Annotated in this window: 68 protein-coding genes and 4 pseudogenes; 43 read left to right on the top strand and 29 right to left on the bottom strand. The window is 34.7% G+C overall.

The window, feature by feature from the left end; genetic code table 11:
• The first annotated feature begins 49 nt into the window (after window positions 1–49).
• The gene (locus F6K23_RS04270; protein WP_293151008.1) at window positions 50–1,030 is read left to right on the top strand and encodes a transposase; all 981 of its coding nucleotides are present in this window, start codon (window positions 50–52) and stop codon (window positions 1,028–1,030) included.
• Between the two features lie 499 nt (window positions 1,031–1,529).
• On the opposite strand, the gene F6K23_RS04265 is transcribed toward F6K23_RS04270, so the two are convergent.
• Window positions 1,530–3,479: a lipoxygenase family protein gene (locus F6K23_RS04265; protein ID WP_293151005.1), complete on the bottom strand. Its 1,950-nt coding sequence runs from the start codon at window positions 3,477–3,479 to the stop codon at window positions 1,530–1,532.
• 223 nt (window positions 3,480–3,702) lie between these two features.
• Window positions 3,703–4,575: an S-methyl-5'-thioadenosine phosphorylase gene (locus F6K23_RS04260; RefSeq protein ID WP_293151002.1), complete on the bottom strand. Its 873-nt coding sequence runs from the start codon at window positions 4,573–4,575 to the stop codon at window positions 3,703–3,705.
• A 561-nt stretch (window positions 4,576–5,136) separates the two neighbouring features.
• On the opposite strand from F6K23_RS04260, the gene F6K23_RS04255 reads away from it, so the two are divergent.
• Window positions 5,137–5,343: a hypothetical protein gene (locus tag F6K23_RS04255; RefSeq protein ID WP_293150999.1), complete on the top strand. Its 207-nt coding sequence runs from the start codon at window positions 5,137–5,139 to the stop codon at window positions 5,341–5,343.
• Between the two features lie 523 nt (window positions 5,344–5,866).
• Here F6K23_RS04255 and F6K23_RS04250 read toward each other — a convergent pair.
• The gene (locus tag F6K23_RS04250; RefSeq protein ID WP_293150996.1) at window positions 5,867–6,700 is read right to left on the bottom strand and encodes a Tab2/Atab2 family RNA-binding protein; all 834 of its coding nucleotides are present in this window, start codon (window positions 6,698–6,700) and stop codon (window positions 5,867–5,869) included.
• 100 nt (window positions 6,701–6,800) lie between these two features.
• On the opposite strand from F6K23_RS04250, the gene F6K23_RS04245 reads away from it, so the two are divergent.
• The 6 genes from F6K23_RS04245 to F6K23_RS04220 all read left to right on the top strand — a co-directional run bounded on the left by F6K23_RS04245 (window position 6,801) and on the right by F6K23_RS04220 (window position 12,377).
• Window positions 6,801–8,066 carry a valine--pyruvate transaminase gene (locus F6K23_RS04245; RefSeq protein ID WP_293150993.1) on the top strand — a complete coding sequence of 422 codons (1,266 nt, stop codon included), beginning with the start codon at window positions 6,801–6,803 and terminating at the stop codon, window positions 8,064–8,066.
• Window positions 8,067–8,501: 435 nt separating this feature from the next.
• Window positions 8,502–8,981, top strand: a complete 480-nt coding sequence (locus F6K23_RS04240; protein ID WP_293150990.1) for an NC domain-containing protein — start codon at window positions 8,502–8,504, stop codon at window positions 8,979–8,981.
• Window positions 8,982–9,172: 191 nt separating this feature from the next.
• Window positions 9,173–9,466, top strand: a complete 294-nt coding sequence (locus tag F6K23_RS04235) for a hypothetical protein (protein WP_293150987.1) — start codon at window positions 9,173–9,175, stop codon at window positions 9,464–9,466.
• 49 nt (window positions 9,467–9,515) lie between these two features.
• Window positions 9,516–9,875, top strand: coding sequence for a class I SAM-dependent methyltransferase (locus F6K23_RS04230; RefSeq protein WP_293150984.1), 360 nt, complete (start codon window positions 9,516–9,518; stop codon window positions 9,873–9,875).
• Window positions 9,876–10,247: 372 nt separating this feature from the next.
• Window positions 10,248–10,871, top strand: a complete 624-nt coding sequence (locus F6K23_RS04225; protein WP_293150981.1) for a hypothetical protein — start codon at window positions 10,248–10,250, stop codon at window positions 10,869–10,871.
• 264 nt (window positions 10,872–11,135) lie between these two features.
• Complete coding sequence (locus F6K23_RS04220; protein ID WP_293150978.1) at window positions 11,136–12,377, top strand: glycoside hydrolase; 1,242 nt, start codon at window positions 11,136–11,138, stop codon at window positions 12,375–12,377.
• Window positions 12,378–12,904: 527 nt separating this feature from the next.
• Here F6K23_RS04220 and F6K23_RS04215 read toward each other — a convergent pair.
• On the bottom strand, window positions 12,905–13,090 hold the full coding sequence (locus F6K23_RS04215) for a PEP-CTERM sorting domain-containing protein (protein ID WP_293150975.1): 186 nt from the start codon (window positions 13,088–13,090) through the stop codon (window positions 12,905–12,907).
• A 566-nt stretch (window positions 13,091–13,656) separates the two neighbouring features.
• Between F6K23_RS04215 and F6K23_RS04210 the strand changes: the two are divergent.
• A pseudogene (locus tag F6K23_RS04210) lies at window positions 13,657–14,746 on the top strand (RNA-guided endonuclease InsQ/TnpB family protein); the annotation flags it as partial.
• Between the two features lie 66 nt (window positions 14,747–14,812).
• Here F6K23_RS04210 and F6K23_RS04205 read toward each other — a convergent pair.
• Window positions 14,813–14,971 carry a hypothetical protein gene (locus tag F6K23_RS04205; protein ID WP_293150972.1) on the bottom strand — a complete coding sequence of 53 codons (159 nt, stop codon included), beginning with the start codon at window positions 14,969–14,971 and terminating at the stop codon, window positions 14,813–14,815.
• Window positions 14,972–15,002: 31 nt separating this feature from the next.
• Entirely contained in the window at window positions 15,003–15,623 is a 621-nt protein-coding gene (locus tag F6K23_RS04200) for an SGNH/GDSL hydrolase family protein (protein WP_293150969.1), read from the bottom strand.
• A 644-nt stretch (window positions 15,624–16,267) separates the two neighbouring features.
• Between F6K23_RS04200 and F6K23_RS04195 the strand changes: the two genes are divergently transcribed.
• Together F6K23_RS04195 and rnc are read left to right on the top strand one after the other, a co-directional pair.
• Window positions 16,268–17,632: a CHAT domain-containing protein gene (locus tag F6K23_RS04195; RefSeq protein ID WP_293150966.1), complete on the top strand. Its 1,365-nt coding sequence runs from the start codon at window positions 16,268–16,270 to the stop codon at window positions 17,630–17,632.
• A gap of 243 nt (window positions 17,633–17,875) precedes the next feature.
• Window positions 17,876–18,613 carry a ribonuclease III gene (gene rnc / locus F6K23_RS04190; RefSeq protein WP_293150963.1) on the top strand — a complete coding sequence of 246 codons (738 nt, stop codon included), beginning with the start codon at window positions 17,876–17,878 and terminating at the stop codon, window positions 18,611–18,613.
• An 873-nt stretch (window positions 18,614–19,486) separates the two neighbouring features.
• On the opposite strand, the gene F6K23_RS04185 is transcribed toward rnc, so the two are convergent.
• Together F6K23_RS04185 and F6K23_RS04180 are read right to left on the bottom strand one after the other, a co-directional pair.
• Complete coding sequence (locus F6K23_RS04185; protein ID WP_293150960.1) at window positions 19,487–20,206, bottom strand: hypothetical protein; 720 nt, start codon at window positions 20,204–20,206, stop codon at window positions 19,487–19,489.
• A gap of 258 nt (window positions 20,207–20,464) precedes the next feature.
• Entirely contained in the window at window positions 20,465–21,418 is a 954-nt protein-coding gene (locus F6K23_RS04180) for an N-acetylglucosamine kinase (protein WP_293150957.1), read from the bottom strand.
• Between the two features lie 934 nt (window positions 21,419–22,352).
• Between F6K23_RS04180 and F6K23_RS04175 the strand changes: the two genes are divergently transcribed.
• On the top strand, window positions 22,353–23,252 hold the full coding sequence (locus F6K23_RS04175) for a hypothetical protein (protein ID WP_293150954.1): 900 nt from the start codon (window positions 22,353–22,355) through the stop codon (window positions 23,250–23,252).
• A 62-nt stretch (window positions 23,253–23,314) separates the two neighbouring features.
• Window positions 23,315–24,397, top strand: a complete 1,083-nt coding sequence (locus F6K23_RS04170; RefSeq protein WP_293150951.1) for an LLM class flavin-dependent oxidoreductase — start codon at window positions 23,315–23,317, stop codon at window positions 24,395–24,397.
• Between the two features lie 573 nt (window positions 24,398–24,970).
• Here the strand turns inward: F6K23_RS04170 and F6K23_RS04165 are convergent.
• Window positions 24,971–25,204: a hypothetical protein gene (locus F6K23_RS04165; RefSeq protein ID WP_293150948.1), complete on the bottom strand. Its 234-nt coding sequence runs from the start codon at window positions 25,202–25,204 to the stop codon at window positions 24,971–24,973.
• Between the two features lie 135 nt (window positions 25,205–25,339).
• Here F6K23_RS04165 and F6K23_RS04160 point away from each other — a divergent pair, with 135 nt between their 5' ends.
• A complete protein-coding gene (locus tag F6K23_RS04160; protein ID WP_293150946.1) occupies window positions 25,340–26,542 on the top strand; it encodes an RNA-guided endonuclease TnpB family protein in 1,203 nt (400 codons plus the stop codon).
• A gap of 14 nt (window positions 26,543–26,556) precedes the next feature.
• Here the strand turns inward: F6K23_RS04160 and F6K23_RS04155 are convergent, their stop codons facing one another.
• The gene (locus F6K23_RS04155; protein ID WP_293150943.1) at window positions 26,557–26,733 is read right to left on the bottom strand and encodes a hypothetical protein; all 177 of its coding nucleotides are present in this window, start codon (window positions 26,731–26,733) and stop codon (window positions 26,557–26,559) included.
• Between the two features lie 965 nt (window positions 26,734–27,698).
• Window positions 27,699–28,613 carry a S1 RNA-binding domain-containing protein gene (locus F6K23_RS04150; RefSeq protein WP_293151053.1) on the bottom strand — a complete coding sequence of 305 codons (915 nt, stop codon included), beginning with the start codon at window positions 28,611–28,613 and terminating at the stop codon, window positions 27,699–27,701.
• 228 nt (window positions 28,614–28,841) lie between these two features.
• On the opposite strand from F6K23_RS04150, the gene F6K23_RS04145 reads away from it, so the two are divergent.
• The 3 genes and pseudogenes from F6K23_RS04145 to F6K23_RS42785 all read left to right on the top strand — a co-directional run bounded on the left by F6K23_RS04145 (window position 28,842) and on the right by F6K23_RS42785 (window position 30,144).
• Window positions 28,842–29,525, top strand: a complete 684-nt coding sequence (locus F6K23_RS04145) for a transposase (protein ID WP_293150940.1) — start codon at window positions 28,842–28,844, stop codon at window positions 29,523–29,525.
• 73 nt (window positions 29,526–29,598) lie between these two features.
• Window positions 29,599–29,832 (top strand): annotated as a pseudogene (locus F6K23_RS42790) (IS200/IS605 family accessory protein TnpB-related protein); the annotation flags it as partial.
• Window positions 29,833–29,838: 6 nt separating this feature from the next.
• Window positions 29,839–30,144 (top strand): hypothetical protein, encoded by a 306-nt coding sequence (locus F6K23_RS42785; protein ID WP_375340728.1) that lies wholly within the window; start codon window positions 29,839–29,841, stop codon window positions 30,142–30,144.
• Between the two features lie 375 nt (window positions 30,145–30,519).
• Here F6K23_RS42785 and F6K23_RS04135 read toward each other — a convergent pair whose 3' ends face one another.
• Window positions 30,520–31,257 (bottom strand): dienelactone hydrolase family protein, encoded by a 738-nt coding sequence (locus F6K23_RS04135; protein WP_293150937.1) that lies wholly within the window; start codon window positions 31,255–31,257, stop codon window positions 30,520–30,522.
• An 814-nt stretch (window positions 31,258–32,071) separates the two neighbouring features.
• Between F6K23_RS04135 and F6K23_RS04130 the strand changes: the two genes are divergently transcribed.
• The 7 genes from F6K23_RS04130 to F6K23_RS41435 all read left to right on the top strand — a co-directional run bounded on the left by F6K23_RS04130 (window position 32,072) and on the right by F6K23_RS41435 (window position 38,949).
• On the top strand, window positions 32,072–32,401 hold the full coding sequence (locus tag F6K23_RS04130) for a zinc ribbon domain-containing protein (RefSeq protein ID WP_293150934.1): 330 nt from the start codon (window positions 32,072–32,074) through the stop codon (window positions 32,399–32,401).
• 332 nt (window positions 32,402–32,733) lie between these two features.
• Window positions 32,734–33,717, top strand: a complete 984-nt coding sequence (locus tag F6K23_RS04125) for a GntR family transcriptional regulator (protein ID WP_293150931.1) — start codon at window positions 32,734–32,736, stop codon at window positions 33,715–33,717.
• Between the two features lie 536 nt (window positions 33,718–34,253).
• Entirely contained in the window at window positions 34,254–34,907 is a 654-nt protein-coding gene (locus F6K23_RS04120; RefSeq protein WP_293150928.1) for a nitroreductase family protein, read from the top strand.
• A gap of 500 nt (window positions 34,908–35,407) precedes the next feature.
• Window positions 35,408–37,339 carry a hypothetical protein gene (locus tag F6K23_RS04115; protein ID WP_293150925.1) on the top strand — a complete coding sequence of 644 codons (1,932 nt, stop codon included), beginning with the start codon at window positions 35,408–35,410 and terminating at the stop codon, window positions 37,337–37,339.
• A 576-nt stretch (window positions 37,340–37,915) separates the two neighbouring features.
• A complete protein-coding gene (locus F6K23_RS04110; protein WP_293150922.1) occupies window positions 37,916–38,179 on the top strand; it encodes a hypothetical protein in 264 nt (87 codons plus the stop codon).
• A gap of 327 nt (window positions 38,180–38,506) precedes the next feature.
• Window positions 38,507–38,857, top strand: a complete 351-nt coding sequence (locus F6K23_RS04105) for a tetratricopeptide repeat protein (protein WP_293150919.1) — start codon at window positions 38,507–38,509, stop codon at window positions 38,855–38,857.
• Window positions 38,858–38,862: 5 nt separating this feature from the next.
• Window positions 38,863–38,949 carry a hypothetical protein gene (locus F6K23_RS41435; protein WP_367267611.1) on the top strand — a complete coding sequence of 29 codons (87 nt, stop codon included), beginning with the start codon at window positions 38,863–38,865 and terminating at the stop codon, window positions 38,947–38,949.
• A 127-nt stretch (window positions 38,950–39,076) separates the two neighbouring features.
• Here F6K23_RS41435 and fetB read toward each other — a convergent pair whose 3' ends face one another.
• The gene (gene fetB, locus F6K23_RS04100) at window positions 39,077–39,847 is read right to left on the bottom strand and encodes an ABC transporter permease (RefSeq protein WP_293150916.1); all 771 of its coding nucleotides are present in this window, start codon (window positions 39,845–39,847) and stop codon (window positions 39,077–39,079) included.
• A 760-nt stretch (window positions 39,848–40,607) separates the two neighbouring features.
• Complete coding sequence (locus F6K23_RS04095) at window positions 40,608–40,847, bottom strand: hypothetical protein (RefSeq protein ID WP_293150913.1); 240 nt, start codon at window positions 40,845–40,847, stop codon at window positions 40,608–40,610.
• A gap of 438 nt (window positions 40,848–41,285) precedes the next feature.
• Between F6K23_RS04095 and F6K23_RS04090 the strand changes: the two genes are divergently transcribed.
• The 6 genes from F6K23_RS04090 (at window position 41,286) to F6K23_RS04065 (ending at window position 48,811) form a co-directional block, all read left to right on the top strand.
• Entirely contained in the window at window positions 41,286–42,440 is a 1,155-nt protein-coding gene (locus tag F6K23_RS04090; protein WP_293150910.1) for a DegT/DnrJ/EryC1/StrS aminotransferase family protein, read from the top strand.
• 1,641 nt (window positions 42,441–44,081) lie between these two features.
• Window positions 44,082–45,818: an AarF/ABC1/UbiB kinase family protein gene (locus F6K23_RS04085; RefSeq protein ID WP_293150907.1), complete on the top strand. Its 1,737-nt coding sequence runs from the start codon at window positions 44,082–44,084 to the stop codon at window positions 45,816–45,818.
• Between the two features lie 481 nt (window positions 45,819–46,299).
• Window positions 46,300–46,539, top strand: a complete 240-nt coding sequence (locus F6K23_RS04080) for a hypothetical protein (protein WP_293150904.1) — start codon at window positions 46,300–46,302, stop codon at window positions 46,537–46,539.
• 143 nt (window positions 46,540–46,682) lie between these two features.
• Window positions 46,683–47,351 (top strand): hypothetical protein, encoded by a 669-nt coding sequence (locus F6K23_RS04075; RefSeq protein ID WP_293150901.1) that lies wholly within the window; start codon window positions 46,683–46,685, stop codon window positions 47,349–47,351.
• Between the two features lie 89 nt (window positions 47,352–47,440).
• Window positions 47,441–47,794, top strand: coding sequence for a hypothetical protein (locus tag F6K23_RS04070; protein ID WP_293150898.1), 354 nt, complete (start codon window positions 47,441–47,443; stop codon window positions 47,792–47,794).
• A 69-nt stretch (window positions 47,795–47,863) separates the two neighbouring features.
• Entirely contained in the window at window positions 47,864–48,811 is a 948-nt protein-coding gene (locus F6K23_RS04065) for an NAD-dependent epimerase/dehydratase family protein (protein ID WP_293150895.1), read from the top strand.
• A gap of 87 nt (window positions 48,812–48,898) precedes the next feature.
• Here the strand turns inward: F6K23_RS04065 and F6K23_RS04060 are convergent, their stop codons facing one another.
• The 6 genes from F6K23_RS04060 to F6K23_RS04040 all read right to left on the bottom strand — a co-directional run bounded on the left by F6K23_RS04060 (window position 48,899) and on the right by F6K23_RS04040 (window position 54,336).
• Window positions 48,899–49,690 (bottom strand): hypothetical protein, encoded by a 792-nt coding sequence (locus tag F6K23_RS04060; protein WP_293150892.1) that lies wholly within the window; start codon window positions 49,688–49,690, stop codon window positions 48,899–48,901.
• Between the two features lie 55 nt (window positions 49,691–49,745).
• A complete protein-coding gene (locus F6K23_RS41430; RefSeq protein WP_367267605.1) occupies window positions 49,746–50,213 on the bottom strand; it encodes a hypothetical protein in 468 nt (155 codons plus the stop codon).
• Between the two features lie 117 nt (window positions 50,214–50,330).
• Entirely contained in the window at window positions 50,331–50,615 is a 285-nt protein-coding gene (locus tag F6K23_RS41425) for a hypothetical protein (protein WP_338043162.1), read from the bottom strand.
• Window positions 50,616–51,086: 471 nt separating this feature from the next.
• Window positions 51,087–52,022, bottom strand: a complete 936-nt coding sequence (locus tag F6K23_RS04050; RefSeq protein ID WP_293151049.1) for an Npun_R2821/Npun_R2822 family protein — start codon at window positions 52,020–52,022, stop codon at window positions 51,087–51,089.
• A 170-nt stretch (window positions 52,023–52,192) separates the two neighbouring features.
• Window positions 52,193–52,327 carry a hypothetical protein gene (locus F6K23_RS04045; RefSeq protein ID WP_293150889.1) on the bottom strand — a complete coding sequence of 45 codons (135 nt, stop codon included), beginning with the start codon at window positions 52,325–52,327 and terminating at the stop codon, window positions 52,193–52,195.
• A gap of 1,004 nt (window positions 52,328–53,331) precedes the next feature.
• Entirely contained in the window at window positions 53,332–54,336 is a 1,005-nt protein-coding gene (locus tag F6K23_RS04040; protein WP_293150886.1) for an Npun_R2821/Npun_R2822 family protein, read from the bottom strand.
• 96 nt (window positions 54,337–54,432) lie between these two features.
• Between F6K23_RS04040 and F6K23_RS04035 the strand changes: the two genes are divergently transcribed.
• Genes F6K23_RS04035 through F6K23_RS04025 form a run of 3 tightly spaced genes read left to right on the top strand, consistent with a single transcriptional unit; the run spans window position 54,433 to window position 56,412 of the window.
• A complete protein-coding gene (locus tag F6K23_RS04035; protein ID WP_293150883.1) occupies window positions 54,433–54,624 on the top strand; it encodes a hypothetical protein in 192 nt (63 codons plus the stop codon).
• 15 nt (window positions 54,625–54,639) lie between these two features.
• Window positions 54,640–55,353, top strand: coding sequence for a sulfotransferase (locus tag F6K23_RS04030; RefSeq protein ID WP_293150880.1), 714 nt, complete (start codon window positions 54,640–54,642; stop codon window positions 55,351–55,353).
• A 24-nt stretch (window positions 55,354–55,377) separates the two neighbouring features.
• The gene (locus F6K23_RS04025) at window positions 55,378–56,412 is read left to right on the top strand and encodes a polysaccharide pyruvyl transferase family protein (protein ID WP_293150877.1); all 1,035 of its coding nucleotides are present in this window, start codon (window positions 55,378–55,380) and stop codon (window positions 56,410–56,412) included.
• 45 nt (window positions 56,413–56,457) lie between these two features.
• Here F6K23_RS04025 and F6K23_RS04020 read toward each other — a convergent pair whose 3' ends face one another.
• The 3 genes from F6K23_RS04020 to F6K23_RS04010 all read right to left on the bottom strand — a co-directional run bounded on the left by F6K23_RS04020 (window position 56,458) and on the right by F6K23_RS04010 (window position 59,837).
• On the bottom strand, window positions 56,458–57,456 hold the full coding sequence (locus tag F6K23_RS04020) for a hypothetical protein (protein ID WP_293150874.1): 999 nt from the start codon (window positions 57,454–57,456) through the stop codon (window positions 56,458–56,460).
• Between the two features lie 356 nt (window positions 57,457–57,812).
• Complete coding sequence (locus tag F6K23_RS04015; RefSeq protein ID WP_293150871.1) at window positions 57,813–58,724, bottom strand: sulfotransferase; 912 nt, start codon at window positions 58,722–58,724, stop codon at window positions 57,813–57,815.
• Between the two features lie 15 nt (window positions 58,725–58,739).
• Window positions 58,740–59,837: a glycosyltransferase family 1 protein gene (locus F6K23_RS04010; protein ID WP_293150868.1), complete on the bottom strand. Its 1,098-nt coding sequence runs from the start codon at window positions 59,835–59,837 to the stop codon at window positions 58,740–58,742.
• Window positions 59,838–60,405: 568 nt separating this feature from the next.
• On the opposite strand from F6K23_RS04010, the gene F6K23_RS04005 reads away from it, so the two are divergent.
• The 6 genes from F6K23_RS04005 (at window position 60,406) to F6K23_RS03980 (ending at window position 66,330) form a co-directional block, all read left to right on the top strand.
• Window positions 60,406–61,518 carry a glycosyltransferase family 1 protein gene (locus F6K23_RS04005; protein WP_293150864.1) on the top strand — a complete coding sequence of 371 codons (1,113 nt, stop codon included), beginning with the start codon at window positions 60,406–60,408 and terminating at the stop codon, window positions 61,516–61,518.
• A 533-nt stretch (window positions 61,519–62,051) separates the two neighbouring features.
• Window positions 62,052–62,939: a hypothetical protein gene (locus F6K23_RS04000; protein ID WP_293150861.1), complete on the top strand. Its 888-nt coding sequence runs from the start codon at window positions 62,052–62,054 to the stop codon at window positions 62,937–62,939.
• Window positions 62,940–63,151: 212 nt separating this feature from the next.
• Entirely contained in the window at window positions 63,152–64,441 is a 1,290-nt protein-coding gene (locus F6K23_RS03995) for a glycosyltransferase (RefSeq protein WP_293150858.1), read from the top strand.
• Between the two features lie 251 nt (window positions 64,442–64,692).
• Complete coding sequence (locus F6K23_RS03990) at window positions 64,693–65,052, top strand: recombinase family protein (RefSeq protein WP_293151047.1); 360 nt, start codon at window positions 64,693–64,695, stop codon at window positions 65,050–65,052.
• An 82-nt stretch (window positions 65,053–65,134) separates the two neighbouring features.
• Window positions 65,135–66,217 carry a transposase gene (locus F6K23_RS03985; RefSeq protein WP_293150855.1) on the top strand — a complete coding sequence of 361 codons (1,083 nt, stop codon included), beginning with the start codon at window positions 65,135–65,137 and terminating at the stop codon, window positions 66,215–66,217.
• Window positions 66,205–66,330 (top strand): hypothetical protein, encoded by a 126-nt coding sequence (locus F6K23_RS03980; RefSeq protein WP_293150852.1) that lies wholly within the window; start codon window positions 66,205–66,207, stop codon window positions 66,328–66,330. The genes F6K23_RS03985 and F6K23_RS03980 overlap by 13 nt, the downstream gene beginning before the upstream one ends.
• A gap of 20 nt (window positions 66,331–66,350) precedes the next feature.
• Here F6K23_RS03980 and F6K23_RS03975 read toward each other — a convergent pair whose 3' ends face one another.
• Both F6K23_RS03975 and F6K23_RS03970 read right to left on the bottom strand, forming a co-directional pair.
• Complete coding sequence (locus tag F6K23_RS03975) at window positions 66,351–71,018, bottom strand: tetratricopeptide repeat protein (protein WP_293150849.1); 4,668 nt, start codon at window positions 71,016–71,018, stop codon at window positions 66,351–66,353.
• A gap of 362 nt (window positions 71,019–71,380) precedes the next feature.
• Window positions 71,381–71,713 carry a TIGR03792 family protein gene (locus tag F6K23_RS03970; RefSeq protein WP_293150847.1) on the bottom strand — a complete coding sequence of 111 codons (333 nt, stop codon included), beginning with the start codon at window positions 71,711–71,713 and terminating at the stop codon, window positions 71,381–71,383.
• Window positions 71,714–71,814: 101 nt separating this feature from the next.
• Here F6K23_RS03970 and rpiA point away from each other — a divergent pair.
• The 3 genes and pseudogenes from rpiA to F6K23_RS03955 all read left to right on the top strand — a co-directional run.
• A pseudogene (gene rpiA / locus F6K23_RS03965) lies at window positions 71,815–72,150 on the top strand (ribose 5-phosphate isomerase A); the annotation flags it as partial.
• Window positions 72,151–72,741: 591 nt separating this feature from the next.
• Window positions 72,742–74,649, top strand: coding sequence for a group II intron reverse transcriptase/maturase (gene ltrA, locus F6K23_RS03960; RefSeq protein ID WP_293150845.1), 1,908 nt, complete (start codon window positions 72,742–72,744; stop codon window positions 74,647–74,649).
• Between the two features lie 20 nt (window positions 74,650–74,669).
• Window positions 74,670–75,047, top strand: a pseudogene (locus F6K23_RS03955) (ribose-5-phosphate isomerase A); the annotation flags it as partial.
• 1,258 nt (window positions 75,048–76,305) lie between these two features.
• Here the strand turns inward: F6K23_RS03955 and F6K23_RS03950 are convergent.
• Complete coding sequence (locus F6K23_RS03950) at window positions 76,306–76,464, bottom strand: hypothetical protein (RefSeq protein ID WP_293151055.1); 159 nt, start codon at window positions 76,462–76,464, stop codon at window positions 76,306–76,308.
• A gap of 1,087 nt (window positions 76,465–77,551) precedes the next feature.
• A complete protein-coding gene (locus tag F6K23_RS03945) occupies window positions 77,552–77,692 on the bottom strand; it encodes a hypothetical protein (protein WP_293150842.1) in 141 nt (46 codons plus the stop codon).
• Between the two features lie 112 nt (window positions 77,693–77,804).
• On the opposite strand from F6K23_RS03945, the gene F6K23_RS03940 reads away from it, so the two are divergent.
• Window positions 77,805–79,385 (top strand): NAD(P)H-quinone oxidoreductase subunit N, encoded by a 1,581-nt coding sequence (locus tag F6K23_RS03940; RefSeq protein WP_375340727.1) that lies wholly within the window; start codon window positions 77,805–77,807, stop codon window positions 79,383–79,385.
• 916 nt (window positions 79,386–80,301) lie between these two features.
• Here the strand turns inward: F6K23_RS03940 and F6K23_RS03935 are convergent.
• A complete protein-coding gene (locus F6K23_RS03935; RefSeq protein WP_293150839.1) occupies window positions 80,302–80,739 on the bottom strand; it encodes a hypothetical protein in 438 nt (145 codons plus the stop codon).
• 1,480 nt (window positions 80,740–82,219) lie between these two features.
• Window positions 82,220–84,601 (bottom strand): ATP-dependent helicase, encoded by a 2,382-nt coding sequence (locus tag F6K23_RS03930; protein WP_375340726.1) that lies wholly within the window; start codon window positions 84,599–84,601, stop codon window positions 82,220–82,222.
• Between the last annotated feature and the right edge of the window lie 307 nt (window positions 84,602–84,908).

The raw sequence follows: 84,908 nt of genomic DNA, 5'->3' as shown, positions 1-84,908 counted from the left end.
ATCAGAAAGAAATTCCCAGAGGCATTTACTGCCGAGGGAATAGTGAGCTGTGCCGTACAGCCAGTATTGGTTAATCCAATATCAAGATAAAAGCTGTTACAATTTTCTACAGTTTTTTTCGTACGGTTACTTCCCTTTAATAATACCTAGAGTCAGGGTAAAAGATGGATATTTCAATATTCCAATGTCTAGGAAATTTAAGGCTGAAAATGGTGCAATAAAAATACCTTTTCCTGAAAGATTAGCAGATAAGAATCTCAAGGAAGTTAGGATAATCCCTAGATTTGATGCTAGTTTTTTTGAAGTAGAATTTATTATAGAGGAGGAGCCACGGCCAACAGTAAAAACAGATAATGTAGTAGCAATAGACCTTGGTTTAGACAACCTAGCCACTTGTTTATCAAATACTGGGTCATCGTTTATCCTAGACGGTAGAAAAATTAAATCAATCAACCAGTGGTACAACAAAGAAAATTCTAGACTGCAATCAATAAAAGATAAACAGGGCATTAAAGGTTTAACTAAAAAACAAATTAGCATTACGGTAAATCGGAATAATAAAGTCAGAGATTACTTGAATAAAGCTGCTAGGTATTTAATCAACTGGTGTATTGAAAATAGAATATCTACTCTAGTTTTAGGTGTAAATCCTGCCATGAAGCAAAATATCAATTTAGGCAAAAAAACTAACCAAAAGTTTGTACAAATACCACACCATAATTTTAGATTTAAACTAAAAGCTATGTGTGATAGGTATGGTTTGACCTACACTGAACAGGAAGAATCCTATACTTCTAAAGCTAGCTTTTTAGATGGTGATTTAATACCTGTGTATAATGCTGATAATCCCACGGAATATAGTTTTAGTGGTAAACGAATAAAGCGTGGTTTGTACAAGACTAGGAAAGGAAAATTGATAAATGCTGATGCTAACGGTGCTGCCAACATTGGAGTCAAAAGTAACCTTATGGGGGTTTATCCCGGACAGATTAGAGGCATCTTTGGCTATGCCATTAAGGGTAAAATTTGACGTGACTTTCCTACGGAATGCTCCGCAAACAGTCCGGCAAATTTGTTCCCCTTAAGAATCCACGCGACTTTCAGTCCGTGGAGTGTCAACTCTCTTTAGAATAACCACAATCAGAAATTTAGGCAGTAGGGAGCAGGGATAATTAGTGAGAAAAAACCTTCTCCCTTTGAACCTTTAAACGTAGAATTTTTACTATTCCCTAATATCATGTCCGAAGGCAATCGTTTGTGTAAAAGTTGGCGTGGATATTTGCAGGAAATTTAAGTTTTTTTCTTGCCTGTTGCCTGTTGCCCGTTGCCTGTTGCCTATTTACTATACAAGACCGATGCTACCGGACATGATATAATTCCCTGTTAAAAGCTTCCTACTGACCAATGTTAAAATTTTGCACAGGTACTTATAATCTTTAGATATCTCCAAAAATAAAACATAAAATCAATTATTCCACTCTTATTCATCAATTATTTCTCCCTACTCCCTCTTTTGGAGGAGATGTCTTTTAGATATTAATACTCTGGGGAATTTGAGAAGGCAGCAAATACCTATACTGTGGGCGATTCAAATTACGCTGCTCAATAGTCGCTTCAACTTGATTCAGATTTTTCTGAAACTTCTCAAGTAGAGGTTTCACCTTGGAATCAGTAAAATGATTTTTCGGATACTCACCCAATTTCGTGTAATAGACAGACCCCAGTAAATATGTAAGATTCAGTTGTGATTGTGCCTGCTCCAGAGGAGGCAGCAAATCTAAATAATCTTGCTCGCTCACTTCACCTTTGAGAATTGAACTAGGCAAATAACCAGCTAATGGAACCGCTGGAGCATAAGACATTATATCTTTCTGGGGAAAATTAACAGCAGCGTGTTGAGCACTAGCAGTAAAAATAATTAACGTTGCAGCATTAATCAAATACTCTAGTGTCTTAATACCTCCATCTTCACCAAAATCAGGTACACGAGCACCATCAAAAGCCATAACTTCACCTGCCCAAGCTTGTAGTCGCCGATCTGCCTGAACATCTTCATCTCTAGAATAGTAAAGACTCAGATAATCTGAAACCCATTGATGAATAGCCTTCCAAAGTAACAGAGCATCATCCCGATAAGGATAAACAGGAAGTAAATTAGAATCGTCAACCCCGCGCTGTTTCAGTTGCTCCGGTAACATAGCTTGATTAAAACCGTAACTTTGCAACCCTAATACTGCTAAAACACGAGCATTATCAATAGTAGATGAGAGTAAACCATCAACTCCACCCTTAGGAGCAATTAAAATTCCCTGAGCACCATCGTTAATTAGTAAAGTACCTTCAAAGTGAGGACGCAATAGCAGATTTAAGCAATGATTTTGGGGGAGTTGGCGATGGGTAGGTGGAATAAATGATCCCACAAATAAATGAGTTCTCGCTAAATGACTTACTGCTTCGTGAAAGTTAGCATCTACTATCTCTACAACTGTTTTGGCAAATAACCAAGCATACTTAGAGGAGTTGGGAGTAAAGATGGGGTTATCTGCTCCTGGGGTTTGACCACATTGAATAGCTACAGGACGTAATTTACGGTTTGGGTCTGAACCTTTTGGCACTGCGAATAAAGCCAGAGGAGCATAAATATACTTTTGGTATTTATTAGGATAAGTACCATTAAGAGCTCCTTCCAAAATTTTATAGTCTGCTAGATAGAGTCGCCCTTCTTTTCCTGCTGCTGCTAATGAATCATCTTTACCCATAACTTCCTGATATTGAGTCTCCGTCACCGGAAAACGTTCGTCAAGACTTGGTACCTGCTGGATCATTAGGGGGTTATAACCTGCTACTCGCATATAAGCGAACATTTCATCTTCTGCAAAAGTATAAGCGATGCTTGGTATACCTCCTGTTTCTGGAAATAGCTCTTTATAGGAGAAGAGCTTTTGATAATCTTCAAGACTCGTTGCATGACCTTCTGGACTTCCTTCCTTTAATACTTTTAGAGCTTGTTGTGAAATATCTTTAAGTATTGACAGACCATTTTCCCTGAGGATGGAAACAAATAGCTCATCTATTTCACGAAAATCACCAGGTATTCCTTGATTTAAAAGTTGTTGAGTTAATAATAATTGTTGATTCAACAATAATTGGAAAAAAAATGGTATGATTTTATTATCTTCTCCAATTTTTATTGATTTTATCTCCTTATAGATTACTTCTAAGATATATTTAATTACATCGTCTCTTACCCCTTTATTTCCTTGGTTTCCTCGGTTTGTAATTACGATATTCACAAATAGAAGACGTATACTCTTTACCAATAATAAAAGCCATTCTTTAGAAGGTTTTTCTCGTTTTGGTAATTCATTCACCATTGCCACAGGAGGAATGTGGTCATAGTTATATTGATATTCTTGTTTGGCTACTTCTAAAGTATAATTTACTGATGAACTTGTAGTATCCATCGGACAGTTAGTCATATTTAATAAATACCTTTTGGTAGAAATTAGGTATAGTTTATCAAAAAATAAAGTCAGGAGTTAAGAGTAAATAGGAAATAAAAGTTCTATTTGCTATATATATTAGTATTTGAGGCTGACTATGACAGAAAAACCACTCTGACAATTTTGACTCTTATCTCTTCTATAATTCCCATTTTTCCTGACTCCTGACTCCTGAGGACTGACTCCTGACTCCTCTCTATTAAGTATATTTTTGCAATAATAATCCCAACTTTTCTTTAGTTGTAGCAGGTACTTTATCCAAAGGAGTCAAAATAGCATTTTTCAAGGCAGAATGAGAGTCAGAAACAAACTGATTTTCGCTCAATCTCCGCACCGTTTCCTGAATAACTTTTTGGGCATTCACCGCATTCTTGCGTAAATTATTAATCACCATGTCCACAGTCACGCTCTCATGTTCTTCATGCCAACAATCATAATCTGTAGATAGCGCTAAAGTTGCATAAGCTATTTCCGCTTCCCTTGCCAACTTCGCTTCTGGTAAATTTGTCATTCCAATAACTGTTGCGTCCCAACTACGATATAAATTTGATTCTGCTTTGGTAGAAAAAGCAGGTCCTTCCATGCATAAATAAGTGCCACTGCGATGCACATTTATATCCGATAAATTCAAACTTTCCGCAGCATCCGCCAACATTTTCGCTAGTTGAGGACAAGTTGGGTTTTCAAATGTAATATGCGCGACAATTCCCTCACCAAAAAAAGTAGATATTCTGCCTTTGGTGCGGTCAATAAACTGGTCTACCACTACTAAGTCTAGAGGTTTTACTTCCTCTTGGAGTGACCCCACCGCAGAAGCAGAAATTAAATATTCCACACCCAGACTTTTCATACCATAAATATTGGCACGAAATGGTAATTCAGATGGCAATAATGTGTGATTGCGATCATGTCTAGAGAGAAAGGCTACTTTTGTCCCTTCCAAAGTACCAACAATAAAAGCATCAGAGGGAGACCCAAAGGGGGTATCTACCCATATCTCCTCTACATCTGTGAGTGCCTCCATTTTGTACACACCACTGCCGCCAATAATTCCTATTTTTACTTTGGTCATCCTGAGATTAGCTAATATGTTTGATTTCTCAGGTATTCTACCGGATTTGTGGTAACATTATTTGAGGTTTTATCCGTTTAAATACTTATTGAAGAAAGTGACCAAGAATGCCGTCTATGGGTACTCTCAACCCAGCAACAGCATTGACACCCCAGGTAACAGTGGGGTGGGGTATTAAATCCATTACAGAAAAGATCAATAACTAACAATAGGCCACTATAGAGAACTGGACAAAGAATCGAGTAAGTGTTTATCACTAATACATAAGCATTAGACATACTATATATCTAAGTATTTTTAATCGCCGAATGTATAAAAAAAAATTACTTTTTTCAAAATCTTCAATATTTATGCTTAATCTTAACCAAATTTTCATAAAACAAACTATACTTTGATCGTATTGTAGGAAAATAAGAATTTATCAATTTTGTCTCGTGCCCTTTCTTGATACTTCTACCTAATTCTCCTACCCAGATATTTTTTCAATTTTCTGTTCTGCAGGTAGCCAGTATTTTAGGAATATTTCTCTTTTGTCGGACAATTATCTGATTTTTTAGAAAAATGAACAAATCTCAAGCTAAAGCTAGAACAACTTCCCTAGAATTAGTTGTCAGTAATATTTTTGCCGCTCGTAAAATTTCGGCTAGCGATCGCCAGTTTTTAAGAATGGCATTATTTTCACCTCGTTCTTTAAGTATCACAGAACAAAAACAGATTAAACAGGTTTATGAAGAATTAATGGCTGGACGAATTAGTATTGTCAAATAGTGGGATTGAGTGAACTTTTGAAAATATCTCTGAATTATGAATTTTGAATATTACTTCAGAGTCTAGAGTCAATTAATGATAATTTTTTTCTAATCCTTCATTATCTATCCATAAGATATACCTGATTTATACTCAGGGTTTCAGGTATTAAGTTTTGGTACAAATCTGGGCTGTAGTAGTTATATCATATTCATCTGAATACTTATAAATTAAGTGAGCAAGGATCGGGGGGAATAGATATATTTGCCGTTGAAGTGAGAGGGTCGGTTTTTTTCAAGTGCGCTATTAAATGCACATGATATTACTTAATTTTTCCTAAAAGTTAGTTTTAATAGACTTCCCTACAGTTACAACCTATACAGATAAAAAATTGGAAAACCTTTAGTCGTATTTCCTACCTTGGTCGTGGGTTATAGAAGTCACCATTACTATATTTGAAATATCAAAAGCTTAAAACTCTGACAACACAAGATTTTTCGTTCTTACTTCTTCATTCTTCCTTGTGGTATAAATTAATTGTTTTCTACTGTAAAAGCCAAAATCCACTATAAGTCATGCCAGAATCATCTGGTTGTACTAACAGAAAATGTAACCCCTGACTATGTTGTTTTCTCTCTTCATAAACTTGAGCTGCTAGTGACACTTCCTGGTCTGAAAAAGTAGCAACTACCCACCGATCTACTAATCCTGCCTCTAAAATTAACCCATCAGGATTCCCAGAAATATACTTTAAAAAGTATGGTTGCGCTGCTTCTAACCATTTAGCTAATCTCATAGACTGACGACCTCCGTCTATAACAACCCCTGGTATAGGAAGCGTTGAAGACAATCCTAAATTTAAGGGTAAAAGAAATTTGGGTACTGCCACAATAGGAATTGGGCGCTCAATAATATCTTTAATATTACCCGCAGGTAATGCAGCAAATCTCCAGCGATCGCCCCAAAGATTTTCGACTAATGGTAAGGGTGGAGGAGAATCTAATGTCAAGGGGTCGTAAGATTCCCCAGTATATGTTTCCATTCCCTGATATTCTTGCACCCTCTCCACTAACCATTGTTTTAAAGCAGTAGTGCGTCTAGTCCCTTCCACTTTTACCCCCAATATTTGAGCTGCGGTTTCAATTAAATCCAAAGATTGAGGTCGAAATACTTGAATTGTACCTGGTATCTCCTGGCCTTGACCCACTTTTTGTAGTTGTTCTACTACCCAATGGGCATTAACTTCTGACTGGGGACAAATAGCCGTAAATTCTAGGCTACGAGTGGGAGTACAAATTAATAATTCCCATAACTGTTGGCCTTGCTTATCCTTAAGGGGACGACGATAAAAATCTGCTTGCCAAATACTATTGTTCATTTATTTTTGAAGGAATTAAGGAATAAGGAAAATTGGCTGGTTGAATTACTCTTGGCTACAATTAAAAAATTGTCAATCTATTTATATTTGATTAGATGCTATGGTTAATCCGGCCCTGAGTGAATTTGGTACAACTATGTCCCGCCTCACAGGTGTGCGGGCAATTATGGCAGATATTATTGCTACCCTACAAGCAGGCCAGGGTCAGGAGTTTCTCAACTTTAGTTCAGGGAATCCCCTGGTTTTGCCAGAAGTAGAAAAGTTGTGGGGGGATTGTACCACAAAATTATTGGCCAGTCCAGAATATGGGCAAGTTGTGGGGCGTTACGGTTCATCTCAGGGTTATCAACCGTTTATTGATGCAGTTATTAATGATTTTAACCGTCGCTATGGACTTAATTTAAGCGGTCGCAATATTTTAATTACTCCAGGTTCTCAGTCTATATATTTCTATGCTGCTAATGCTTTTGGTGGATATACGAGCAGCCAAAGTCTGAAAAAAATTGTTCTACCTCTGAGTCCAGATTATACAGGTTATGGGGGAGTGAGTTTAGTGCCAGATGCGGTGGTCGCTTATAAACCTACTCTAGAAATAGATGCTGAATCTCATCGTTTCAAATATTGTCTAGACTTTAGTCAGTTAGTCATTGATGAAAATACTGGCTGTGTCATTTTCTCACGCCCCTGTAATCCGACTGGTAATGTGATTAGTGCTGATGAGGTGAAGAAAATTGCAGATCGGGCTGCTGTTTATGATGTGCCAGTATTTGTGGATGCTGCTTATGCTCCCCCATATCCAGGATTAAATTTTGTGGAGATGGAGCCAATATTTGGGGACAATATCTGTCATTGTATGAGTTTATCGAAGGCTGGACTTCCTGGAGAAAGAATCGGCATTGCTATTGGGGATGAACGAATAATTGAGGTGTTGCAGGCTTTCCAGACTAATATGTGTATTCATTCTCCTCGTTATGGACAAGCGATCGCTACTTATGCAATTAATTCTGGGGCCTTGGCAGAAATTTCTACTGAAGTAATTCGGCCTTTTTACAAAAATAAGTTTTCAATTTTAGAATCAACTTTATCAAAAGCTTTACCAAAAAATTTGCCCTGGTTTCTCCATCGTTTTGAGGGAGCAATTTTTGCTTGGTTATGGTTGAAAGATTTACCGATGACTGACTGGGAACTGTATCAAAAGTTGAAGGAGGTGGGGGTTATTGTGGTGCCTGGCAGTCCTTTTTTCCCTGGTTTGCGGGAAGAGTGGCCTCATAAAAAGGAGTGTATTCGGATTAGTTTAACAGCTTCTGATGAGGATATTCAAGAAGGAATGGAACGTTTAGCTAAGATGATAATTTCTATTTTTTAAAGCACATAAACTAACCTTATTTAATATAGCTATTATCCAAGTTAGAGTTAACAATAATGTCAGCATTCAGTGGTCAGCTATCAGCTATTAGTTATTGTTTTTAGTTTTAGATAAAAGCTTTACTAATTGAGTCAGAGTTAAATATTACTACAAAAACTAGCTAAAACAGTCTATATTCATTAAAACCACGTCATGAGATTAAAACTGACAGCTAATAGCTGAATGCGAGCGCATTCCGCAGGAAATGCTTACACAATAATGTTGCAGTTGGAGAGATTATTTATAGTAGTTTTACTATTCCTAATAAGATTTACTTGAAAGCTTCTGCTATCCCTCTAGGTAGACCATAAACTTATTAGTTTGTTAAATGTATTAAGCAAGTTACAATAGAATAAACTTCAAAAAATACATATAAATAAAAGCAGTATAAAACATATGAATACTTCAATTTATAGTATTGCAATTGAATCCACTGCTGGAATTGCTAGACATTATTTTATTTCGTCTGATGGAACATTTGAAAATTCAATTGGATGGGGTTCTCAAGGAATTGAATATCAAGGAAAAGGGGCAGAATTAACAGTTGAACAAGAACAACGAGCTGGTGAATATTTACACAAATTTGGCAAGTACAATATTCATACTAATAATTGCGAAATGTTTGCTTGGTATGTGATTACTGGAAAAGTTTATTCTGCGCAAATTCAAGAAAAATTTCATACTAAAATTGGAGCTAAAATTGTTTCTCTTATACAACCTGTTTTGACACCTCAAGAAATAGTTAATTATCAATATGAACAAGCAATAGTTCGTAAATTTAATGAAGACCTAGAAAAAGCAAAACTTGCTCGGTTAAAATCAGAGCAAGCAATGCGTGATGATTTTTGGAAAAAAAGATATGCTAAGGAAAATTAGATTTGAGAGTAAATTAAGTTCCTTACCGAATAATTAATTATTAATTATTAATTATTAATTATTAATTATTAATTGTTGAAGGATCCTAATTGTTATTTCAGGATTGAATTTTTGAATTTGAAAGATTATCTTCCTGTAGAATCTGCTAAAAATATAAACATCCTACATATTAAAAAAAAGCCACTGTAGCAATGATAACTGTCAAAGAAGCTAGAGAACAAGCATTATCTTTTCTTAGTCAACAAGGACTTGAAAGAGAATTCATAGAAAATGCCTCAGTAAAACTTGATGATGCAGAAAAACTGATTAATATCAGCCGTCAAAAAAATCCTCAAAAAACATTAGAAATTGGCACGTTTGTCGGAGTTTCCACTACTGTATTAGGATTGTGTCTGCCAGAGTCAAAAATTGTTTGTGTGGATGCCGACCTTCTTGTAGAACTTCTAAATATTCTTTGCGTTAAACAAAATATAAATGAACAATAAACAAACTCATTTATATTTTGTTTAAAAAGTCCTTAAACACTTTGAAATTTTGACAAGATTTACCTTAAAACGAGGCTTTTTTTCTTGCGGTTTTCCCAACAAAGAAGATTTAGATAAAGTTGTAAATTATGGGATTAACCTTGAGGATAGAGAAATTATTGGTCGAGAAGTATGTGAAGAATATGGAAAATTCGATCTAGCATTTCTGGATGCAGATCATAGAACGGAAGCGGTCAAACAAGACCTAAAATTACTTTCTAGTTATATTAAACCAGAAGGAACAATTATTCTTCATGATGTTGGTTTAGATTATTGGGGACAACAAGTACGACAAGGTGTGGAATTGTTCTTAAAAGAACATCCTGAAAAAAAATTTAATATTGAAGGTGAAATTGGCTTTATCTCTTAACGTTTTGTCAGCAACGAATGATTCTTAAAACTTAAAATTGGGTCAAAAATTCCAGATACCGAGTTTATATCACTGTTTTAGTCAGAGACTCGGTTAATTTTTTATATCTTAATCTTTATAAATATCAAATTTTATAAGCTACATATTATTAATATTTATACTTAATACAAATAAAGTTTTTAGTGAATTAAACCTTCAATAAATCATTTTTATTTGTAACTCAAATAAAGTCATAATCAGAAATGGTCAATCTTAGTCATTGATACAAACCGAAAATTCCCTTGCTCAAAGTGAAGTTCTAAAGAAAATGAAAACTTTCCCGATCAAAGCAAAGTTCTAAAGAATAAGCTATAAGTAATAATATAATGAGGGGTGTCACCCCTCAAAAAGTTACAACTTTATCAAGGATGTCCAATGTTAAAGACTTTTTCGATTGATACAACGCGAAATATCAATCCTCTAACTAATAACTTCAGGGTCAACAATTTCAACAATGGATATACATTCGTAGCTAATCCTGGCTATGAAAATACTGAATCAGAATTCTTACAACTCTCAACAATGCCTAGTTGTATTCGCCTTGGCCTAGAAAATTTAAAATCCTTTGAAGTAGTAGACCATCAGTTTAAAAATTGGGGCTTAACTTTCTCTAATGCAATTGTGATCGAACCATCAAACCCTGCTTTTGCAGTTCCTCCAGGGGTCAAAGTCTTAATGGGAGCCCCAAAAAGTGGCCTAATAGAAATTCACTTTAAATCTCCAGTCAAGTTTGTCAGTGGAGTAGTCACCAGTTCTCGCCGAACAGTCTTGTCAGCCTATAATAAAAATGAAGAACTTCTGGCCAAAGACGAAATGTCCGCCTCAAACTTGCTTGACTCTAATTCAAATATTCCTCCAAATGCTCAATTAACTGTGAATGCCGAGAACATTTACAAAGTTAGTTTCTATGCTTTTGACGGTCAACTAATAATTGTAGATTTGAACTTTGGCTTCTGAAACTCCCCAAAAGTTCGATTGAGCTTCAAGATTTGATACCAATTGGAAAAAAGAATGTTACAAATAGTTTCAAAGTTTAGATGTCGAATAATTTGCTGAAATTACTGAAAAATCAAAGTTTTGAGCTATAAAATCTTACTTTTGACTTTTGACTTTTGACTTTTGACTGCCGTGAAACGGTATGATAACTTGTCCTAACTTTTCTTAATAGTGCTATAAGTAATAAATCCATGAATAGTTTAGTACCAGGAAGAGTGTCAAAAAGTGTCAAATCCCAATCCTCTGTCTATATTTGTCCCCTGGTTACATTTTCATCAACCTCCGATTTGGAATAATGGTCAACTACAGGGCAACTTAGAAAAAATGCTTGGTGGTGAAGAAAACTCTGAAGAGCATTGGAATGCTCAATGGTTTGCTCAAGCATACAAAAATCCTGCCCGTTATGCGAAACAACTAACACAAGAAGGTCATCAACCCCGGATGATGGTAGATTACTCTGGAGTATTGCTGGAAGAAATGGCCAAACTTTCTACCAATGGTATTTTTGCTCATCTTCACGTTGATAATGAACCAGTAGGAGATGTCATTAGTCTCTGGCGAGAAGTTCTCACAGAATATTCAGACACGATAGAATTTACTGGTAGTGCATATAGTCATTGCTATTTTCCGGCCACTCCCGAACGAGACCACGAGGCTCAAATTATGGAATGGCGACGAGTCTTTGCCGATTTATTTGGGACAGAGGCACTATCGCGGATAAGAGGGTTTTGGTTGCCGGAGATGGGTATGACAGGAGACCCTGCTGAAGCATTAAGATTTATACGTCTATTGAAGAAGTGTGGTTATGAATGGATTATTTTACCCAATGCAGCATTGGAACATCCTGAAGGTTGGAGTACGCCAGAGTTAGAAAATAGAGTGCATTGGTTGGTGGTAGAGTCAGGTGGTGAGTCGGAACGTATTCTCTGTGTGGTTAGGGATACGGATATGGGTATTCGACAGCAAAGTGGTCAAAATGCTGATGGTTGTATTAGTGATGTGCGATATCGTGGGCAAGAAGTGGGAATGAAACCGCCTGCTTTGGTAGTGCCGACTTCTGATGGAGAAAATGGTAATGTGATGATGTTTGAATATTTTAAGAATTCTTTTACTCCTCTGTTTCGGGAGAGCGATCGCTGGTCTGATGTAGGTTTTCTGACTGTAAGTCAATATATTGATACATATTTATCAGAGGGTTCAGCGACAGAGGTAAGACTTAAGTCAACAGGGGGTTCGTGGATAGGGGGGCACCAGCAATGGCAAGAAGGAGACTTAAGACAACAGGTGTTGGCAGCAGTTGAAAAGTTGAGTCAAGATTATGCCAAGGTTATAGATTCTGGCAAGGGTTCTGCTGAAAAAACTAGAGCGTTATTGTTGTGTGAAACCAGTTGTTTTGTTTATTGGGGTTCTGATTTTTGGGCGGAACAGGCAAAGTTATGTATTGAGTGGGCAACAGAGATGTTATAGAACCTGTTTGAGATATATTTAGGGTTTGCGCTTCACTAGTCTTATGGGTGAGGGTAGGAGTCAGAAGTCAGAAGTCAGGATAAATGGGAATCATACAGGAGACCAGGAGAAGATGTTTCATACAAGTATTGTGAAACATCCCTACAGTCTTTTTCATAAATCTTCAAAGATTGTGATTATATAGAACCCATTTGAGCTCTATATAATTATAGTAGCCAAGTCTTTTCGCGCATCAATGAGTGAGGAAAAATCTGAAAAGGAGTGTTGAATTTTTTGTATTATTTCTCCCCACATCTTCCCTCTTCCCTCTTCCCTCTTCCCTCCTGTCTCCTAGCTAGAAAAATTTAATATTTATGAAGATACGCTTAGGGGTTCTATAGCAGTCAAAGCAAAGGGCGCTAACATTTCTAAATTATCAAACTCAGTCAAAGAGTATTTTTGACTTTTGACTTTTGACTGTCAGATGTGCGTCTTACATTCTGAGGAGACCTCAGAATTACGCACTCGCTTTTGCCTTGCGCGTAGCACTATACTTTATGTTTCTGCTTTTGTATATCTTTCTGTTTGAAAGCTGACATCCCCAGGAAACTTAAACCTAATCCCAACAAACTCAATGTAGAAGTAGGTTCAGGAACAGCTTGATTATATTCAGGAACAGGTTGATTATATTCAGAATTCAGAGCAGATATAGCTTCATTTGCGGGGTTGGACATTATGGAATGATATTGCCAAAAATTAGTTTAGACTTTGACTAAAAAAACCTAATACTAATGATTCTAGCAATTGATTAATCCACAATCCCATTCAATCAAAAATCTCAAATCATTCATCACCGTGCAACGCCTCATATCAAATCCGGTAGCATCGGTGTTATTCAGTCTTTAAAGATAAGAGTCTATACTGTAGGGGCGAATGGCCATTCGCCCTTACCGATTGTATGACTATCAACAGAATTATATTACTCCGAAGCCAACGGATTTGATATCATTTGCTATTAACTGATGAAATACTTTTGTAGGATGAAGGAAATCCCAGAATAAGTATCTATCTGGATCTGCAAGATTAACACCACACGTAAAGGCGTTGTCGCAATCAGGATCAGAATCAAAAACTGTATTTAACCAACCGTCTGTTACATTAGTAACACCTAACTGACTGGGATTATCAAGTATTTCATTCAAAATAGAGCATTGACTTAATCAAAGAATAACGATATAATACGTAAAAAAGCATACTTTTTAGATGAGCTGCGCTCACGCATATATGAAATCCATGATTAACAAAGCTCAAACTTAATAACAAGCAAAAAACGCTCTTTGCTCAACACGCGGGCTACTCTCGATGGTGCTATAACTGGGGCTTAAGTTTGTGGAATGCTGCTTACAAGGATGGTTTCAAGCCAAACACTCGTAAGCTTAGAGAAGTGTTTACCAATCATACAAAACCTCTTTATCCCTGGATGAAAAACTTGTCGTCTAAAGTTTATCAATATGCTTTTCCTACGGAATGCTGCGCAAACATCAATTTGGGTCAGGCATTTAAGAGGTTCTTTCAAGGGTTGGGTAAACGCCCAAAATTTAAGAAAAAAGGCAGATCAGATTCTTTCACAATTGAAAACCAGTGGAAAACCAATAGAATTAAATGGATGGAATCATAAACTACCTTTTATTGGTATAGTCAAAACTTATGAACCTATTGAGGCCACAGTTCAAAAAATAACTATTGGCAGACAAGCCGGTGATTGGTATTTGAGCTGTAGCTATGAATTTCATGGCACAACTACACCCAAAAAAACTGATGTAGTAGGTGTAGACTTAGGTGTGAAAACCTTAGCTACACTAAGTGATGGAAAAGTATTTGAAAGTGTCAGAGCGTATCAGAAATTTGAAGCCAAGTTGTCTAGGCTGCAATACCGAAATCGTCATAAACAGGTGGGCTCTGCTAATTGGAGAAAAGCACAACTTAAGATAGCTAGGTTGCATAGAAAAGTAGCAAACATCCGTCAAGACGCACTTCATAAACTGACAACATACTTAGCCAAAAACCACGGCAGTATTGTCATAGAAGATTTAAACGTCAGGGGAATGTTAGCTAACCATAAGCTAGCTAAATCAATAGCTGACCAAGGATTTTATGAATTTCGCAGACAGCTTAAATACAAGTGCCAATGGTACGGAAGTGAATTAGTAGTAGTAGATAGATTCTTTGCATCATCAAAGACTTGTTCTAATTGTGGTCATGTTCAAGACATGCCCTTGCATCTGAGAACTTATGACTGCCCCGACTGTGGCTTGTCAATAGATAGAGATTTAAACGCAAGTATAAATTTAAGAAATGCGGTCGGCTCGACCGTGAATGCCTGTGCATGAATGCCTGTGGATGAGTAACCGCCGACGGCCTCACAAGAAGCAGGAAGTAAACATCGGGTTGTTACGCTATGTAACGGTTTGTATCAGTTTTATGGAGCAGTCAACATCTAATAATGTGATGGTAACTTCAGACAACTCTTCCTCTAACTCAGCGATCTTTAACTCTAATTTTTCGTTATGCTCATCTATTAATTGATTCAATATATCAGATACATCTGGGGACATAGCAGCAGGAGAGAAACCGAATAATGACAAGTTATATAGAATCCGGGTAATTAGTTATCGTATTACTGAGGAGTAACGAGTAAGGAGTAACGAGTAAGGAGTAACGAGTAATATCAAATCCAGTTGAATACTTAATTGTATTGTTGGGGGAGATGGGGAGATGGGGAGATGGGGAGATTGAATAATGAACATATACTATATAACCGGATTCTATATTAGGGATGAGGAAGTCCTCAGCACCTTTATCATGTAAAGTTTTAATAGCACTACTAATATTCTCAACAACATTATCGGGTTCTGCATCTTTCCCATTAAAAACTGTATCCATAATATAATCATTTCCACCCATCCAGAGAGTATAAAGTGCATTAGAGTTAGCTGACTGATCTGCACCTGAAAGATACCCGAGAAAAGAGTCAACTTGCTCTAAGACCTCTTCAGTATCATTTCCACCTCTAGCAAAGTTAGCTCCATCTGAAGACACACCACCACGAGCAGGACGATAAAAAGTTACAGGATCTAAATCTAAACACGATGCTAGAATATCTGTAAAAACATATCCGTTAGAAGCTCTACGCTCAAAAAAACGACCGGCGTTTCTAGTTCCGTTTGTATTTCCTGGATATGAAAGGCTATCCCCAAAAACAAACATTTGGGAAAAGTCTAAATTGCAATTTGCAGCATACAGCGGTTTTCATTTGGGTAGACCACAGTAGGGACGTTCCATGGAACGTCCCTACAAAGTTTTGCTTGTGAAGATGTGGTTCATCAAGAGCGAAAAGCGCTGTAAACTGGTGCAGTGCCTATTTTAGCACTGTGAGCCCCAGAGGCTGCCATTGCTGCAACACTAATAAACACCCACAAATTTAATCATTAATTTACCTGTTTTTTAGGGTTGCTGAATAAATGTATTATTTTATAGGAGTCAGGACGACTGAGTCAGTAAGTAAAAAGGAGTTTTTTGGTGACTTTAGAAGAAGAAATAGGTATAATTTGCGCTATTATTTTGGCTGAAAATTGACTTAAAGTTGAATTTCATACCTTACTTCAGCAACGTCAATTTTTTTATTCCATATTCATATTTTGACTATCTATTATGGAAATTTACAAAATAACTTACACATTTACTCAAAAGCGAAATTTTAATTTTATTTTGACAAAACAGAAAATTTATAGTATGATAAAACTTTAATAATATTTCCTAACTTCTCAGATATTTTTTGCACAACTCAAGTAGGATTGCTAGGGATAGAAAAATATATTTGAATCAGTAATACTAACCTGTGGAGTAAAATTATGTATCATCAGAAATGGAAAAAAAGAACTATTTTTTGTTTATTATTTATTTTAATTTTTTTTAGTACCATTATCTTAAATATTCTGCTGGTAAAACAATCAGCGATCGCGGTAAAAGACGAGGACTGGGATAGATTTTTAGAGCAGAAAAACTTTACTGAAGCAGTAAATCAAGTTGAACAACATTGGGAAAGAGACTATGAAAATTATTTTGATGAAAATCTAGCTGATTTTTCAGTAACGGCTGAAGGTATCGCTGAAACTCTTTCAAATATATCTCAACAAACTGGTACAAAACCTGCTGTTATTTGGATTTGGTCACGAGCAGAGCAAATGCAGCTAATATTAATAACCCCAGGCAAAAAACCAGAAATTTATAGTGTTACTGATGCAGATAAACCACAGTTAATTAACACAGTTAAAAGGCTAAATGTAGAAATTACAAATCCTAGAAGACGCAATACCACATCATATTTAGAGTCAGCACAAAAATTATATGAATGGATGGTAAAGCCATTAGAACCAACTTTAGAACAGGAAAAAATAGATACTATTATGTTCTGTTTGGGTATGGGTTTACGAACTTTACCCTTGGCAGTATTACATGATGGAGAAAATTTTTTGATAGAAAAGTATGCTCTTACTAGAATTCCCGCATTTAATCTGATAGATACTAACTATAATAAAATTAAAAATGCTGAAATATTAGCAATGGGAGCATCAGAATTTAAAGAACTAGAACCTTTACCAGCAGTACCAGTAGAAATTAACAAAATTACGCGATTTACATGGCAAGGTAATGCTTTGATGAATCAAGATTTCACAGTTAACAATTTACAAGAACAACGACAGAAAAAATCTTATGAAATAGTTCATTTGGCTACCCATGCAGAGTTTCGACCAGGAAAACCAGAGCGGTCTTATATACAGTTTTGGAATGATGAACAAATCGGATTAGATGAAATAGAAAAGTTGAAATTGAATGAACCCCCAGTAGAATTATTAGTTTTAAGTGCTTGTCGCACTGCTTTGGGAGATAGACAAGCAGAATTGGGTTTTGCGGGGTTAACGGTAAAGTCAGGAGTTAGATCAGCATTAGCAAGTTTGTGGAATGTCAGCGATATCGGAACATTGGCATTAATGACAGAATTTTATCAACACTTGCAAAAAACACTACTGAGAGCAGAAGCACTCCGACAAGCTCAAATTGCAATGATACGTGGGGAAGTAGGTATAAATATGGGTGAGTTAAGTGGAACTAGGGGAGAATTACAACTACCACCAGAATTGTCAGAGTTTGGTAATAAAATTTTTTCCCACCCTTATTATTGGTCAGCGTTTACATTAATTGGTAATCCTTGGTAAGTTTTCTGGGCGTTGATAATTTAGACCCTAGATCGATATATCTTCTCGACCTTTCTATATGTAATAATATATAGATGATGTAACTCTAAAAATAAACAAATATTCCATTGCACTAAAATTAGCAAAGCAGGAAGCAGGAAGTAGGGAATAGGGAAAGTCCAAAAATTGGATAATTTGTTTTTTGCTATTCCTTAACCCTAAAAGTAAACAAATAAATTGGGAGATACCAAAAGCATCCAAACAATGACTCAAATATATCATCCTCGCCAAAAGCAACTTCAATCTCTAATAGAAAAGTTATCTATACCTCAACAAGCAGCAATAAAATGGAATTTACTAGATTTGGCTTTAACCCATTCTACAGTTTCCTCAACACATAACTATGAACAGTTAGAATTTGTAGGTGATGCAGTAGTTCGACTGGTTGCGGCAGAGTTACTATTTGAAAAGTATTCAAATTATCCAGTAGGAGAATTTGCCGCTATTCGTTCTATTTTGGTGAGCGATCGTTCTCTAGCACAAATTGCAAATAAATATGGGTGGAGTCGTTATTTACTGGTATCTAAAAGTGCAGCAGGAGATCGAGCTGGGGAAGAGTCACGAATAGCAGATTCTTTTGAAGCTGTTTTAGCTGCTCTTTATTTAAGCACTAATAGCTTAGAATTAATTCGCCCCTGGTTAGACTCTCACTTTGAAATCTTGATCGCAGAAATTCGCAGTGACCCAGCTAGGCAAAATTATAAAGCAGCTCTCCAAGAATGGACTCAAGGTCATTACAAAACACTGCCAAATTATCAAGTGGAGGAAACAAATAAGATTCATGGCGATCGCGGACGTTTCTTTGCAGAAGTTTGGTTTAAAGGTAAGAAACTTGGCATGGGTAAGGGACCATCAATTAAAGCCGCGGAACAAGCTGCAGCTAAATCTGCTTTGAATAAATTGAAAGCTCAAAGTTTTGAACAGTTAGACGATCTACTTTAGTACCTGACAGATAACGTTATATTATGTCCGGTTGAATACTTCGGAGGAGTAAGGTGTCAGGAGGAAATAAAGAAGGAAGTTTTGGTGTTGGTTAATTAGTGTATGATATTAATCATAATTACTTAGGAGTCAGGATTCAGGAGGGAATAAAGAAGGAAGTTTTTGATCACACTATTAAGAGAACATTATACTATGTCCTATTCTCTATACTTGTAACACTTTGTACCTCATCAACTCCAAAACTGCTGTAATATCAAATTGATAAATATTTGCTACAAATAGCTAGGATATTTCTTAGGAGTCAACCCACCCCTAACCCCTCCCAGGGTGCAGGAAGACCGAGTCAGGAGTTATATCATGTCCGGTTGAATAGTTATAAATAAAAATGGAGGAGTAATGAGTTATGAGTAATGAGTTATGAGTAATGAGTTATGAGGAGGGAATTTTAAGCTATAAATGAAGAGAAAGTTTTTTGATCACGCTCTTATCCGGACATGATATTAGAATGAATAGCTTCAATAGCATTTTCAGGTCAGAAATCATTCTTTTCTCTTGGTGCGCTACCAGGTGCGACTGGTTTCGTCGCGGGGTCGCACCGCTCTCTTGGTCGATTGGATATGGCGAGGGAACCTCGCCATCCCACCCAACGGGGAAGCTCCGGAGTGATTTTTTCCCTGTATTTAGCGACAACTCTAATATAATGAAGAATAGAGAGATATCTTCTGTATAGATAGGATCGGCCTTTGAATCACTCAATTATCGGGAATTGATCTCAATCAAGTTGCATAAGGCTAATGCACATTGAATCTAGTATAACTACCACTCATGCCATCTGGATGAATATTTGCAATAAATCTTGATTCTGTATGTAAATTAACGCAATGCAAAATCAGACCGTAATCTCAAGTCTAAATCTTCCTCTGGATAAATCACGACTACCTCCGCTTTTTCCCGACCCAATAATACTCCAGCTAAAGCACCCAACCCAGCACCAGCTAATACTCTTTCTGTGGCAATTACTTTATCCCCAGTAATGCCTGATAGTAAAGTAGCAGCAGCACCACCCACAGCGGCACCCTTCAAAATATCTCCAGCATCGGCACCCTTTGTGATTTTTTCAGTATCAGTAACCACCCTAGAAATAGCATCAAAACGAAACCTTCTGCGACCGCGGATAATTAACTGTTCGGCAAAAAATTGAGTACCATCTGAAACAGGTTGTAGTTGACCTTCTATTAGACTGCCAAAGGGTATAATTACTCTTCCTTGAACATCTCGAATATCTTGTGCTACTGTTAGCCTTAATCTCATAGATTCATCTGGACTCAGGACTACTTTTTCTGCTTCCTCATATTCCACAGGGATAAGTGTTCCTGCTGGTATTCCTGCTACAGAAAATGGTCTTCGTTGGTTGTTTGGAATTTGCCTTTGTTGGTTGTTTGGAATTTGACTTTGTTGGTTCCCAAGAAACGTTCTTCGCCGATAAAATTGAGCCATAGCAGGGTTTGAAATTAGAGGTGTTGCTGTGGCTAATGTCATACCTAAAGCTAATAATAAAGATGTTCCAAAACGGCTTTTTTTTGAATTAAACATAGGTAATATTCTCCAAATAGAAAATTTTCAGTAGTGTCATAAATATCTGATTAGATATATAGCAGGGAACAGGGAACAGGGAACAGGGAACAGGGAACAGTTAGAAAAACATTTCCTAGTATTCGATTCATTATCAGTAATTCTCCTCACCAATTTTTTCTTAGCTATAGCAGTGCAACCTCAGCTATTTAAATTTTTAAGTCACGGAAAATTACTAAAATTTTTATATAACAAGACTTTGAATTCCCTGTTCTTTGCCTACATAGCAATAGCTTTCAAGGCTAAAATTCCTGCACCATAAGCAGGTTGATGTCTAGGCCAGATAATTTTCGCAGCAGGAGCGACCGCTATGATAGAATCTTCAAATTTACCGCGAAAATTAATCATACTCTTCCAGACATTTCCAATAGTAACAACCTCAAAAGTTTCGTGAGGCTGAAATAAGGTAGATATCACAATTTTTGTAGCTATGCTTAACTCCTCTACAGCATCGTTGATAATTTTTTTAGCAACCTTATCTCCCTTATCTGCGGCTGCGGAGACAATAGGAGCAAGTGCTGCTATCTGTGTTGGACTCCATCCACGACGATAGACTACTTCTATTAGACCTTCAATATTTGTTAGGCCCAGGTATGCTTGAAAATCTGTAATTAGAGTTGTTGCTAATTCACGTCCATCATAACTTTTCAAAGCTGCTTGTAAACCCCGAATAGCTATATTATAACCACTACCTTCGTCTCCTAATAGATAGCCCCAACCACCAACTCGTTTAGTTAACCCCTGACTATTTTGGCCGAATACTTGAGAACCTGTACCTGCCATAGCAACAATACCTACGGAATGGCCAATACCACCAACCAGAGCGATCGGGCTATCGCTACAAATAATTATTGTATTTGGCTGCAATGCCCATTTTATCGGAATATTAGTAATAATTTCTTGGAGGAAATTTTCTACTACTCGAACGTCTTCAGGTCTTCCCACTCCTGCTAAACCAAGACAAATTCCAGAAATTGGTTGATGGCTATTACTGTTAGTAACGGCTTGAGTAATAGCTGTTTGAATCGATTTTTTTGCCACTTCAATTCCCACACTCTGATAATTTGACGGACCGCTTTTGCTACAACCAAGAACTTGATAATTTTCATCCATTAAAACGGCTTCTGTTTTGGTGCCACCGCCATCAATTCCTAAAACATTCACTTTTTTCATGTTATTCTATATATGATAATTACTATTATTATTAGACATATCCTTAACGAAGTCACAAGTCTGAAGTCAGAAATCAAAAGTTAGTTATATATAACGGGGATTTGAGCTTCGCTCCAAAAATATTACGCTTTAAAAGGCGAGGTTTTAGACACATATTATTTTGATAAAATAGGGAACATAAAACAATAAATAGTATAATCAATTGATAATTCATGGATAATAATTGATTTTATTTTTAATTTTTTGATAATTATATTTATCTAATTTGGAGGCAGGAAAAACTTTAATATCAAATTATTATAATCAGACAAAAATTATCACAAGTAGTCATTTCAGTTATCAGTTATCAGTTATCAGTACCTCTCTCTGCCTGTTTGCGCAGCATTCCGCAGGAAAGTTAGAGGCTTGAAATATTGAACTTTAATTTCTCTTAGCCGATTGGATATGGTTAGGTAATCCATCCATCTCTCGACCGCTTTTTCATACCCTTGAAAGGGGAAGCTTGAAACCTTATTTTTTTGTCAAAATAAATTTATTTGTAAGCATTCAGCTATTAGCATTCAGCTATCAGCAATAAGACTCTTTCATATAAGACAGTGTTTAAATTAATATAGGCTTTAAGGGCAAGGGGGGTAACTTTTGTAGTAAGATAATTAATAAAGTTTTTATCCTAAACTAAAAGTAATAGCTGATAGCTGATGGCTGACGGCTGAATGCTTAGATTTATTTTTTATTCAACTTGACAGGAATGAAATGTAAAAGTTAGTATCAAAAGTGATGAAGCAGGTGATATAGGGTTTCTCAGCCTAATGAGGTACACCTATTTTTATTTGTATTCTGTTCCCTATTTCCTGTGCCTTAAAACCAACGAATGACGGTAAATCAACAGCATGGGAATTGCTATATAACTAATAGTTGCATAGTTAAAAGTAACATGAATATTTATTTTGGACAAGATCGAACCTTCTGCGTTTCAACCATAGATGAAATTAATTTGTACCTCAAAATTCCTATTTTGGAAGGGCGATATATTATTAATTACTCTAACAAATTAGGAAAAAAATACAGGGAGCAAGGCTTTCATCTGGTAGAAACAAAATCACAATTAATAGGCGCTTCAACTGTACCGATAAAATATCCTCTAAACGAATTTGTATACAAAACATATTTAAGTTTGCTAGAGCTGACCCAAGACTGGAATTTATGTCGCATTTGGAATTATGTTCCCTACATTAATAATGAAAGTAGAGGTCTGGAAAACTATAAATCTTTCTGTCAAGGTAGATCCCTGGCATTTGAAAGTTTTTACGGGGCAAACTTTTCTGTAAAATTACCAGCAGGGACAGGTATAGGAATTGCTGATGACACCTATGCAATCTATTTTATTGCAGTTAAGGAAAATATTAGTAATGTGGAAAATCCCGAACAAGTTTCAGCCTACAAATACCCACCTCAGTATGGACCACGTTCGCCAAGTTTTGCCAGAGGAACTGTTATTAAATGCAATGGTAAACGTATTGGCTATTTGTCAGGAACAGCTAGCATCAAAGGACATGATTCTGTGGGCAAAGGCAATATGGAAAAACAGTTTGAAGTAACTCTAGATAACATGAAACTGGTGTTTGAAGGTATGGGTTTTAATCCAGGACTTCCAGACCCAATGCTTTACAATCGTGCCTTCACCATTTACCTCCGTCATCCTTCTGATTTGCCAGTTGTTCAACAGATGGTTAAGAAAAATTTCGCTGCTGCCGATAGACTTATCTATTTGCATTCAGATATATGTCGCTCAGAACTAGACATGGAAATTGAAGCCATCATTACTCAAAAGTAGCTACCATAACTACCCAGCAATTGAGCTACCCGATTTTATTCTTTATCAACTTTAAAAACAAAATGGAATTTGGTTTACAGTTTTTTCCCGATGTTAGCCCTCAACAGAAGTCAGGAGCGCAGTATTTTAACGAAGCCCTCCATTTGGTAAGTCTGTGCGACAAACTTAATTATACTAATGTTAGAATTGTCGAACACTACTTCCATCCATACGGCGGATATAGCCCTAATCCTATCGTTTTCCTCACAGCAGCATCCCAACGAACTCGAAAAGCTCGCTTGATTACCGGAGCAGTGTTGCCTGTCTTCAACAATCCACTTAAACTAGCTGGAGAAATTGGGATGTTAGATGCAATTTCCAACGGACGTCTCGAAGTTGGTTTTGCTCGTGCATTTTTGCCCCATGAATTTGCTAGATTTGGGATTGATTTAAACGAAAGTCGTGCCCGCTTTACGGAAGGGATGGAACAGGTACGTTGCCTTCTTGAAGCAGAAAATGTGAGTATGGAAGGTCAGTTTCACCGCTTTGAGAATGTTACTTCTTTGCCTCGTCCGACTCAAACTCCCCGCCCTCCCTTCTGGATAGCGTGTCTGGCTACTCCAGAATCTTTTGTGACTGCTGGTGAAAGGGGTTATGGAGTAATGGCAATTCCTTTAGCTGGTGGGAAAATGGCCGAGTTAATTAAGCTATATCGAGATGCCTGGAAATCTGCTGGTCATCCAGGCCAAGGTAAGGTAATGTTGGCTTTTCATATGTTCTGTGCGCCAACTGAGGAGCAGGCGATCGCCATTGCTCGTCAACCATTAAATAGGTATTTGAAATCTTTGGTAGAAGCTGCTTCTGATTGGGTAAAGGGTACTTGTTCGGTAGATTATCCAGGCTACGATAAAATTATTGCTTCACTACAGGAAGAAACTTTTGAATCTCAGATAGAAAAGGGAGCTGCTTGGATTGGTACCCCTGAAAAATTGCGCAAGACAATCGCTAGTTACTATGAACAGGTTGGAGGTTTTGAATTTGCATCTATGCAGGTCAACTTTAACACTATTTCAGTCGAAGATGCCACAACTTCTATGGAACTCTTTGCTAAAGAAGTGATGCCTCATTTTACTGAAAAGCAATTAGTCGGTAATAGTGTTGTTTGACTATTTTTTAGGGGGTTGGCGTTGCAAAGAAGTCATGCAGTAATAACTTAGTTAGTCTAGTAAAGTAGGATTTTATGAAATTATTTGCTGAAAAATTGTCTTGATAAAATTGATAATTTTCACTTCTTTTTCCTACCATTTCATATCGATAAAATTTTGACTATAAAAATTGCTAAATAAGTTTCAAAACTTATGATAACTGATAATTGAAATGACTCTTTACTACTTTTTAGAAAACTATCAAATAATTCGATATTAATTAAACTTATATTTAATTAATTAATATATTTAAAATTTAAACTAATTTTGACAAAAAAAGTTGAAATGAGCTATTGAGGGCCAAATTTTCGGGAAAAATCGCGATTTTGCCCCTGTATTCGCAATCTTTTCATAAACGCTGTAAGTCTTGATATGCAATAAATACAGGATTTTTGCTTCATAGCGAATTTTGATGTATATTGATAACAAGTCTGTCGCTCTGCGTAGGTGCTTATTAAAATAAAAAGACCATTGGTAAGTAGAAGTGCGATCGCGAAGCGGAATGGAATTCTATCGTGTCAGCGGAACGGAGTTCTATGGCAAAATAGCATTGATAAGATTGATGATTTTTCTTACCGAAAAATTCAGGTATAAAGCCTCTAAAATTACACGATGGCTAATTTCAGAGGGGCTTTCATTTGGATATTTTTGTTGTAGGCGTTGAATTTCAGTTTCAGCTTTGACAATATCTATCCGATCAACTATTTCTAACAGCTCTATTTTCAGAGCTTTTGTTAATGGTAACAATAATTGACTATTATTCACCATTTCAGTAACATATCCTAGGCTATGTGTTGTATTTACCAGAAAATTGGGTTTAAAGCCTCGCCCTTCTAGGGCGACTTTTTAGTTGATTTTATTTCAATAAATATGTTATCATGTTATTAGTTTAAAAGTCCGTTTATGAAAGCTAGATTTAAGTATCGTATCTATCCAACACCGGGACAAAAAAACAGATTAGCAAAGCTATTTGGTTGTGTTCGTGTGGTTTGGAATGATAGTCTAGCTTACTGCCAAGAAAAGTATACTCTTAGAGAAAAGAAACCCATTAATTCTGATCTACAAAAGCTTTTTATTACTCAAGCTAAAAAGACTGAAGAAAGAGAATGGTTGTCAGAGGTTTCTGCTATACCATTGCAGCAATCATTGAATGATTTAAACCAGGCTTATCAAAACTTCTTTCAATCAACTAAAGGTCAAAGAAAAGGTAAACCTGTTAAACCTCCTAAATTCAAAAGTAGAAAGTCAAAACAAACTGCAAGATTTACAAAAGGAGGTTTTAAAGTTGGTCAGCATAAAGTCTATTTAGCCAAAGTTGGAAAACTCAAGATAATTTGGTCAAGAGAGTTACCTGCTGCTCCATCATCAGTAACAGTAATTAAAGATTCAGCTCATAGATATTTCTTAAGTTTTGTAGTAGAAATACAACCAGAAATCTTACCTCAAACTGATAATTCAGTAGGTATAGATTTAGGTATCAAAACCTTTGCCACATTTAGCGATGGTACAAAAGTCGATGCTCCTAAACCACTCAAAAAACGTATTAAAAAATACCGCAAATTAAGTAAGTCATTATCTAAGAAAACTAAGGGGTCTAAAAGGTATGAAAAAGCACGGGCTAGAGTTGCTAAGTTCCATGCAAAACTGAAAGATACAAGGACAGATTTTCTGCATAAATTATCTACTAAAATAATTCGTGAAAACCAAACAGTTGTTTTAGAAGATTTAAACGTTTCTGGTATGGTTAAGAACCGCAAATTATCCAGAGCAATATCAGATTTAGGTTGGAGAACTTTCAGAACATTCCTAGAAGGAAAAGCAGAAAAATATGGTCGTGATTTTAGAGTAATTAGTCGTTGGGAGCCAACATCTCAAACCTGCTCATGCTGTGGGTTTAAAGGTGGAAAGTTAGACCTTCAGGTGCGAGAATGGGAGTGTCTAAGCTGTGGTGCAAAACACGATAGAGACGAGAATGCAGCAATAAATATATTAGTCGCGGGCGGGCAGTCCGAGACAAAAAACGGACGTGGAGGCAAGCGTAAGACTACTGCCAAAGTAGCAGCAGCCTGTGAGACGTTAACCCACCGAAGAGCTACGGCTCGGTAGGAATCTCCGCGCCTTCAGGCCGGAGAGGATGTCAAAGCTACACTACCAATAGCTTCACCAGCACCACAAGCTGCTTGAACTGTGGCGTTTCCGACTACTTGTGCTGCTCCTCTAACTGAACCAAATAATGACCCTAAAAAAGACGAATTTTGATTTGGAGTTTTTGATAAATCTGCGGAAGTTGTAGTCATCTTTAAACTGATCTTTTATGAATTTATATATCTAGAATAAGATGCACATTTGTCTGTTAACAATAGTGTATTTACTGAAGTTTTATAGCGTAATTTCCTATTATTTTCCGAAAAAATACTGACCTATTGATAATCTATAAATTTTTTTTTAAGTTCCCACAGTAGGATTATTTTTGAAAATTATTTATCTATGAAATTGTACTTAATAAAAAAAGACAATTATCCCTGATTTATTATGGCTAATAAAAAAACTTGTCTAATTAGTAAAGTAGGATTTGATGAAATTATTTGCTGAAAAATTGTCTTGATAAAATTGAGATTATTATCTCTTTTTCCTGCCATTTCATGTCTATAAAATCTTGACTATAAAAATTGCTGAATAAGTTTCAAAACTTATGATAACTGATAATTGAAATGACTCTTTACTACTTTTTACAAGACTATAAAATAATTTTATATTAATTAAACTTATATTTAATTGATTAAACTATTTGAAATTTAAACTAATTTTCACAAAAAAAGTTGAAAGTAGCTCTTGAAGGCCAAAAGTTAGGGAAAAATCGTGATTTTGCGCTTGTTTTAGCAATCTTTTCATAAACGCTACAAGTCTTGATATGCAATAAATACAGGATTTTTGCTTCCCAGGGAATTTTGATGTATATTGATAACAAGTCTGTCGCTCTGCGCAGGTGCTTATTAAAATGAAAAAGAGGATTAATGAGTGGGAGTGCGATCGCCTCAGCGAAACGTAGTTTTATCGCGTAGCAGAACGGAGTTCTATTGCATCAACGGATAAATTTGAGTTATAAAAATTGCTGAATAAGTGCCAAAACCTATTCAGCCATCCTGAAAAGTAATAGAAAAATTAAACCTATAGCTAAGAAAGAATTGATGAGAACATAGACTAATGAAAGACCTTAGACTAGGAAATATTTTTCCAACTATTCCCTATTCCCTATTCCCTGCTATTGTAATTGAGGTAAAGCCTTTCTCGCCCTTTCTGCACGAGCGTCTGCCGACTCCATCACTTCATCAATTTTTTCCAACATTTCCCCTGGATAATTTTCTAACACCTTAGTAGAAAGAGAAATGCGCTTTCGACCCTCATCCAAATCAACAATCATCGCCTTAACCAAATTACCCTGGGCAAAAATTGTTGATAAAGAATCAACCCGTTTTTGACTAACCTGGGTAATATGCAGCAAACCAGTTAAACCCTCTAAATCTACAAAAACACCAAAAGGTTTCACTCCAACAACCTTTCCTTCAACCAACTGACCAACAAGTAACTTACTAAAACCAGCAGATTGAGCGGCCAAACGCTGAGACATCACAATTTTCTTTTTTTCTTGGTCTAATTCCAAAAAATTGACAGTCAATACTTGGTCGATCAATGACTCCAAATTATCCTTTGCCAAAAGATGGGAGCGTGGAATAAAACCCCGCAAAGATTGTACATCCACCGTCACCCCACCTTTATTAGTACCAATTACTCGAACTTGGAAAGACTGACCACCTTCTTGTAATTCAATCAAATTCTCCCAAATTTGATTAATTTCTAGCTGCTTGATAGAAAGAAGCACTTCTCCTTCTGCATTTTGCTCGCGGATAATTAGGAAGTCCCGTTCTAGCTCTAATGGTAGTGCTTCCGATAAATCTTGTGTTACTCCCAAGAAAGCTTCTTGAATGGGTAAAAGAGCTAAAGACTTACCCCCTATATCAACATAGACACCTTCAGATTCATAACTATATATTTTTCCAGTTACTATTTGTCCTTTTTGAAATTCATAATTATATTGAGGTTGTTCGAGAGCTTTAGCAAAATCGTCCATGGAAAAGGACTGTTTACTTTCTTGAGAGCTAGTTGATTCGGGATTCATCATAAACTTTCGGTAAGTAGGAAACCAGGCCGTTTTTAACGGCTGGATGGAAACGATGCGACGGGTTTAAACCCGTAGTCACGCATATTGCAAATTTTGAATATTTTCGCTATAATATCGATTATACAGCGAAAACTAATTATGTATCTGACCCAAAAGAACAAAATCAGAAACCTGTCTAGCCAGGAGTTTAAAGCCTTAAAGCAATTGTGCAGATTGTCCAAGAATATGTACAACGTAGGACTTTACTCTGTGCGACAGTTTTATTTTGCTGAGGGCAGATATCTCAGATACGAGTCAAATTACCATTACTGCAAGGATAACGAAAATTATCAACTACTTCAAACCGATATTGCACAGCAAACTTTAAAAGTTGTAGATAGGTCTTTTAAATCATTTTTCAACTTCATCCAGAAAGCTCAGGAAAGTCTATATCGTTGGGAACAAATACCAATACCTAGATACCTTAAAAAATCAGGATATTTTCCTTTAATCATACCTCGAATTCAGGTAAAAAATGGGTATTTTAATATTCCAATGTCAAGAAAATTTAAGACTGAATATGGTGCTGTTAAAATCCCTTTTCCTCAAAGATTGATGGGTAAAAATCTCAAGGAAGTTCGGATAATTCCTAGATATGATGCGAGGTTTTTTGAAGTAGAATTTATTACTGAAGAAGAACCACAGAAAGTAGTAAAATCTGACAATGCACTAGCAATAGACCTTGGTTTAGATAATCTAGCAACTTGTGTATCAAATACTGGGTCATCGTTCATTTTGGACGGTAGAAAGCTAAAATCAATCAACCAGTGGTACAACAAGGAAAATTCTAGATTGCAGTCATTAAAAGATAGACAAGGCATCAAAGGTTTAATCAAAAAGCAAATTAGCAGTATTTTCAACAATGAATAATGAATAATGAATAATGAATAATTACCTCTCCTTGAAAAGAAGAGGATTGACAAAGAGATGAAAATTTTTTTTTATTATCCCCTTAAAAGGGGAGGCTTTAAACCACAATTTTTCGGTAAATCGGAACAATAAAATTAGAGATTACCTGAATAAAGCAGCGAGATATTTAATTAACTGGTGTAGAGAAAACAAAATATCTACTATTGTTGTAGGTGTAAATCCAGGAATAAAACAAAGTATCAATTTAGGTAAAAAAACAAATCAAAAGTTTGTGCAAATACCACACAACATTTTTAGATTCAAACTAAAAGCTATGTGTGATAGGTATGGGTTAATTTACACTGAACTTGAAGAGTCTTATACTTCCAAGGCTAGTTTTTTAGATAGAGATAAAATACCTGTTGACAATGCTGATAACCCGAGTGAATATAGTTTTAGTGGCCAACGAATTCAACGTGGTTTGTATAAAACTAAGCAAGGAAAATTGATAAATGCGGACTGTAATGGTGCTGCAAATATTGGAGTCAAAAGTAAGCTGAATGGGTTTACCCCAGACAGATTAGAGGCATCTTTGGCGATGCCATTAAGGGTAAAATTTGACGTGGCTTTAGCCTGTTAAATTTGTTACCCTTAAGAATCCACGCGGATTTATCCCACGGAGTGTCAAATACGGCAAAAAAAACACTAGTGCAGGATGGCGGAAATAACTGACCAGTTACAAAATCCCAAAACAATTACAAATCAAAAATGATTGACTGTCAGATGTGCGTCTTACATTCTGGAGGGGCTGTGTGCGGAATTACTTCCGCACAGTAGGCGCCCCGTAGGACACCTCGCCAATTAGCACTCGATGCATGAATTTTGACTTTTAACTTCCGCGTAGCAGCACTAGACTACTTCAATATAGCTAATCTTTGGGGCATTGTTAGAAAAATAACCTATAGCAAAAGTTAAAAGTCAAAAGTTAAATTATTACTTTATATAGCTTTTTTCTTTACAATTCTTGATTAAAAAGTTGCTTTGTCTTGACCCAAGCATCAGCAGTAGCTTCAGCATTATAACTACTACGATGGTCACAAAAGAAACCATGGTCTGCTTGATAACGAAATACCTGGTGCTTAATTTGATGTTTCTGTAATTCTGTTTCTATTTGGTCTACCTGTTCTATGGGAATTAAAGGATCTTCTGTGCCAAAGAAGCAGTAAATAGTACCACTAATTTTCGGAGTTAGAGTAATAGTAGGTTCACCACCACCGGGAGTACTAGTGGCAATACCAGCTCCATAGAAAGAGGCAGTTGCTTGAATTTCTGGTAAAGTTGCTGCTAAATAGCTCACATGGCCTCCGAAACAGAAACCAATACAACCAAACTTGTCTGCTTTAACAGTAGGTAGGGTTTTGAGATAATTTATAGTAGCTTGAATATCACTTAGTAGTTCTGAGGCTTTGGTTTGTTCTTTATACTTGCGACCCAGTTTGACATTTTCCTCAGTATAGCCCACTTCAAAACCAGGAGCTTGACGTTGGTAGATTGAGGGAGCGATCGCTACATAACCTTCTTTGGCAAATTTTTCTGTTACTTCTCGAATATGGGCATTGACCCCAAATATTTCTTGAATTACTACTACTGCTGGAAATAGATTTTCTTCTACTGGTTGTGCTAGATAAGAAGCTATTTCTAGGTCTCTGTTGGGAACTTGAATATGGGCTGTACGGATTTCTAATTCTGTCATCTTTCCGGCGACGGGAGACCCGCCGTATAATTTACAATTTGTGATCAGGAGGAATCTCCTCCCTCTTTTTTGGAGATGTCTGCTGAAACTATTTCTGTATCAGTATTGCAACAACTTTTAAGTTAATTATCCCCCCGCTTGTGCTATGGGTTAATTGTGCCATGGCAAGACTTTTTGAAGAGGAGCGAATCACCGAATCCTGACCCAAACTCCCTCAAAAATACAAATCATAAAGAGCATCGAGAACATTCCCATCCCTGATATTACCCAAGGGTAGTGAGTTCCAAGTCTTCATTGCTTCTGGGTAGATTATTTGAAGATTCCAAATTTAGTTTCAACTCCAGTTATAAACGTCGTTCGCTGCTAAAAAGCTTTTCCAGTTTCTATTGGGAACAAAACAGATGTCTTATAAATACTTGTTCTCTGGTTTGTTATTTGCCTGAATTATCAAGACAGGCCAAATTACTACAACCAGAAAAAGCAATTACCACAGCTGAAAAGGGATTTAGTAGAAGTAAAAAATTCAGGTGAATATCTGGATTTTTCTCAGGTTTACTCAACAGTTTTGCAGGATGTCTGTCAAAGAGTAGAAGGAATATTTTCTAGATTTGTAGCGGGTGATAATAATGGCAAAAGAAGCGTTCAACAATTAATAATTAATTATTAATTATTAATTATTACCCCTCCTTGAAAAGAAGAGGTAATTATTCATTATTTATTATTCATTATTCATTGTTTAACTAATGGTCAATCGTCTAAGTCTGGGTTAAATAAATCCTAGCAAGATACTGCATTTGGTCAATTCTTTGAAGTGTTGGGTCAGGTAGCTACAAAAGCAAACGCCAGTGTTATTGAAGTTAAACAAAATTATACATCTCAATTACTTTCTTATGAAGATGAAATAGTGTTTACAGATTGCAGTATCAGAGAATATTTTGATGAAAAATTACAGTTGAAAATTGATAGAGATATAAACACTGCCATCAATTTGAAAGGAGTCGTGCTGGACTTGTTGCCGACGATAAACCGCCGTAAAAACAAAGTGGTTATTATAAAGTCAAAAACTCCTTCTATTTCTAAGGAAGTTCTGACTGTCTTTAAAAGCCATGAGAAAAATACACAGACGCATTATCTTTCTGTGTAGGTAAGTTAGAGATTGATATACTACCGAAGTTCGCTTACGCTACAACACGGGATTCACTAACATCGCTGATAGGGCTTTTCTGCTTTATAGCACCTGCCTCCAAGGCCTAACCTCTTTTCGGCCTAAAGGCACGCTCCAAAGTACGTCGCCAATGCGACGGCTCCCCTAGAAACTGCTAGCCCAGCAGCTTTATTATTAGGTTTAATATAGCATATTATTTTAATAACTGCAACATTGATTGGTTTTCCTCCCGACGCTCCCCTTCGGGAGAGCACAGGTCTCCAAGCAACGTTGAGATGAAAATTTATTTCTGAGCAGCAGTTTTTTCTACTATGGTTAATTTTCAGATTAAAGCAGATAGTGATATTCCTGCATCAAACCAATTATTTAATCAAATTCGGTTTGCCATCGCTTCCCGAAAGTTTCCTCCTGGCCATCGACTACCTAGTACCCGACAACTAGCGATGCAAACTGGTTTACATCGCAACACAATAAGTAAGGTATATCGTCAACTTGAAGATATTGGTCTTGTGGAAGCTCAAGCAGGTTCAGGTATTTATGTCAGAGCACAGGGAAATGAGGGAGGGCCAAAGTTACAATCTCCTATTTATGAAAAGTATCCTCATGCCAGTAATATAGTCAAGGGTGGCTTAGATGAATTACTGTCCCAAGGCTGTAGTCTGAATGAAGCTAGAGAAATGTTCCTCACTGAGATTGACTGGCGACTGCGTTGTAGTGCCAGGGTATTAGTTACAGCTCCCTCCAATGATATTGGTATTGGACAGTTAATGGCTAAAGAGTTGGAACAAGCTCTTAATATTTCTGTGCAAGTAGTTCCTTTAGAAGAACTGGGTAGATTTATAGATGAAGTATCTTCTGGAACAGTTGTCACAAGTCGATATTTCATTGGGAAAGCTGAAAAAATAGCTGCTCCTAAATCTGTACGAGTCATTCCAATTGATATATATGATTATGCTGAAGAATTTAAATTGGTCAATAATTTATCTCAGGGAAGTTACTTTGGTATAGTTAGTCTCAGTTTTGGTCTACTAAAAGCTGCAGAAGTAATTATTTACAGCTTGCGTGGAAATGACGTAAATGTAATGACTGCTCAACAGGAAGAAACCCACAAAATTGATGCTATGGTGCGGGCAGCTAAAATAATTATTTGTGACAAATTTAGTGATGCTAAAGTTAGAGCTGCTGTACAAAAAAACAGAGCAGATATTATTCGCCCGCCACAAATTATCTGCTTTGAAAATTACATTGGTACAGAGTCAATTAATTTATTGAAACGAGAGTTGGGTTTGGTATAGTTACTGCTAAAGATTATGCAATATGAAGAACAATTAGATAAAATTAATATTAATTTATTCCCTATTTCCAATGTTTATGCTGCTATAACTTTATATGATATTTTCAAATATTGTGAAGCCTAATAGTAAGCATTTAGCAGTCAGCTAGCCTCCTATGGTCGGAACTTTCCTAGGTCATGCTACGCAAACGTTAACAGCTATTAGTTATTAACTTATTATCTGAGAAGGAGAATTCAAAATTATCTTTATGCAGCATTCCGCAGGAAATAAAAAGGTAACAAGCTAACCTTAGTAAGTCCTGTGCATTCATACATCTGGCAAACGTAGCATGACAAACGGAAATGCTGTTTGCGGAGCATTCCGTAGGAAATGCTTACGCCTAATAATTGCTGAATATAGCAGCACTAAAAAATCTCTATAACTATAATTTCCTCCTATTCCATTTTTCTATCAATCTTAGTTTCACACTTTAAAATAGAAAAACTATAGTTCAATCAGAAATAAAAAAATCCAACTACAAATTATATTTTGATTTTATGGAACCAAGCATTAATTTAAAGCAAGCTATTGAGAAGCGTCGCTCTGCTCGTGCATTTAGTAAAAATTCAATTCCTAATGTAATCCTAGAAGAAATTTTACGTCTAGGTATGATGGCTCCCTCTGGTTTTAATTTACAACCTTGGCGTTTTATTGTGGTTAAGAAACAGGAGAATAAAGAACGACTTAAGGCTTGTGCTTTTAATCAACGTCAGGTAGGAGAAGCTCCTGTAGTTTTAATTTGTTGCGGAGATCGCCATGTATCTAAACCAGAGTATATAGAATCTATAATTGAGTTGGGCAAAGAGCATGAAGCTATCAATGATACTTATGCAGATTATATGCGAAATTCAATTCCTAAAATGTTTGAAAGTCCTCCTTCTTTTGGGTCTATGGAAGCTTGGATAAATAGGCAAATAATGTTAGCAGTAGCTCAAATTATGCTCGTTTCTAGTAGTTTTGGGGTTGATAGTTGTCCTCTCGAAGGATTTATTACATCTCAAGTTAAAGAAGCATTTAATATTCCAGAGCAAGTAGATGTTTGCTGTCTATTAGCTATGGGTTATGCTGCTGAACCATTTAAAAAATATGGTGGACGTCTTTCTTTGAGTCAGGTTTGTTTTCAAGAAACCTATGGGCAGGATTTTGTATGATCGACAAATTATACTAATTTTATCTGACAAAAAAGATGCTACAAAACTGTGTTTCTCTGGAATAGGCATTTTGAGCAAATATTTATCCGAATGGTTTGATTAATACCAATTTCATAAAATATTGCGATGGTCACGAACAGGGAACAGGTAATAGGGAACAGGAAAAGAAAAACATAATAAAAAAGAGGAAAAAAGATTGAATTTTCATAATTTATGTAATTTATATTTTTTTATTGTAGGAATAAATCACAAATTCAGATGTAACTACCTTTTTTGGAATTTGGTATAATAATTTATTTATTATGCAGGATTGTTGATTTAATGACAACATCCAAAAATATAATAGACATCTCCAATAATAAAAAATACAATCAATTATTGCACAGAAATTATCAATTATTTCTTCCTACTACCTACTCCCTCTTTTCGGGAGAGGTATAATTATTCAAGTAATAAATACAGCAAACCCTAATTAAAAAAATCAAAATTTTAACTAGAAAATGAAAACAGCAATTAGAAATATTAATACTCAGATATTAGAGGATAATTTACAAAAAAGCTGGCAATCTTTGAGAAATTTCAATGATGCTTGTAAAATTCAATGTGACTTAAAAGCTGGAACATTATTAGTGATTTGTGAACATCCAGCAAATTTAGTGATAGATCGAGAAAAAACAATTTCTGAGTTAAAAGGTATAGTTCAAAAACAACAACTAGAATCTATTGAAAAAGTAGGTATTTGTTTGAATGTTATTGGTCATATATATCCTTATGCTTATCATTCATTTTTTACAAAAAGTCGGCAAGAAGAGTCTACATTAACTTTTTTGCCGAGATGGGTAAATGGAGATATGGGCGATCGAGTAAAAATTACATCAGAATTTTTAGATTCTTTAGATAATCCATTTGATTTAAATGATTTAGAACAGATATCTATTAGATTAGAGTCTGAGCTAAACACTAATGTCGATCAAGAGTATATTCCTGGAAAGAAAAGTCAAAACTCAGATATTAAAATTACTTCAAAATTACTGGATGATTTAGATAACCCTTTTGATGCGGAAGGATTAGATATATCTCCTAAAAAATCAAGAATAAAAGCAAAACATTCTAATTATGTAGAACAAAAATCAACTGTTAACTTAAGTACCTTCTCTAAAGTAGAATTTCTCAGCGCCAGTTTAAGTTTGACAATTTTAATAGGCTGTTTTTATGCAATAACTCAACCCTGTGTTATTGGAAAATGTATGATTGTACCCACAGCGAGAGAGTTAAATCAGCAATCATTAGAAACAATTAAAAATTTTCAAAACTCTCTAGCTCCAAAGCAAGCAAAAGAAAAGTTAGAAAAAGCAGTTCAAGATTTAAACAAAATTCCATTTTGGTCAATACATTATCTAGAGTCACAACATTTAAAATCTACTTATAAAGCAGAAATTAAACATTTGGAAAATATTCAGAAAGCTTTATTCAAAGGTCAACAAGCAGCTCAAAATAGTAAAACTTTGCCACTAAAAGTAGAAGATTGGATAGAAATTCAATCACTTTGGCAAAATGCAATTGTCTTACTAGAAAAAGTACCAGGAGATAGTAGTGCTTATCCTTTTGCCAAGAAGAAACTACAGCAATATCGTAAATATTTAGTAGCAATTAAAGGTAGATTAACAACAGAAGAAGTGGCAGATAAAAAATTAATTGCTGCCAAAAAATCAGCTCAGTTAGCAAATACTAGAGAAGTAGTAGCTCAGTTTCCTGAAAGCTGGAAAAGTGTATATTCAAGTTGGGCAGATGCCTTGGAGAAAATGTCTTCTATTCCCCCACAAACAACTGCCTATTTAGAAGCTAAAAATTTACTCCCTCAGTATGAACAAAAACTTCAGTTAGCTGAGGAACGTAGAATTATAGAACAAATTGGTGAAGAATATTATAATCAAGCTATTAGTTATGCGAAACAAGCTGAAGTTTTTGAGACAAAAGATAATTGGCAAGAGGCTGTGAGGTATTGGCAAAATGCTCTAAATTCTGCTGAAGAAGTACCTACTACTTCTAGTTATTTTTCTAAGGCAAAACCTCTCATTAAATCTTATAAAACTATTCTCAAAATAGCGCAAGCTAACCAGAGATTTTTGGATACTATCGCTAAAGCTCGTCAAGATTTAAATAAAACTTGTAAAGGAACACCGAAAATTTGTGAATATAGTATTACGAAAGATTTAATTACTGTACGTTTAACTTCTGATTATGTGGATAAAATCAAGAAAACAGCTCAGGATTTAAAAAGTAATAAAGATCAAAAGAGTTTAACTCAACTAGAAAAACATTTGAAAACTTTACAGGTAGCTTTGAAGGCTATTAGTAATAATGCCAAGATTCCTTTAGAAGTTTATAACCCACAAGGTTTAAAGGTTGCTGCTCATATTCCTAATAGTTGAAGTAGGGAAGTGAGGGAGTAGGGGAGTAGGGGAGTAGAGGAGTGTTGGTAATTAACATCATACTTTTAGAGCGAGAATTTAGTGAAGATAAAAGTCTTAAATATCAGAAAATTGCTACTTTTTGAAAGTCTAAATAGGGTGATTTATTTCAGAAGCGATCGCTCAATTGGATAATTTTTCTAATTTTCTATTTTCATAATGATAATATCCTACAGATATAAATTGATTTTTCTTGATTTTCCTAAAAACAAAAAACTTCTATTTCCTTAGAAGATTAAGCCATCAGAAAACCCTTTGGATAGTAATAATACCAAAATTCCTTTAGAGGTTTATCACCCACAAGGTTTAAAAGTTGCTGCTCATATTCCTAATAGTTGAAGTAGGGAAGTGAGAGAGTAGGGGAGTAGGGGAGTAGGGGAATGTTAACAATTAACATCATACTTTTGGAGCGAGAATTTAGTGAAGATAAAAGTCTTAAATATCAGAAAATTGCTACTTTTTGAAAGTCTAAATAGGGTGATTTATTTCAGAAGCGATCGCTCAATTGGATAATTTTTCTAATTTTCTATTTTCATAATGATAATATCCTACAGATATAAATTTATTTTCCTGAAAACCAAAAAAACTGCTGGCACATCAGTTGAAATTTCTTTATCTAGATTTTGTGGTGATGATGATGTAATTACTCCTATCTCCTTGGAAGATGAAGCTATTAGAAAACTTCTGGGGAAAAGGCAACAAAATTATTTAGATTTTGATGCTCATGGAAATGAATATAAAAAGTATTTCAACCATATCACTGCTAAAGAAATTCAAAGTGTTATAGAACCTTCAACTTAGGATAGTTACTATAAGTTTTGTTTTGAAAGAAATCCTTTTGATAGAGCTATATCTCGCTACTATTATAGCTGTCGAAACAAATCTATTAATTTTGATAATTGGCTGAAGAATAAGTATACTAATTTATTCCTAAAAGACAATTGGAATATTTACACAATTAACGATACAGTAGCAGTTTATTTTATTGGTAAGTATGAAAATATTCGCTCAGATTTAACTTTCGTTTGTCAGAAATTAAATATACCATTCGATGGATATTTACCAAAAGCTAAAGGATTTTTCAGAGATGACAACCGCCCTTATTATGAATTTTTGAATGCCGAACAAATGCAAATAATCCGTGAATGTAACTCAAAAGTTATTGATTTATTAGATTATGGCAATGAAAATCAAAATAATCGCAATATTTCAATTTCAGATAAAGAAAAAGAACAACCAGAAAATTATACTCAAGAGTGTTACGATCGAATAGGATGTCTACTACAAAAACAAGGAAAATTAGAGGAAGCTTTGATTGCTTATGCTCAAGGAATTGGAATTAATCCCAAAAAATATTGGGCTTATTATCATACACTAGGTGGTATTTTTCGAGAAAATAATCTTTATGGAGAAGCAACAGAAGCTTACTATCAAGCTATTAAAATTAAACCAGATTTTCCTGAACCCACTATCATTTAGGAGTAGTGTTAAAGAAACAAGGAAAATTAGATGAAGCTTTCACTTATTATCAAAATGCTATAGATATTGGACTCACTATTATTGAAGATTAGTCTTAGAGAAATTAAAACCAAAACTCATAAAGTATCGATCTATAGACTCATATACTTTCCTTCTTTCTTCTTTCTTATTCCTTCTTCCCTCTTCCTTCTTACTTCTTCCTTCTTCCTTCTTCCTTCTTTATAAATTTTGTAATTGTGCATCCTGATTAAAAAATTGTCTACATAAACTATAAGTAATTAATAAACTTGTCACCAAATTAGCAAAAGCCAAAAGAAATATAATTAATATTTGATATGCCACAGCATCCAAAGGATTAATACCACTTAATAACTGACCAGTAACAATACCAGGAAGCGTCACTATTCCAACTACCATCATTAAATTTAAAGTAGGTATTAATGCAGCACGAACAGCATCTTTTCTATATTTAGCAACTGCCTGTTGAGGAGTAGCTCCTAAACTTAAATAAGTTTCAATTTCTACTGGACTAGAATTAATTGTACTGACAAGTCTTTCTCCAGCGATCGCTGCTGTATTCATGGCATTTCCTAATACTATTCCTACTAAGGGAATTAAATATTGAGGTTCATACCAAGAATCAGGTTGAATAACTAATAGATTTGTATAACTGATACTTAAAACTGTACTTGTTAAAATCGAAACCCAAACTAAAGGTAATAATCGAGGTATTTTTTTACTAATTCTATTTTTAGCAACAACAGAAACAACTGTTAACATAACAGTAATCATAGCAACCACTAACCAAGGCTGTTTATTATCAAATACTATTTCTAATACATACCCAACAAATATTAACTGTACAATAGTACGAATTGTGGCTATTAATAGTTGCCATTCTAATCCTAATTTTTGCCAAGCTGACAGACCAATAGCTATAGCAATAATTCCTAAAGCCATAACTATATCTGTAATTGTTAATTGAATCATATTCGTTGCTTATACCAAATTAATATTAAGTTGCATAGAATAATATTTTAATCAGAGTTGACTGTAGATTAAGACAAACAAATTAATAAATTTCATAATTCTGTGCAACTTCAAATAAAATTGTTCTAATACCGTAAGCATTCAGCTATTAGCGGTCAGCTCTTCGGTGCGGAATGGGCTCGCATTCAGCTTTTTAATGAATGAAGTAAAACATCGTTTAACTTAATACTACATTTTCCACCCATAAATTCAAACACAAGAAAGACTTGTTTTGAATTTTTAATCTATACAATTCAAGCTAATGAAGCTGATAGCTGTTTGCGCAGAATTCCGCAGGAAATTCTGACAGCTGAATGCTTACCTAATACCAAATTGATAAATATTTGCTATAAATAGCTACGGTATTTCTTAGAAGTCAGGAGTCACGAATATCAAGTCAGAATGAATTGCTTCAACACCAGTTTTTAGGTCATAAATCCTCTTTTTAGTCAAAGGGATATCTCCTATAAAATCTTATAATCAAACTTATAATCAAGCTTACTTATTCGTAACATTCTTTTCTCATACATAGTATAAGATTTAATTCTATATTAGTTAGTAAAAATCATAATGAACCTCACCAAAAGCATTATGCTTTCTAGTGAGGTATGAGAAATTTATATTAATGTATATTCTTCTGAAATTTTAATTTCCAGAGGACTTAACTCAGAATAACTCATTCAAATGACTGATATGAGAATTCTTGGGATTAACTTTAATATTAGTTAATAGCATCACTCATATCATCATAATCCACAGCAGGATCGGGAGGATTTTCAAGACCTGACTTATGAGTATCAGATAGCACTTCCCAAACTAAGCCTCCAAAGTGATCCGCACATCTCTTTTGTATACTCTCAATCAACTTCTCGCCATAGTAATATTTGTCTTCTTTCCAATACACATTCTCTTTTTTTCCAGTTTCTTTGTGATCAACTGTAACCACAGAATATTTTGACATTGTATTATCCTATTTTTTGAGTGTATTTATTAACAGAAATTAGATTAATTATTGTTGGCAATTCCAAATTTTAGTTAAATTACCAATAATCAATAATTTTTTCTAACCAATCTTTCTATAGATAGAAGTTTACTAAAGTAAAAGTTAGTTATGTTACTACCAAAAGTCATAAATTAAAAAAAAATCCATGAGTTTAATTTTCAAAAAAATCTATCTTTAGATTGTGGCAAAATTTATATTTATGATTTTTATAAAAATTACTTTAGGGGATTTTTCACTTTATTAGACCACAGTAGAGAAGTTCCATCAAATCCCCCAACACTATTTAGTTTGTCTTCACTGAAAACCGCTATAACAGTAGCTCCTTTGCTTGGAGCGGTTTATCATATCAATAATTTTTACTAGCCTTTTATATCCTTTTAATTTCTTACTATTAATATGACTAATATTCCTCCCATAGATTTAACACAACAGTATAAATCAATCGCTGAAGAAATAAACAGTAGAGTCCAAGAAGTACTCAGCTCTGGTCGCTATATTGGTGGTTCCATTGTTGATGAATTTGAACAACAATTTGCTAACTATATAGATGTATCTCATTGTGTATCCTGTAACTCTGGTACTGATGCTCTATTTCTAGCTTTACGAGCTGTAAATATTGGTCCTGGTGATCAAGTAATTACTACTCCTTTCACTTTTTTCGCCACCGCTGAAGTAATAAGTGCAGTCGGAGCAACACCAGTTTTTATCGATATTGACCCCCAGACTTTTAACTTAGATATTGAACAACTCCAATCAGCAATAACTGAAAAAACAAAAGCTATTTTGCCAGTACATTTATTTGGTCAACCAGTAGATATGACCCGGTTAATGGCGATCGCTCGTTCCCATAATTTAATAGTTATAGAAGATTGTGCCCAAGCTACAGGGGCCGAATGGTCAGGCAAAAAAGTAGGAAGTTTTGGTGATATTGGTTGTTTTAGTTTTTTTCCTACTAAAAATTTAGGAGCTTTTGGAGATGGAGGTGCTTTAACTACTAATAACTCCGCGATCGCTAACCAAGTACGGATGCTCAAAAATCATGGACAGTCTGCCAAATATTTTTATGAACATATCGGTATTAATAGTCGCTTGGATACCATACAAGCTGCAATTCTACAAGTTAAGTTGCGTTATCTAGATAGTTGGAATGAGCAACGTCGGGATTTAGCAAATCGTTACTTTGAATTTATGAGTGGAATAACTCCTGTAGTTCCTCCTCAAGAGTTGACTGGTAGTAGATGTGTTTGGAATCAATACACGATTAGGGTCAAAAGTCAAGATTTAGAAGCTACAGTAAAGTCTCGTTTTTCTAATTCTCTACGGGATTTGATTCGCATTCAGTTACAAAAAAAGGGAATAGGTTCAACGGTCTATTATCCTACTCCTTTACATTTACAGCCAGTTTACAAATTTTTGCCATTCCGTCAGTTGCCAGTGGTAGAAAAAGTTTGTCATGAGGTTTTGTCCTTGCCTATATTTCCGGAACTTTCTACTCAACAACAAGAACAAGTTATATTTGCTTTGAAGGATTGTTTACAAGAACTTTTATAGTCAGAAATTACGCCAAGGTACTACATATAGCAGATAAAAACTATAGCACTATGGTATATATAGTGTTTTTGTTGGAAAAATGCTTCAAGAATTTAAAATTTAGAATTTAGAATTACCTCTTCTTGAAAAGAAGAGGATTGGGTTACAGCGCTTTTCATTCGAGTAGACCACAAAGTCAGCCATTTATTGTGGAATTTGCAGTCCTCGTTTCGCTTACCACCGCTAACCTACCACCTAACTTTTTAACTGTGGTTTACCCATTTAAAAACTGCTGTAAAAGGAATTTTTTTCTTCTCTTGGTCGATTGGATATGGCGAGGAGACCTCGCCATCCCTCGACCGCTTTTTTCTCCATGAATGGAGAGGCTTTATACCCTAATTTTTCGGTAAGTTCTGATAGTATTGACTTTAATATTTCTTTAAAATTTATTTTTGAAATTTGTAGTTTTGTATACTATACTTAATAAAAAGAAAAATAATTTAATTTAAGACAGCAGGGATAAATTTTTTTTATACCTTTTGAATCACTCAAAATCTGCCATTAGTTAAGAAGAAAAAAGGTACAACAAACAACAAAAAGATGAAGGAAAAATTTCAACTCTAAGCTCTAGAAATATAGCTAAATACAGATAAAGTAACAATTGCCCGTTACTTAGAAACTGTCAATATCCTTGAGTTATTTTTGTTGTGAAATATCATCTCCTTTTTTCAAATTACTGAGGTAAAAACTCTATATATAGTAAACAAAAACTATAGTGCCACACTATATATAGCGATTTCCCAGAGAAAAGCCAAGGAGAAATATCATCTCCTTTTTTCAAATGACTTACACAAAAACCCTATATATAGTAAACAAAAACTATAGTGCCACACTATATATAGCGATTTGCCAGAGAAAAGCCAAGGAGAAATATCATCTCCTTTTTTCAAATGACTGAGTTAAAAACTCTATATATAGTAAACAAAAACTATAGTGCCACACTATATATAGCGATTTGCCAGAAAAAAGCCAAGGAGAAATATCATCTCCTTTTTTCAAATGACTGAGGAAAAACTCTATATATAGTAAACAAAAACTATAGTGCCACACTATATATAGCGATTTACCAGAGAAAAGCCAAGGAGAAATATCATCTCCTTTTTTCAAATGACTGAGGAAAAACTCTATATATAGTAAACAAAAACTATAGTGCCACACTATATATAGCGATTTACCAGAAAAAAGCCAAGGAGAAATATCATCTCCTTTTTTCAAATGACTGAGGAAAAACTCTATATATAGTAAACAAAAACTATAGTGCCACAATATATATAGCGATTTGCCAGAAAAAAGCCAAGGAGAAATATCATCTCCTTTTTTCAAATGACTGAGGAAAAACTCTATATATAGTAAACAAAAACTATAGTGCCACAATATATATAGCGATTTGCCAGAGAAAAGCCAAACAGACTTAAGTCATCTGTAACTAGCTATCAGCTTTTAGCAGCTTTGGTTAAAATTCCCGACAACCACAAGCGATAGTTTAGAAGGAGTGGCCTATCCCCTTCTCGCACATTAAAAAAAATGAATAAAGCTGAGTGCTGAGTGCTTCTTTAACTCAACTCAATAAATAAAAAATATAAAAAGAGGAAAATATTAAAAGTGGATGACAATCACTTTAATTCAACAAGACGGTACGACCCAGAAGCGATCGCTAAATACTACAGTTACCGTCCCTGGTTAGTAATTTGGAGATTTCTCGTTATACTTTTGTCTTTTGCTAGTTTTCTACTAGGAGTTTTATGGGATAAATGGCAATATGACAAAGTTGAAGATACTCCCGAACGAGCTACCCAACTGCGAAAAATCCTAACTCACTTAGGACCAACATTTATTAAAGTAGGCCAAGCATTATCCACAAGACCCGATTTAATTCGTAAAGACTTTTTAGAAGAACTAACAAAATTACAAGACCAGTTACCATCTTTTGATAATCAGAAAGCCATCTCAATCATAGAGACAGAGTTAGGTCAAAACATCAACAACATATATAGCGAAATTTCTCCCAGACCAGTTGCAGCAGCTAGTCTGGGTCAAGTTTATCAGGCACGTCTTCGGAGCGGAGAAGTAGTAGCAGTAAAAGTTCAACGACCAAACTTATTGCCCATTATTACTCTCGATTTATTCTTAATGCGGTGGTCAGCAACTTGGTTAGCTCCCTGGTTGCCTCTGAATCTTGGCCACGATTTATCCCTAATTGTAGATGAATTTGGCACAAAGCTATTTGAAGAGATTGACTATATCAATGAAGGACGAAATGCAGAAAGATTTGCTACTTATTTTGCCGATGACCCAAGTGTGAAAGTACCATCAATATTTTGGCGTTATACTACCATCCATGTTTTGACCTTGGAATGGATTGATGGTCTGAAATTGTTAGATACCGAACAAATTAAAGCAGCAGGTCTTGATACTGATACTCTGATTACGGTAGGTGTGACTAGCGGTCTACGTCAGTTACTAGAATTTGGCTTTTTTCATGCAGATCCTCATCCCGGTAACTTATTTGCCTTAAAAGATGGTCGAATGGCCTACATTGATTTTGGCATGATGGATCAACTTGAGCAGGATACTAAAGAAAATTTGGTTGACTCAGTAATTCATTTGATTAATAAAGATTATCAAGAGTTGGCTAAAGACTTTGTCAAACTTGGATTTTTGGCACCGGATGTAGATATTCAGCCAATTGTACCAGCTTTAGAAATAGTGCTGGGAAATATTATGGGTGAGAAAGTTAAGGATTTTAACTTTAAGACAATTACAGATAAGTTCTCGGAGTTGATGTTTGAATATCCATTCCGAGTTCCGGCTAAGTTTGCCTTAATTATTCGCTCTTTGGTTACTGAAGAGGGTTTAGCTCTTTCCCTAAATCCAAATTTCAGAATAGTTGATATTGCTTATCCTTATGTTGCAAGAAGATTATTAAAAGGTGAGTCCCCAGCATTACGTCGTCGGTTAATTGAGGTATTGTTTAAAGATGGAAAATTCCAGTGGCAAAGGTTAGAAAATTTGATTAACATAGCTCAGACAGACCAAAATTTTGATATACTACCTACTGCCCAATTAGGTTTACAATATCTCTTGAGTGAAGAGGGTGAATTTCTCAGAAAAAAATTGATACTAGCAATGGTAGAAGACGACCGAATTCACACAGAAGAAGTTAGTCGTTTGTGGGGTTTAATTCAAGATGACTTTCAACCAAGTCGTTTGTTTAATATTGCTTTAGGTGCTCTAGCTGAGTTTTCTACACAGAGAGCTACTGCAATTTTGCCTTCTGTTATGGCAATGACAAATTTTCAAGCAAGGAGTCAGGAGTCAGGAGTCAGGAGTCAGAATTGAAGAGTTTATTTTGCAGATAAATCATCAGGAAAATCAGAAACAAGTAGTCATAATTTTTCCCTAAAATATTCTGTAAATTTGTAATTCAATGACTCTTATACTTGAATTATTATTGCTCAAAAAGAGAATTAATTAATTGATGTCTTAATATTGCTGAATTACAGATAAAAATTAATTTTTTAATTCTAGTAAAGTAAGATTTTGAGGGCAATGAAAACACTTTTCTAATAAGTAGTTCTGTAATTCAGTAGTATCTATTACTAAATAGATAATTGAAATTAGTATAAATCAATGAATTCTTTGTGTATAGCACAATGCTTTTGCTTTAAGATTAGGACATTCTTTTTTTACCTGTTGCCTGTTGCTTTTCCTAGAGGAATGCTGCGCAAACAACCCAGATTTATTATCCTAATCAAAGAATTTACTGCTATATAATCTGCTTTATTTAAGTATTAAAAAGACACAAAAACAATTAAAGAGAATGAAAAATATTAAGGACATAGCTAAACAAAACTCATTTGTTAGTAAAATTCGGAGTAAAACAAGAATTGTTCAAAAAGTTCAGCATTTCATTAATAGCAATAAAATTCTTAATCATCAACTGATTTTTTGTATTAATTCTGGGCGCTCTGGTTCTAATTATTTATCAGAACTTTTGGGAACTGCTGAAGAAGTTATTGGTTATCACGAACCAAAACCTTCTATAACGACCAGTATTTAAAAATAGAGTTGTTGGGAATTAAGCTAAAAAAATGGCTAAAACCCTTATTAGTAAACGTTTATAGTGTTTTTAACCCTCCAATCCTGAAAATCTTATATAGTAAGCTTTTGAGACTTTTGAATTTTTATTTCCCAACAACTCTAATGATTAATACATCTAACTATACAGCATCTTTTTCAAAAATAAAGTTGAAAAATGCTGCTATTAAAGATAGACTTTTACAACTTCCTGATGACAAAATATACTGTGAAACTAACCATATTTTTATTAAAACTTTTTTTGATGTTGTTGCTCAGGAATTTCCCAAAGTAAAAGTTATTATTATGCGTCGCTATTTACCAAAGGTATTGAAAAGTTTTATTGAACTAGGATATTTTTCTGAGAGAAATCGACATTGGAAGTTTTGGATGTCTAGTCCTAATGCTGTTACTGCGACTATTCCCTGTATTGATGTCGATCAAAACTTAGATCAGTGGGATTTATCTATAGCCTATTTAATTGATATAGAAGCTAGAGCAAAGAGATTTCAGAAAGAATATCCAGAGATAAATACCTATGAAGTACGTTTAGAAGCTTTAAATAATTTTACTAATGTTGAATCACTTTTTGAGCAACTCAATATTACTTCAACTGATGAAACTCAAAAAATGTTTGGTCAAAAAATTAATCAGAGAGAAAATAAGAAAAAATATAGTAGCGAACAAGGTACTAGTTTATCATATTGTCAAGAACGAATAGAAAAGTATATTCAAAACTCCCATGATTTGAATATTCCTATACCTAATACTTTATCACTAGATTATTATATATGAAAAAAATACTTCTTCGATAAATAATTCTGTAATTAAGTAGTATATATCCCTAAATAAATAATTAATTAGTATAAATCAAGGAAATATTTGTGTATAGTCTTCCTCAACCTCCTTATTTTTTAATCGCAGTTGGTTTATTAATGAGTTTATCTTCAGGAATAGTATTTGCCAAATTAATTAAGCAACTGGTTCAAGATTGGTCAGCAAATCCTTCTAATTGTAATATAGTTAGTATGAGAGGATTAACATTACAGCTTCCCTATTTAGGTATTGCTAGTGGTGCATTAATATTTTTATCCTCAAGTTTACAATTATTTGGATTTACTAACTTAGTTGCCTATTCTATTTGTTTGCCTTTAACTATAGCAACTGGATTAGTTGTCTGGATTCAGCTTACTAAAATTTTAGATAAGATGGAACAGAGCATAACAGAAGAGAGTTAATTTTTTTCAACATTAGGATAAATTGACTCCCGCTTTCAGCAAAAAATAGCCACTTGAATATAGGAAAAAATGAGTAATATTATCGTAACAGGTGTTGGTGGGTTTATCGGGTCTCATTTAGCAGAAACTCTTTTAAATCAAGGAGAAAAAGTAATAGGTATCGATCAATTTAATGATTACTATGACCCTGTTTTGAAACGTCAGAATATTTCTCAATTTCAAGACAATTCCGCTTTCCAATTAATAGAAAATGATATTCAATCTTTAAATTGGTCAGAGTTATTGGCAGATGTAGATATAGTTTATCATCAAGCTGCCCAAGCAGGTGTTCGTGCTAGTTGGGGTGAAGGTTTTCGTGCTTATACAGAACGTAATATCAATGCTACTCAAATAATTTTAGAAGCGGCTAAAGATGCTCCTCATTTGAAAAGATTGGTTTATGCTTCTACTTCTTCTGTATATGGTAATGCTGAAACTTTTCCTACTCCAGAAACTATTTGTCCTCAACCGGTATCTCCTTATGGAATTACTAAGTTAGCCGCAGAAAGATTAGGTAAGTTATATCATCAGAATTTTGGCGTACCATGTGTATATTTACGCTACTTTACAGTTTATGGTCCCCGTCAACGACCTGATATGGCCTTTCATAAATTCTTTAAATGGATTTTGCAAGATGAACCAATTTCTATTTATGGAGATGGCCAACAAACTAGAGACTTTACTTTTGTTAGTGATGCAGTAGCAGGTAACTTATTAGCAGGTACAGTACCAGAAGCAGTGGGTGAAGTATTTAATATTGGTGGAGGTAGTCGGGTAGTATTAGCAGAAGTTATTAATATGATGGAGGAAATAGTCGGGCGTCCTATTAAGAAAAATTTTGTGGAAAAAGCGAGGGGAGATGCTCGTCATACAAGTGCTGATGTTTCTAAAGCACAGAAAATTTTGGGTTATCAACCTCAAGTTTCTTTAAAAGAGGGGTTATCAAGAGAGTGGGAATGGGTAAAGTCTCTCTATTAGTTAGTTAGATCTTTACCTTTTCATGTTAGAGAATTGTAATTGAATAAGGTGTTTAGTCTGCACCTTATTCAAACATTTACTCATTGATTAACGATAGTAAAATTCAAAATCTTTCAAAGCCATTATCCTAGTTTTATTTAAACGATAATGATAACCTATTCTCTTGCCTAACTTATCCCAGAATTTAGTCTTTGGTCTACTATGAGAAGCATCCCAATGTTTCCTTACTCGATCAAGCTTCTGCCAAGCTTCACTATCAACTGTACTATTAACATTCCATCCTACTTTAGCTGCTGCTAATCCCATGAGATTTCCATCTCCTACATGAAATCCTTTCAATTCCATATATGTTGCAATTTTACCCCAAGTCTCTAAAAATTCTATTTCTCTGCCTTCATCTCGAACTATAGCATATAAGGATTCACCTATCCAACTGGCATTATTAAATGATTCTTCTGAAATATGTAACTTATCAGCAACCTTTTTTAAATCTGCAAATCTGTGAGAATGATATTTGTTGAAGTGCTGCATTAAATTTCCTCTACCTCCAGTGATTCCGGGGTTCCATTTAATATCTTCAGGTATGGTATCTACAATTTTTGTATCTGCATCAATATGAATAGCTACTCTGAATAATGATAAAGCTGCTTGAAACACAAATCGTCGATCGTTAAAGCAAAATAAAATCCCTTGTTGCTGATGCTTGAAAGCGATAACGTTTTGGTATTTACTAAAATCATCTGGTTCATCTGTGCAAATTACTAATGATGTGCCTGGAGAATATTTTTCTAAATCTCTAATTAATTCCTTAGCAATTTCACGATATCTTTGACCTAGAACCAAAGTACAAAAACAAAAATCTTTAGTGCTATTACTCATAGTTTTTCCTTTCAAAAGTTAATACTTTTCTTTACTTTATTCCAGATTCTTTGTCCTAAACTTTTTTCCTCTCTGTTTTTTGGGGATAGTTGGTTGGTTTAGATTCCCCCAAATATCGATAATGCTCCCAAATATCCCAATAAGGGCACTCTGGTGAAATCCGAATTCCTGCCCAATGTAGATAGTCTAAAGGTTGATTCACAGTCGGGTCTATAAGTTTATCACCTTCTCGATGAAAATGTGATGTACCTGCCCAACTTCCTGCTGCTTTTCCTGGTCTGCGAACAATATTGAAACGCTTTTTAATTCGCTTCAAAATCATATAATTAATAATTGGTTGATCGGAAGTTTTCTGAGAAAAATCAAAGTATTCTGGATGAGTGGCACATTGAGCAAGTATATCATACAAATATTGTTCTGAAATTAGACCTTTTTTAGATCCCCACCATCCTCCATTAAAAATATCCTTAAGTTCCTCTTGACTAAAAACTTGATAAATTTCTGGGGTGAATACATTTTTCATTCCGCCTAAATGTTGATAATCAAAACACAAGAAATCATATTCATTTAGATAGTTTAGATTATCAATAATTTTATCAAAAACAACAATATCTGTATCTATGTATAAAAATTTATCAAATTATCCAAACCAACAAGCTTGCTTATGAAACTGATTTGGTCTGGCAAAAAATTTATTACCAAAAATTTGTTTTAGTTTATTTGATAATCTTTTAATCAATTCTAAATCTTGATAAATTTTGACCCCATAATCTCTCGAAAAACATTCTGCGACTGTTTGATAATTATTATCATAGGGAATCAAAATAATTGGTGTGTCACTATCATACTTACGGATACTTTTTAATAGAGCAATACCTTGTTCTATGACTTTGTCATTTGCAGTGATATATATGCCACGACTCATAATATTTTCCTATTAGTCTTACTGAAAAGTCCTCACCGATAATAAAATTCAAATCTTTCTGACCAAGAAATAAGGTCTCAAGGTTCTCATTTGAAGGAAAAAAAAGGACATTTCGGATTTCAAGTATCCGCATCTTTAAAGGGGTAAATTTATTTTAGCCATAGTTTTTTTTATGACTCCAAATAATCTAAAATATATTCAAATTTATTCTGCTGTTTTTCTGACCAAGAAATAAGGCCTCAAGGTTCCCTTTTGAAGGCAGGGCTAATTCTTTGTCGTCAGAGAATATTTATATGGATATGAAATACATTTAATTGTGCAAATATCTAAAGAATCTCCCCATCTCCCCATCTCCCCATAATTTTTCTCTAGTGAAAATAAATTGACCCTGCCCTTTTAAGGGGGAAAGAAAGAAAATTTTGGATTTCAAGCCTAAGACTGAAAGCGGAGGTACTGATAACTAAAATGACCCTAGCTTTTCTTCATTTGCCGACCTATATTTTTGACCTTATCAATAAATTTTGCTCCTAGACTTTTTTTCTTTTCAGTTTTTTGAGGATAGTAAGTAGGTTTAGCTTCGCCCAAATATCGATAATGCTCCCAAATATCCCAATAAGGGCATCCTGGTTCAATCCGAAAACCTGCCCAATGTAAATATTGTACAGGTTTAGCTACTTTAGGGTCAATCAAGCGATCGCCTTCCTGTTGAAAATGAGGACTACCTGCCCAACTTCCTGGACCTTTGCCCTCTGGCCGTCTAACTAGATTCAACCGCCGAGAAATATGTTTTAATACTATATAGTTAAAAATGGGCTGGTCTGTGGTTTTTTCAGAAAAGTCGAAATACTCGGTATTAGCAGCACATTCAGCGAAGGTTTCATATAATTCGTTTTCTGTAAATAGGTTTTTCTTTGACGCCCACCACCCACTATTAAATACATCTTTAAGCTGTTCTTCAGTAAAGATTTGATTTTCTAGAACTTTGGATGTAAAGACATTTTTAATCCCACTTAAATATTGATAGTCGCAGCACAAAAAATCATAATCTTCCAGATATTTGAGATTATCAGCAATTTTTTCAAAGACAACAATATCAACATCAATATAGAGAAACTCATCGAACGGTCCGAACCAACAAGCTTGTTTTTTTTGTTTGTTAGGAGTATTAAAAAAGCCTTGACCAAAAATGTTATACAGATTGTTGCAAAGATTATCTACAAATTCTAAATCTGGATAAATTTCTACACCATATTTACTCGTAACTATTTCTGCAACCTGTTGATAATTTTCATCAAAAGGAATCATGATAATTGGAGTATCAGTGTCATATAATCTGATACTTTTCAGCAGAGCGATCGTATTATCAAGTACCTTATCATTGGCGACAATATAAATTCCTTTCATAATTTTTTCCTTAGTTATTTACACCTAGTTTTGGCAGATTTTAGTTATTATATTTACTAGAATATTCTCAGATTTTGATTTTCCTACAAATTTTGATTTTTTTGGAGAAATAATTATTAAAAAATTCCTTTCATATTGTTTATCTAGATTTTTTACCTAGTTTTTATCAGATTTTACTGATTATATTTACTGCCAGATTCTCGAATTTTAGTCTCCCTATAAATTTGGTTTGTTCGGGAAATCATCAGAAATTGAAAACTTTTCCACAAATGAATAGTTTTAGCGATCGCCCAGTAGTTTACGACCATATAAATGCTTTTTATCTTTTTTTCCTTAGTTATTTCTACCGGATTTTTTTGCTGATTTTCATCATTATATTTACTGGCATATTCTCAAATTTTAGTTGACCAGTCAATTTTAGCTATTTTCTGAAATAAATTATCAGAAATATCAGACTTTTCTAAAAATGGATGGCTTGGGTGTTCGCCCAATAGTTAGCAATAATATAAATGCCTTTCATCTTTTTTCCTTAGCTATTTTAACTCTGTTTTTGGCAGATTTTAGTCATTACATTTACTGGCGGATTATAGGGTTCTAGTTGCCCTGTATATTTTAGCGATTTTCGGGAAATCATCATCAGAAATTGAACAGTTTTCCACAAATGGATGATTTGAGCGATCGCCCAGTAGTTTAAGATAACATAGACAACATAAATAAGTGCTTTTTACCTTTTTCCCCTTAGTTATTTCTCTCCAATTTTTAGCAGGTTTTAATCATTATATTTACTGGCATATTCTCAAATTTTAACTAACCAGTAAATTTCAGTAATTTCCGGGAAATCATCATCAGAAATTGAATAGTCTTCCACAAATGTATAGTTTGAGCGTTCCCCAGTAGTTAGCAATAATATAAATGCCTTTCATCTTTTTTCCTGAGCTATTTTAACTCTGTTTTTGGCAGATTTTAGTCATTACATTTACTGGCGGATTATATAGGGTTCTAGTTGCCCTGTATATTTTAGCGATTTTCGGGAAATCATCATCAGAAATTGAACAGTTTTCCACAAATGGATGATTTGAGTGATCGCCCAGTAGTTGACGACAATATAAATGTCTTTCTTCTTTTTTTTCTTAGCCATATTTACCCTGTTTTTGGCAGATTTTAGTCATTTTATAGAGTTATAGTTTGCCTGTAAATTTTAGCGATATTCTCCAATTAATTCTCAGAAATTAAATACTTTTAAAAAAATGGATGGTCTGAGCGATCGCTCTGTTTCTTATCTACCATATAAATTTCTTTTATTTTTTTTGATTTAACTATTTAAACCCAGTTTTTTGAAGATTTTAGTCATTATGTTTACTGGCGGATTATAAGGTTCTGGTTTGCCTGTAAATTTTGGTCTTTTATCCGGTTCATGGAGATAACGATAGTGGAGAAAAATATCTCGATAAGGAAAATCTAAATTTTCTCCCTGACAAAGCCTAGCAAACCTTTTAGAAGAAACTCCAATATAATGAAGATATGTCAGTCTTTCTCCTTTATCATATAGTACATTATCCCTTTCTTCAAAATGAGGCGATGTTACAGAACAACCTGTTCTTTTTTCTGGTGGTAAATCAAGACCAAAGTTATAAACAGGAATATCCAATCGCATTTTCATATAGTTGAGTAAAGATTGGTTTGGAGCGGATGTATATAAAACTTCTCCTTCTCCAGAGTTGAGCTTTTCTACTAAAAACTGTCTTTGGGTTTTCGAGAATAAACCCCTTTTTCCTGCATAAAATCCCGCACAAAAAATTTCAGATTTAATCCGTGACTCTGGAAAAACATCAAACAGTTTAGACGACTCTAAATTAAAAATATGAGAGGGGTCCTTATACTGAAAATCATAGACAACAAAATCATCCTTATCCAACTGGTCAAAAATGTATTCAACAGAATTTAATACCAGAATATCTGCATCAAAATACATAAACTTTTCAAAAGGAGCTTGAGGATCGAAGCCACAATATCTACGATTCATGCCAATTCGATTTACCCCTTTAATCCCTTTTTCTGCCCACATACTCAAAGCATTTGGATGACCTTTCCAAGCTTTGTAAGAAAATTCTTCCCAGGGGGCAAATATTTCTGGATTGTCTAAAAATTGGACATTTTTACGTTTCTCTATGTCTGCTTGGACTTTTTCCGTGCGATTGTCATAAGCAATAACACAAACTGGAGTATCAGTACCAACATTGACCTCAATACTATTGAGTAGAGCTACCAGTTGATCGAAGACAACATCATTTGCTACAGTGTATATACCGTTAGTCATAGAAGTTAAATTGAATCACTGCTTTTGATTATATCAAGTTCAACACTCATCACAAACTATTGTTATTTATTTTTGTGTTTATAGGAATAATTATTTATGCAGAAAAAAGTCATATTTATAATGTCAAGTGGGCATTCAGGCTCTAGTCTTTTATCACTAATTTTAGGAAGTCATCCAGACTGTTTTTCCGCAGGTGAATTAGTCGGTCTTCCCAATCGTTATCGTAAACAAAAGCCCATTGATTGTGTGAATATGACATCTGAATTTTGGGAAAAAACTTTTGGATGAAAAGGGTTATATGAGTTGGCTAGTGTTCTAGGAAATACTCGTTTAAATAAGGATATTCCTTTAAAAGTTGAGAAAAAAATCAGACAAATCTTCAACAAAGATGAGGTTTTTAATCCTTATTCTTTTATGTTTTCCAAGCTAGAGAATAAAAAGGTTATTATTGATGCTAGTAAAGCTTATCCTTGGATTGGAGAAAAAATTCAAGCTGAAGAATTTACATCAGGAAAAGTAGAAGCATATTTAATTCATTTAGTTCGTGATGGTAGAGCTGTTGTTAACTCTTATCTCAGAAAATATCCTCATTGGGATATGGCTAAGATGGCGACGGAATGGGTTGAAAAATACAAACTAAGGAATGATTTTTTTGAAAAATTTAATCCTGAGAAAAGAATTGAGATTGCTTATGAACAATTAGCGAGTAATCCCGATAAAACTGTGGAAAAAATTTGTAATTTTGTAGGTATAAATTTTGTTCCTTCCATGATAGAGTATTGGCAATACGATCATTATGATATTTCTGGTAATGAGGGTGCTTATTCTCTAATTCGTCGTTATAAAGGACAAGAGATAGAATATGACGCACGACGAAAAATTCATGGTGATTATTATAAAAATATGGATCTTACTATTAAGTTAGATTTACGTTGGCAGAGAGAGTTATCACCTGAAAAACTGGAAGTATTTGAGGATATTGCGGGAAAAGCTAATAAACCTTTTGAATGGAATTAATAGTTATCAAAGGAGATTTAATTTATGTACTCTGCACTGAAATATGAACAAGGTAAATCAAGTGGTGGAACTGTAAATGTTGGTGACATGATTCAAACATTGGCCGCGATACAGTATTTGCCTAAAATTGATTATTATCTTGAAAGGCGACAAGGAAAAAATATATCTAGCGATTTACCAGATTCTTTTTGTATTATGAATGGGTGGTATAGCTCAGGAATGCTACCTCCACCACCTAAAATTACTCCTTTCTACATTTCAATTCACATTAATACTCCAGAAATGTTAACGGATGAAGTTGTTAAACATTTAAAAGAACATCAACCTATTGGTTGTCGCGATCGCTCAACATTAAATTTACTAAAGTCTTATGATATAGATTCATATTATTCTGGATGTTTAACTTTAAGTTTTCCAACTATCAAAGAAAAAACTCCAGGCAAAATTTATATAGTTAATCTTGATGAAAGAGGATTAAAGCTTTTACCCGAAGAGATAAAAGAAAAAGCCATCTCTGTTGATTATATAACTTATCGAGACTTATTGACTCTAATGAAAGTAAAAAAGGGTAAGATTTTACGTCCAATTGAAGGTGGAATTGAGCGTCTCCAAGAAATTTTAGAAATACCACAAATTTTTATCAACTCAGAATTTAGTTCTCTTTTCCCTAAAATTTGGACGGATAAAGAGCTGGAAAATCTTATTCATATTTTTAAAGCTCGTTCACTTCTAAAAATGTACAGTAAAGCTAGTTTAGTAATTACTAATAGATTACATTGTGCATCTCCATGTCTTGCTCTGGGAACACCAGTAGTATTTATACCAAGAAAAAAACATCTCTCAGGTGATTCTCGCTTTGAAACTGTTGGGCGTTATATTCCATTGAATATGGAAGCAGAAAAATCCTCTGATATAGACTGGAATCCTCAACCAGTTAATGTTGAAAATCACAAACTATTTTTGAGAATGCTTTGCCAAAAAGCAGTGGAGATGGGTGAAAATCCCCTGAAGAAAATTCCTTTAACTCAATTTTATGAAGATAGCGGTTGGAAGAGTTAGTTTTAAGTTTGAGAATGCTATTTTCAGGTATAAAAATCACTGTTACTACAATTGTTTTTCTTCCTGCTTCAAAAAGGAATAAATATGGTTATAAGTAGCATCTACTTTTATTTTGAAATAACAAATCTGTAAATATAATTGTTGCCTCCACAGAGAGGCACTACACCATTCCCGATACTTAGGTATAGCAAAATCTATTAAAAATTTCTGCCACTGTTTAACAGTATTTTGAGGGTCAGTTTCGTGCGATCGATATTCACCATTTTCTCTCACTTTTTGATAAAATTGAGGATGATCTTTAAGGTACTTCAAAAAATTAATAGCATCTTCTACTGAACTAACTTCAAAATAGTCAAACTCGTTTTTTCTTTCTGACTGAAAAGCTGATTCTTTTCCTAAAATTGCAGCTACACCAGCATGCCAAGCATTGTAAAGTTTTGTAGCAGGTTTTTGAGTATAATCTTGCTGTTGAAAATTACGCACAGCAACAACAGCATCAATATTACTATAATCATACCAGCGGTTTCTAGGAATAATTTGCCAATTAAATCCTAATTCTTCTAATTGTTTCGACCAAGAAGCAGCTTTTAATTCTGGCGCTAAATTAGAATTAATACCAAAATAACCAATATTCTCAAAGCGATCGCCCCTTTCAGGATTACGAGGAATTAATCCTGGTTGTCTCCATAGAGGAATGTAATAACTATTTTTTAAATTTTTGGCATCTTGAGGATTTTGGACTACTTGCAACTGAGCATAAGGATGAGGATTTCGATCTGGTTTAATACAGACCATTAAAACCTTTGGCGTTGGTCTTAGTTCGTAGTCAAAAGAATCTCGATGAGCTATTACAATTCCTTCATCTGGCATAATTCCTACTAAGGTACAAGGAAACCCATCTGCTTTAAGATAAAGATAGGTTTGTAAAGTCCAACAGTATATCCCTCTGCCAAATTCTTCCCAATAAATATCTGGTTTATCTGGCATATCATTCCGCCAGTTTTCTTGGGGAAGATAAAAATATATTGGGGGTAAATCTGTCATTTCAGTTATCAGTTATCAGTTATCAGTTATCAGTTATCAGTTATCAGTTATCAGTTATCAGTTATCACTACCCTAACAAGTAGGCAGCTTTGAGATTTTATTTATTTGGTCATATCAATAAATTAATCTTTAATTTGGTTAAACTTCTAAGCATTTTGATAAGTCTCTGCTGATTAAATCTTGAAGCTTTAATATATCTTCCTGGTACTCACTTGTACTCAGGAATTATTGCTTTCTAATCTTTAGAGACAGTTTCGGTTTACCTAAATTTTTATTTTTGATAACCTCACTTCAGGCAAGAGGGAGACTATAAACTTTATTTATTTGGTCATCTCAATCAATCAATCTTTATTTCCCTAGACTTCTAACCATTTTGATAAATCTCTGCCGATTAAATCCTGAAGTTTTAATATATCTTCCCGATACTCGGCAATTAATTGCTTTCTGATTTTTGGAGATAATTTTGGTTTACCTAAATTTTTCTTTTTGAGAGTCCCTGCTATCTTTTTCCGAATTCCCATTGGCATAAATAATTTCAAACTATCTTTAATTGGATTCGGACGATTTAGTAGAGTATTAAGAGTTTGATTTTTTGCTACCTTAGTAGGGTTATGTACTTTCGCCACATTTAAAACAAAAGTATCATCTACTCCCAAAAATTTAAAGATATCTTGAGTTAAAGCAATAGGGTCTTTTCTAATATCTTCGTACAGACAAACCTTAATTTGATTAGGAGAAAATAAATCGAAATAACGCTTGAGTTGGAGATAATAAAAACCTCGACGTTTATGATGCCATTGAAAATTCCAATTATTCTCTACTCGCCAATCTTCTTGTGCTAATGTTTTCTGAAAATTCGGTTCCGGTTCTCTACCATTACTCAGAGAAAATAAAAAGTGAGAAAAAGCTCTTTCTGCTGGGTCTCTGAGAATAGCAATTATTTTAGCATTAGGTATATGCTTATGTATTCGTTGTGGTGCTTTTTCACTATAAATATATGAAGTAGAAGCTTCCCCAATTGCTATTTCATCTGTTACCCCAGTAAACAATTTTTGATAGGTTTCTAAATCTATAATTGCATTTTTCATTACAAAAGTACCATTCGGACCAATTCGTTCTTTACTTTCTCCTTCTAAAGTAAAAAAATCAGGTTCTTTTTGGTCTCTAGAAGCTGGCATATAAATTTGAGGATGTTGCTTCAGATAATAATAAAGAGAAGAAGTACCTGACTTAGCAGCACCAATTAATAAAAAATTTGGCATTGTCATAATTAAAATACCTGCTTATGATATTTGACTTAACCACAATTTAGCTACATTTTCCCAGGTTTCATCTTTGACTAACTCAACATTTTTTTCTCGGATTTCTTGAAGTTTATCCTGGTTTTTTAGTAGTTCTACTATTTTATAAGCTAATGCTTCTTGAGTTTCTTTGTCGTAAGGATGACCGGGGACTTTAACACAATAACTTTTATCTTTTAATCCAGCATAATCTGTTGTGACTGGTACTGCTCCTACTAAGGCAGATTCTCGGACTGTATTACAATCTGTTTCTTTAAAAGTACAACCATAATAATTAATTGATGAAGTTGATTTTTCTTGCATTAGTTGTTCTCGCCCTATTTTCCCTCGTTCAGCTACTCCTGGTTGTGCCATTAATTTTAACATTTTTTCTTTCCAATCTGGCTCTACTTTACTACTCCAACCATAGTAAATATTTAGCTCTGCCTCTGGAATTTCTTTTTTAATAATCGGCCAGCCAAACTCTAACATTCTTTCTAAACCTCTAATATAATTAGAAGCGTAAATAATTTTATTAGGATCTTTATGATTTTCATAGAGAGACGAAAAAGATGGATCGACTCCATTAGGAATAATAGCAATTTTATTATCAGGTATTTCTGGTAGAAGAGACCGATGATAATTTGTTTTACAGAACACCTTATCGTAGTTTTTTAATTTTTCATATTTAGCTTGTTCTGGTAACAGCACTCCTTGTCCCAAGTCTAGCCATACCCTTTTGGCTTTAATAGGAAACTTAATTCTCCAGGCAAATTGCCACATAATTAGAGTATAAAAACTATCGTAAGGATTAAATTTTGAATAATGATTATACTCTACTCCATCATAGATACCTTCTTGATTGCCACAGTTATTATATACGGCAACTTTATAACCTAACTTTACCCATTCTCTGCCAAGAAATACTATTCTAGCATCAGCACCTCCTAATCCTGTTTTTAAACTTTCTGGAGACCATTCATAAGGAGTGTGACCAGTGTAGTAAACAATAGAATTTTCTGACCATACTTTAGGTGTTATTCTTTGTTTTAATGCAGTTAATTTAGAATTAAAACTATCGAGTAGCTTCTTGAACGCCACAGTTTAATTACTCCCAGTATATTTTTTTTTTCTTTTTTCTTTTAACAATAAATATTTTCTCGAATCGGGATTATATTTAGTATTAGTAGTATTTAGAAGTTTCTGGCGATCGCCAAGACATCTCCTCCGATTCATACAGCTAAAAATTCTTTCTTTTATTGATGATAGTCTTTTTTATTTTCAACTAAACATCTACATAGACAATTAATTCTTAACTATATAGGCTCTCCCAAAGTACATTTATTAACATAGTTTGCACCTCAAATATTTTTTTCCTTGTTATCTACTACTCCAAATCCACAATTATTATTGACATACAGACTATACTATGTTAATCAACTTGAAGTAAACCTTGATAACTAGATCATCTATCTTAGAACTTATTCATCTATTTTGTGATATGATTTTAACACAGGATTGAGTGTAATCAAGAATAATTTTTTTGTAGTAGATGCTTTGTCTGAATAATGATATAAATCAACTACTTAGTAAATATTAAACGACTACTATAAAAAGATGTAACGTCTCTTCAAAGATTGTTATTTTATTGTTGATACTAGAGAATATTATGTTAACACCTATAAAAAAGTGGATTAAATCTCAAATTCCCTTTACTAATGACTTAACTAAAAAACTAACTGCTAAAAAATGGCCGGAAAAGTCAATTGTATATTATCTGGGAAAGCGGTTTTTGGTACTAGAATCTGATATTAAAACTAAAGGTGCTAGTGGTTCAGATAGTGCAGTATTCTTTTTGACTAGAGAATGGGTCAAGCAAGGATATGATGTTACAGTTTTTACTAATTGTGAAGATCAAGAGGGTATTTATGGAGGAGTTAAGTATGTTAACTATGACAAAATTAATTGGTACGATACTTTTGATACTTTCATTATGTGGCGACATCCTAAGATGTTACCTTCCTATGCCAAAGCCAAAAGAATTTGGTTTGATTGGCACGATGTAATTACATTTGACGATCATATATACTTAAACCCCTATCATAAAATTTTTGTCAAAAGTTATTACCAGCGCAACTTATTACCAGAACTACCCGATAATAAGTTTGCGATTATTAATAACGGTGCAGATTCTTCTGTTTTAGAGCTTACTAAAAACCAAAAACAACCCTATAAATTAGTATACGCTTCTAGGTACTATCGAGGTTTAGAATTTATGCTTACCTGGGGATGGCCGATTATTAAAAGAGAAATTCCAGAGGCGGAACTTAACATTTACTATGGATGGACTAGGCGTGATAATAGTGAAAAACTAATTCCTTGGAAGCAGAAAATGATGGAATTAATGCAGCAGCAAGGAGTAATAGAACATGGTAGTATCGGACATAACCAATTAATGTATGAAAAGTCTACTTCAGCGATTCATTACTATGGGTGTTCCTATGGAGAAATAGATTGTATTTCATTGCGAGAGTCGGCAATGGTAGGGTGTGTTCCTGTGACTACTAATTATGCCGCGATTAAGGAAAAAGATTATTGTATAAAAGTAGATGGTGAACCCGAGACAAAAGAAACTCAAGAAGCTTTAGCTTATAGAATTGTAGAGCTTTTAAACAATCCTCAAGAGTTAGAAACTATCAGGGAAGAAATTCAAGAAAAAGTCAAAAATGAAACTTGGGAACAGGTAGCACCATTATGGTTGAAAAATATTGATTCAGTATGATTAGATATCTCCAGAAATTATATAAGGCTTTTGTCTAACCATTCTGTTAGACTTTATATGCAATAGACTTCTTGCAGAAGTCAGGGAATAGGGAATAGGGAATAGGGAATAGGGAATAGAGGGATAAAATTGTTGATTTCATATCTTTCAATTGATTTAATTAAAATTTTTTAAATTGGTATAATATGCCTGGATTAGCTTTGGTAAGCATTGCAGCGTTTTTTAGTGCCAAATCTGCTAAAAATCTTTTCTCTTTTGCCTCTTGCTTTTTGCCTGCCTCTGTAATAAATTTTATTCTTTTTCAGAGATATTTATTGTAAAGAGAATCAAGATTATATAATGAAATTTGAGATACTTTTTCTCAGGAATACCTCTCAATCATACCCTAAGTGAAATTATATTTCAGGGTAGTAAGAATAAGTAAAGTCAAACTTTTCCATATTCTGTCTGGAAGTTCTAATAAGGAGACATAATTCATGTTATCTAACACCTGTTCACTCTCAATTTTGGTAGCAAGAACAGACATACCTTTTATGATGCATACGATTCCTCATCTAGTCAGAATGAGTAATTTTAATTTTATTCAAAAAGTGTTGTGTATGGATACAGCACCTCTATCTGGAGATAAAGTTATGCGTCCTGGTGTTGGTACTTTAAGTGAACTGAGAGATTGCTGCAGGAAACTGATAAGTGAAGGTATTGTAGATAAAGTTGTGGATATTAACTATGACCAAACTTATCAAAAACAAATGTACCAAAAGCATTTTGGTAGTCGGATTAAACCCACCCATAACTATAGAGGTTATCCGATATTGGGGTCAATTTTTCACATAGAATCTGTACCAGGAGATTATATGTTGCATTATGACAGTGATATGCTTCTACATCAACAATCAGATTATAGTTGGATAGATGAAGGTATCAAGTTAATGGAGCAACATCCGGATATAATGGCAATTAGACCATTGACAGGGCCACCAACTGAGGATGGTACTATGTACCAAAAAAATAAGTCCCTAAAACCAGAAGCAGGGGGGTTCTATAAATTTCAATTTTTCAGCAGTAGGGTGTATCTGATTAATCGTAAACGCTTTGACAAGTTACTGCCATTGCCTATTTTGTGGCGTTCTTACAAGAATAAATTTCTTAATCGACTGCCACTAAGCCTAAAAACCCTCTTAAATTACTATACTGGCAAAGGCAAGCTAGATTCTTGGGAGGTTATGGTATCTATGCAGTTAGAGAAAACTAACTATATACGAGCAACTATGAGCTCACCCAGAGCATGGACAATTCATCCTAAAGACCGAAGTCCAGAATTTATCGGAGCTTTGCCAAATATTATCGAAAAAATAGAGCAAGGATGGTATCCACCGGAGCAAGCTGGACACTATGATTTTATTTCAAAATATTGGCTTTGAGCGAACAAAGTTAACCGAAAAATTGAGTTTTTGCCCTGTATTTCTCAAGGAGCTTTATGTTATATAACTTAAACTAACATGGAAATTTAGCTCCCCTTCAAACTCTATAATCATAAATTTACTATTTAAAGATATTTTGGCAAAATGTCATAATAATTAGTTGAGTTGGTAATCAATTTGGGGTAAAACAAGTATTAAATGTTGGAGCAACCATGAAATTGATAATTCCTATCGAGTTTTATCGTAAAGGTGGAGTTGAAAGAGTAATTTGTGGAACCATTGAAGAGCTAATTGAACAAGTAGAGGAAATAATATTAATTTTGCCAAAAAAGGAGATTGCTTATTTTCAAGAAAAGTTACCGAAATCTCCAATAATCAAATATGAATCATTTACATTACCTCCTAAATCTTTACAGTCTCGAATACTTTCTGTAATTAATAAGTTTTCGTCTTTATCAGGTAATGTTAAAGCAAAAAAAATCCAAATATTTTTTAAGAGTATCCGCCGTAAATATCAGAGTAAGTTGAGTATCAAATATTTAGCTAATCGTTATCAAGCTACTCACTGCTTGTACTTTTTAGCTAATCAATTAATTCCACCCGATCTTGACATTCCTTTGGCAATGATCACCCATGATGTTTTCTGGAGATTTTCACCTCTAAGTTATCCAGAATCTTATATTAGGAAATATGATTTAAGTCTATTGGAATGGCTGAAGAAGGTTAATATTGTTTTTACTGTTTCTGAAAAAACTCGCCAAGATATTATCTCAATTTTTCCAGAGTTTACTAGCAAGATTACTACTATAGCTAATTCAGGTTTTCCTACTAAGTCAAATGCTTCACAAAGGTTATTGGGTTTAGCAGAAAATTCCCAAGAATCTATTGGCGAATTGCCAATTTTTTATTTGCCTTCTTCTTTTGGTGTTTACAAAGACCACTTAACACTGTTAAAAGCAGGTATTAAGCTTGCTCAAAAAAAGTTGAAGTTTAAAATAGTTTTGATTGGTAAAGAAACTGATAATTTGATTGCTGGGAAAATTACCTTGTCTCAGCAAAAAAACAGTCAAGAATATATTGATTATCTCCATCAATGTCAGGAAATATCTCAGAATAATCAAAATATAATGCAGGAATATTTTGAAGGGTTAGGATATTGTTCGGATGAAGATGTGGAAAAATGGTATAGAAATTCTTCTTGTGTAGTTTTTCCTTCTAAATATGAAGGTTTTGGTTTAGCTCTATCAGAGTCAGTTGTTAGAGGAATACCTGCTATTGTGTCAGATTTAGAAGTTTTTCGAGAGCAGGTAGAGCTTTATAAATGTGAGGATATGGTAGATTTTTTCCCTGTTGGAGATGTGGATGCTTTAGCAAATTGCATGGAAGAATTTATTCTCAATCCTCGGAAGAAGTTATCTGCTGAAGAAATAGATACACGCTTTTCTCATTGGACTTGGAAAGAGACTGCCAAAGAGTATGTTCGTCTTTTAGGAGAGTTGTAAAAAATTTAGTGTAAGTTGAATTTTGAAAAGCAATAAGATTGAGTGATGAATCTCAACTATAGATTAAGTGGTATTTGCCCACCTGAGTCAGAAGTTCTAGTCAAAATTTCACTCAGACGTCTGGGTTGAAGCAATAGTCAGGGAAGAAAGCGCTTGTTTTCGTTAATTATTACTCCTCTCACCAGGACAGTTAGAATAGTTCTCTATACAGGGGCCTCAACTCATTCCAACAATATGATCTTGACAGACAAATTGAATTTTTACGCTCAAACTTTCCAACAGCAGAATATATTTCAGAGGTTGGATCGGGACTCAATTTTAGGAGGAGAAAATTCCTCTCCATTTTGGACAGAGTTCTCGCAGGCCATATCGACAAGCTTGTGGTTGCCCACCCAGAAAGATTTGTTAGATATGGAACTCCGTTCCGCTGCGCGAAAGGATTTGAACTGGTTAAATGGCTATGCGAAAAGCATGAGTGTGAACTCTTGGTTCTCCATGAAAACAAGCTCTCACCAGAACAGGAACTTGAATTTTTTCAAAATATGCTGTCCATCGTCCATTACTTCAGTGCAAGGCTTTACGGACTCAGAAAATACAAAAAGCAAGTCTAGCAAGTCCTACAAGAAGACATCTCGCCATGCTCACACCAAAAAGTCCATCAAGATGTCCCCCAACAGTGTAAAGAAAATCAGGGTGTACCCCGATCAGGATTTGCATAGATTGTGGAAACAATGGTTAGCGGCATACCGTAGGGTTTACAACTGGGCGTTAGAACAATTAAAAACAGGGTTTAAAGGTGATTTACAGAAGGCGTGTCGTGGTAATGATAACTTTCCTGATTGGGTCCAAGAATTACCAGGACATCAAAAACAGGAAGCTTGTGACGAGGCAAGTGATGCTTATAGACAAGCTAGAAGAAATAATGGAGAAGTTAAGTTTAAGTCCTGTCGTGCTAAATCTCAGACCATTCAATTTAAAGTAGGTAACTATAAACATGGTACTTGGTATCCCAGGAAAACTAAAGGTTTGAACTTTAAGGCTGCTGAACCAATACCACTTGAATCCATATATGGTACAGAGTTAGTTTATCAACGTGGTAAATGGTTTGCTTGTTTTCCTCAATTTGTAGAAATATTGCTTACTGGTAGTAATAGAGTGATTGCTTTGGACCCAGGAAATAGAATATTTTTAACTGGTTTTGATGGAGAAAACATTTTAGAAATTGGCAAGGGAGATATCGGACGCATCAATAGATTGTGTTCGCACCTTGACAATTTAATTAGTAGAATGTCGAAAGCACCAAAACGTCAAAGATATAAAATGAGAAAAGCTGCTGACCAGATGAGAGCTAAGATTCAAGCAATAGTTAAGGATTTACATAATAAAGCTACTTCCTTGCTTGTAAATAGCTATAAATTAATTTTTCTACCTACTTTTGAAACATCAAATATGGTGCTAAAACAAGCTAGAAAAATTAATCGTAAGTCGGTCAGAAATATGCTCTCATGGAGTCATTACAAATTTGCACAACATTTAATTCAAGCCTCTGTTCGTAAAGGTGTAATTGTTGTTCGTTGTAATGAGTCCTATACCTCGAAAACTTGTAGTAATTGTGGTTATGTCCATCAGAAGCTTGAAGGCTCAAAAGTTTTCAAGTGTCCTGAATGTAAGGCCGTAATTCCCAGAGATATAAATGGCGCACGAAACATTATGATTCGTGCTTTGCAGGCAACTGCCTTCACTGTCAAAGGTGATGCTATACTGTGCTCCGATTAGTTGATTTGACTGATTTGAGTAGGTTAAATGTTGCACGTTGTAGTTTAGTCAAAAGCACTATAGTTGGTAATAGTGGCAGTTGTATAGAGTTTGATGAAAAATCTCATAACTAAGCTAATAGCTGAATGCTTACCTATTCTTTCAATAATCTATCCGACGAAACCAAAAGTTCAGCAAATATCTGATACATCTGTTTTGCCAATTTTTTCGGATTCCATAAAGGTGCTAAATTATCTGGATTTTTTGACTTTTGCAAATGCTCCCGCACCGAATTTCTTAAACCATTATCTTGACCTAATTTAATTCCCCATTCTGTATATTCTTCCCAACTCCAAGCTACTCCTATATCCAGATTTACATTCTTCAAAAATGAGTAACCCATTCTAGATAAATATTGTTCTCCAGCTCTAGTTATTATTGGTAAGTTTGCCCATAAAGCTTCTAAATTATGAGTACCTCCATTGTAAGGATAAGAATCTAATAAAACATCCGCTATCTGATAAATTGCTCGATGTTCTTCTTCTGTTTGAGTTTGTCCTAAAAAGATTATTCGATTAAAGTCTACTCCTAAATTTTCAGATTCTTGACGATAAGTTTGATAAATTACATCTACGTCTCCTTGACCTTTACGAATTAATATACTTTCTGGTGTATGTTGCAAAATTTTTAGTTGAGCGCGTACCATTTCTGGATTAGTTTTTCGTCCCGGTGCTATACACAAATAAACCATTTTATCTGAGTCAATACCAATACTATTTCTAGCAGTGTTTCTATCAACTAAATGACTATCAAACCCACCCACAGCTACAGATGTTTCTGGTAATCTAACTAATTTTTCTAAATAATATTTTTCTCTTCCTTCGGGGTGGGTATACGAGTCACATAAAAAATAATTATTTTCAGAAATATAGGGTGCATCAAAACCTAGCCAGGAAACACAGACTGGTGCAGGTTTTTCATGAATAATATGTACATTTACTGGCAATGTCATTGAATCTAAATCTACTACTACATCTAATTTGTCTTCTAATATTTGTTCGACAATTTCTTCGTAGGATGGAAACCCATTAGGATACTTTTTAGGCCAATAGGTTTTGACGGACATTTGTTCAAATCTTTGAGTAATATCATCTCTCTTCAACGGACCTGTAATATATAGATGAATGTGAGGTGTAATTTGAGATAATTCTCTAATTAAGGCTTCGCTACACCAACCTACAGAATGACGACGAAAATGTTTGGAAAGGAATCCTATTTTTAGGGGTTGGGAATTAGAAATATGAGTTTTTGGAGTTGGATAGTTTTTGACTCTATTTTGATAATATTGTTTGGCTATTAATTTGTAAAATTTAGCGTTTCCTTCTAAGTTATCCCGGAGATGAGGTACGGCAAATAAGAAAATTTCATAGAGTAGTTTTATTTCTATTTCGCTGAAGGTTTCACAGTTTTGATAACAAAATTTTTCTACTTCTGAAAGCTTGGAGTTTGCCACGTCGCTTACTCCAGATTGAAAGTAGGAGAATAAAAAGGCAGTTCCTGAAAGAATAGGAGCTATTTTTCCACAATAATTACAAAAATTATCGGCTGCTTTTCTAGCTTGAGCAAGTTTAGTTGTATGACTGAGTAAATCGCATAATTGTTGATGAGCTTCCACAAATTGTGGTTTAACTTCGATAGCTTTTTCAAATAAAGCGATCGCTTCTTCCATTTTTTCTTGTTTAATAATATGTCCGATGCGAGAATATACTTCTGCCCAGTTTGGTTTAAGTTCTAATGCTTGATGATATTTTTCTAGTGCTGATTCTAATAATCCTTTATTGGAAAGTGCTGTTCCTAAGTTAGCATAGGCATCATAGGAGTTGGGATTATATTTAATGGCTATTTGATAATGATAAATTGCCCGGTCGTAGTCTCCTTTCAGCAAGAAATTATTAGCTAGTTTTTCATGTAAGTGTTTGAGTTCTGGATTAATATTTAATGCTTTCTGATAATATTTTGCTGCTGCTTCTCTATCTCCTTGTTTACCTAAAATATTAGCTAGATTACTATAAGCTTCAGTATAATCTGCTTTGAGATTAATAGCTCTTTGATAACTTCTAATTGCATCGTTAATTCTGTCTAGTTTTACTAGAGTATTACCTAATTTAAAGTGAAAATCTGCCTCTACTATATCTGGTTGAATTTCTAATGCTTTTTCCCAAGATTCCAGAGCTTCATCAACCTTTCCTAAATATTGAAATAGTTTGCCAATATTCCAATAAATACCAGCCAAACCAGGTTTTAAATAAACAGCCTTTTGATAATGAAAAAGTGCTTGTTTATATTGACCTAACTGCAAATAAACACTACCAATATTTCCCTGAACTTCAGCAACTTCTGGTTCAATTTCTAACGCCTGACTATAAGCAGACAAAGCTGCTGCTAAATTATTTTGTCTGTAAAAAGCATTTCCTAAAGTTACATAACATGGAGCATAATCCGGTTGAATTTTCAAAGCTTGTTTACAAGAAGCGATCGCTACTTTTAAATCTCCTTGTTCGAGAGCCGTATTGGCTTGATTTTGATAAGTTTTTGCCGCGGGATATTTTAATAGTTTCTGGGGAAATTCTGGCTCTAATTCTTGATATTCAAAATTTTTAACTTGACTGAGGTTTTCGGGATTTTTATTGATTTTATTTAAACCAGGCAAATTATCAGTATTATTCTGGAAAGTCTCAAATTTTTGCTCTGGAATTAGATGGAAAGTAGTAGTTGGAATGTCATGGTTTTCCTCAGAGTCGATAATTTCTCTATTTTGGTTTCCTTGTAATTTTTCCGGTTCTAGATATGGAGTTAATTTCTCCTCAATTACGGAATCTAGGTATTTTTCTGTTTCTAATTCTTGGTTTTCAAAGGTCTTACCTTGACCTAGTTTCTCCTGATTTTTATTGATTTTATTTTGACTAGGCAAATTATCAGTATTATTCTGGAAAGTCTCAAATTTTTGCTCTGGAGTTAGATGGAAAGTAGTAATTTGAATGTCATGGTTTTCCTCAGAGTCGATAATTTCTCTATTTTGGTTTCCTTGTAATTTTTCCGGTTCTAGATATGGAGTTAATTTCTCCTCAATTACGGAATCTAGGTATTTTTCTGTTTCTAATTCTTGGTTTTCAAAGGTCTTACCTTGACCTAGTTTCTCCTGATTTTTATTGATTTTATTTTGACTAGGCAAATTATCAGTATTTTTCTTTAAAGTCTCAAATTTTTGCTCTGGAATTAGATGGAAATTAGTAATTTGAATGTCATGGTTTTCCTCAGAGTCGATAATTTCTCTATTTTGGTTGCCTGTGAATTTTTCCGGTTCTAGATGTGGAGTGAATTTCTCCTCAATTACGGAATCTAGGTATTTTTCTGTTTCTAATTCTTGGTTTTCAAAGGTCTGACCTTGACTGAGTTTCTCCTCAATTACGGAATCTAGGCATTTTTCTGTTTCTAATTCTTGGTTTTCAAAGGTCTGACCTTGACTGAGTTTCTCCTCAATTACGGAATCTAGGTATTTTTCTGTTTCTAATTCTTGGTTTTCAAAGGTCTGACCTTGACTGAGTTTCTCCTGATTTTTATTGACTTGATTTTGACTAGGCAAATTATTAGTATTTTTCTTTAAAGTTTCAACTTTTTGCTCTGGAGTCAGATGGAAATTAGTAATTTGAATGTCATGGTTTTCCTCAGAGTCGATAATTTCTCTATTTTGGTGTTCTGGTAATTTTTCCGGTTCTAGATATGGAGCTAATTTCTCCTCAATTACGGAATCTAGGTATTTTTCTGTTTCTAATTCTTGGTTTTCAAAGGTCTGACCTTGACCGAGTTTCTCCTGATTTTTATTGACTTGATTTTGACTAGGCAAATTATCAGTATTATTCTGGAAAGTCTCAAATTTTTGCTCTGGAGTTAGATGGAAAGTAGTAATTTGAATGTCATGGTTTTCCTCAGAGTCGATAATTTCTCTATTTTGCTTTCCTGGGAATTTTTCTGGTTCTAGATATGGAGTTAATTTCTCTCCAATTACTGAATTAATATATCTCTCTATATTATGATTATTTACCAATGCAAAATCTTGCCATTCTGTGAATAAAATTTCCAACTCTTGCTCAGTAATTTCAGGCTTTAACAATTTATATAACCCACTAAAAGCCTCTTGATAATTTGGTTCAATAGACAAAGATTTTTGATAATAATCAAGAGCAGCTTCAAAATTATTCTGAAGACTAAAAACACCACCCAATTTAAAATAAACTTCAGGATTTTCCGGTTCTAGTTGCTGAATAATTTGATAACAAACAATAGCCCGCTCAAATTCCCCTCTTTCAATAAATATATCTCCCAATATCAACCGAACAGATGAAATATTTGGATTAATCTCCAGCGCCCTTTCATAATTAAAAATTGCTAAATCCAACTGCCACTTTCTCTCATAAATACTGCCAATATGAACATAAACTTCTGCAAAATTAGGTTCTAACTTTAACGCCTGAAAATAAGCATTAATTGCCTGTTCAAATTTATTTTTCTCTTGAAAAATATTTCCCAAAATCAAATAAACAGAAGTCAACTGAGGTTGAACTTTAAGTGCTTCTTTGCAACAAGCGATCGCTGCATCAAAATTACCTTGTAGCAAATATACCTCAGCTAACTTCTTGTAAGCTTCAACATAGTCTGGTTTAATAGTTAAAACTTTTTGATAAGCAACCATTGCTGTATAAAGTTGTCCAGAATCTTGAAGTTTATTGGCTGTCTTGAAATAATTTTCAGCTAACATTTTCATGGTAAACCCTTATAGGGGTAATACTTGAGACTGCACTTAATTTTTTGTTAATTCTTGGCAATAACTAGAATAAGTTCATCTAGTACAAGATGGCGGAAATAACTGACCAGTTACAAAATCCTAAAACAATTACAAATCAAAAATGATTGACTGTCAGATGTGCGTTTTACATTCTGGAGGTGATGTGTGCGGAACCATTTCCGCACTTTAAAAGCGCCGTAGGAAACCTCGCCAATTAGCACTCGCTTTTCAATGCATGACTTTTAACTTCCGCGTAGCAGCACTAGGCATTCCCTACTGTAATTAGTGCTTTTTTTAGGATGTTTTTAGCTGGGTTTTGTAATTCTACAAATGTTAAAACTCTACACTGAAAACGAATGTGGGCCGTGTGGGTACGTCACGTCAACTTCATATTCTCTACAGTCTAACAAGGAGTAATTTTCCATCCCAAGTCCTTCCCTAAACTTAGATTCAGTTTCCTCTAATAAAACTTGTGAAATAGACTTCCATTGCTCCCGACTCTCCCAATAAACTACGATAATAACTTCATTATCTCTGTAGCTATCAAGCCAGACTTCTTTTTTTAAAAAACCCATTTGTAAAGCGAGGAAAGATGTCCAAATTTCTCGATCCTTTTGGATAAATTTTTCTTTTAAACTCTCTTCAATCTTGAATTGAAGCCATTCAATTATCATGGTATTTGTAGCAATAGAGAAAAAAGTATACTTGACTTTAACCTGCCAATTAGTTTAGCTAAGTTAAACAGTGCTAATAATTCGATTTGGAGTATTAAGATATGATAACAGAACAAGACCCCACTAAATTAATGAAACAGCAAGTCGGCAAAGCTGCTGCTGACCGAGTAAAGTCTGGTATGATAGTGGGGTTAGGCACAGGATCGACCGCTGCCTATATGATTCAGTTTTTGGGGGAACGTTTACAAAGTGGCCAACTCAAAGATATCAAAGGTATTCCTACCTCTTTTCAGTCAAACGTATTAGCTAAACAGTATGGCGTACCCTTGACTACCCTTGATGAAGTTGACCACATGGACATTGCCATTGATGGTGCTGATGAAGTTGACCCGCAGAAAAATCTGATCAAGGGTGGTGGAGCAGCTCATACCCGTGAAGTGCGACTCGTTGGCCACTAAACCAGGAAACTAGGTATAAATGGCCGTTCCAAGTCAACACATGAGGACAACCTCGACTTGTGAATAACTCTTATTACCTTGGTGGTGAAATTCCATCTGCCCTGTTGTTGGGTTAACAGCATAGGCCACACTGTAGAGACTGAACATCAATCGGTGAAGCTGGTCTAAAAGCGGGAAAATACCAGTTACCAGGAACGATACCGCAAGCAGAGGCTGACAAGTGGACGAACAGGAAGTAATCAAACTCTCGTGATATGAAACCATCCCCAAGGTAGCTATGGGATGTAGGACGAAAGTCAGGGGGTCTATGGACAATCTTATTTTGCGGAAGATTGTCAGCAACCATACCGAACCCTCCGGGAGATTTTACCTCACTAAATCAGTCGTAATAAAGGAATAAGGGAACGAGGAAACCTCTCTAGGACACCTAAGAATATAGGTCGAAATCTTAGGAAGCCATTCAAGGTCAATCTACGCTTTGGACGTAGGTCTTAGGGAGAGTAGGATTGGGTAAGAAGCTATCAAGCTGACGTACCCACTGTTAGACGTAATGTAAGGTAATAATTAGCGATGAATAAAGCTAAAACACTAAAAAGACGTTTAGGAAACCCTAAACCATTTTTAAGCGTGGCATGGGATACAAACGATATGCCGTCCCAAGTTAGTGTCAATCCTAATCTCAAATGGAGAGATATTAACTGGAAGAGAGTAGAAAAGTGTGTATTTAAGTTGCAAAAATTAATTTACAGAGCATCCAGCCGTGGCGAAATCCGCAAGATGCGTAAATACCAAAGACTTCTGACCAAAAGTTACTACGCAAGGTTGCTAGCTGTTAGGCGAGTAACTCAGGATAACCAAGGCAAGAAAACTGCTGGGGTGGATGGAATTAAAAACCTTCCTCCAAGGCAGCGCTTTAACTTAGTTGACCTCCTGAACTCACGTTACCTCAAAGCAAGTCCTACCCGCCGTGTCTGGATACCAAAACCAGGTAAAAATGAAAAACGTCCATTAGGCATCCCTACGATGTACGACCGTGCGTTACAAGCCCTGGTTAAGTTAGGTATGGAACCAGAATGGGAGGCACGTTTTGAGCCTAATAGCTATGGTTTTAGGCCAGGACGGTCAACACATGATGCCATAGAGGCAATCCATATAAGCATTAACCATAAACCAAAATATGTGCTTGATGCAGATATATCCAAATGTTTTGACCGAATTAACCACGATGCACTTCTAGGAAAGATAGGTCAATCTCCCTACAGACGATTAATTAAACAATGGTTAAAGTCTGGGGCGTTTGATAATAATCAATTCCTAAAATCTGTGGAAGGTACACCACAGGGAGGGGTAATAAGTCCCCTGCTAGGAAACATCGCCCTGCACGGTATGGAACAATGCTTAAATAAATTTGCTGAATCTTTACCAGGAAAAAAGCGAGATAATAAAACAGCATTATCCTTAATACGCTATGCTGATGATTTTGTTATCCTACACAAAGACATCAAAGTAGTGCTACAAGCAAAAGCCGTGATACAGGAATGGTTAAGTCAAATAGGTTTAGAACTAAAACCAGAAAAAACCAAAATTGCCCACACCTTGGAAGAATATGAAGGAAATAAACCCGGATTTGACTTCTTAGGATTTACAATTAGGCAATTTAAAGTTAAGTCAACCGAACAAGGATTTAAAACGCTGATTAAACCATCCTTCAAGAGTATAAAAACTCACTATCGGAAACTGGCGGATATATGTGACAAGCTTAAAACCGCTACCACTAAAGCTTTAATAGCTAAATTAAATCCGGTAATTAGGGGATGGGCTAACTACTTCTCAACTGTGGTCAGTAAAGAAATATTCAGTAAAATGAATATGCTTTTACTGAAAAGACTATGGGGATGGGCAAGTAGAAGGCATCCAAATAAATCTGCTAAATGGGTTAAAGATAAGTATTTCCCCCGCTGCAAAGAAACCAGAAATTGGGTACTTAATGACGGCGAGTATATACTTAACCTGCACTCAGATGTCCCTATTATTAGACACATAAAAGTGAAAGCTGTTAAATCCCCTTATGACGGCGATTGGACTTATTGGAGTAGCAGAATCGGTAAACACCCAGGCGTAAGGAAAGAAGTCACAACGCTGTTAAAACGGCAAAAGAATAAATGCGCATTTTGTGGACTAACCTTTAGTCCATCTGACCTTATGGAAGTTGACCATATAAAACCAAGGTCTAAAGGTGGTGACAACACTTATGAGAATAAACAATTGTTGCACCGACATTGCCACGATACAAAAACTGCCTTAGATAACAAAACATATCCAAAATCGAAGTCACAGGCTTTACCTGAAGGATATTTATGGGTTGACGATATGTTGGTTCTAAGGCAGGGATGTGCCCATGACAAGGGACGTTTAGGAGAGGAGCCGTGTGAGGTGAAAGTCTCACGCACGGTTCTGAAGACGAGTCGGGTAGGGTAACTTGCCTGGCTTAGTTTAACAAAATTGTGGACTGTTTGGCAGAACAGTTTATTGTAGTAGTAGATAGTTCTAAATTAGTAGATAGGTTAGGTTCTACTTTTTTGCTTCCGGTAGAAGTTATACCAATGGCAATGACTCCTGTAATTCGGACGATTGAAAAACTTGGTGGTCAACCAGAAGTTCGGATGGGCGTGAAGAAAGCTGGACCTGTAGTTACGGACGAAGGCAATCTAGTGATTGATGTTAAGTTTAATTCTATTGATAACCCTGCTGAATTAGAAAAAAGTTTAAATAATATTCCTGGCGTTTTGGAAAATGGTTTATTTGTAGGGGTTGCAGATGTAATATTAGTGGGAGAACTTCAGGATGGGCAGCCAATAGTTCGAGAAATTGCTTGAAGAGGTTCGTAGGTCGTAGGTTTTAGGTTTTAGGTGGTAGGTGTTATCTCAACGTTGGTTGAAGACCCGCGCTCTCCATCCCCCCTAGCCCCCCGATGATGCGCTATCCATTATCAGCAAAATTCTTTACAAAAGTGGATAATGCCTATTATAAAAAGCTTACGAGCATTTTGTTGGCTTTACTAGTTTGACAAATTCACTAACTTGTGTACTCCTAAAAGTTGTTTTTTGTCGTTGCGATCGCAACGACACTAGGATCTTTCAGACTTCCAAACATCAAATGATATTTTTGTCAAGTTTTATGTTAAGAAAGATGTTTATAAAGCATAGCTTTGAAAGGGGGGAACAAAAGGGGAGCTAGGGCATGAATGCGAGCGCATTCCGGAGGAAAAATCAATCAATTTTGCGACGCATGTCAATAGTGTGTTACACTTAAAATTTTGCTGCTTGGCTATCAGTGTCAGTCTGTGGAGCGCGCCTTTAGACCGAAAAGAGGCTCGACCTTGGAGGCTGGTGCATTGAAGCAGAAAGACCTAAGAGCGCGATGGTTAGGAATCCCGCGCTGTCTCGTAGAGCAGCGTCGGGAGGATGTCAATTATCTCCCTGATTCAATTTCTGCTTGGTCATAATACAGAGGCTTGGACGTAGTTTCTTATATGTGTAGAGGTAGCATGTCAGTCCAGGAATTTCACCTTATTGAACTCAGATTGCTGGATCTTGAGTATATTTGATTTTCTCTGAGCCCTGACAAAGTTAGATGATTTCAATATTTGCCCTTGCCCAAATTTCTGGAGACAAAAGACTATATCTGACTATATATGACTATATGGCGTTGGTAATTTGAGGTATGATACCATGTCCGGATAAGAGCGCGATAGAACTCCGTAACCTTTACACTCCCCGAAAAACTTTCTCCTTCTACTCAGGGTTTCTTCTTTTTTCTTCCCTCCTGACTCGGTCGTTCCCCTCCTGGGAGGGGTTAGGGGTGGGTTGACTCCTAAAGAATTAAGATTAATATCATATACTGATTTACCAAAGCCACCAACGCCGACTATATTTATGTACAACGTTTATTATACCAATTTGAAAAAGTAACGATATGTTTTGCTCTGCTTGGTAAATTCAGAAAATAACTATCTACAAAACAAAAACTACTAAAATTTTCGAGCTCGGCATCTTCAAGATACCGGGCTTTCAAGTAACTAATCGACATTAGAAAAAACTACTATTAACTAAATTAGGATTCAAAGAAACTTATTTAGTCCAGTAATTGTCTTTCAGATTCCAGAGCTTTCACTAAATCTTGATTTCCTTTAGCTCTAGCTGCTTCCAAGCGATGAGCTAATCTTTTTTCTATATTGACCTTATGAACTTCATTTAATTTAACTAGGCTTTTTGGTGAGTTTTTGTTCATCATGGACATTTTTTTTTCCTCTTTTATTATATTGCTTACATTTTTAATTTAGCATCGCGAGAAAAAATAAACCAGCCCGGTTACTGAAAACTGTCAGTTATTATTAGCTAGTAGACACCAAACAAAGTCTGTTTTAGTAGGCTATCCTTTGTAGAGTCATTCACAAATATTCTGAGTAAATCTTTTTAATAAAATGCCTGAAAGTATTGATGATTAATGGATGTGTAAACCATCAGCAATAAGCTATATAGTTAACTGAGGACTTTGAAAATCATCTTTTTTTATCCCTTAACGAAGGTGCCTCCTAGTTCATTAAATTTTATTAAGCATACTTTGCAATGTCATACCAAATATTAGTTAAGCCTTAGAAATTAAATTTTCTCTTTTTATTTTGGGTTTAATACGCCACCGCCTACACCTGTCCCTGATCAGGAACTCCTGAAAACCTTCTGGGAAGGGTGGGGAGTTTGGGGAGTTTGGGGAGTTTGGGGAGTTTGGGGAGTTTGGGGAGTTTGGGGGGCAAAAATCTTGTCTACAGTTATCAAAAAAATGTATTTTTCAATGCACTTTTCTCCTAAAAAACCAGCTCCAAGACCTACACATAACTTATCTACAATGTCTACGTTTTATATTAAGAAAGATGTTTATAAAGCATAGCGTCTACACCAGGGTCAATTTATTGTCACGCTTAGAAAAAGGGAGTAGGGGAGTAGGGGAGTAGGGGAGTAGGGGAGTAGGGGAGTAGGGCAATTTATTGTCACGCTTAGAAAAATTGTATGCTTTGAAATTTCGTACATCTTGCTAGGATTAGTTAACCAAAAATATAGAGTTCAGGACTTAGGCAAAGACACTACATATACTAGAGAAAAACTATAGCACTATGATATATATAGTGTTTTAACCATGAGAATGCGTAAGTCCTGGATTCATAAATCTTGCTAGGATTAGTTAACCAAAAATATAGAGTTCAGGACTTAGGCAAAGACACTACATATACTAGAGAAAAACTATAGCACTATGGTATATATAGTGTTTTAACCATGAGAATGCGTAAGTCCTGGAGTAGTAAATATTCTCTGACGACAAAGAATTAGTCCTGGCCGTCTACACCATGTTTACAATTGGTTGAGGTTTGAGTCCCCATCCATTTCTTCTTCCTTCCTTCTTCCTTCTTCCTTCTTCCTTCTTCCTTCTTCAATAATTTAGAAAAATTTGGTTTTTTCTTCTTCACCTAATAAAAAACCAAAAAATCTCTGGATACACGCTACAATCCTGTACTGTAAAGGATTATTAATTAGTCAAAATTCTTAGTTAGTTACACAAAAAATTTCAAATTATCTAACATGATAGATTTCTCTAACATTGCGGCCCAGCTTAACGCAGGCACTATCCTTCCAGAAGCAATAGTTATAATTACCCTACTTGTAGTTCTCGTTGGAGACCTTATAGTAGGACGTACTTCTGCTAAATGGACTCCCTACGCAGCCATACTAGGTCTATTGATCGCTATTGTGGCCTTATATACTCAATGGGACAGTACAAATACCATCGGTTTTTTGGGAGGCTTTAATGCTGATGCCCTCAGTGTAGTATTTAGAGGTATCATTGCTCTGTGTGCAATTACCACTATATTGATGTCGGTGGCATACATAGAACAAACTGGGACTCCATTAGGAGAATTTATTTGTATTTTGCTCACCGCTACTTTGGGGGCAATGTTCCTTTCTGGAGCAGATGAGTTGGTGATGATTTTTGTTTCTCTGGAAACCCTGAGTATCTCCTCTTATTTATTAACTGGTTATACAAAACGTGACCCCCGCTCCAATGAAGCAGCATTAAAATATTTACTCATTGGTGCTGCAAGTTCGGCCGTTTTTCTCTATGGCATTTCCCTTCTCTATGGTTTGTCTGGTGGAGAAACTCGGTTAACAGCGATCGCCTCTAGTCTTGCTGATGGATCGAGTGGTGGTATTTCACTAGCTCTAGTTATTGCCTTAGTATTCGCGATCGCTGGTATTTCTTTCAAAATTTCTGCTGTCCCTTTTCACCAATGGACTCCGGATGTATATGAAGGTTCTCCTACTCCAGTTGTGGCATTTCTATCAGTAGGTTCTAAAGCTGCTGGTTTTGCTTTAGCTATTCGTCTTTTAGTTACTGCTTTCCCTTTAGTTTCGGAACAGTGGCATTTTGTATTTACTGCCCTTGCTGTGTTGAGTATGGTATTGGGTAATGTGGTTGCTCTGGCCCAAACCAGTATGAAACGTCTACTTGCTTATTCATCTATTGGACAAGCGGGTTTTATTATGATTGGCCTTTTGGCGAATACTGAAGCTGGTTACGCTAGTATGATATTTTATCTGCTAATTTACTTGTTTATGAATTTGGGTGGTTTTACCTGTGTGATTCTATTTTCTCTCCGTACAGGTACGGACCAAATTAGTGAATATGCAGGGTTATATCAAAAAGACCCACTATTAACTTTAGGGTTGAGTCTTTGTTTGCTTTCTTTAGGTGGTATTCCTCCACTAGCAGGTTTCTTTGGCAAGATTTATTTGTTTTGGGCAGGTTGGCAAGCTGGGTTATATTGGTTAGTTTTGTTAGGATTAATTACCAGTGTTGCTTCTATTTACTACTACATTCGTGTGGTGAAAATGATGGTGGTAAAAGAACCGCAAGAAATGTCGGATGTGATTAAAAATTATCCTCCTATTCGTTGGGATATTTCGGGTATGCGTCCTTTACAAGTAGGGTTGATTTTGTCTGTTTTAGCAACGTCTTTAGCTGGAATTTTATCTAATCCTTTGTTTACTTTGGCTAACGATGCTATTGTTAAAACTCCTATGTTGAATTCGGTTTTAGTTCAGACTGTTGAAACTAATTCGGTAGCTAGTCAACCAAATTTTTCTTTGTCGCAAAATAATTAGTTTTAATTCTTTTGATTCAGCAAAAGAAAGTAAGAAATGTTCGACTTGTTGTCGAGCATTTTTTCTGTTCAATAGATAGGTCGAATTGTCGCAGTTTTTATTTAAGTAGAATACCAAAGATTTTTATTTAAAGGCAGAAGTTATATCCCCATTCCAAAGTAGAAAAAATTATACATGGGAAAGATTAGTGAGAGGAAAGCAGCAAAAAAAACTATTTATTTCACTTAAGCTTATAGCAGAAGTAAGAAGGAAAAATATTGCGTTGTTTGAGTTTTAAGCTTTTGATATGTCCGCGCTCTTTCCTTCGACTGTTATAACAACCTATTTCTTGGTCTTATAAAGGTTCTCATATTAATGAGGTAGATATTTTTTTCTCTTCACCGAATAATTAAGTTTTAAAGCCTCTCCTTTAAAGGGGAAACAAGCGGTTGATCTTCGCAGCTTCCCCGTTGGGTGGAATGGTGCAATTGGGAGCGGCTCTGATAAGAGCGGGTCTCCTCGCCATATCCAATCGACTAAGAGAAGCAAAAATTTTCATGATTAGTCAATCCTCTTCTTTTCAGGGAGAGGTAATTGTTAATTATTAATGATTAATTATTAATTATTAATTGTTGAACTATTCTCTGTTGCCTTTCCAAAAATTGGCATATATAGCCGGCATATATAGCCTAAATAATTAACAGCTTACTAAATTTTTGTCTCTAAAATATCACCTAATTTTCAGGAAATTCAATAGATAATATCAAGTTCAGTTATCTACATTATCAATATATTGAGAGTAGAGGCCAGTTATATTAGAAATAAGTATTTTAGCGGGTTGAATTTATGCCTTTATTTCAACCGACCTCTACATAAAAGTATTCTAGAAATTTTTAACCATTTCAGAATTTTATTAACAAAACTGAGTAACGGAAAACTATGCTAGAACTTTTAGAGCTTCTGGTTTCAGAATAACTTGAACTCCTGATTCAACTTTAACGTGCCACATACCATTTGGTAATTGATTTAGCAGCTCTACAGGTTTACCTTGATCTTCTTCTAGTTCTGGGTTTGGGGAATCAACTAAAATAACTGTTGTTTTGGTTGATTCTTTCGAAGATATTAAATTAGCAGATAAAGAGGGGTTTAGAGGGGGAGAGTATTCTGAGAGAGTTGCTAATTGCATTCTCAGTTGGGTTAGTTTATTTTGCAGTTCTTGATTTTCTTTTTGATATTGTTGTGACTGTTCTGTTAGTTCTTGATTTTCCAGGGTTAATCTTTGAACTTCTAGTTTTAATCTCTGAACTTCTACACATTCATCAATACTAACATTACAAGCTTTAGCTATAACTTTTTTAATTAGGGGGCTGTACATAACTTTTCAGTAAATAAATTAGAGTAAATTGTTTTTATGGAGAGAGAAGTTATTCTTTTTCCTAGCTTCTCTTACCTTCTATGATCATCTTCTATTTTTCCCATAGAGTATGTGACCCCTTATATGGTTTTAATGTGATTAAAATCACTATAAAAATTATGGGTTAATTATGGGATAAATTTCCAGGATAATAAACTTGATATTTGATAGTAATTAATACTTACATAAATTTGTTTTTTGAGTTAAATTGAAGTATAACTACTCAAATATTTTATCGTTTTACTTAATTCAGGACTGTGAGTTAAGTAGATACGCATAATGTATTAAAAAAGCCTATCTCATCAATAATTTATTGATCCCCTCTATTTTAGAAGTTGAAAAGATTCTCACATATACTATCTGCTTTGTCAATATAATTTTGGAAATAGGGTTTTTATTCTCAATGTCAAATCAACTATATTAAATATTACTACTTCCTCTATTTATATATGGTCAGTTGATATATTTTATTTATAATTTTGTGAACCCTTAATTTTAGATGTATGATTGAGAAAATCTAGCATTTACGGTAAGAGTAAGATAGGTAAAATTTTTACATCTTCTCCCAAAAGCAATAAATTTTAATTTTTTTTGATAAAATTTAATCAGGAAAGAAAGAAAAATTTTAATCTACATCTAATTGTAGAAATTATAAATATTTATCCAAAATTTATGTGAGGCGCGAATTACTATAATGAAACTATATTAAATATTACTACTTCTTATATATGGTCAATTTATCTATTTTATTGATAATTTTGTGAACGCTTACCTTTAGATGTCTGATTGAGAAAATCTAGCATTTACTTATTAAGAGGAAGATAGGTCAAATTTTTATATTTTCTCCCAAAAGCAATAAATTTTAATTTTTTTTGATAAAAGTTAATCATGGAAGAAAGAAAACTTTTAATTTACATCTAATTGCAGGAATTATAAATATTTATCCAGAATTTATGTGAGGGGGGAATTGCTATAGTGAAACTATATTAAATATTACTACTTCCTATATTTATATCTGGATATCTGGTCAATTGATCTGTATTTATTTATAATTTTGTGAACGCTTACCTGAAGATATATGATTAAGAAAATCTAGCATTTACTTATAAGAGGAAGATAGGTCATTTCAGTTATCAGTTATCAGTAAAATTTTTATATTTTCTCCCAAAAGCAATAAATTTTAATTTTTTTTGATAAAAGTTAATCAGGGAAGAGGGAAAACTTTTAATCTACATCTAATTGCAGGAATTATAAATATTTATCCAGAATTTATGTGAGGCGCTAATTATAGCAGTCTCAGGAAAGGTTAGGACAGATAAAAAGCTTAAAAATCTGACATTGTCTGATTTTTCCTTCTTCCTTCTTCCTTCTTCCTTCTTCCTTCTTCCTTCTTCCTTCTTCTGCGATACTATAGTGAAACTCTGTTTTGATGCTTTTAAATTTATCTGAAACTATCAGGAAACTCAGTCTTCAATACAGGTAAAACTGGACAAGGTTTTTGCTGCTGTAAATTGTCTGGTTTATTCCAAGTAAAAGGAGCTAACTTAGCAGCAGACATCCACAACAAACGTTTTGCTCTAGTCATCGCCACATATAATAGCCGAAATTCCTCTGCCGTTTTCAAATATCCTGCCTGTTTCCAACCAGTAGAAATATCTGGTAAATCTTGCCATTGTAAACTAGCACGAATTTGCGTTCTTGCCACTTCAGCTAAGTCAAATTCTCCCAAAAAATTCACCTGTGGCAAAACTCGTAAATTACCAGGAATTATATTTTCATGTAAAAAAGGTAAAAAGACATAATCCCAATCTAAACCCTTAGCTTTGTGCATAGTAATAATAGTAAGTTGGTTTTTACGAGTATAATTTTTCTCTGCATCTTCATCCACTTCAACAGGTTCAAATCTCTCGGAACCTACAATTTCACTTAACACTTCTAAAATAGAATTCATCGAACTATTATCAAAAGTTTGTTTAGCAACTCTTTCTGCTAACTTATCCGCAGTTGCTAAATCTGATTGTTGATATTTTAAAGTTAAAGCAAGAAAAGAAATTAATTGATACAGAGGTAATTCTGATTTTGCTCTGAGCAAATTACGACAAAGATCGCGACATTTACGCACTTTTTCTGATTGATAAGGATCGAGAGGTCCTGGGTAAAGAAACTGTTCTGGTTGAGAAGCAAAAACATTATAATCTTGCTTAGGAATTAAGTGTCGATCGCCCAAAACTTTCAAAGCAGATTTTAAATAATCTGGAGAATGAGGGCGGTCAATAAATTGCATTAATGCCAATATTTCTGCTGGAATTTGAGAGTGACGCGCTCCTTGAGAAACATCATGTATTGAAATATTTTGTTTGCCTAAATCAATATCAATTCCATACTTTCCAGGATTAGAAAAAGTATCTGTAATAAATTTACCTTGTTTATTTTCCCGTACTAATACAGCAAAATTACCATCGGGATTTTCTTTAAATAAATTAATTATGCGTTTACCCATCAACTCAAGTGTTTGGTAAATATCCCGAGGTTCATATATTTCTAAACCACCACCAGTAGCTGGAGGATTATCATTTGCCGGATGAATATTTTGGTCTCGAAATGGTTTTTCTATTCCTGTTAATTCCGAATTATTTACCCATTTCAACACAAAATTAGCTGCATCTATAATTTTTTGACAACTACGACCTGCTTGTTCCATAGTTGCCAACTTATTTAATTGTTCGCAGTCTTCACAAAATTGCCGAAAATCTATTGGATCTGCTGGAGTAAATGTGGAATTAATTGCTTGGTTTGGGTCTCCAACACGCATAAGATTGAGATGATTTAATTTTGATAATCTTTGCTCTTGAGAAATCCCATTATCTTCTGAAATACCATCATCATTTTCACTAGAATTAGCCAGTTTTTTTAAAAGTTTAGTTTGTAAGGGGGTAGAATCTTGAGCTTCATCTTCAAAAACTGCAAAAACTTGATTTTGCCACATTTTTCTAGCACCTTCATTTTCTAATACCCGCAACGCTGCCAAAATCATTTCATCGTAGTCAATTAATTGATTTTCCCTCAATATTTCCTGATATGTTTGATATAAATTAGCAGCAATATTCACAACTTGATAATGGTCATTAGTTTGGTCTCGTAATTTCCATAAATCTTCTGGTTTAAGACCAGAACTTTTTGCTTGTTGAATTGCTTTCCAAGCTAATTGAGGTAAAACTTCAGTGCGTAAAACAGACTGCCTTCTTAAACGTTCAGTTTCTTCTCCATCAAATTGAACTCCTTCAATTAAAAGTTGATAATGTCTGGGATTATTTGCAATCCAATTTTCTACACAAGTCCGAGTTATTCTATTGCTTGGAGTGGGAAGAATTAAAGTACTATTTTCTAAATCTAACTCAGATAATTCAGGATGACGTAGGGCAATACTCAAAGCCAAACCATGTAAAGTATGAACAATAAAACTGCCTTGAGGTAAAGATAATTCCTTTAAATGTTTGCGGATTTTAGTTTTAATATTACTAGCTGCAGAACGGGTAAAAGTAACAACAATTAATTGACGATTATTATGTAATTGATAACGAGCGATCGCTAAAGCTGCTGCTGCTGCCATCCCATAAGATTTTCCTGCCCCAGGAACTGCTGAAACTGCTAAAGGTCCTCCTTGCCAGTCAGCCATTTGTTGTTGCCCAGGCCGTAAATTGGAACGAATTTGTTGAATTGTTTTTTCTCTTAAACTTGCCAATGATAAGTCAATTTCTGTATTCTTTATATTCGTTTTAATATCAGTATATGGAGGTAAATTATTATTGAGATCGTCAGTCACTTTGTTTTAAATAAAAAGTTAAAAATTAAAATATTACCGAAAAATTGTGGGTATGCGCCTCCCCTTTTAAGGGGATAAAAAAAGACCATATTCCTGATGTAAAGCCTCCTTATTACAAAGGTACTGATAACTGATAACTGAAATGTAAAGCCTCCTTATTGCAAAGGTACTGATAACTGATAACTGATAACTGATAACTGAAATGTAAAGCCTCCTTATTACAAAGGTACTGATAACTGATAACTGAAATGTAAAGCCTCCTTATTGCAAAGGTACTGATAACTGATAACTGATAACTGATAACTGA

This window comes from Okeania sp. SIO2C9 (genome assembly GCF_010672455.1).
Lineage (GTDB): Bacteria > Cyanobacteriota > Cyanobacteriia > Cyanobacteriales > Microcoleaceae > Okeania.
The sequence above is the reverse complement of the archived record's forward strand: the minus strand, read 5'-3'. Positions and strand labels throughout refer to the sequence as shown.

Coding starts and splice junctions, on each gene's coding strand:
- F6K23_RS04265 (WP_293151005.1), bottom strand. CDS start 3,479: ATGACTAACTGTCCGATGGATACTACAAGTTCATCAGTAAATTATACT.
- F6K23_RS04260 (WP_293151002.1), bottom strand. CDS start 4,575: ATGACCAAAGTAAAAATAGGAATTATTGGCGGCAGTGGTGTGTACAAA.
- F6K23_RS04255 (WP_293150999.1), top strand. CDS start 5,137: ATGAACAAATCTCAAGCTAAAGCTAGAACAACTTCCCTAGAATTAGTT.
- F6K23_RS04250 (WP_293150996.1), bottom strand. CDS start 6,700: ATGAACAATAGTATTTGGCAAGCAGATTTTTATCGTCGTCCCCTTAAG.
- F6K23_RS04245 (WP_293150993.1), top strand. CDS start 6,801: ATGGTTAATCCGGCCCTGAGTGAATTTGGTACAACTATGTCCCGCCTC.
- F6K23_RS04240 (WP_293150990.1), top strand. CDS start 8,502: ATGAATACTTCAATTTATAGTATTGCAATTGAATCCACTGCTGGAATT.
- F6K23_RS04235 (WP_293150987.1), top strand. CDS start 9,173: ATGATAACTGTCAAAGAAGCTAGAGAACAAGCATTATCTTTTCTTAGT.
- F6K23_RS04215 (WP_293150975.1), bottom strand. CDS start 13,090: ATGTCCAACCCCGCAAATGAAGCTATATCTGCTCTGAATTCTGAATAT.
- F6K23_RS04205 (WP_293150972.1), bottom strand. CDS start 14,971: ATGTCCCCAGATGTATCTGATATATTGAATCAATTAATAGATGAGCAT.
- F6K23_RS04200 (WP_293150969.1), bottom strand. CDS start 15,623: ATGTTTGTTTTTGGGGATAGCCTTTCATATCCAGGAAATACAAACGGA.
- F6K23_RS04195 (WP_293150966.1), top strand. CDS start 16,268: ATGTATCATCAGAAATGGAAAAAAAGAACTATTTTTTGTTTATTATTT.
- rnc (WP_293150963.1), top strand. CDS start 17,876: ATGACTCAAATATATCATCCTCGCCAAAAGCAACTTCAATCTCTAATA.
- F6K23_RS04185 (WP_293150960.1), bottom strand. CDS start 20,206: ATGTTTAATTCAAAAAAAAGCCGTTTTGGAACATCTTTATTATTAGCT.
- F6K23_RS04180 (WP_293150957.1), bottom strand. CDS start 21,418: ATGAAAAAAGTGAATGTTTTAGGAATTGATGGCGGTGGCACCAAAACA.
- F6K23_RS04175 (WP_293150954.1), top strand. CDS start 22,353: ATGAATATTTATTTTGGACAAGATCGAACCTTCTGCGTTTCAACCATA.
- F6K23_RS04170 (WP_293150951.1), top strand. CDS start 23,315: ATGGAATTTGGTTTACAGTTTTTTCCCGATGTTAGCCCTCAACAGAAG.
- F6K23_RS04165 (WP_293150948.1), bottom strand. CDS start 25,204: ATGGTGAATAATAGTCAATTATTGTTACCATTAACAAAAGCTCTGAAA.
- F6K23_RS04160 (WP_293150946.1), top strand. CDS start 25,340: ATGAAAGCTAGATTTAAGTATCGTATCTATCCAACACCGGGACAAAAA.
- F6K23_RS04155 (WP_293150943.1), bottom strand. CDS start 26,733: ATGACTACAACTTCCGCAGATTTATCAAAAACTCCAAATCAAAATTCG.
- F6K23_RS04150 (WP_293151053.1), bottom strand. CDS start 28,613: ATGAATCCCGAATCAACTAGCTCTCAAGAAAGTAAACAGTCCTTTTCC.
- F6K23_RS04145 (WP_293150940.1), top strand. CDS start 28,842: ATGTACAACGTAGGACTTTACTCTGTGCGACAGTTTTATTTTGCTGAG.
- F6K23_RS42785 (WP_375340728.1), top strand. CDS start 29,839: ATGTGTGATAGGTATGGGTTAATTTACACTGAACTTGAAGAGTCTTAT.
- F6K23_RS04135 (WP_293150937.1), bottom strand. CDS start 31,257: ATGACAGAATTAGAAATCCGTACAGCCCATATTCAAGTTCCCAACAGA.
- F6K23_RS04125 (WP_293150931.1), top strand. CDS start 32,734: ATGGTTAATTTTCAGATTAAAGCAGATAGTGATATTCCTGCATCAAAC.
- F6K23_RS04120 (WP_293150928.1), top strand. CDS start 34,254: ATGGAACCAAGCATTAATTTAAAGCAAGCTATTGAGAAGCGTCGCTCT.
- F6K23_RS04115 (WP_293150925.1), top strand. CDS start 35,408: ATGAAAACAGCAATTAGAAATATTAATACTCAGATATTAGAGGATAAT.
- F6K23_RS04110 (WP_293150922.1), top strand. CDS start 37,916: ATGATAATATCCTACAGATATAAATTTATTTTCCTGAAAACCAAAAAA.
- F6K23_RS04105 (WP_293150919.1), top strand. CDS start 38,507: ATGCAAATAATCCGTGAATGTAACTCAAAAGTTATTGATTTATTAGAT.
- fetB (WP_293150916.1), bottom strand. CDS start 39,847: ATGATTCAATTAACAATTACAGATATAGTTATGGCTTTAGGAATTATT.
- F6K23_RS04095 (WP_293150913.1), bottom strand. CDS start 40,847: ATGTCAAAATATTCTGTGGTTACAGTTGATCACAAAGAAACTGGAAAA.
- F6K23_RS04090 (WP_293150910.1), top strand. CDS start 41,286: ATGACTAATATTCCTCCCATAGATTTAACACAACAGTATAAATCAATC.
- F6K23_RS04080 (WP_293150904.1), top strand. CDS start 46,300: ATGAAAAATATTAAGGACATAGCTAAACAAAACTCATTTGTTAGTAAA.
- F6K23_RS04075 (WP_293150901.1), top strand. CDS start 46,683: ATGATTAATACATCTAACTATACAGCATCTTTTTCAAAAATAAAGTTG.
- F6K23_RS04065 (WP_293150895.1), top strand. CDS start 47,864: ATGAGTAATATTATCGTAACAGGTGTTGGTGGGTTTATCGGGTCTCAT.
- F6K23_RS04060 (WP_293150892.1), bottom strand. CDS start 49,690: ATGAGTAATAGCACTAAAGATTTTTGTTTTTGTACTTTGGTTCTAGGT.
- F6K23_RS41430 (WP_367267605.1), bottom strand. CDS start 50,213: ATGAAAAATGTATTCACCCCAGAAATTTATCAAGTTTTTAGTCAAGAG.
- F6K23_RS41425 (WP_338043162.1), bottom strand. CDS start 50,615: ATGAGTCGTGGCATATATATCACTGCAAATGACAAAGTCATAGAACAA.
- F6K23_RS04045 (WP_293150889.1), bottom strand. CDS start 52,327: ATGGTCGTAAACTACTGGGCGATCGCTAAAACTATTCATTTGTGGAAA.
- F6K23_RS04040 (WP_293150886.1), bottom strand. CDS start 54,336: ATGACTAACGGTATATACACTGTAGCAAATGATGTTGTCTTCGATCAA.
- F6K23_RS04035 (WP_293150883.1), top strand. CDS start 54,433: ATGCAGAAAAAAGTCATATTTATAATGTCAAGTGGGCATTCAGGCTCT.
- F6K23_RS04025 (WP_293150877.1), top strand. CDS start 55,378: ATGTACTCTGCACTGAAATATGAACAAGGTAAATCAAGTGGTGGAACT.
- F6K23_RS04020 (WP_293150874.1), bottom strand. CDS start 57,456: ATGACAGATTTACCCCCAATATATTTTTATCTTCCCCAAGAAAACTGG.
- F6K23_RS04015 (WP_293150871.1), bottom strand. CDS start 58,724: ATGACAATGCCAAATTTTTTATTAATTGGTGCTGCTAAGTCAGGTACT.
- F6K23_RS04005 (WP_293150864.1), top strand. CDS start 60,406: ATGTTAACACCTATAAAAAAGTGGATTAAATCTCAAATTCCCTTTACT.
- F6K23_RS04000 (WP_293150861.1), top strand. CDS start 62,052: ATGATGCATACGATTCCTCATCTAGTCAGAATGAGTAATTTTAATTTT.
- F6K23_RS03995 (WP_293150858.1), top strand. CDS start 63,152: ATGAAATTGATAATTCCTATCGAGTTTTATCGTAAAGGTGGAGTTGAA.
- F6K23_RS03975 (WP_293150849.1), bottom strand. CDS start 71,018: ATGAAAATGTTAGCTGAAAATTATTTCAAGACAGCCAATAAACTTCAA.
- F6K23_RS03970 (WP_293150847.1), bottom strand. CDS start 71,713: ATGATAATTGAATGGCTTCAATTCAAGATTGAAGAGAGTTTAAAAGAA.
- ltrA (WP_293150845.1), top strand. CDS start 72,742: ATGAATAAAGCTAAAACACTAAAAAGACGTTTAGGAAACCCTAAACCA.
- F6K23_RS03950 (WP_293151055.1), bottom strand. CDS start 76,464: ATGATGAACAAAAACTCACCAAAAAGCCTAGTTAAATTAAATGAAGTT.
- F6K23_RS03940 (WP_375340727.1), top strand. CDS start 77,805: ATGATAGATTTCTCTAACATTGCGGCCCAGCTTAACGCAGGCACTATC.
- F6K23_RS03935 (WP_293150839.1), bottom strand. CDS start 80,739: ATGTACAGCCCCCTAATTAAAAAAGTTATAGCTAAAGCTTGTAATGTT.